This is a genomic window from Candidatus Poriferisodalis sp., assembly GCF_965262965.1.
Classification (GTDB): Bacteria; Actinomycetota; Acidimicrobiia; order Acidimicrobiales; family Poriferisodalaceae; genus Poriferisodalis.
In genome coordinates this window covers 2,416,289-2,527,157 of record NZ_OZ253573.1, presented here as the reverse complement: position 1 = coordinate 2,527,157, position 110,869 = coordinate 2,416,289, and the positions used below count along the sequence as shown (strand labels likewise).

At 66.1% G+C, this 110,869-nt stretch carries 118 protein-coding genes, 3 tRNA genes and 3 pseudogenes (1 of these 124 only partly in view); 95 read left to right on the top strand and 29 right to left on the bottom strand.

The features are described from left to right. Positions 1 to 338, bottom strand: the start of a protein-coding gene (locus ACQY5K_RS12130; RefSeq protein WP_428115564.1) for a hypothetical protein. Its footprint begins 415 nt before the window's first position; the window shows 338 of its 753 coding nt (coding positions 1-338); it begins with the start codon at positions 336 to 338; its stop codon lies off the left edge, out of view. Between the two features lie 207 nt (positions 339 to 545). Between ACQY5K_RS12130 and ACQY5K_RS12125 the strand changes: the two genes are divergently transcribed. Then, on the top strand, positions 546 to 1,154 hold the full coding sequence (locus ACQY5K_RS12125; RefSeq protein WP_428115562.1) for a hypothetical protein: 609 nt from the start codon (positions 546 to 548) through the stop codon (positions 1,152 to 1,154). A 45-nt stretch (positions 1,155 to 1,199) separates the two neighbouring features. Continuing rightward, on the top strand, positions 1,200 to 1,976 hold the full coding sequence (locus ACQY5K_RS12120) for an enoyl-CoA hydratase-related protein (protein WP_428115559.1): 777 nt from the start codon (positions 1,200 to 1,202) through the stop codon (positions 1,974 to 1,976). Positions 1,977 to 2,016: 40 nt separating this feature from the next. Here the strand turns inward: ACQY5K_RS12120 and ACQY5K_RS12115 are convergent, their stop codons facing one another. From ACQY5K_RS12115 to ACQY5K_RS12105, 3 genes are read right to left on the bottom strand one after another with little or no spacing between them, the layout of a single operon-like run. Further along, a complete protein-coding gene (locus ACQY5K_RS12115) occupies positions 2,017 to 3,387 on the bottom strand; it encodes an FMN-binding glutamate synthase family protein (protein WP_428115556.1) in 1,371 nt (456 codons plus the stop codon). Beyond that, positions 3,387 to 4,115 carry a protein glxC gene (locus tag ACQY5K_RS12110; protein WP_428115553.1) on the bottom strand — a complete coding sequence of 243 codons (729 nt, stop codon included), beginning with the start codon at positions 4,113 to 4,115 and terminating at the stop codon, positions 3,387 to 3,389. Before ACQY5K_RS12110 ends, ACQY5K_RS12115 begins: the two co-directional genes overlap by 1 nt. Positions 4,116 to 4,128: 13 nt before the next feature. Next, positions 4,129 to 5,028 carry a hypothetical protein gene (locus ACQY5K_RS12105; protein ID WP_428122662.1) on the bottom strand — a complete coding sequence of 300 codons (900 nt, stop codon included), beginning with the start codon at positions 5,026 to 5,028 and terminating at the stop codon, positions 4,129 to 4,131. Between the two features lie 144 nt (positions 5,029 to 5,172). Between ACQY5K_RS12105 and glnT the strand changes: the two genes are divergently transcribed. The 3 genes from glnT to ACQY5K_RS12090 all read left to right on the top strand — a co-directional run bounded on the left by glnT (position 5,173) and on the right by ACQY5K_RS12090 (position 8,594). Further along, entirely contained in the window at positions 5,173 to 6,540 is a 1,368-nt protein-coding gene (glnT, locus tag ACQY5K_RS12100; protein WP_428115550.1) for a type III glutamate--ammonia ligase, read from the top strand. Positions 6,541 to 6,658: 118 nt separating this feature from the next. Continuing rightward, positions 6,659 to 7,276 carry a cysteine dioxygenase gene (locus tag ACQY5K_RS12095; protein WP_428115548.1) on the top strand — a complete coding sequence of 206 codons (618 nt, stop codon included), beginning with the start codon at positions 6,659 to 6,661 and terminating at the stop codon, positions 7,274 to 7,276. Between the two features lie 16 nt (positions 7,277 to 7,292). Continuing rightward, on the top strand, positions 7,293 to 8,594 hold the full coding sequence (locus ACQY5K_RS12090; RefSeq protein WP_428115546.1) for a rhodanese-like domain-containing protein: 1,302 nt from the start codon (positions 7,293 to 7,295) through the stop codon (positions 8,592 to 8,594). A 179-nt stretch (positions 8,595 to 8,773) separates the two neighbouring features. On the opposite strand, the gene ACQY5K_RS12085 is transcribed toward ACQY5K_RS12090, so the two are convergent. Next, a complete protein-coding gene (locus ACQY5K_RS12085) occupies positions 8,774 to 9,646 on the bottom strand; it encodes an LLM class F420-dependent oxidoreductase (RefSeq protein ID WP_428115544.1) in 873 nt (290 codons plus the stop codon). A 106-nt stretch (positions 9,647 to 9,752) separates the two neighbouring features. Between ACQY5K_RS12085 and ACQY5K_RS12080 the strand changes: the two genes are divergently transcribed. Beyond that, a complete protein-coding gene (locus tag ACQY5K_RS12080; protein WP_428115541.1) occupies positions 9,753 to 10,667 on the top strand; it encodes a 1,4-dihydroxy-2-naphthoyl-CoA synthase in 915 nt (304 codons plus the stop codon). Between the two features lie 45 nt (positions 10,668 to 10,712). On the opposite strand, the gene ACQY5K_RS12075 is transcribed toward ACQY5K_RS12080, so the two are convergent. Further along, complete coding sequence (locus tag ACQY5K_RS12075; RefSeq protein ID WP_428115539.1) at positions 10,713 to 11,216, bottom strand: N-acetyltransferase family protein; 504 nt, start codon at positions 11,214 to 11,216, stop codon at positions 10,713 to 10,715. A 133-nt stretch (positions 11,217 to 11,349) separates the two neighbouring features. On the opposite strand from ACQY5K_RS12075, the gene ACQY5K_RS12070 reads away from it, so the two are divergent. The 7 genes from ACQY5K_RS12070 to rplA all read left to right on the top strand — a co-directional run bounded on the left by ACQY5K_RS12070 (position 11,350) and on the right by rplA (position 14,083). Further along, positions 11,350 to 11,422, top strand: a tRNA-Thr gene (locus tag ACQY5K_RS12070). A 23-nt stretch (positions 11,423 to 11,445) separates the two neighbouring features. Next, positions 11,446 to 11,519: transfer RNA gene (locus ACQY5K_RS12065), tRNA-Met, on the top strand. A gap of 103 nt (positions 11,520 to 11,622) precedes the next feature. Continuing rightward, positions 11,623 to 11,696: transfer RNA gene (locus tag ACQY5K_RS12060), tRNA-Trp, on the top strand. Between the two features lie 87 nt (positions 11,697 to 11,783). After that, positions 11,784 to 12,086 (top strand): preprotein translocase subunit SecE, encoded by a 303-nt coding sequence (secE, locus tag ACQY5K_RS12055; RefSeq protein ID WP_428115536.1) that lies wholly within the window; start codon positions 11,784 to 11,786, stop codon positions 12,084 to 12,086. Between the two features lie 23 nt (positions 12,087 to 12,109). Continuing rightward, the gene (gene nusG, locus ACQY5K_RS12050) at positions 12,110 to 12,883 is read left to right on the top strand and encodes a transcription termination/antitermination protein NusG (RefSeq protein ID WP_428115534.1); all 774 of its coding nucleotides are present in this window, start codon (positions 12,110 to 12,112) and stop codon (positions 12,881 to 12,883) included. A 36-nt stretch (positions 12,884 to 12,919) separates the two neighbouring features. Continuing rightward, positions 12,920 to 13,363: a 50S ribosomal protein L11 gene (gene rplK / locus ACQY5K_RS12045; RefSeq protein WP_428115531.1), complete on the top strand. Its 444-nt coding sequence runs from the start codon at positions 12,920 to 12,922 to the stop codon at positions 13,361 to 13,363. A gap of 27 nt (positions 13,364 to 13,390) precedes the next feature. Continuing rightward, on the top strand, positions 13,391 to 14,083 hold the full coding sequence (rplA, locus tag ACQY5K_RS12040) for a 50S ribosomal protein L1 (RefSeq protein WP_428122660.1): 693 nt from the start codon (positions 13,391 to 13,393) through the stop codon (positions 14,081 to 14,083). Between the two features lie 115 nt (positions 14,084 to 14,198). On the opposite strand, the gene ACQY5K_RS12035 is transcribed toward rplA, so the two are convergent. Both ACQY5K_RS12035 and ACQY5K_RS12030 read right to left on the bottom strand, forming a co-directional pair. Further along, positions 14,199 to 14,429, bottom strand: a complete 231-nt coding sequence (locus ACQY5K_RS12035) for a hypothetical protein (protein ID WP_428115529.1) — start codon at positions 14,427 to 14,429, stop codon at positions 14,199 to 14,201. Positions 14,430 to 14,433: 4 nt separating this feature from the next. Beyond that, positions 14,434 to 15,057 carry a hypothetical protein gene (locus ACQY5K_RS12030; RefSeq protein WP_428115526.1) on the bottom strand — a complete coding sequence of 208 codons (624 nt, stop codon included), beginning with the start codon at positions 15,055 to 15,057 and terminating at the stop codon, positions 14,434 to 14,436. A 583-nt stretch (positions 15,058 to 15,640) separates the two neighbouring features. On the opposite strand from ACQY5K_RS12030, the gene rplJ reads away from it, so the two are divergent. From rplJ to ACQY5K_RS11960, 14 genes are all read left to right on the top strand, one after another. After that, the gene (gene rplJ / locus ACQY5K_RS12025; RefSeq protein WP_428115523.1) at positions 15,641 to 16,213 is read left to right on the top strand and encodes a 50S ribosomal protein L10; all 573 of its coding nucleotides are present in this window, start codon (positions 15,641 to 15,643) and stop codon (positions 16,211 to 16,213) included. Beyond that, positions 16,210 to 16,605, top strand: coding sequence for a 50S ribosomal protein L7/L12 (gene rplL / locus ACQY5K_RS12020; protein WP_428115521.1), 396 nt, complete (start codon positions 16,210 to 16,212; stop codon positions 16,603 to 16,605). Before rplJ ends, rplL begins: the two co-directional genes overlap by 4 nt. Positions 16,606 to 16,956: 351 nt before the next feature. Beyond that, positions 16,957 to 20,592, top strand: coding sequence for a DNA-directed RNA polymerase subunit beta (locus ACQY5K_RS12015; RefSeq protein WP_428115518.1), 3,636 nt, complete (start codon positions 16,957 to 16,959; stop codon positions 20,590 to 20,592). Between the two features lie 108 nt (positions 20,593 to 20,700). After that, positions 20,701 to 24,630 (top strand): DNA-directed RNA polymerase subunit beta', encoded by a 3,930-nt coding sequence (locus ACQY5K_RS12010; RefSeq protein WP_428115515.1) that lies wholly within the window; start codon positions 20,701 to 20,703, stop codon positions 24,628 to 24,630. A gap of 167 nt (positions 24,631 to 24,797) precedes the next feature. After that, a complete protein-coding gene (rpsL, locus tag ACQY5K_RS12005; RefSeq protein ID WP_428122658.1) occupies positions 24,798 to 25,169 on the top strand; it encodes a 30S ribosomal protein S12 in 372 nt (123 codons plus the stop codon). 1 nt (position 25,170) lies between these two features. Next, positions 25,171 to 25,641: a 30S ribosomal protein S7 gene (rpsG, locus tag ACQY5K_RS12000; RefSeq protein ID WP_419921407.1), complete on the top strand. Its 471-nt coding sequence runs from the start codon at positions 25,171 to 25,173 to the stop codon at positions 25,639 to 25,641. A gap of 39 nt (positions 25,642 to 25,680) precedes the next feature. Next, entirely contained in the window at positions 25,681 to 27,765 is a 2,085-nt protein-coding gene (fusA, locus tag ACQY5K_RS11995; RefSeq protein WP_428115511.1) for an elongation factor G, read from the top strand. Between the two features lie 172 nt (positions 27,766 to 27,937). After that, positions 27,938 to 29,122, top strand: a complete 1,185-nt coding sequence (tuf, locus tag ACQY5K_RS11990; protein WP_428115509.1) for an elongation factor Tu — start codon at positions 27,938 to 27,940, stop codon at positions 29,120 to 29,122. A 25-nt stretch (positions 29,123 to 29,147) separates the two neighbouring features. Beyond that, a complete protein-coding gene (gene rpsJ, locus ACQY5K_RS11985; RefSeq protein ID WP_428115506.1) occupies positions 29,148 to 29,462 on the top strand; it encodes a 30S ribosomal protein S10 in 315 nt (104 codons plus the stop codon). 240 nt (positions 29,463 to 29,702) lie between these two features. Continuing rightward, on the top strand, positions 29,703 to 30,035 hold the full coding sequence (locus ACQY5K_RS11980) for a hypothetical protein (protein ID WP_428115503.1): 333 nt from the start codon (positions 29,703 to 29,705) through the stop codon (positions 30,033 to 30,035). A gap of 72 nt (positions 30,036 to 30,107) precedes the next feature. Next, on the top strand, positions 30,108 to 30,488 hold the full coding sequence (locus ACQY5K_RS11975; protein ID WP_428115500.1) for a hypothetical protein: 381 nt from the start codon (positions 30,108 to 30,110) through the stop codon (positions 30,486 to 30,488). A gap of 670 nt (positions 30,489 to 31,158) precedes the next feature. Next, positions 31,159 to 31,620, top strand: coding sequence for a hypothetical protein (locus tag ACQY5K_RS11970; protein ID WP_428115497.1), 462 nt, complete (start codon positions 31,159 to 31,161; stop codon positions 31,618 to 31,620). A 14-nt stretch (positions 31,621 to 31,634) separates the two neighbouring features. Continuing rightward, entirely contained in the window at positions 31,635 to 34,535 is a 2,901-nt protein-coding gene (locus ACQY5K_RS11965) for a cell wall-binding repeat-containing protein (RefSeq protein ID WP_428115494.1), read from the top strand. 243 nt (positions 34,536 to 34,778) lie between these two features. Next, a complete protein-coding gene (locus ACQY5K_RS11960; protein ID WP_428122852.1) occupies positions 34,779 to 36,293 on the top strand; it encodes a hypothetical protein in 1,515 nt (504 codons plus the stop codon). 684 nt (positions 36,294 to 36,977) lie between these two features. Here ACQY5K_RS11960 and ACQY5K_RS11955 read toward each other — a convergent pair. From ACQY5K_RS11955 to ACQY5K_RS11940, 4 genes are read right to left on the bottom strand one after another with little or no spacing between them, the layout of a single operon-like run. After that, on the bottom strand, positions 36,978 to 37,226 hold the full coding sequence (locus ACQY5K_RS11955) for a MoaD/ThiS family protein (protein ID WP_428115492.1): 249 nt from the start codon (positions 37,224 to 37,226) through the stop codon (positions 36,978 to 36,980). A gap of 11 nt (positions 37,227 to 37,237) precedes the next feature. Beyond that, positions 37,238 to 39,505, bottom strand: coding sequence for a xanthine dehydrogenase family protein molybdopterin-binding subunit (locus tag ACQY5K_RS11950; RefSeq protein WP_428115489.1), 2,268 nt, complete (start codon positions 39,503 to 39,505; stop codon positions 37,238 to 37,240). A gap of 33 nt (positions 39,506 to 39,538) precedes the next feature. Further along, positions 39,539 to 40,033: a (2Fe-2S)-binding protein gene (locus tag ACQY5K_RS11945; protein ID WP_428115487.1), complete on the bottom strand. Its 495-nt coding sequence runs from the start codon at positions 40,031 to 40,033 to the stop codon at positions 39,539 to 39,541. Further along, entirely contained in the window at positions 40,030 to 40,902 is an 873-nt protein-coding gene (locus ACQY5K_RS11940; protein ID WP_428115484.1) for an FAD binding domain-containing protein, read from the bottom strand. Before ACQY5K_RS11940 ends, ACQY5K_RS11945 begins: the two co-directional genes overlap by 4 nt. 228 nt (positions 40,903 to 41,130) lie before the next feature. On the opposite strand from ACQY5K_RS11940, the pseudogene ACQY5K_RS11935 reads away from it, so the two are divergent. The 8 genes and pseudogenes from ACQY5K_RS11935 to ACQY5K_RS11900 form a co-directional block, all read left to right on the top strand. Then, positions 41,131 to 41,547: pseudogene (locus ACQY5K_RS11935) on the top strand (zinc-binding dehydrogenase); the annotation flags it as partial. Positions 41,548 to 41,698: 151 nt separating this feature from the next. After that, the gene (locus ACQY5K_RS11930; RefSeq protein WP_428115481.1) at positions 41,699 to 42,667 is read left to right on the top strand and encodes a sterol desaturase family protein; all 969 of its coding nucleotides are present in this window, start codon (positions 41,699 to 41,701) and stop codon (positions 42,665 to 42,667) included. A 22-nt stretch (positions 42,668 to 42,689) separates the two neighbouring features. After that, entirely contained in the window at positions 42,690 to 44,372 is a 1,683-nt protein-coding gene (locus ACQY5K_RS11925; RefSeq protein ID WP_428115478.1) for a GH3 auxin-responsive promoter family protein, read from the top strand. 35 nt (positions 44,373 to 44,407) lie between these two features. Continuing rightward, a complete protein-coding gene (locus ACQY5K_RS11920; protein ID WP_428115475.1) occupies positions 44,408 to 45,550 on the top strand; it encodes an enolase C-terminal domain-like protein in 1,143 nt (380 codons plus the stop codon). Next, complete coding sequence (locus tag ACQY5K_RS11915; protein ID WP_428115473.1) at positions 45,547 to 46,005, top strand: hypothetical protein; 459 nt, start codon at positions 45,547 to 45,549, stop codon at positions 46,003 to 46,005. The genes ACQY5K_RS11920 and ACQY5K_RS11915 overlap by 4 nt, the downstream gene beginning before the upstream one ends. Positions 46,006 to 46,188: 183 nt before the next feature. Further along, positions 46,189 to 46,380 (top strand): hypothetical protein, encoded by a 192-nt coding sequence (locus tag ACQY5K_RS11910; protein ID WP_428115470.1) that lies wholly within the window; start codon positions 46,189 to 46,191, stop codon positions 46,378 to 46,380. A 114-nt stretch (positions 46,381 to 46,494) separates the two neighbouring features. Then, complete coding sequence (locus ACQY5K_RS11905; protein ID WP_419921393.1) at positions 46,495 to 46,785, top strand: nucleotidyltransferase family protein; 291 nt, start codon at positions 46,495 to 46,497, stop codon at positions 46,783 to 46,785. Continuing rightward, complete coding sequence (locus ACQY5K_RS11900) at positions 46,782 to 47,147, top strand: HepT-like ribonuclease domain-containing protein (protein WP_428115468.1); 366 nt, start codon at positions 46,782 to 46,784, stop codon at positions 47,145 to 47,147. Before ACQY5K_RS11905 ends, ACQY5K_RS11900 begins: the two co-directional genes overlap by 4 nt. A 31-nt stretch (positions 47,148 to 47,178) precedes the next feature. On the opposite strand, the gene ACQY5K_RS11895 is transcribed toward ACQY5K_RS11900, so the two are convergent. From ACQY5K_RS11895 to ACQY5K_RS11885, 3 genes are read right to left on the bottom strand one after another with little or no spacing between them, the layout of a single operon-like run. Further along, positions 47,179 to 47,511: a hypothetical protein gene (locus ACQY5K_RS11895; RefSeq protein ID WP_428115466.1), complete on the bottom strand. Its 333-nt coding sequence runs from the start codon at positions 47,509 to 47,511 to the stop codon at positions 47,179 to 47,181. After that, positions 47,433 to 48,302 (bottom strand): hypothetical protein, encoded by an 870-nt coding sequence (locus tag ACQY5K_RS11890; RefSeq protein ID WP_428115463.1) that lies wholly within the window; start codon positions 48,300 to 48,302, stop codon positions 47,433 to 47,435. The genes ACQY5K_RS11895 and ACQY5K_RS11890 overlap by 79 nt, the downstream gene beginning before the upstream one ends. Next, on the bottom strand, positions 48,257 to 48,544 hold the full coding sequence (locus ACQY5K_RS11885; RefSeq protein ID WP_428122656.1) for an SWIM zinc finger family protein: 288 nt from the start codon (positions 48,542 to 48,544) through the stop codon (positions 48,257 to 48,259). The genes ACQY5K_RS11890 and ACQY5K_RS11885 overlap by 46 nt, the downstream gene beginning before the upstream one ends. Before the next feature lie 458 nt (positions 48,545 to 49,002). Here ACQY5K_RS11885 and ACQY5K_RS11880 point away from each other — a divergent pair, with 458 nt between their 5' ends. After that, positions 49,003 to 49,320: a DNA-binding protein gene (locus ACQY5K_RS11880; RefSeq protein ID WP_428115461.1), complete on the top strand. Its 318-nt coding sequence runs from the start codon at positions 49,003 to 49,005 to the stop codon at positions 49,318 to 49,320. Between the two features lie 281 nt (positions 49,321 to 49,601). Here ACQY5K_RS11880 and ACQY5K_RS11875 read toward each other — a convergent pair whose 3' ends face one another. The 4 genes and pseudogenes from ACQY5K_RS11875 to ACQY5K_RS11860 all read right to left on the bottom strand — a co-directional run bounded on the left by ACQY5K_RS11875 (position 49,602) and on the right by ACQY5K_RS11860 (position 51,532). Continuing rightward, positions 49,602 to 49,898, bottom strand: coding sequence for a nucleotidyltransferase domain-containing protein (locus ACQY5K_RS11875; protein WP_428115459.1), 297 nt, complete (start codon positions 49,896 to 49,898; stop codon positions 49,602 to 49,604). 338 nt (positions 49,899 to 50,236) lie between these two features. Further along, positions 50,237 to 50,728, bottom strand: a pseudogene (locus ACQY5K_RS11870) (tyrosine-type recombinase/integrase); the annotation flags it as partial. Between the two features lie 24 nt (positions 50,729 to 50,752). Beyond that, the gene (locus ACQY5K_RS11865; RefSeq protein ID WP_428122653.1) at positions 50,753 to 51,130 is read right to left on the bottom strand and encodes a tyrosine-type recombinase/integrase; all 378 of its coding nucleotides are present in this window, start codon (positions 51,128 to 51,130) and stop codon (positions 50,753 to 50,755) included. Between the two features lie 18 nt (positions 51,131 to 51,148). Further along, positions 51,149 to 51,532 (bottom strand): NYN domain-containing protein, encoded by a 384-nt coding sequence (locus ACQY5K_RS11860; protein WP_428115456.1) that lies wholly within the window; start codon positions 51,530 to 51,532, stop codon positions 51,149 to 51,151. Between the two features lie 265 nt (positions 51,533 to 51,797). Here ACQY5K_RS11860 and rplC point away from each other — a divergent pair, with 265 nt between their 5' ends. The 29 genes and pseudogenes from rplC (at position 51,798) to ACQY5K_RS11715 (ending at position 67,104) form a co-directional block, all read left to right on the top strand. Further along, positions 51,798 to 52,472, top strand: coding sequence for a 50S ribosomal protein L3 (rplC, locus tag ACQY5K_RS11855; protein ID WP_428115454.1), 675 nt, complete (start codon positions 51,798 to 51,800; stop codon positions 52,470 to 52,472). Between the two features lie 10 nt (positions 52,473 to 52,482). Further along, a complete protein-coding gene (gene rplD / locus ACQY5K_RS11850; RefSeq protein WP_428115451.1) occupies positions 52,483 to 53,142 on the top strand; it encodes a 50S ribosomal protein L4 in 660 nt (219 codons plus the stop codon). Beyond that, entirely contained in the window at positions 53,139 to 53,429 is a 291-nt protein-coding gene (gene rplW, locus ACQY5K_RS11845) for a 50S ribosomal protein L23 (protein WP_419921383.1), read from the top strand. Before rplD ends, rplW begins: the two co-directional genes overlap by 4 nt. 11 nt (positions 53,430 to 53,440) lie before the next feature. Next, the gene (gene rplB, locus ACQY5K_RS11840) at positions 53,441 to 54,277 is read left to right on the top strand and encodes a 50S ribosomal protein L2 (protein ID WP_428115448.1); all 837 of its coding nucleotides are present in this window, start codon (positions 53,441 to 53,443) and stop codon (positions 54,275 to 54,277) included. 4 nt (positions 54,278 to 54,281) lie between these two features. After that, positions 54,282 to 54,563, top strand: coding sequence for a 30S ribosomal protein S19 (gene rpsS / locus ACQY5K_RS11835; RefSeq protein ID WP_419921381.1), 282 nt, complete (start codon positions 54,282 to 54,284; stop codon positions 54,561 to 54,563). Then, positions 54,560 to 55,219: a 50S ribosomal protein L22 gene (rplV, locus tag ACQY5K_RS11830; RefSeq protein WP_428115444.1), complete on the top strand. Its 660-nt coding sequence runs from the start codon at positions 54,560 to 54,562 to the stop codon at positions 55,217 to 55,219. The genes rpsS and rplV overlap by 4 nt, the downstream gene beginning before the upstream one ends. Positions 55,220 to 55,222: 3 nt before the next feature. Beyond that, positions 55,223 to 56,110: a 30S ribosomal protein S3 gene (gene rpsC, locus ACQY5K_RS11825; RefSeq protein ID WP_428115441.1), complete on the top strand. Its 888-nt coding sequence runs from the start codon at positions 55,223 to 55,225 to the stop codon at positions 56,108 to 56,110. Continuing rightward, positions 56,110 to 56,526: a 50S ribosomal protein L16 gene (rplP, locus tag ACQY5K_RS11820; RefSeq protein ID WP_419921378.1), complete on the top strand. Its 417-nt coding sequence runs from the start codon at positions 56,110 to 56,112 to the stop codon at positions 56,524 to 56,526. Before rpsC ends, rplP begins: the two co-directional genes overlap by 1 nt. Continuing rightward, positions 56,526 to 56,891 carry a 50S ribosomal protein L29 gene (gene rpmC, locus ACQY5K_RS11815; RefSeq protein ID WP_428115438.1) on the top strand — a complete coding sequence of 122 codons (366 nt, stop codon included), beginning with the start codon at positions 56,526 to 56,528 and terminating at the stop codon, positions 56,889 to 56,891. Before rplP ends, rpmC begins: the two co-directional genes overlap by 1 nt. Next, positions 56,888 to 57,190, top strand: coding sequence for a 30S ribosomal protein S17 (gene rpsQ / locus ACQY5K_RS11810; RefSeq protein ID WP_428115435.1), 303 nt, complete (start codon positions 56,888 to 56,890; stop codon positions 57,188 to 57,190). The genes rpmC and rpsQ overlap by 4 nt, the downstream gene beginning before the upstream one ends. Beyond that, entirely contained in the window at positions 57,187 to 57,555 is a 369-nt protein-coding gene (gene rplN, locus ACQY5K_RS11805) for a 50S ribosomal protein L14 (protein ID WP_419921375.1), read from the top strand. The genes rpsQ and rplN overlap by 4 nt, the downstream gene beginning before the upstream one ends. A 10-nt stretch (positions 57,556 to 57,565) precedes the next feature. Continuing rightward, positions 57,566 to 57,907 carry a 50S ribosomal protein L24 gene (rplX, locus tag ACQY5K_RS11800; protein ID WP_419921374.1) on the top strand — a complete coding sequence of 114 codons (342 nt, stop codon included), beginning with the start codon at positions 57,566 to 57,568 and terminating at the stop codon, positions 57,905 to 57,907. Next, positions 57,904 to 58,491 (top strand): 50S ribosomal protein L5, encoded by a 588-nt coding sequence (gene rplE, locus ACQY5K_RS11795; RefSeq protein ID WP_428115431.1) that lies wholly within the window; start codon positions 57,904 to 57,906, stop codon positions 58,489 to 58,491. The genes rplX and rplE overlap by 4 nt, the downstream gene beginning before the upstream one ends. Then, a complete protein-coding gene (locus ACQY5K_RS11790) occupies positions 58,491 to 58,676 on the top strand; it encodes a type Z 30S ribosomal protein S14 (RefSeq protein ID WP_419921372.1) in 186 nt (61 codons plus the stop codon). The genes rplE and ACQY5K_RS11790 overlap by 1 nt, the downstream gene beginning before the upstream one ends. A 13-nt stretch (positions 58,677 to 58,689) precedes the next feature. Beyond that, entirely contained in the window at positions 58,690 to 59,094 is a 405-nt protein-coding gene (gene rpsH, locus ACQY5K_RS11785; protein ID WP_428115428.1) for a 30S ribosomal protein S8, read from the top strand. A 9-nt stretch (positions 59,095 to 59,103) separates the two neighbouring features. Further along, a complete protein-coding gene (gene rplF, locus ACQY5K_RS11780) occupies positions 59,104 to 59,673 on the top strand; it encodes a 50S ribosomal protein L6 (RefSeq protein ID WP_428115426.1) in 570 nt (189 codons plus the stop codon). A 22-nt stretch (positions 59,674 to 59,695) separates the two neighbouring features. Further along, positions 59,696 to 60,055 (top strand): 50S ribosomal protein L18, encoded by a 360-nt coding sequence (gene rplR / locus ACQY5K_RS11775; RefSeq protein WP_419921369.1) that lies wholly within the window; start codon positions 59,696 to 59,698, stop codon positions 60,053 to 60,055. A 26-nt stretch (positions 60,056 to 60,081) separates the two neighbouring features. Further along, on the top strand, positions 60,082 to 60,759 hold the full coding sequence (gene rpsE, locus ACQY5K_RS11770; protein WP_428115422.1) for a 30S ribosomal protein S5: 678 nt from the start codon (positions 60,082 to 60,084) through the stop codon (positions 60,757 to 60,759). After that, positions 60,756 to 61,013 (top strand): 50S ribosomal protein L30, encoded by a 258-nt coding sequence (rpmD, locus tag ACQY5K_RS11765; protein ID WP_419921367.1) that lies wholly within the window; start codon positions 60,756 to 60,758, stop codon positions 61,011 to 61,013. Before rpsE ends, rpmD begins: the two co-directional genes overlap by 4 nt. Further along, entirely contained in the window at positions 60,997 to 61,503 is a 507-nt protein-coding gene (rplO, locus tag ACQY5K_RS11760; protein WP_428115419.1) for a 50S ribosomal protein L15, read from the top strand. Before rpmD ends, rplO begins: the two co-directional genes overlap by 17 nt. Positions 61,504 to 61,512: 9 nt before the next feature. Then, complete coding sequence (gene secY, locus ACQY5K_RS11755; RefSeq protein WP_419921365.1) at positions 61,513 to 62,841, top strand: preprotein translocase subunit SecY; 1,329 nt, start codon at positions 61,513 to 61,515, stop codon at positions 62,839 to 62,841. Further along, complete coding sequence (locus ACQY5K_RS11750; protein WP_428115416.1) at positions 62,841 to 63,398, top strand: adenylate kinase; 558 nt, start codon at positions 62,841 to 62,843, stop codon at positions 63,396 to 63,398. Before secY ends, ACQY5K_RS11750 begins: the two co-directional genes overlap by 1 nt. 82 nt (positions 63,399 to 63,480) lie before the next feature. Then, positions 63,481 to 63,594: a 50S ribosomal protein L36 gene (gene rpmJ, locus ACQY5K_RS11745; RefSeq protein WP_419837562.1), complete on the top strand. Its 114-nt coding sequence runs from the start codon at positions 63,481 to 63,483 to the stop codon at positions 63,592 to 63,594. Positions 63,595 to 63,612: 18 nt separating this feature from the next. Then, positions 63,613 to 63,990 carry a 30S ribosomal protein S13 gene (rpsM, locus tag ACQY5K_RS11740; RefSeq protein WP_419921363.1) on the top strand — a complete coding sequence of 126 codons (378 nt, stop codon included), beginning with the start codon at positions 63,613 to 63,615 and terminating at the stop codon, positions 63,988 to 63,990. After that, the gene (gene rpsK, locus ACQY5K_RS11735) at positions 63,987 to 64,376 is read left to right on the top strand and encodes a 30S ribosomal protein S11 (protein ID WP_428115412.1); all 390 of its coding nucleotides are present in this window, start codon (positions 63,987 to 63,989) and stop codon (positions 64,374 to 64,376) included. The genes rpsM and rpsK overlap by 4 nt, the downstream gene beginning before the upstream one ends. Position 64,377: 1 nt before the next feature. Further along, a complete protein-coding gene (gene rpsD, locus ACQY5K_RS11730; RefSeq protein WP_428115409.1) occupies positions 64,378 to 64,995 on the top strand; it encodes a 30S ribosomal protein S4 in 618 nt (205 codons plus the stop codon). A 23-nt stretch (positions 64,996 to 65,018) separates the two neighbouring features. Beyond that, on the top strand, positions 65,019 to 66,020 hold the full coding sequence (locus tag ACQY5K_RS11725; protein WP_428115407.1) for a DNA-directed RNA polymerase subunit alpha: 1,002 nt from the start codon (positions 65,019 to 65,021) through the stop codon (positions 66,018 to 66,020). A gap of 2 nt (positions 66,021 to 66,022) precedes the next feature. Continuing rightward, a pseudogene (gene rplQ, locus ACQY5K_RS11720) lies at positions 66,023 to 66,373 on the top strand (50S ribosomal protein L17); the annotation flags it as partial. A gap of 38 nt (positions 66,374 to 66,411) precedes the next feature. Next, positions 66,412 to 67,104, top strand: a complete 693-nt coding sequence (locus tag ACQY5K_RS11715) for an RraA family protein (protein WP_428115404.1) — start codon at positions 66,412 to 66,414, stop codon at positions 67,102 to 67,104. Positions 67,105 to 67,141: 37 nt separating this feature from the next. Here ACQY5K_RS11715 and ACQY5K_RS11710 read toward each other — a convergent pair whose 3' ends face one another. From ACQY5K_RS11710 to ACQY5K_RS11695, 4 genes are all read right to left on the bottom strand, one after another. Beyond that, entirely contained in the window at positions 67,142 to 67,459 is a 318-nt protein-coding gene (locus ACQY5K_RS11710) for a transcriptional regulator (protein ID WP_428115401.1), read from the bottom strand. Between the two features lie 11 nt (positions 67,460 to 67,470). Beyond that, on the bottom strand, positions 67,471 to 67,797 hold the full coding sequence (locus ACQY5K_RS11705) for a hypothetical protein (protein ID WP_428115398.1): 327 nt from the start codon (positions 67,795 to 67,797) through the stop codon (positions 67,471 to 67,473). A 248-nt stretch (positions 67,798 to 68,045) separates the two neighbouring features. Then, positions 68,046 to 68,984, bottom strand: a complete 939-nt coding sequence (locus ACQY5K_RS11700) for an acyl-ACP desaturase (protein WP_428115395.1) — start codon at positions 68,982 to 68,984, stop codon at positions 68,046 to 68,048. Positions 68,985 to 69,092: 108 nt separating this feature from the next. Next, complete coding sequence (locus tag ACQY5K_RS11695) at positions 69,093 to 69,692, bottom strand: superoxide dismutase (RefSeq protein WP_428115392.1); 600 nt, start codon at positions 69,690 to 69,692, stop codon at positions 69,093 to 69,095. 68 nt (positions 69,693 to 69,760) lie between these two features. Between ACQY5K_RS11695 and ACQY5K_RS11690 the strand changes: the two genes are divergently transcribed. After that, entirely contained in the window at positions 69,761 to 70,105 is a 345-nt protein-coding gene (locus tag ACQY5K_RS11690) for a hypothetical protein (protein ID WP_428115389.1), read from the top strand. Positions 70,106 to 70,285: 180 nt separating this feature from the next. Then, on the top strand, positions 70,286 to 73,303 hold the full coding sequence (locus tag ACQY5K_RS11685; protein WP_428115387.1) for a M16 family metallopeptidase: 3,018 nt from the start codon (positions 70,286 to 70,288) through the stop codon (positions 73,301 to 73,303). Positions 73,304 to 73,333: 30 nt separating this feature from the next. On the opposite strand, the gene truA is transcribed toward ACQY5K_RS11685, so the two are convergent. After that, entirely contained in the window at positions 73,334 to 74,122 is a 789-nt protein-coding gene (gene truA / locus ACQY5K_RS11680) for a tRNA pseudouridine(38-40) synthase TruA (protein ID WP_428115384.1), read from the bottom strand. A 904-nt stretch (positions 74,123 to 75,026) separates the two neighbouring features. Between truA and ACQY5K_RS11675 the strand changes: the two genes are divergently transcribed. The 6 genes from ACQY5K_RS11675 to ACQY5K_RS11650 all read left to right on the top strand — a co-directional run bounded on the left by ACQY5K_RS11675 (position 75,027) and on the right by ACQY5K_RS11650 (position 80,531). Further along, a complete protein-coding gene (locus tag ACQY5K_RS11675) occupies positions 75,027 to 75,659 on the top strand; it encodes an AAA family ATPase (protein WP_428115381.1) in 633 nt (210 codons plus the stop codon). A gap of 3 nt (positions 75,660 to 75,662) precedes the next feature. Next, positions 75,663 to 76,148: a hypothetical protein gene (locus ACQY5K_RS11670; RefSeq protein ID WP_428115378.1), complete on the top strand. Its 486-nt coding sequence runs from the start codon at positions 75,663 to 75,665 to the stop codon at positions 76,146 to 76,148. A gap of 90 nt (positions 76,149 to 76,238) precedes the next feature. Beyond that, the gene (locus tag ACQY5K_RS11665; RefSeq protein WP_428115376.1) at positions 76,239 to 77,960 is read left to right on the top strand and encodes an N-acyl-D-amino-acid deacylase family protein; all 1,722 of its coding nucleotides are present in this window, start codon (positions 76,239 to 76,241) and stop codon (positions 77,958 to 77,960) included. Positions 77,961 to 78,090: 130 nt separating this feature from the next. Further along, the gene (gene rplM / locus ACQY5K_RS11660) at positions 78,091 to 78,540 is read left to right on the top strand and encodes a 50S ribosomal protein L13 (RefSeq protein WP_419921350.1); all 450 of its coding nucleotides are present in this window, start codon (positions 78,091 to 78,093) and stop codon (positions 78,538 to 78,540) included. 36 nt (positions 78,541 to 78,576) lie between these two features. Next, on the top strand, positions 78,577 to 78,969 hold the full coding sequence (gene rpsI / locus ACQY5K_RS11655) for a 30S ribosomal protein S9 (RefSeq protein ID WP_419921349.1): 393 nt from the start codon (positions 78,577 to 78,579) through the stop codon (positions 78,967 to 78,969). Positions 78,970 to 79,124: 155 nt separating this feature from the next. Next, complete coding sequence (locus ACQY5K_RS11650) at positions 79,125 to 80,531, top strand: phosphoglucosamine mutase (protein WP_428115371.1); 1,407 nt, start codon at positions 79,125 to 79,127, stop codon at positions 80,529 to 80,531. A gap of 76 nt (positions 80,532 to 80,607) precedes the next feature. Here ACQY5K_RS11650 and ACQY5K_RS11645 read toward each other — a convergent pair whose 3' ends face one another. Then, positions 80,608 to 81,531, bottom strand: a complete 924-nt coding sequence (locus ACQY5K_RS11645; protein ID WP_428115368.1) for a catechol 2,3-dioxygenase — start codon at positions 81,529 to 81,531, stop codon at positions 80,608 to 80,610. Positions 81,532 to 81,646: 115 nt separating this feature from the next. On the opposite strand from ACQY5K_RS11645, the gene ACQY5K_RS11640 reads away from it, so the two are divergent. The 10 genes from ACQY5K_RS11640 (at position 81,647) to groL (ending at position 93,645) form a co-directional block, all read left to right on the top strand. After that, the gene (locus ACQY5K_RS11640; protein WP_428115365.1) at positions 81,647 to 85,501 is read left to right on the top strand and encodes an SIS domain-containing protein; all 3,855 of its coding nucleotides are present in this window, start codon (positions 81,647 to 81,649) and stop codon (positions 85,499 to 85,501) included. 4 nt (positions 85,502 to 85,505) lie between these two features. Further along, complete coding sequence (locus ACQY5K_RS11635) at positions 85,506 to 85,916, top strand: holo-ACP synthase (protein ID WP_428115362.1); 411 nt, start codon at positions 85,506 to 85,508, stop codon at positions 85,914 to 85,916. Positions 85,917 to 86,027: 111 nt separating this feature from the next. Then, positions 86,028 to 87,482 carry an NAD(P)H-hydrate dehydratase gene (locus ACQY5K_RS11630; RefSeq protein ID WP_428115359.1) on the top strand — a complete coding sequence of 485 codons (1,455 nt, stop codon included), beginning with the start codon at positions 86,028 to 86,030 and terminating at the stop codon, positions 87,480 to 87,482. Continuing rightward, the gene (alr, locus tag ACQY5K_RS11625; protein ID WP_428115356.1) at positions 87,479 to 88,675 is read left to right on the top strand and encodes an alanine racemase; all 1,197 of its coding nucleotides are present in this window, start codon (positions 87,479 to 87,481) and stop codon (positions 88,673 to 88,675) included. Before ACQY5K_RS11630 ends, alr begins: the two co-directional genes overlap by 4 nt. A gap of 12 nt (positions 88,676 to 88,687) precedes the next feature. Then, a complete protein-coding gene (tsaE, locus tag ACQY5K_RS11620; protein WP_428115353.1) occupies positions 88,688 to 89,191 on the top strand; it encodes a tRNA (adenosine(37)-N6)-threonylcarbamoyltransferase complex ATPase subunit type 1 TsaE in 504 nt (167 codons plus the stop codon). Next, positions 89,185 to 89,883, top strand: coding sequence for a tRNA (adenosine(37)-N6)-threonylcarbamoyltransferase complex dimerization subunit type 1 TsaB (tsaB, locus tag ACQY5K_RS11615; protein WP_428115350.1), 699 nt, complete (start codon positions 89,185 to 89,187; stop codon positions 89,881 to 89,883). Before tsaE ends, tsaB begins: the two co-directional genes overlap by 7 nt. Continuing rightward, positions 89,880 to 90,524 carry a ribosomal protein S18-alanine N-acetyltransferase gene (gene rimI, locus ACQY5K_RS11610; RefSeq protein ID WP_428115347.1) on the top strand — a complete coding sequence of 215 codons (645 nt, stop codon included), beginning with the start codon at positions 89,880 to 89,882 and terminating at the stop codon, positions 90,522 to 90,524. Before tsaB ends, rimI begins: the two co-directional genes overlap by 4 nt. Continuing rightward, positions 90,524 to 91,531 carry a tRNA (adenosine(37)-N6)-threonylcarbamoyltransferase complex transferase subunit TsaD gene (gene tsaD / locus ACQY5K_RS11605; protein ID WP_428115344.1) on the top strand — a complete coding sequence of 336 codons (1,008 nt, stop codon included), beginning with the start codon at positions 90,524 to 90,526 and terminating at the stop codon, positions 91,529 to 91,531. Before rimI ends, tsaD begins: the two co-directional genes overlap by 1 nt. A 141-nt stretch (positions 91,532 to 91,672) precedes the next feature. Continuing rightward, the gene (groES, locus tag ACQY5K_RS11600; RefSeq protein WP_419921338.1) at positions 91,673 to 91,963 is read left to right on the top strand and encodes a co-chaperone GroES; all 291 of its coding nucleotides are present in this window, start codon (positions 91,673 to 91,675) and stop codon (positions 91,961 to 91,963) included. A 32-nt stretch (positions 91,964 to 91,995) separates the two neighbouring features. Then, positions 91,996 to 93,645, top strand: a complete 1,650-nt coding sequence (groL, locus tag ACQY5K_RS11595) for a chaperonin GroEL (protein WP_419921337.1) — start codon at positions 91,996 to 91,998, stop codon at positions 93,643 to 93,645. A 113-nt stretch (positions 93,646 to 93,758) separates the two neighbouring features. Here groL and ACQY5K_RS11590 read toward each other — a convergent pair whose 3' ends face one another. Further along, positions 93,759 to 94,022, bottom strand: coding sequence for a hypothetical protein (locus ACQY5K_RS11590; RefSeq protein WP_428115340.1), 264 nt, complete (start codon positions 94,020 to 94,022; stop codon positions 93,759 to 93,761). A gap of 734 nt (positions 94,023 to 94,756) precedes the next feature. On the opposite strand from ACQY5K_RS11590, the gene guaA reads away from it, so the two are divergent. From guaA to sucD, 7 genes are all read left to right on the top strand, one after another. Beyond that, positions 94,757 to 96,334, top strand: coding sequence for a glutamine-hydrolyzing GMP synthase (guaA, locus tag ACQY5K_RS11585; RefSeq protein WP_428115337.1), 1,578 nt, complete (start codon positions 94,757 to 94,759; stop codon positions 96,332 to 96,334). Positions 96,335 to 96,380: 46 nt separating this feature from the next. After that, entirely contained in the window at positions 96,381 to 98,024 is a 1,644-nt protein-coding gene (locus ACQY5K_RS11580) for a thiamine pyrophosphate-dependent enzyme (protein WP_428115334.1), read from the top strand. A gap of 5 nt (positions 98,025 to 98,029) precedes the next feature. Next, complete coding sequence (locus ACQY5K_RS11575) at positions 98,030 to 98,701, top strand: hypothetical protein (RefSeq protein ID WP_428115331.1); 672 nt, start codon at positions 98,030 to 98,032, stop codon at positions 98,699 to 98,701. 149 nt (positions 98,702 to 98,850) lie between these two features. Next, positions 98,851 to 100,056, top strand: a complete 1,206-nt coding sequence (gene argJ / locus ACQY5K_RS11570) for a bifunctional glutamate N-acetyltransferase/amino-acid acetyltransferase ArgJ (protein WP_428115329.1) — start codon at positions 98,851 to 98,853, stop codon at positions 100,054 to 100,056. 28 nt (positions 100,057 to 100,084) lie between these two features. After that, positions 100,085 to 102,433 carry an ATP-dependent helicase gene (locus ACQY5K_RS11565; RefSeq protein WP_428115326.1) on the top strand — a complete coding sequence of 783 codons (2,349 nt, stop codon included), beginning with the start codon at positions 100,085 to 100,087 and terminating at the stop codon, positions 102,431 to 102,433. A 53-nt stretch (positions 102,434 to 102,486) separates the two neighbouring features. Next, positions 102,487 to 103,635, top strand: coding sequence for an ADP-forming succinate--CoA ligase subunit beta (sucC, locus tag ACQY5K_RS11560; protein WP_428115323.1), 1,149 nt, complete (start codon positions 102,487 to 102,489; stop codon positions 103,633 to 103,635). An 82-nt stretch (positions 103,636 to 103,717) separates the two neighbouring features. Then, positions 103,718 to 104,602, top strand: a complete 885-nt coding sequence (sucD, locus tag ACQY5K_RS11555) for a succinate--CoA ligase subunit alpha (RefSeq protein WP_428115320.1) — start codon at positions 103,718 to 103,720, stop codon at positions 104,600 to 104,602. A gap of 199 nt (positions 104,603 to 104,801) precedes the next feature. On the opposite strand, the gene ACQY5K_RS11550 is transcribed toward sucD, so the two are convergent. Next, on the bottom strand, positions 104,802 to 105,968 hold the full coding sequence (locus tag ACQY5K_RS11550; protein ID WP_428115318.1) for a glycosyltransferase: 1,167 nt from the start codon (positions 105,966 to 105,968) through the stop codon (positions 104,802 to 104,804). A 102-nt stretch (positions 105,969 to 106,070) separates the two neighbouring features. On the opposite strand from ACQY5K_RS11550, the gene ACQY5K_RS11545 reads away from it, so the two are divergent. Beyond that, entirely contained in the window at positions 106,071 to 106,364 is a 294-nt protein-coding gene (locus ACQY5K_RS11545) for a hypothetical protein (protein ID WP_428115315.1), read from the top strand. Between the two features lie 4 nt (positions 106,365 to 106,368). On the opposite strand, the gene ACQY5K_RS11540 is transcribed toward ACQY5K_RS11545, so the two are convergent. Further along, positions 106,369 to 106,710 (bottom strand): hypothetical protein, encoded by a 342-nt coding sequence (locus tag ACQY5K_RS11540; protein ID WP_428115314.1) that lies wholly within the window; start codon positions 106,708 to 106,710, stop codon positions 106,369 to 106,371. 85 nt (positions 106,711 to 106,795) lie between these two features. Here ACQY5K_RS11540 and ACQY5K_RS11535 point away from each other — a divergent pair, with 85 nt between their 5' ends. Both ACQY5K_RS11535 and ACQY5K_RS11530 read left to right on the top strand, forming a co-directional pair. After that, positions 106,796 to 107,812 carry a lysylphosphatidylglycerol synthase domain-containing protein gene (locus ACQY5K_RS11535; protein ID WP_428115311.1) on the top strand — a complete coding sequence of 339 codons (1,017 nt, stop codon included), beginning with the start codon at positions 106,796 to 106,798 and terminating at the stop codon, positions 107,810 to 107,812. Positions 107,813 to 107,845: 33 nt separating this feature from the next. After that, entirely contained in the window at positions 107,846 to 109,102 is a 1,257-nt protein-coding gene (locus tag ACQY5K_RS11530; RefSeq protein ID WP_428115308.1) for an NAD(P)/FAD-dependent oxidoreductase, read from the top strand. Between the two features lie 56 nt (positions 109,103 to 109,158). Here the strand turns inward: ACQY5K_RS11530 and ACQY5K_RS11525 are convergent, their stop codons facing one another. After that, positions 109,159 to 109,464 (bottom strand): hypothetical protein, encoded by a 306-nt coding sequence (locus tag ACQY5K_RS11525; protein ID WP_428115305.1) that lies wholly within the window; start codon positions 109,462 to 109,464, stop codon positions 109,159 to 109,161. An 86-nt stretch (positions 109,465 to 109,550) separates the two neighbouring features. Here ACQY5K_RS11525 and ACQY5K_RS11520 point away from each other — a divergent pair, with 86 nt between their 5' ends. Together ACQY5K_RS11520 and ACQY5K_RS11515 are read left to right on the top strand one after the other, a co-directional pair. Continuing rightward, the gene (locus ACQY5K_RS11520) at positions 109,551 to 109,838 is read left to right on the top strand and encodes a hypothetical protein (protein ID WP_428115302.1); all 288 of its coding nucleotides are present in this window, start codon (positions 109,551 to 109,553) and stop codon (positions 109,836 to 109,838) included. A gap of 72 nt (positions 109,839 to 109,910) precedes the next feature. Beyond that, positions 109,911 to 110,759, top strand: coding sequence for a bifunctional 5,10-methylenetetrahydrofolate dehydrogenase/5,10-methenyltetrahydrofolate cyclohydrolase (locus ACQY5K_RS11515; RefSeq protein ID WP_428115300.1), 849 nt, complete (start codon positions 109,911 to 109,913; stop codon positions 110,757 to 110,759). Positions 110,760 to 110,869 lie beyond the last annotated feature (110 nt).

The following is a 110,869-nucleotide window of genomic DNA, read 5'->3' as shown; positions in this document are numbered from 1 at the left end:
ATCAACGCACCGGTGCCGAGGCCGGCCATCATCAGGCCGTACCTCGTCGCCGTGCAGTCGAGCCCCTCTTCGTGCGCCGTGTTCCACACCACCATGAGACCCGCGATGATGGTGACCAGCGCCATCGCCACGAAGATCGAGGTGAAATGGGTCAGTGCGGCATGGTCCGCCATTACGTCGACGCGACCCGCGAAATCCAGCCGGTCCGTGCTGTTGACGAGGACGCCGCCGGGTTCGATCAATCCAACGACCAGCGCAACCAATCCGCCACCCATCAGCGCGTATCCGCCGCGCTGTCGGCGGGTGGTTCGATTGATCCTGTCTAGGACGTTTGCCATCTCGATCCCCGCGGCCTTGCGTACGCAGGCACTGCGACGAGATTAGTGCGGGTGCGAGATCACTCAGCAGGTCTGCGAGATGCCGTGCCAGCCGATGTGCATGCGACACAGCCGACCGGCCGTGCGAAGATCTCGTCTGAGCGCACGAGTCTGAGCGCACTAGACAGTGGCCGAAGCAATGGGTGAGATGAAGCAACGGATGAGACAGTGAGCAGCACAGCGATGAAATCGGACGAGGCGCTGATCGAGGGGCTGGGCGTCGACGGCCTCGAGACCATGGAGCCGATCAACGCCAGAGTCAGCGTTGCCGCATCGGCCGTTGACGTGTGGAGCGCGATCAGCGAATCGGGGAACTTGTTGAACATCCACCCCTTCTGCGAGCGCAATGCGGTGGAGCGCTGGGACGGTGCACGCAGCCGTGACCACGTGTACTACTACAGCGGCGTTCACTACCAGCGCGAGTTCTTGGACTGGTTCGATGGCGTCGGTTATGACCTGGTGCTCGGCCCGCCCGAGGCTCGCACGGCCCTCGTCCGATGGCGCATCGCTGAGCCCGCAGGGCCGGTGCATGCCGGCTCAGTGGCCTCGGCGGCCAACACCGAATCACCCATGTGCGAGTTCAGCATCAAGGTCGTGGCCCTGCTGCGCGACGACGTGCCCGCCGCAGAGCGTGACCACTACGCCGAGAAAATGATCCGACGCCCGCTGCCGTCATATCTCGACTCGGTTGTGCGGGGAACGGCGCACTACGCCGAGACCGGCACGCCGGTGGCACGCAACCAGTTCGGCACGCACCCCATCTACTCGCCGACCTGACCCGTCCCCCGCGGCCCGAGAGCGCGGGGGCTAGCGTCGCGCGGCATGGGCGAATTCTGTTATGCGGAGCGCGACGGGCACCTGTTCGTCGTGACGATCAACCGGCCGGAGCGGATGAATGCGCTGCACCCGCCGGCGAGTGCGGAATTGTCGGAACTCTTCGACGAGTTTCAGAACGATCCTGATTTGTGGGTCGCCATTGTGACCGGTGTGGGTGATCGGGCGTTCTCGGCCGGCAATGACCTGCGTTACCAAGCCGAGGGCGGCGACCGCTCGGCCCAGCCGGCGTCAGGCTTCGCCGGTCTGACCTCGCGCTGGGACCTCGACAAGCCCGTCATCGCCGCAGTGAACGGCGTGGCGATGGGCGGTGGTTTCGAGATCGCGCTGGCGTGCGACATCATCGTCGCCTCCGAGAATGCGCTGCTGGCGCTGCCCGAGCCGAAGGTGGGCCTTGCCGCCCTGGCTGGCGGCGTTCACCGCTTGCCACGCCACATCGGGCTGAAGCGGGCCATGAGCATGATGCTGACCGGTCGCCATGTGCCCGCCGCTGAGGCCAAGGAGTTGGGCATCGTGGCCGAGGTGGTGCCGCAGGGTGAGGCGCTGGCGTGCGCCCGCCGCTGGGCCGAGATGATTCTCGAATGCTCGCCGATGTCGATCCGTGCCACGAAGCAGGCGGCCATGCAGGGTCTCAATGAAGCGAGCGTGCGAGCAGCGCACGAAGGCCGATATGACGCCGTGCGGGCCATGAACGGCAGCGCCGATTACATCGAGGGCCCCCGGGCATTCTCCGAGAAGCGCCCGCCCCAGTGGCAGGGCCGCTAGCAGCCGGGCCCGGGCCAGCCCCGCAGGCGACAACGCCGACTTAATCGGCGCCGGGTATCCAGCTTGTGCCGGCGAGGGGCACCTTTGCCATTGCTGCGGCCTCCACAGTGAGCGCGGCCAGATCTTCGGGTTCCAAGTTCAGCACGTGCGACTTGCCGTTGGCCCGAGCCAGGATCTGAGTCTCGATGGTGAGCACCTGCAGGTAGTTGGCCAACCGCCGACCGGCCAGCACCGGGTCGAGCCGGGCTGACAGCTCCGGGTCCTGCGTGGTGATGCCGGCCGGGTCGGTGCCGGCCTGGAAGTCTTCCCAGAAACCGGCCGATGTTCCCAAGGCTCGGTACTCGGCCTCATACGCAGGGTCGTTGTCGCCGATGGCGATCAGCGCGGCAGTACCGATCGAGGCAGCATCGGCGCCGAGCGCCAGCGCCTTGGCCACATCCGCACCAGACCGAAAGCCCCCCGCGGCAATGAGCTTTACCTCGCGCCGATGCACCCTGAGCTCCCGCAGGGCCCGCACTGCTTCGGGAATGGCAGCCACCGTCGGGATGCCGACATGCTCAATGAACACGTCTTGGGTGGCGGCCGTGCCGCCCTGCATGCCGTCGACCACCACCGCATCTGCACCGGCCTTCACCGCCAGCGCCGTGTCGTAGTACGGGCGGGCCGCACCCACCTTCACGTAGATCGGCACCCGCCAGTCGGTGATCTCACGCAGCTCGCCGATCTTGATCTCCAGGTCGTCGGGACCGGTCCAGTCGGGATGGCGGCATGCCGAACGCTGGTCGATCCCGGTGGGCAGGGTGCGCATCTCGGCTACCCGTTCGGTGATCTTTTGTCCAAGCAGCATCCCGCCACCGCCCGGCTTGGCGCCCTGGCCCACCACTACCTCAATGGCATCAGCCGCTCGCAGATGGTCCGGGTTCATGCCATAGCGAGACGGCAGGTACTGGTAGACGAGCACCGATGAGTGCTCACGCTCCTCAGCGGTCATGCCGCCGTCACCGGTGGTGGTGGATGTCCCCGCCGCCGATGCGCCCCGGCCGAGCGCCTCCTTGGCCTGCGCCGACAGCGAGCCGAAGCTCATCCCGGCGATGGTCACCGGAATCTTCAGATGCACGGGACGCTCGGCCCGGCCTTCGCCGATCACCACATCGGTGCCGCAGGCCTCGCGGTATCCCTCCAGCGGGTAGCGCGACATCGACGCCCCTAGGAACACCAGGTCATCCAGGGTGGGAAGGCGGCGCTTGGCGCCCCATCCCCGGATCCGGTAGATGCCGGTGTTGGCGGCGCGGCGAATCTCGGCGATCACGTTGCGATCGAAGGTGTAGGACTCGCGCAGATGCCAAGAGTCGGGATCGGTGTTCGAGGGTTCGAAGCCCCTCGCCGGTGTCCCGTTCGGTGTCGCAGTCATCAGCGCTCAGCCTCCTGCCCAGCCTCGGCGGCCGCCAGCGCATCCACATCGTCGATAGTGAAGTTGTAGAGGCGCCGGGCCGAGCCGTAGCGGCGAAAGTCGCGAGGCGCGGCACCGTCGGCCACCCCGCCAGCCGCGGCCAGCAACCGCCCCACCAGGTCGAGATGTTCGGGCCGCATCCCCTTCTCCACACAGTCAGCGCCCAGCGACTCCACGTCGCCCCGCACGAAGATCTGCGCCTCGTAAATGGAGTCGCCCAAGTCCGCTGCAGCATCGCCGCACACCACCAAGTTCCCGGCCTGGGCCATGAACGCACTCATGTGGCCGACGTTGCCGCCCACCACGATGTCGGCACCCTTCATGGAAATGCCGCATCGGGCGCCTGCGTTGCCGCCCACGACCACGAGACCGCCGCAGCCGGTGGCACCCGCCGACATGGTGGCGTTGCCGGTGATGTGCACCACTCCGGACATGATGTTCTCGGCCAGTCCGGTGCTGGCATTGCCCTCCACCAGCACGCGGCCTCGCTGGTGCATCCCGGCGCAGTAGTAGCCCACCGAGCCGCGCACCACCACGTCGATGTTCGCAGTGATCCCGCAGGCCACGGCGTGGGCGCCCCGGGGATTGACCACCTCGAAGGACTTGCCGTCGCGGGCCTCGTGCAGCGCCCGGTTGAGCTCGCGCCGGCTCGCCTCAGCGAGATCGAAGACGCGCGCGGCCCCGATCATGCCATCCGTCCCCTCACGCGGCCAGGGACCAAGCATAGATGCGGGCCGGCTCGGGCTCCCATACCTCGGCGTCGAGCGCGCCGGGCAGCCGGGCGATGGCCCGGTATTCCGACGACATGGCCACCCAGTCGTCGGTCTCGGCCACCACCGCAGGTTTGCAGGCGATGGGGTCGCGCAAGATAGCGAACCCGTCGGCCACGCCGATCGCAAACGTGTAGAAGCCGTCCAGGTCGCCCAGCGCGCCCTCGAGTGCCGCCGAGATGGAGTCGCCCGAGCGCATCCGCCACGACAGGTAGCCGGCGGCCACCTCAGAGTCGTTCTCGGTCTGGAACGACTCGCCCCGGGCCTCCAAGAACCGCCGCAGCCCGTTGTGGTTCGACAGCGACCCGTTGTGCACGAGGCAGGTATCAGCGCCGGTGACGAATGGGTGCGAGCCGTTGGTGGTGACCGCCGATTCGGTCGCCATCCGGGTGTGGGCCAGCGCATGGGTGCCGGTGCGCCCCGCCAGGTCGTAGCGCTCAGCCACCAGATCCGGGTCGCCCACCGCCTTGTACAGCTCGATCTGGTCGCCGTAGCTCAGCACTGATGCCCCTGCCACATTGTCGATGATCCACTGGCGAACGGTGCGTCCGGCGCCACCGGTGGAGAACACCGCGTGGTCATGCACCGCTCGCACCGTCACCTCCGCGCCCAGCACCTCTTCCAGCGCGGCAGCCACCTGCCCCCAGTCCACCTCGAGCCCTTCAGCCAGCACGGTGACGCGCGTGCGACCTTCGATGCCCGGGTCGTACACGGCGAAACCGGCACTGTCGGGGCCGCGGTCGCGCATCTCGCGCAGCATCACCGCCGTCAGCCGGCCCAGCTCGTGCCGGTGGGTCTCGGTCTTGCAGAACAAGCCCACGATCCCGCACATGGCGCACCTCCAGCCGGTCATCCCCGCCACCGAGGTCCAGCCCCGCACCGTAGCGCTCAGCCCTGCTCCGTCTTCGCTACCGGGAACGTTGACTACTGTCGGCGCGAGGGCCGCCCCGGGCGGCACGACATCACAGGGGGCGACATGGACGCAGTCGACGAGATCCGCAGCCGGGCCGAGGCCGACGGCGTGGAGTTCATCTACGCCATGTTCGTGGAGATGCACGGAAAACCGTGCGCCAAGCTGGTGCCGATCAGCGCCTTGGACGGGCTGATGAGCGACGGGGCCGGCTTCGCCGGTTTCGCGGCCGGCCCGATGGGCCAGGACCCATCCAGTCCCGACATCCTGGCCCTGCCCGACCCTGCGTCGTATACGCAATTGCCGTGGCAGCCGAACGTGGCTGCAATGCAGTGCGATCCCACCGTGGAGGGCGAGCTGTGGCCGTATTCGCCCCGGGTGATCCTGCGCCGGTCGCTGGAAGCATTAGCCGAGCGCAACCTCGTTCTCAAGTGCGGCGTGGAGGCCGAGTACTCGCTGGTGGTGCGCAACGACGACGGCTCGATCTCGGTGGCCGACGAACGCGACAACATGGCGCTGCCGTGCTACGACGCCAAGGGCCTCACCCGGATGCTGCCGCACCTGGTGGCGGTGTCGAAGAACCTCGACGCCATGGGCTGGGGCAACTACGCCAACGATCACGAGGACGCCAATGGCCAGTACGAGCAGAACTGGCTGTACTCCGACGCGCTGACCACCGCCGACCGGCTGATCCTGTTCCGGCTGATGGTGCACACCCTGGCTCAGCGCGACGGCCGCTACGCCACATTCATGCCCAAACCATTCTCTGACAAGACCGGCAACGGGCTGCACACCCACCTCAGCCTGTGGGCCGCCGACACCGACGAGCCGCTGTTCATCGGCGGAAGCGGCGGCGGGCCCGACACCAAGGGACTGGGCCTGAGCGACCTCGCCTACCAGTTCGTGGGCGGGATCGTCCGCCACGCGCCGTCGTTGGTGGCGGTGGTCTGCCCGATCGTCAACTCCTACAAGCGGATGGGTGTGGGGGCGCCCACCTCGGGAGCCACCTGGGCGCCGGCGTACGCGGCCTACGGCGGCAACAACCGCACGCAGATGATCCGCATCCCCGAGCCCGACCGGATCGAGATTCGCCTGGGCGACGGCGCCGCCAACCCGTACCTCATGTTCGCTGCGTTCTTGGCCTGCGGACTCGACGGCATCGACAACAACATCGACCCGGGCGAACCCAACACCGACAATCTGCACGCCCTGTCTGGCGAAGAAGTGGCGGCCAAGGGCATCCGGTCACTCCCGCCCACGCTGTTGCACGCCGCCGAGCAACTCGGGTCCTGCGACGTCATCGGGGCGGGGCTGGGCGACACCGCCGAAGGTCCCTACCGCGATTATTTCGTGAAGGTGAAGCGGGACGAATTCCTCGCCCACCACCACGAGGTCACTGCCGGAGAGATCGACCAGTACCTCACGCTGTTCTGAACCTTGCGCTCGCAGGCTCCACCGTCGCAGTTGCACGTCGGCGCGACGCCAGCGTGGCACGACGGCGGGGGCTGGATTGCCTACGATGCGCGCAGGGGCTGAGGGGCGAGGGGAAACCATGAGCGCATCGGATGCAGCCGCTGCTCGAGCGTCGCAGCGTGCCGCGGCCGTCGCGGACGTGATGGACGACATCGCAAAGATCGACGCACATGGTCGTGAGCACGGCGGCATCGACCGGGCCGGCATCGCACGCATCAAGGAACGGCTGCTGGAACTGGCCGAGCACGAGAACCTGTTCCCCGCCGAGGACTTTCCGCCGCCGGACGGCGAGCGGGGCTCGTTCAACTACCGACTGGCCCAAAACGACGACGGCACGTTGGCGCTGTATGTCCAAAGCGTGGGAGTCGGCACGTCGGCACCGCCGCACGAGCACACCACCTGGGCAGTCATCGTGGGCATGCGCGGCCAGGAGCTGAACCGCTTCTACGACTGCTGTGCCGGCGAAGGTGAACCGCACGTCGCCCGGGAGGCGATGGTCCAGCGCGGCACCGGAGTCGCGATGCTCGGCCACGACGTGCATTCGATCCACATCGAGGGCACCTCGACCAATTTCCACTGCTACGGGCTGGCGATGGAGCAGATGACGGGCCGCCGCTACTGGAACGCGGACGAAGGCGAGTGGCGGATCTTCGCTGACGTGACAAGCATCGTCGAAGCGCGCTACGACGCTGCCTGATCGGCGAGCGCATTCGATGGCCGACGTTCGCAGCATCACTGCTGCCGATCTGATGGCGGTGCACCGTCGCCTGCTTGGCGGCGAGCCGGGCGCCAGTGGCCTGCTTGGCGGCGAGCCGGGCGAGCTTGCGCTGGTCGACGCGCGCGAGCCTGCCGACTTCACGCGTCGGCACCTGCTCTACGCAGCGAACCTTCCGCCGAGTCATGTCGGACTCGAGGCGCCCAGTCGCATTCCGCGTCTGTCAACACCCGTCGTCGTCTGTGACGCCGGCGGGGGAGAAGCTGCAGCGGTCGCGCTGGAGCTGACCGTGCTCGGCTACACCGACACCGCCGTGCTCGACGGTGGCATCGACGCCTGGGCCGCGGCAGGCGGCGAGCTGTATTCCGGGATCAACGTCCCCTCGAAGCTGTTCGGCGAACTGGTCGAGGCCCATTTCCGCACACCGCACGTCACCGCCGATGAGCTGGCGGGTTGGCTGGCTGACGGCCGAGACCTGGTGGTGCTCGATTCGCGCACCCGACGCGAGTTCAACCGCATGTCCATTCCCAGCGGCCGCTCGTGCCCTGGGGGAGAGCTGGTCCGCCGGGTGCAAGATCTCGTCGACGACTCGACGACGGTGGTCGTCAATTGCGCCGGCCGCACTCGGAGCATCATGGGTGCCCAGTCGCTGCGGTCAGCGGGTTTGGCCAATCAGGTGTTTGCCCTCAAGGACGGCACGATGGGCTGGGAGCTGGCCGGGCTGCAGCTTGATCACGGCCGCGACGATCAGGCGCCCGAACCGTCGCCCGCCGGAAGAGCCCAAGCCGTAGCCGCCGCACGTGCAGTCGCCCACCGGTGCGGCGTCAGAAGCATTGACAGCGAGCAGCTCGAAGACTGGCTCTGCGCGGGCGATGTCCGCACGACGTACCTGATGGACGTGCGCACTCCGCAGCAGTACGCGCACGGCCACGGGCCGGGTGCAGTGTGCGCGCCGGGAGGCCAGCTCGTGCAGGCCTCCGACGAGTATCTGGTGACGCGGGGTTCGCGTGTCGTGCTGGCCGATGAGGACGGGATCGGTGCCACGATGTCGGCGTCGTGGCTGATCCAGATGGGCTGGGACGCCTGGGTGCTCAAGCCCGGCTGGCTCGACAGCAGCGAACTGGTGAGCGGAGGTGATGAGGCGGCCGAGACAGCCCGCCGATCACGCCAGCCAGCGCTGCCCTACGACCCCAAGGACGCAGAGGTGGCCAAGGCCGCGATGCAGGCCTATCTCGACTGGGAGGTCGCCCTGCCCGACCAGTACGCCGGCGACGACCTGGCCGAATTTCGCTTCCTCTAGCGGACACCCCGCGCCTAGGCTGGCGTCATCGCGCGATGCGAGCGGAACGGACCCGGGCGCACGGCTCATACGGATAGCCCGGGTCCGTCCCGCCGATCGCGCAACGTAGTTCCTAAGTGTCTTGAGTAGATCTTGAATTATTTCGATCTATTTGAGACGCGAGTGCTTCTACACAGCTTCTACACATCCGCGAAGCGCTCGATGGTTTCAGCCCAGCCGCTGGCGTCGTCGGGCGTCGCGATGACGGTCTGCAGACCTGCCATCGGGGAGACCGGCACCGCAATCCGGCTGACACCACGGCGCGCCAACTCGGGAATCTCGTTGAGGTCCGCAGGCACCGACACGGTGATCTCGAGCGCATCTGGATTCCGGCCGTGCTCTGTGGCCGTCTGGCGGGCCAGGTCGATCAGGTCCCACGGCGCACCACGGGCGGGGAAGTAGCCATCACCGAGACGACCGGCGCGCCGCGCAGCCACTTTGGAATCGCCGCCCACGATGATCGGCACCGAGCCGTTCACGGGCTGCGGCCGGCAGTAGGCAGCGTCGAAGTTGACGAACTCACCGTGGAAGGTGGGCCGGTCGGCTGACCACAACTCGCGCATAGCAGCCACGTACTCGTCGGTGCGTGGGCCACGGTCATCGAACGGGACACCGATGGCGTCGAACTCCTCGCGCATCCAGCCCACGCCGATGCCCAACAGGACGCGCCCACCGGACATGTGGTCGAGCGTGGCGATCTGCTTGGCGCACACGACCGGGCTGTGCTGCGGCACGATGAGGATGCCCGTGGCGAAGTTGATGGTCGATGTCACGCCCGCCATGTAGGCCATCCACATCAGCGGGTCGGGCAGCAACAAGTCCTCCACGCCGCCGGCCATCTTGCCGTCGGGGCTGTAGGGGTACGCCGACTGGTAGCCCGACGGGATGACGGTGTGCTCGACCGTCCACGCCGACTCGAAACCGGCAGCCTCGCCCGCCTGCACCAACTCGGTGGCCAGTTCGGTGTCGATGGCGAACTTGCCCGTGTTGCAGTACCTGAGCCCGAACTTCATGTTGTTGTCCCCTGTCTCGTGGCGGCCAGCAGTCTCGCACGCAGGCCTGTTCGGAGACCGTCCCGAGCCAATACCGTGCCTGTACGTCGCCGGCACTGGAGCGCCCATGGCTTTCTTGGCACACGTCTCGGACATCTTCGACCCATCGCGGTGGGACGAAATCGACGGATTCGACTTCACCGACATCACGTACCACCGCAGCATCGAGCACGGCACGGTGCGGATTGCGTTCGATCGGCCCGACGTGCGCAATGCATTCCGCCCGCACACCGTCGACGAGCTGTACCGGGCGCTCGACCATGCCCGCATGACGCCCGATGTGGGCTGCATCCTGCTGACCGGCAACGGCCCGGCGCCGGCGGACGGCGGCTGGGCGTTCTGCTCGGGCGGAGATCAGCGCATCCGCGGCCGTGACGGTTATCGCTACGCCGACGGCGAAACCGCAGCCGAGATCGACCCGGCGCGCACCGGGCGCCTGCACATCCTGGAGTGCCAGCGGCTCATCCGGATGATGCCCAAGGTGGTCGTCTGCGTGGTGCCTGGCTGGGCGGCGGGTGGCGGCCACAGCCTGCATGTGGTGTGCGATCTCACGATTGCCTCGGCCGAGCACGCTCGCTTCCGCCAGACCGACACGAACGTGGCCAGCTTCGATGGCGGATTCGGCTCTGCATATCTGGCCCGCCAGATCGGCCAGAAGAAGGCCCGTGAGATCTTCTTCCTCGGCCGCACGTACTCCGCCCAGGCGCGCTTCGACATGGGCGATGTGAATGCGGTGGTGCCCCACGCCGAACTGGAGTCGGTGGCACTGGAATGGGCTGCCGAGATTGTGTCCCGTTCGCCGACCGGTCAGCGGATGGCCAAGTTCGCCTTCAACCTCATCGACGACGGGCTCATCGGCCAGCAGGTGTTCGCAGGCGAGGCGACCCGGCTGGCCTACGGCACCGACGAAGCCGCAGAGGGCCGTGACGCGTTCCTAGACAAGCGCGACCCAGAGTTCGAGAAGTTCCCCTGGCACTTCTGATCGGCCCGGCTCTGCGGAGCCCAGCCCCGATAGCTCGTCGACCGATCATCTCGGCCGCAGACGCTGCATCACGGTCACGTCCAGCCAGCGGCCGAACTTGCGGCCAACCTCGCGCTCGACGCCGACGAGATCGAAGCCGTGCTTGGAATGCAGTGCTATCGACGCGGCGCCGGCGTCCGCGATGCGGGCGAACGTTGCGTGGAAGCCGTGGTCGTCGGCAAGTGCGACCAGGTGGCCCAGCAGGAGATCGCCGACGCCGCGCCCCTGGTGGTCGCGGTGCACGTAGATCGAGTCCTCCACGCTGGTCGAGTACGCCGGACGCGGTCGGTACGGCGACAGGCACGCCCATCCCATGACGGTCGCTCCCGCCTCTTGGCCAGAAGTCGCCACGACGCATGGATACGCACCCGAGTGCTCCCGCATCCAGGCGAGTTGCTCGGCTTCGGTGCGCGGCACCATGTCGAAGGTCGCCGTGCCCTCGGTGACCTCACGGTTGTAGATCTCAGCGATCGCAGCGGCGTCGCCGCTGGTGGCCAGCCGAGTGTGCATTCCAGCGAAGTTAGCGGCGGTGCCGTCGACCCAGCTAGGGCCTTTCGCGACCGGCAATCGCCGCAACAGGGGCAGATACACTCCCCAAGCCTCAGTGTCGCTCGTGCGATTCGCCACCAGCGCACCGAAACCCGCCCCGTTAGCTCAGTAGGTAGAGCACAGCCATGGTAAGGCTGGTGTCGCCGGTTCGATTCCGGCACGGGGCTCGCCGCCCTCGTGCGGCGCCCATGGCGGGATAGCTCAGTTGGTCAGAGCGCACGGCTCATAATCGTGAGGTCCCGGGTTCGAGCCCCGGTCCCGCTACTTCATCTCGGCGGTGTCCCGCTGCTCATTCTGGACGCGACTCCCAATGCTGCGGGTAGCCTGTTGCGGCGGACATTCGTCCAGACTGCCCGCACCTTCGCTAAGGGCAGTAGCTCAATTTGGTAGAGCACCGGTCTCCAAAACCGGCGGTTGCGGGTTCAAGTCCCTCCTGCCCTGCGAACCGGCCGCCCTGCTGACCAACAGCCGGGCGGACCGCCTGTGCCCAACCCCTGACAATCCGAGCCGGAGACCTCGCAGATGGCCATGAACCGACGGACCCGCCGTCACCTGCAGCGTCAGGGCGAGATGACCGCTGACGGCGCGCCTGCGTCGAGACGTGAACGGCGCCAGCCCGCAACGGCATCGCCAACGTCCGAGCGCGCCGGACCAGCGCAGTTCGTGGGCGAGGTCCGTTCAGAGCTGAAGAAGGTGATTTGGCCGACGCGGCCCGAGCTCATCAACTTTTCCGTTGTCGTGTTCATCACCATCGTTGTGCTGACTGCCCTCATCGCCGGACTCGACTGGGTTCTGGGCGAGGGAGTGCTCCGCCTCTTCGACGTCAACTGACCCACCACGAGAGCGATCCGACCGTGACCGACACTTCCGCAGCGCCCGAGACCGACCCGATGGCGGCAGCCCGGCAGCTGCTGGGCGCGCAGACTGCCAGCACGCTGACTGGTCCCAGCACCGACGACCCCGCCAATGCTCTCGCCGACCTCGCGTCCAGTCCTGGCGAATCCGCCACAGGCGATGTTCTCAGCGAAGAGGACCTGCTCGCCGAGGCCGAACCCCAGCCCGAGCCCGAGCGCATCTCGCCCTACGACCTTCCGGGCCGTTGGTTCGTCGTGCATACCCAGTCTGGCTACGAGAAGAAGGTCAAGCAGAATCTCGAAGCCCGCATCGGCACCTTCGACATGGAGGACCGCATCCTCGAAGTCGCCATCCCGATGGAAGACGTGATCGAGTTCAAGGCCGGCCGCAAGGTCGTTGCCAAGAAGAAGGTCTTCCCCGGCTACTTGCTCATTCGCTGCCGCCCCAGTGACGAGGCGCATCACATGATCCGCAGCACCCCGGGCGTCACCGGCTACGCCGGCCCCGGCGGCAAGCCGTCGCCGCTGCGCCGGCGCGAAGTCGAAGCGTTCCTCGCCGAGCCCGACGACGGGCCCGAGTCGCCGCGCCGTACTAAGCCGTCCATGATCTTCGAGATCGACGAGAGCGTTCGGATCAAGGAAGGCCCGTTCTCTGACTTCCAAGGCCAGGTCATCGAGATCAACGAGGAACAGCTCAAGGTGAAGGTGTTGGTGAACATCTTCGGCCGAGAGACTCCCGTCGAACTCGATTTTGTCCAGGTCGCGAAGATCTGACCCCCCGATTCACCCAGGATCATCCAGGAGCACTCCATGGCAGCCAGCCCCACGAGACGCAAGCGAGCCACAGCGAGCGTCAAAATTCAGATTCCCGCTGGGCAGGCTTCACCTGCACCGCCGGTGGGCACCGCGCTGGGTCCGCACGGCGTCGCGATCATGGACTTCTGCAAGGAGTACAACTCGCAGACCGAGTCGCAGCGCGGCACGATCGTCCCGGTTGAGATCACGATCTATGAGGACCGCTCGTTCACGTTCGTGACGAAGACCCCGCCGACGTCAGTGCTGTTGCGTCAGGCCGCGGGACTTGAGAAGGCAGCCGAGAATCCCGGTCGTGAGACCGTTGCGCAGGTCACCGACAGGCAAGTGACCGAAATCGCGACGACAAAGCTGCCCGACCTCAACGCCCGTGATCTGACCAGCGCCAAGCTGCAGGTGATCGGAACAGCGCGGTCGATGGGCATCGAAGTCGTCGGCTGACGCGCCCCGCCTACCGCTAGAGGAGAACTGCAGATGTCAGGGAAGAAGTACGCCGACGCCACCCGTCGGTACGACCGGCAGAGAATGCATGAGCCGCAGCAGGCCATCGACATGGTGCGCAGCTGCGCGTCGGCAAAGTTCGATGAATCGGTCGACTTGTCCGTCCGGCTGGGTGTCGATCCTCGCAAGGCCGAACAGATGGTGCGTGGCACGGTCGCGTTGCCCTCGGGCACCGGCGGTGATGTTCGTGTGGCGGTATTCGCCCAGGGCGACGCCGCAGCCGAAGCCTCCGAGGCAGGTGCCGATGTCGTCGGCGCCGCCGATTTGGCCGAGCGCGTCGAGGCTGGTTTCACCGAGTTCGATGTGGCCATCGCCACCCCCGACATGATGGGTGTAGTCGGCCGTCTCGGCCGGGTACTCGGACCGAGAGGCCTCATGCCCAATCCGAAGTCGGGCACGGTGACCGCTGATGTCGGCAAGGCCGTCGGCGAGTTCAAGAGCGGCAAGGTCGAGTACCGCACCGACCGCTACGGCAACATCCATCTCGCGATTGGCAAGGTCAGCTTCACTCCCGAAGACCTCGAAGCCAACCTGTCCGCCGTGATGAACGAGCTCGCCCGCGCCAAGCCGGCGAGCTCCAAGGGCCGTTACATAAAGAAGATGGTCATGTCATCCACGATGGGCCCCGGCATCCACGTCGACACAACAACGTTCAACTAGCGGCCGCGTCCGCAGATTCACCGCGGGCCTGTACCGCGTCGACGGCGGCCTGTACGCCGGCCGTTGAATCACCGCCGGCTGGGGTCGGCTAGTCCGATGTGATGCGCACAAACCTTTAGGCGGAGGAGAGCGGTCGATTCAGGGTGTAGCGGGCGGGCCAGGTGTGGGTTCCGCAGACAGGGTTCCAGGCGGCGTCGGCGACCGGGTAGTCGCGGCCGTCGATGTTCACGGTGGCGTCGTTTCCAAGTCGTCCGCCTTCGACGCGGAATTCCAAGTACGAGCCGCCTGTGTAGTGGACGACGTTGAAGTCGATGATCTCGTATTGCTTGGAATTGGCCGAGATCATGTCGTTACCGAAAACGAAAGCCCCTTTGCTGGTGTTGCGGGCGTAGCCCCTGATCAAGTAGCTGAAACTCGGCAGATTTCTGCCACTTCAGGAGTGTCTCTCGTCGGTCTCCCTTCCTCATCGTGGCGGTCCAGTCGACGTTGGTGAGGACGTCGTCGTAGGTGGGGGCCTGGTAGACGGGCCGGTCCAGGGTGACGGTGACCCCGTCGCTAAAGGTGGTGCCGGGGTTGCCGACGTCGTACCAGAGGTGCATGTCGGGCCCGACGGGGAACTCCTCGTACTTGTCCCCAGTGCCGATGAAGTAGCCGGAGTCGTAGGAGTCGTCGCCGATGGTCAGGGTGAACCTGTCGGGGATGACCCGGCCCGGCCTGAACACCAGATGGGTTTTGCGCTCGATGCTGTTGGTCACGTAGTAGAGCTCGGTTACGGTGCCGTCGCGGTCCTGGCTGCCGCCGGTCCCGCCTGGGCAGCCTCCCCAGGTGCTGCTGTCGGCGTCGATCCCTGTCGAGGACATCGACCCGAAGGTGAGCGGGGTGCCTGACGCGAACCCTGAGTAGATGTAGGCCACTTCTCCCGGCGTCGCCGCGGGCTGTTCGGGCACGGGCGGGGTGGCGGCTTTTGCGTACATCGACCTGGGCGAGGACCCGGCCGCGTTCAGCACCGCGATCAGGTACGCATACAGCGTCTCGGGCTCGACCGCGGAATCGACGAACGACGTGTTTGACTCATGACATCATGTGTGTTGTGCATGTCAGCGTAGCCCAACCCCACACGTCGACCGACCCGGCACACCCCACAGCCAGCGTCGCGCCGATGATCTCGCCGGGGCGCCGCCAGCGCCGGGCCCGGCGGCCGGGTGCGGTTATGGGCTGCAGGCGGGGGCGGCCGTGGGGCGGGGTGTCGATCTTGGTGTCGTGGTGGTGCAGGTCGTGCTGCTGTTTGGATCGGGAGAAGCGGCCGGTAGCGTCGTGCGTTCGACAACAAGCTCGCCGTAGATCTCCGGTGGCTTCGGCCTGAAATCGTCGTGCGGTTCCGCTCCTTTCGAGCGGGCCTCGCACTCCGAGCCTGGTGAGGCGGACTGCGGTTCCTGTGCGCGTGCGCCAGGGCAGCGGTTCTGTCTGGTCTGCGGACCGGCTGCCCGAGCCGGGGCCGGTGAGCAACCGAATCGTTCAAGCCCAATCCCGCACAGCCAAACAGCACAGGAGCACCCGGTGAACGCAACCACGGCAACTGACGCACCTGCGCGCGCACCCCGGGCCGACAAGGTCGCAGTGGTGGATGAAGTCCGCCAGCGCTTCGACGACGCGGAGGCGGTGCTGTTCACCGAATACCGCGGCCTCGACGTCGGCGACCTCGCGGCGCTGCGCGGCCAGCTCATCGAAGCCGGCTGCCGCTACAAGATTTACAAGAACAGCCTCGTTCGTCTCGCGATCGAATCCTCTGCGCCAGATGGAGCACTCGATCTGCTCTTCGGACCCACCGCGCTTGCCTTCTGCGGAAAGGACCCGTCGGCTGCCGCGAAGGCTCTGCGGGACTTCGCAGCCACCCACGATGCGCTGGTCATCAAGGGCGGCGTGCTCGGCAGAGCGTTGCTTGACGGCGACCAGGTGGGCGAGATGGCCGACCTGCCGTCACGTGACGAGGTCATGGCGCAGATCCTTGGCGCGTTGGCAGCCCCGTTGAACTCGCTGGCATCGATGATGAACAGCCTGCTCAGCGAAATGCCCGGTCTTGTCCAAGCACTGATTGATCGCAACTCATTAGAAGGGGAGAACAACCAATGAGCACAACCACCACGGAAGAAATTCTCGACACCATCGGCAACATGACGGTGATCGAGCTGGTCGAGCTGAAGAAGGCGTTCGAAGAGCGCTTCGACGTCACCGCCGCGGTGGCTGCGCCGATGATGGTCGCGGCCGGCGCAGCGGGCGGCGACGGTGACGGTGCGGCTGCCGAAGAGGCACCCGACGAGTTCAACGTGATGCTCACCGCCATTGGCGACAAGAAGGTGCAGGTCATCAAAGAGGTGCGCTCGCTCACGAGTCTGGGCCTCAAAGAGGCCAAGGATCTCGTCGAGGCGGCACCGAAGGCCGTGCTCGAGGGCGTGCCGAAGGCAGACGCCGACAAGGCGCGCGGAGCGCTCGAAGCCGTCGGCGCCACAGTCGAACTCACTTGACATCGCGTCCCAGATCGCGTCCGAGATTCCGTCCTGGCGCCCTGTTCGGCCCGATCCATCGGGCCCCTGTGGCGGCACGGCCTGCGAGCAGTTGCGCGCGGCCGGCCGGCGCAACGTCGTGGTGCCGATCCTTGTGACTCAGCCGGGTTGTGGCAACAGCGGTCGCTGGGTAGTCTCGACCGAGCCGTGGCACAGGTGGCTTCTCCCTTCGCGCACCCCACCAGTCCCCAGCATCGAGGCCCAACGTTGGGTTCACCGGTTGCTGCGGACGCCCTTGACTGCGCGCGTCCTTGCTGCCCCCGGCTGTCGCTTGCGACCTGTCCTTCACAACTGAACACCTAGGAGAGTCCGTTGTCGTCTCTTGTCGGTCGCGAACGATATTCGTTCGGCAACCTCGACGAAGTCCTGGAACTCCCAGACCTCGTGTCCATCCAGAAGGACTCTTTCAAGAGATTCCTTGACATCGGGCTGGCGGAGACGTTCTCCGACATCAGTCCGATCAGCGACTTTGCAGGGCAGCTGCAGCTCATCTTCTCGTTCGATCCGAACGACGAAGACCTGCGCCCGCCGCCCAAGTTCTCCGTCGAGGAGTGCAAAGAGCGGGATATGACCTACTCGGCGCCGATCTTCGTGCGCGCCGAGTTCAAGAATGCTCTGACCGGCGAGGTCAAGGCCCAGACGGTGTTCATGGGCGACTTCCCGATGATGACGCCCAAGGGCACCTTCATCATCAACGGCACCGAGCGTGTTGTCGTCAGCCAGCTCGTCCGCTCGCCCGGCGTCATCTTCCAGCCAGGAGAGCGCTACCGGCTGCGCAACATGTCCAAGCACCAGTTGGTGACAGCGACGATCCACCCCTACCGCGGCGAGTGGATCGAGTTCGATGTCGAGCACAAGCCGGGCAAGGACCCCACAGCGGGCAGCCGCATCGCCCGCAAGCGCCGGCTTGACATTTTCTACCTGCTGGCCGCGCTCGGCTATGGCGAGGATCGTCATCCGGGCCTCATCGAGCGATTCGTCGAGCACTTCGACTTCCTCGAGCCGCAGTGGGAGGACCACAAGAAGAAGTTCGACCTCCCGACCCAGGACCAGTCGGTCGTCGAGCTCTACAAGCGGGTCCGCCCTGGCGAGATGGCCACAGCCGATGCTGCCAACAACTACTTCCAGAACGCTTTCTTCGACGAGCGGCGCTACTCGCTGTCGAAGGTCGGTCGCTACAAGCTGAACCGCAAGCTCGGCGAAGAGCTGAACAAGGTTGCCGAGATGCTGGGCCTCGAGCTGATCGACGGCGACCATCCGAGAGCCGCTGACCATCCCGAGCTCGTACGGCCCAATCCCGAGGCCACCGTCCTCACTCGCACTGAGGTGCTGGCGACCGCGAGCTACCTGCTGCATCTGGCAAACGCCGAGCCCGGCTACCGCCTCGACGACCAGGACCACTTCGCGAACCGGCGCATCCGCTCGGTCGGCGAGCTGATCCAGAACCAGGTTCGCATCGGGCTGAGTCGCATGGAGCGGGTCGTGCGCGAGCGCATGACCACACAGGACGTCGAAGCGATCACACCGCAGACGCTCATCAACATCCGCCCGGTCGTGGCGGCCTCGAAGGAATTCTTCGGCACCAGCCAGCTGTCCCAGTTCATGGATCAGGTCAACCCGCTCTCGGGCCTGACCCATCGCCGCCGCCTGTCGGCGCTCGGCCCTGGCGGCTTGTCGCGCGAGCGAGCCGGGTTCGAGGTCCGCGACGTGCACTTCAGCCACTACGGCCGGATGTGCCCCATCGAAACGCCGGAAGGTCCGAATATCGGGCTCATCGGCGCGCTGGCGACGTTCGCCCGCGTCAACGAGTTCGGCTTCATCGAATCGCCGTACCGGCTCGTCCGCGATGCTGTCGCCACACGCGAGGTGCGCTACCTGACTGCCGACGAGGAAGAGGAATTCGTGGTCGCGCAGGCCAATGCGCCCCTCAATCCTGACGGCACCTTCCGCAATCCCCGCGTGCTCGTGCGCAAGAGCCCCCAGGGCGCCAGCCTCGAGGATCTGCGCCTGCAGATGGAGCGTGACACCTATTTCGCTGCGACCACCGAGATCAGCTATGTGCTCGCGAGCGAAGTCCAGCTCATGGACGTCTCGCCGAAGCAGATCGTCTCGGTGGCGACGGCGCTGATCCCGTTCCTCGAGCACGACGACGCGAACCGGGCGCTCATGGGCGCCAACATGCAGCGCCAGGCTGTGCCGCTGCTGCGGGCCGAAGCCCCCTACATCGGCACCGGCATCGAAGCCCTCGCCATGGCTGATGCCGCCGAGATGGTGCTGTCGACCGTGGACGGCACGGTTTCCGGTGTCACCGGCGACAGCATCACCGTGCAGTCCGACGACGGCGCCGAGACCAGCTTCTCGCTGCTCAAGTACCGCCGGTCCAACCAGGACACCTGCATCAACCAAAAGCCGCTCGTGCACCTCGGCGACCAGGTCGCCGCCAACACGGTGCTCGCCGACGGTCCCTCCACCGACCAAGGCGAGCTTGCACTCGGAAAGAACCTGCTCGTCGCCTACATGTCGTGGGAGGGCTACAACTTCGAGGACGCGATCATCCTGTCGGAACGGCTCGTGAAGGACGACGTGCTCACGTCGATCCACATTCACGAGTACGAGATCGACGCCCGCGACACCAAGCTGGGCCCCGAGGAGATCACCCGCGACATTCCCAACCTCGCGGACGACATCCTCGCCGACCTCGACGATCAGGGCATCGTGCGCATCGGTGCCGAAGTCGAGCCCGGCGCGGTGCTCGTCGGCAAGGTCACCCCCAAGGGCGAGACCGAACTGACGCCAGAGGAACGGTTGCTGCGGGCCATCTTCGGCGAGAAGGCCCGCGAGGTCCGTGACACCTCGCTCAAGGTGCCCCACGGCGAGAACGGCGTCGTTACCGACATCAAGGTGTTCAGCCGTGACGAGGACGATGAGCTGCCACCCGGGGTGAACCAGCTTGTTCGTGTCTACGTGGCCCAGAAGCGCAAGATCAGCGTCGGCGACAAGCTCGCCGGACGGCACGGCAACAAGGGCGTCATCTCCAAGATCCTTCCGATCGAGGACATGCCCTACCTGGCAGACGGCACGCCGGTCGAAATCATCCTGAGCCCGCTCGGCGTGCCCAGCCGCATGAACGTCGGCCAGGTGCTTGAGGCCCACCTCGGCTATGCCGCACGCTGGGGCTGGGAGACCACCGACTCGAACGGCAAGTCCCAGTTGGTGGGCGAGGAGCCGACCAGCAATACCGCCCGCAAGACGCGTCCCACGACCAAGCCGGCAGTGTTCATTGCATCGCCGGTGTTCGACGGTGCGCGCTGGGACGAGGTCGAAGCCGCCGGGCGGCATCCGACGATCCAGCAGACGCTCGAGAACCTGCGACCCGAGACGGCCACCGGCGAGCGGCTGATGAGCCGTGCCGGCAAGGCAATGCTCTACAACGGGCGCACCGGCGAGCCGTACGACCAGCCGATCATGGTGGGCTACAGCTACATCTTGAAGCTGGCGCACCTCGTCGACGACAAGATCCACGCCCGCTCGACCGGCCCCTACTCGATGATCACCCAGCAGCCGCTGGGCGGCAAGGCGCAGTTCGGCGGCCAGCGGTTCGGCGAGATGGAGGTCTGGGCGCTTGAGGCGTACGGCGCCGCCTATTGCCTGCAGGAGCTGCTGACCATCAAGTCCGACGACGTGCTGGGCCGAGTGAGGGTCTACGAGGCGATCGTCAAGGGCGAGAACATTCCCGAGCCCGGCATCCCTGAGAGCTTCAAAGTGCTCATCAAGGAGATGCAGGCCCTGTGCCTGAACGTCGAGGTGATGTCGCTGGCGGGCAGCCAGATCGACATTCAGGGTCTCGACGAGGACGTCTTCCGTGCCGAGGAGTCACTCGGCATCGATATCAGTCGACCCGAGAGGGGCACCGACGAAGAAGACGAGCTGCGTCGCCAGCGCCTCTAGCCCTGCGCGACACAGCCGCCGACACAGCTCTCACAACTCACACAGCCCTCACGCGAACACCCCGTAGCGCCACACGCAGCCGCAAACCCACTACAGCTGGAAGCACAGATGATCGACGTCAACGACTTCTCTGACATCCGCATCGGCCTCGCCACCGCCGATGCCATCCGCACTTGGTCCAACGGCGAGGTGCGCAAGCCAGAGACCATCAATTACCGCACGCTCAAGCCCGAGAAGGACGGCTTGTTCTGCGAGAAGATCTTCGGTCCTACCAAGGACTGGGAGTGCGGCTGCGGCAAGTACAAGCGCGTCCGCTTCAAGGGCATCATCTGCGAGCGCTGCGGCGTCGAGGTGACGCGCTCCAAGGTGCGACGCGAGCGGATGGGCCACATTGAGCTTGCGGCACCTGTGGTGCACATCTGGTACCTGCGAGGCACGCGCTCGTGGCTGGCGTACTTCCTGACAGGGCTCGATCCCCGCCAGGAGCTCAAGGCCAAAGCGCTGGAACGGGTCATCTACTTCGCCTCCAACCTCGTCACCAAGGTCGACAGCGACAAGCTCCACGCCGACACGCCGCGGCTTGAGGCCGAGAAGGCCGAAGAGATCGAGGCGATCGACGCCGACCATGCGGAGCGCCGTGCGGAGCGTCTCGCAGAGCTCGAAGCCGAGCTGGCCGAATTGGAGAAAGAAGGCGCTCGAGACCGCGACATCAAGGCCCGCCAGCGCGACGCCGAACGCGATCTCGAAGCGCTGAGCGTGGAGTTCACCAAAGAGAAAGAGCTCGTTGATCGTGCCCTGGCAGTGATTCGCGACCTGCACGAGCGGGCGATCATCGACGACGAGGACCTGTGGCGCGAGCTCGAAGACCGCTACGGCGATTATTTCGAAGGCGGCATGGGCGCCGAGTCCATCGCACAGCTCATGTCCAACATGGACTTCGACAACGAAGAGGTCGAGCTGCGCGCGGCAATCGAGGCCGCTGACGGCCGTCGACCGCTGTCGGCTCAGCGCAAGCAGAAGGCCATCAAGCGGCTCAAGATCCTGAGCGCGTTCAACCGGCGCGATGAGCACGGTCGGCGCATCAATGATCCCCGGGCCATGATCCTCGACGCTGTCCCGTGCATTCCACCGGATCTGCGGCCCATGGTCCAGCTCGACGGTGGGCGCTTCGCGACATCGGACCTCAACGACCTGTACCGCCGGGTCATCAACCGGAACAACCGGCTGAAGCGACTGCTCGACCTGCGGGCGCCCGAGATCATCGTCAACAACGAGAAGCGCATGCTCCAAGAAGCGGTGGATGCGCTGTTCGACAACGGCCGAAGGGGTCGTCCTGTGACAGGCCCCGGTAATCGGGCGCTGAAGTCACTGTCGGACATGCTCAAGGGCAAGCAGGGCCGGTTCCGCCAGAACCTGCTCGGCAAGCGCGTCGACTACTCGGGCCGCTCGGTCATCGTGGCCGGGCCCAAGCTGCGGCTGCACCAGTGCGGACTTCCCAAGCTGATGGCTCTCGAGCTGTTCAAGCCCTTCGTGATGAAGCGCCTGGTCGACGCCGAGATTGCCCAGAACATCAAGTCCGCCAAGCGCATGGTGGAGCGCCGCCGGGCCGATGTCTGGGATGTGCTCGAAGACGTCATCAAGGAGCACCCGGTTCTGCTGAACCGTGCACCCACGCTGCACCGGCTCGGCATCCAGGCCTTCGAGCCGCTGCTGGTCGAGGGCAAGGCAGTGCAGATCCACCCGCTCGTGTGCGCGGCGTTCAACGCCGACTTCGACGGCGACCAGATGGCAGTCCACCTGCCGCTGTCCTCAGAGGCTCAGGCAGAGGCCCGGGTGCTGATGCTGTCGGCCAACAACATCCTGAGTCCGGCGGACGGCCGCCCGATGACGGTGCCCAGCCAGGACATGCTCATCGGCAGCTACTACCTCACCGAGTTGCGGACCCGCGACGACGACACCATCGTCGCCGAAGCGGACGTTCCGACCGCAACCTTCCGGCACCTGCACCAGATCGAGCGGGCGCTCGATCTCGGACGGGTCAAGCTGCACCAGCTCATCGAGTGGCGGAACCCTGCGCTCAGCGACGGAAATGGCGGTTTCACCCCGACCACGCCCGGCCGTGCGCTGTTCAACGCCGCATTGCCCGACAACTTCGAGTACATCAACCGCGCTGTGCGCAAGAGCGAGATGGGCAAGATCGTTCGCACGCTGTCGGACGAATACACCACCAGCGACATCGCGACGAGCCTGGACCACATCAAGGACCTCTGCTACGAGTACGCCAGCCGCTCAGGTCTGACGATCTCGGTGGACGATGTGCGCACGCCGCCCGACAAGGCCGAGATCCTCGAGCGTCACGAGGCTGAGGCCGAGCGGGTCGAGAACCAGTTCCGCCGCGGCATCATCACCGACGGTGAGCGCCGCCAGAAGGAAGTGGAGATCTGGACCGACGCCACCGACGAAGTGCGGCGTTCGCTCGAGGCTGAACTGGCCAAGACAACCTTCAACCCGATCGACATGATGGTCGGCTCAGGTGCCCGCGGAAACATGATGCAGGTACGCCAGATCGCCGCCATCCGTGGCCTCGTGGCGAACCCCAGAGGCGACATCATCCCGCGCCCGATCAAGTCGTCCTACCGCGAGGGCCTCGCCACCCTGGAGTACTTCATCTCCACGCCGGGAGCCCGCAAGGGACTCGTCGACACGGCGCTGCGCACGGCCGACTCGGGCTACCTGACACGTCGCCTCGTCGATGTCGCCCAGGAGCTCATCATCAACTCCGAGAACCCGTTCGAGCGCTCCGGTCCGGTCAACGGTCTGTGGCTTGAGGACATCGGTCCGGATCGGCCTGATCGGCGTACGCATCTCGACACGCGCCTGTTCAGTCGCTGCTTGGCCTCCGATGTGACGCTTGGCGACGGCACAGTCATCCCGGCCGGAACGCTGGTCGGAGACGACGAACTGGCGGTGATACGCGACGACCCCGCCGTCACCCGGGTACGAGTTCTGTCGCCGCTAACCGACGAGTCCGAGTTCGGCGTTTCAGCATTGGCCTATGGCGGCTCGCTGGCGACAGGCAAGCTCATCGAGGTGGGCGAGGCAGTCGGCGTGATCGCCGCACAGTCCATCGGTGAGCCTGGCACGCAGCTGACCATGCGGACGTTCCACACCGGCGGCGTCATCGGCGGCGAGAACATCGCCGGCGGTCTTCCCCGCGTCGTGGAGCTGTTCGAGGCACGAACACCGCGCGGCAAGGCCGTGCTGGCCACCCGCTCAGGTGTCGTGCGCATCGGCGAGGACGATGGCCGGGGCCGCCAGATCGACGTCATCGGCGACGACGGCGAAGAGGACACCTACACCGTGCCCTCGATGTCGCGCCTCGCAACCGTCGACGGCCAGGAAATCCGTGCCGGCGATCCGCTCGTGGACGGTCCGCGCGACCCGAAGGAGCTCATCGAGATCCGAGGCGTGCGCGAGACGCAGCAGTACCTCACCGAAGAAGTGCAGAAGGTGTACCGCGAGCAGGGTGTCTCCATTCACGACAAGCACATCGAGCTGATCATCCGGCAGATGACTCGCCGAGTCCTCGTCGGCGAGCAGGGCGACTCGGCCTTCCTTCCCGGCGAGCAGGTCGATCAGCGGATCTACCGCGAAGCCAACCGTGAGCTGGTGGCCGCGAGCAGCCGTCCCGCGCAGGGACGCCCGATCATCATGGGCATCACCAAGGCGTCGCTTGCGACCGACTCGTGGCTCTCCGCCGCCTCGTTCCAGGAGACGACGCGCGTGCTGACCGAGGCCGCCATCGAGTCTCGCCAGGACGACCTGAAGGGCCTCAAGGAGAACATCATCATCGGCAAGCTGATTCCTGCGGGAACCGGTCAAGACTGCTACCGCAACATCGACACGGTGGCGCCCGACTACGAGCCGATGGAGTTCTGGTCGTCCGAAGAAGCGCAAGACCCCGCAGCTTGGCTGGCCTCGATCGGCGAAGACGAGGGCCGCAGCGAGAACGTGGCGTCGATCACCGATGCCGGCTAAATGAATGAATAGCTGACGCAACAATCGGTTGAACGTTTGCCGGACGGTTGTCGCTTCCGAGCGCGCTGCCTAGCCTTCGAGGTCGGCCGAAGCGTGCTTGCCGGTGGGGCATCGCGCGGTTGTGGCCCTGCTGTCATGTGACAGCGATCTGAGTGACAGAGGTCTTGGTGCCCACGATTCAACAATTGGTCCGCAAGGGCCGCAAGTCGAAAACGACGAAAGTGCGGACACCCGCGCTGAAGGGTTCGCCGCAGCGCCGCGGTGTGTGCACTCGCGTGTACACGCACACGCCCAAGAAGCCGAACTCGGCCTTGCGCAAGGTCGCCCGCGTCCGCCTCACCAGCGGCGTCGAGGTCACTGCCTACATCCCGGGCGAGGGGCACAACCTCCAAGAGCACAGCATCGTGCTGGTGCGCGGTGGCCGTGTGAAGGATCTGCCCGGCGTCCGCTACAAGATCATCCGCGGTGCGCTCGATGCCTCCGGCGTGAATGCACGTCGACAGGCCCGATCGCGCTACGGCGCCAAGCGGGAGTCCTGACATGCCGCGCCGAGGAGCAGCACCGCGCCGCGACATCACCTCCGACCCCGTCTACGACTCCACGCTGGTCACGCAGTTCATCAACAAAGTGTTGCGTCGCGGCAAGCGCTCGGTGGCCGAGCGCATCGTGTACCAGGCGATGGATCTCGTGGGCGAGCGAACTGGTGGAGAGCCCCTTGAGATTCTCAAGCGGGCCGTCGACAACACTCGCCCGCAGGTCGAGGTGAAAAGCCGTCGTGTCGGCGGCGCGACCTACCAGGTGCCTGTCGAAGTTCGGCCACGCCGCGCCACTGCGCTGGCCATCCGGTGGATTGTCGGCTTTTCACGCGAGCGTCGCGAGCGGACGATGTCCGAACGGCTCGCGAACGAGCTGCTTGACGCGTCCAACGGCACAGGTTCAGCAGCAAAGCGGCGCGAAGACACGCACCGCATGGCAGAGGCCAACAAGGCCTTCGCCCACTATCGCTGGTGATCCGGCGCTGGTGATCTGATCAACCGGGGCAACGCTGCAATGGCTCGAAATCAACCTCTCGAACGCGTCCGCAACATCGGCATCATGGCCCACATCGATGCGGGCAAGACAACGGTGACCGAGCGCATCCTCTACTACACGGGCGTCAACTACAAGATCGGCGAAGTCCACGACGGCGCCGCGACGATGGACTGGATGGACCAGGAGCAGGAGCGAGGGATCACCATCACCTCGGCTGCGACCACCTGCGGCTGGAACGACCACGTCATCAACATCATCGACACGCCTGGCCACGTCGACTTCACGGTCGAGGTCGAGCGCTCGCTGCGCGTTCTCGACGGCGCGGTGGCGGTGTTCGACGGCGTTGCCGGTGTCGAGCCCCAGACCGAGACCGTGTGGCGGCAGGCCGATCGTTACGGCGTGCCACGCATGTGCTTCATCAACAAGCTCGACCGCACCGGCGCCTCTTTTTTCGGCTCGCTCGCCAGCATCGAGGACCGGCTGACGCCGCATACGGCTGTGCTTCAGTTGCCGATCGGCATCGAGGCTGGATTCGAGGGCGTCGTCGACCTCGTCGAGATGAACGCAGTGGTGTGGAAGGGCGACGACCTCGGCGCCACCTACGACGTTGTCGACATTCCCGCCGACATGGTTGACCAGGCCGCCGAGTATCGGGGCAAGCTGCTCGAGACGTTGGCCGATGTCGACGAGGACATCATGCTGGCCTATCTCGAGGGCGAAGATGTCGACGCCGAGACAATTCGACGTGCCATCCGGCGGGGCACCATCGACGGTCAGATCGTCCCGATCCTCACCGGCAGCGCCTTCAAGAACAAGGGCGTGCAGCCGTTGCTCGACGCGGTGACGATGTACCTGCCTGCGCCGGTCGACATCCCCGCGGTCTGTGGCCGGTCCCTCAACGGCGCCGACGAAGTCGAGCGCCGGCCCGACGACACCGAGCCCTTCTCGGCGCTGGCATTCAAGATCATGACCGACCCCCACGTGGGCAAGCTCATCTATTTCCGGGTGTACAGCGGCCGGCTCGGCAAGGGCGGCCAGGTGCTGAACACCACCACCGGCAATCGGGAGCGAATCGGCCGCATCCTGCAGATGCACGCGAACAACCGCGAGGACCGCGACGAGATCGGAACTGGCGACATCGTCGCCGGCATCGGGCTGAAGAACACCCGCACCGGCGACACGCTCTGCGAGGCGTCCAAACCGATCGTGCTCGAGCAGCTCGACTTCCCCGACCCCGTTGTGCACGTCGCCGTCGAACCGAGGTCCAAGGGCGACCAGGACAAGCTGGGCCGGGCGCTGACAGCTCTCAGCGAGGAAGACCCGACGTTCCAGGTCAAGTCCGACGAAGAGACCGGCCAGACGGTCATCTCGGGCATGGGCGAGTTGCACCTCGAAGTGCTTGTCGAACGGATGCTGCGCGAGTTCAAGGTCGACGCTTCCATCGGCAAGCCCCAGGTCGCCTACCGCGAGACGCTTACCGCGCCGGTCAACAAGTTCGAGTACCGGCATATCAAGCAGACAGGCGGCTCAGGCCAGTACGCGGTCGTGGTCGTCAACGTGGGGCCCTCTGAGCCCGGCGAGGGCTACACGTTCAGCGACCAGATCAAGGGCGGATCGATCCCGCGCGAGTACATCGGGTCGGTCGACCAGGGCATGCGATCGTCGCTGGAGAGCGGCCCGCTTGCAGGTTTCCCGCTCGTGGATGTGGCGGTCGAGCTCGTCGACGGCAACCACCACGACGTGGACTCTTCGGAGATGGCATTCAAGATCGCCGGCACTATGGCGATGCGAGATGCAGCCCGCCTGGCCAGGCCAGTCCTGCTGGAGCCGGTCATGGCAGTCGAAGTTGTGACGCCCGAGAACTACATGGGCGACGTCATCGGCGACCTCAACTCGCGCCGCGGTCGTGTCGGCCAAATGGAGCTGCGCGGCATGAATCAGGTGATCGACGCCAAGGTGCCACTGTCGGAAATGTTCGGCTACGCCAACGATCTTCGATCGCGCACCCAGGGTCGCGCCACCTACAGCATGCAGTTCGACGCCTACGAGCAGGTGCCGAGGACGATCGCCGGGGACATCATCAAGCGAATCCGTGGCGAGTAGTCCCGCAGCCCGCGTTGATTCGGGCTGCAGCGTCTCTAGCCTCTGACCGTTCAATAACGAAGCAATTCTCGAAGAATCCGCACTCATGTCGGCCGCCCGACGGCGCCGTCCGACTACGACAAATCCCCGGGGATCGTCCCCGAGGCACTCACTCCCGAAAGGCGAGCAGACCATGGCCAAAGAGCGTTTCGAGCGTACGAAGCCTCACGTCAACGTGGGCACGATGGGACACATCGACCACGGCAAGACGACGCTGACGGCTGCAATAACACGTGTCCTTGCTGAACAGGTCGGCGGCCAGGCAACGGCCTTCGACGAGATCGACAAGGCACCCGAAGAGCGCGAGCGAGGCATCACGATTTCCATCGCGCACGTCGAGTATGAGACGGCGAACCGGCACTATGCCCACGTCGACATGCCCGGCCACGCCGACTACATCAAGAACATGATCACGGGCGCCGCCCAGGTGGACGGAGCCATCTTGGTCGTGTCTGCTGCCGACGGCCCGATGCCCCAGACCCGTGAGCACGTGCTGCTGGCCCGTCAGGTCGGCGTGCCCTACATCGTGGTCGCACTCAACAAGGTCGACATGGTCGACGACGAGGAGCTGCTCGAGCTCGTCGAGCTAGAGGTGCGCGAGCTCCTCAGCGAGTACGAGTACCCCGGCGACGACGTGCCCGTGGTTCGGGTCTCCGCGCTGAACGCGCTCGAGGGCGACGCAGCCGCTGGCGAGCAAGTCATCGAGCTGATGGCTGTGGTGGACGAATACGTACCCGAGCCCGTGCGCGACAACGACCGCCCGTTCCTCATGCCCATCGAGGACGTGTTCTCGATCACCGGCCGCGGCACCGTGGTGACCGGCAAGATCGAGCAGGGCATCATCAACACCGGCGAAGAAATCGAGATCGTTGGGATCCGCAACACGCAGAGCACTACCGTCACCGGCGTGGAGATGTTCCGCAAGATCCTCGACGAAGGCCAGGCCGGCGACAATGTCGGGCTGCTGCTGCGAGGCACCGGCAAGGACGACGTCGAGCGCGGTCAGGTTTGCACCAAGAAGGGCGCGATCACGCCGCACACCAAGTTCGAGGCACAGGTGTACGTGCTGAACAAGGACGAGGGCGGTCGTCACAAGCCGTTCTTCTCGAACTACCGGCCGCAGTTCTACTTCCGTACCACCGACATCACTGGCGTCGTTGAGCTTCCCGCAGGCACCGAGATGTGCATGCCGGGCGACAACACCGAGATGACGGTTGAGTTGATCAACCCGATCGCGATGGACGAGGGCTTGCGCTTCGCCATTCGCGAGGGCGGCCGCACCGTCGGTGCCGGCCGAGTCACCAAGATCATCCAGTAACAGAAGCGACCAGTCAGGCGTTCACATGGCAGCACCTCGGATCCGTATGCGGCTTAAGGCCTACGACCACGAGATCGTGGACCAGTCCGCACAGAAGATCACCGAAACGGTGTTGCGTACCAACGCGAAGGTCCGCGGGCCTATACCGCTGCCGACGGAAAAGCACCGTTACACCGTCGTGCGGTCACCCCACAAGGACAAGGACTCGCGCGAGCACTTCGAGATGCGCATACACAAGCGCCTCATCGACGTGATCGACCCCAGCGACAAGACGGTCGACTCGCTCCAGCGGCTCGACCTGCCAGCCGGCGTCGAGATCGAGCTCAAGGTCCAGCCCTAGCTGCAATCAGCCGCCCAAATTTCTGCAATTGGCCGCGTACTTCGCCGCGTTCGTGTGCTCGCAGCGATGCAAGCGCTCGTGGCATTTGACGGAATCGCTGTCTTGCTCGGCGGTCTCGTCGCGGTAGCGTGAATGCATGGCCTCGACGGATGTCAGCGCAGAACAGAGCAGCGACTACCTGCTCCGCGACGTTCCGCGAGCCAGGAGCATCACGGCAAATCAGGGGTTCATTCCCGAGTCATGGTTCTTCTGGCGCCGCTGGACTCGTCGCCCAGAGCCTCATTCAAAGCACTGACCGCCGCAGCGCGTCGTCCCGATCCAATTGGTGCTGCCTTGAGCGATGCGTACCCGTGGGTGAAGTACCTGCCTCGCGAAGAGCGCGAACTCTTCGCGGAGGAGCTCACCAAAGAACTCGCGGCCGCTGCCTCGGCCGGAGTGTTCGAGCCAGTTGCCCTGCTCGCGGATGCCTGGAAGGCCACGGCGGAGGTCTACGCCGATCCCGACCTGCGTCGCCGGCTCTCAGGACCGATCGAGATAACGCACGGCGGACGCGTACCGCGCCCTTCCGGCTGAGAATCGCTACAGCACAGCATGCCGAGGGGTCGGGAGCGCATTGCACCGCCACCGCGTGCAGGCGGGTGGGAGATGCGAATTAGCAGCATTGCGTTCAACTCGCCCAATACGGCGGAGGCGCAGGTTTATGCCCGCTACGAATCGGGCCGCCAGCACTTTGTGCGCTACTACAGCCTGCTGAACGAGTTCTTGGAACAACAGCAGATCGAAGCGCTCACGCCGACTCAGTGCGAGATCACCTATGTGAATCACGTCAAGGGAATCGAAGGCACACGAGGACAGACGGCGAACTCCACTGGTGGTTGCGCTGTTTGGTGTTGGACCAAGGTCAACGTTTGCCCACACCGGGGGACGCCGAACTCTCGCTTCGCTACGCGATGTCGGCCTCGGGCGGCGTGCGGGGCCGATTGCATGTCGGGGCGCAGACATTCGTCGATGGTCGCGATGGTGTGAGCGCTCGCCGGTAGTCGCGTTCTGCGCTCACAAATGGCGGGAACGTGGTGGTGTTCACGCTGACGGTACGGGGCACGCCGCCCACCGCGGACCTTGATGAAGTCCTCAAGCTCTTGGACCACGGTCGGGAGTTGATCGTCTACGGCTTCGACGATCTCACGTTGCCGTCAATGCCCGAACGTCCCAAGGTGAATGACCCACATGTCAGCAGCTTGGCTAGAGTACATCCCGTCACCAAGGCCGTCTCCCATTGGGGATTGGCACAGTCGAGATGTAAGTGGGTCCCTCAGGGGTCCCTTCGGATCGGCTGTGTCGGCGTTGGTGACAGACATCGACCCACTACCGGAGGGACCCACCCGTGCGCGAGAAGTCTTGTATCACGCCCCGGCTGCGCTCGCATCGCCGCGCTACGAACCGCAGGGCATATCGCCAAGCCGCCGGCAACACCCGCCGCGACGCCCACACCGCTCCAGCACGCATCCAAACCGGCCCCGAACCCCACCCGAGTCGGCTCAGACCGCCCACACGCCCAAACTTCCATCCTGCTAGAGGGCTGCGCAAACAGGTGAGCCAGAAGGTGGCTCCGCTCCGTCGACACGACTGCCTTCTCATCGAGGGGAACCGGTAGGGAAGCACCGACCCCGGTGAGCGCCGCAGAGATTGTTTGACGATGCTGCTGCAGTCGATATGGATTCCGCTTGGAGTGTCCGCCGTGGTGGTCGGCGTCACATGGTGGCGGCTGGGTCCACGTGTGGTGAGCCTCGCCCGCCGGTGGCTACGGCTGTATGCGCAGGTGATGGCGACGATTCTCGGCGCGCAAATCGTCGCTGTGGTGTTCTTTGTGGAGCCGCTCAGGCAGCATCCAGTGAACGGCGAGAACGGCGATTATCTCGTCGACGCTGCGCGGTCGATGATGGGCGGTGCCCTGCTGTCGGCCGCGGGCCTGTTGGCGGCGCTCACGTTTGCTTCCATCGTCCATCGTCCGCCTGTTGAGTACCGCGACTTGCGGCGCACCGCGGGTCGGAGGGAGAAGCTCGCCGGCGCTTGCGTGGTGGTCGGCCTTGCGTATGCGGGGATTGTCCATCTAACGCTGATGCTGCCCTTCGTGCTGCTGGCTCCGATCCCCCACTGACGAGAGGTGCTGACATGACTATTGGAGACAGACGCGCTCGCGTTCTGGCGGCCCTCGCGGTTGCTGCCCTGCTGTTGGCAGTACCGACTGTCGCGACGGCGTCGGCTGGCGCGCAGCCGCCCGTGCAGAACGCGGCGGTGCCCATCGACCCTGAGCACGGCGCGAACTGGCTGGGGTCGAGAACGGATTTCGAGCGGCTGGCTGTGGGCGGCTACCTAAAGTTCATCGCCTTCGGGCTCGGCACCGACGCGGCTGGCCTGTACTTCGCCAACACTGAGAAGTACAAGTCTCACGCTGGATTCATGCGGGCAATCGGTCTGCACCGGGCTTACGGCATCGACGACGTGGTGAAGGGGCATATCGCCTACGACGCTGACAGAGAAGTCGCTGATCCCGAGTACGGCGGATGGCACTTCGGCTTGGACAGCGGGACCTATTGCCCTGAAGCGGTCGCCATCCATGACCTGCTCGCAGCGTCGCAATCGTTCATCGAGACACCGCTGCCGCTGTTCGCTTCAGGCGCCGCAGGGGCGGAGTTATCGGAGGAATGCGAGCGTCTCGGGCTGGACGTGACGACCGACCAGGCCAGCGGGACGCAGGCTTCGAGTTTCGCTGCGCTGAACCTCGGTGTGGCGTATGGGCGTCTCGGGGTATTCGGTTCTGGCGACCGTCCCGGGCAACTCGACATCGCCGTGCATGAGTCGCTCCCCAACGACCTGGCAATCGCAGCGGGGATCATCAGCACTGTTCCGCAGACCCCGCTGGCCCATGTCAATTTGCGTGCGGTCTCGGCGGGCATCCCCAATGCTTATGTGCGGGACATCCTCAGCGACCCGCTGGTGCGGAGTCTCATGGGCACATGGGTCCGATTCGAGGTGGCGGAACACGGCTGGGACCTGCGCGCTGCCACACACGAGGAAGCTCTGGCTCACTGGGAGCGCAGCCGGCCCGGTGAGCAAGCGTCTGAAGTACCTGCACTGGATTTTTCTGTGCGTGATATCACGCCGTTGAGCGAAGTCGGTTTTTCGGCTGCGGGTGCCTTCGGGGCAAAAGCGACCGGCGTGGCCGAACTGGGGCGACTCGGGTTCCCTGCAGGGATCGTTCCGTCCGGGCATGCAATACCGGTCAGCTACTACCAGCGGTTCATGTCCGAGACAGGGCTCGACCGGGAAGTGGCGGAGATGCTCGGCGACGAATCGTTTCGCGCCGCCCCCGATGAGCGGCTGAGAGATCTGCGTCGAGCCATCCGGGCGGCGGACACGCCGACATGGATCGAGGAAGACCTCGCCGTGATGCTCCGCGCGTACCCGTCAGGCACGAATTTGCGGTACCGGTCGAGCACGAACGCTGAGGACCTTCCGCACCTGAACGGCGCGGGGCTGTACGTCTCCAAGACGCAGTATCCCGACGAGATGCCACTCTCCAAGTCCCTGAAGCAGGTGTACGCAGGGCTGTGGACAAGACGGGCGTTCGACTCACGAGAGTATTACCGGCTCGATCACACGAAGGTCGCGATGGCGGTTCTCGTGCATCCGAACTACAGCGACGAACAGGTCAACGGGGTGGCCGCTAGCTTCGATCCGCTCTCAGCCGGGAGCGACTCCGGCAGTGCGTATTACGTGAACTCTCAGGTCGGCGAGGACCTGGTGACCAACCCTGAAGCGGCTTCGGTGCCCGAACAACTGCTCGTCGACGCCTCGGACTGCGCCGCCGTCGCGTCCATCAGCAGGTCGAACCGCACCGAGGACGGCAGGGTGTTGCCAGAAGGGCGCGCCGAGGAAATCTGCCAGCGGCTGCGGGCTATTCACGACCGGTGGAGAGAACGACACGGAACGCCGGGGCAGAGGTTCGCCGTTGAGATCGAGTTCAAGATCGATTCGGGCGGGCGCTTGGTCATTAAGCAGGCGCGCCCGTGGGTATTCGGGCCTGCGACCGCGGAGCCAGCAAGGGCTAGCCCTGCGCGTTCTGTCGAGGTCGTGCGCTACTCAGGCGCGAATCGCTTGGAGACAGCGCTTGCTCTGGCTGAGGTTTTGCGTCAAGAACCATCCACGGACCTAACCGGTGCTGTGCTGGTCAACGGGTTGGCGTGGACCGTCGCACCGCTTGCCGCGTGGCTCGCTGCTCGCACCGCCCGTCCGCTGTTGTTCACCAGTTACAACCAAATCGGCGAAGTGACTGCGGGGGCCATCAGCGCCTGGCAAGCGGAGGCTGTCTTTGTTGGTTCGGGGCAACAGTCGTCGCGTCTCGCTGCCAGCATCGGAGTCTCCGACGGTCTCGTCGGGCAAGACGTTTACGAGACAGCGGTGCTCGTCGCTCGGGCCGGCGGAGAGGTAGGGACCGTGGCGGACCTCGGAAGCACTGCCGTGGTGGCTACTGGGTCAATGCCGCATGACGCACTCGCCGTTGCGCCTCTCGCGGCGCGTTTGAGAATCCCGATTCTGCTGACAGAACGCGACAAATTGCCTGAGCAAACTGCCCGTTACTTGCGCGATACAGGCATCGAACACGTTCTCCTGATCGGAGGGCTAAAGGCCGTGACGCAGCAGACCGAAGACGAAATCTCAGCGATTGCTGCAGTGACCAGAATCGCAGGGCGGAACCGATTGGTCACCGCAGGGAAGGTCGGCGAATACCTCCGCGACCTAGTAGCCGACGTTTGCCCCGCGACAGGCAGCCTGCACCTCGGGCTCGCCGCGGCGGGCGTACCGGCCGACGCTGCAGCTCTGGTCCCGCTGCTGACGTCCCGCTGCGGTCAGTTGCTGTTCGCTGGCGCTTCCATCGGGGCCCTGCTTCCCCCCTATACCCGCAGCCTCGCGCGGCAGGTGCGATGGCAGCAGGACACGTCCGTGATCATCGCTGGTGGCGTGTACGGGGTCACACGGGCAGCAGCGGGCCGAGTTGTTCACCCGTTTTGACCAGCTCTCGCCCCAAAGGCCGGGTCCTCTCGCCATGTCGGCAACACCGTGATCACCTCAGCACCGCCGACCCGTGCCCGTCCAACGGGTGACCGGAAAGTGAGTCGCGGAACTATCGGCTCGCTACTCCGGCGCGACGGCCTGTCACAGCGTTGGCGATGGTCGCCGTCCCTTGCGGTGCCGTCGCTAGTAGTGACGGTCCCGTTGGTTGGGCATTCGCTACTTGGAGACGATCGTCGTCGCTTGTACCAAGCAGCCCAGCTTGTCGGCTCTAACCCGTTCAAGGCTCTCGACCATTCCTTCAAGAACATCGACACATTCTTGGACCGTGGGAATTTCCGTCCAATTGGTCGGGCCATCGAGAATCTCGAACGAGCACTGGTGTTCGATTTTGGTGAGGCCACCGGGCTTCCGCCGCACGCAGTCAACGGGGCGTTTCGCATCATCTTGATCGCCCTGCTGGCGATCGTTTCCTGCAACGTCGTGTCTGCACTTCTGCGATCCGCCGGTGCTGTCTCGGCGAAGCACCTCCCGACAGTCGTGCTGTATCCGATGGTCTTGGCAGGAGTACTCGTCGCCGGTGACCACTACAGCCCGATGACGAGCTACATGTTCGTCTTGACCGGCTCAGTCATCGTCATCCTCGCGACCGGGCTCTGCGTCGCGAGAGATCGTGACATGAGCGCACGTCGACTCGCGTGGCACGAGGTAGTCGTCATGATCGGGCTAGGAGCCGTCTTGGCCACCACGTATGACCTCCTCTACTTAGCTCCACCATTCTCGGGCGCCTATGTCGCTGCGCGCGCAGCTGCGAGCGGCTCGACATCGAAACTGCTCCGTCTGGCGAGCCTCCGGCGCTGGCTGCTGCTCAGCGTCGGCTTTCTCACGGCATTCGTGCCCGTTCGCATCGAGATATTCCGGCGATGCAGGCTGTCGACGTGTTACTCGGCTACAGATCCCGACCTGACTGTTGACGCGCTTGGTCGAACCGCCGATCGCCTCGTGACGGGACTGCCGCCTGCGGGCTGGAGATACTCCGCTGACTTGCTGGACCGGGCCGGAGCCCGCACTGGGCATGTTGCACTGGCGCGAAATGCCCTACTGGCAATTCTGCTTGTTGCCGTCGTCTTTATTGCATTCACCACTGCTCGTCACCTCATCCGCCGCGCCTCGGCTCGCGAGATGGCTGAAGTCGACTGGAAGCGATCAGCAGCAGCATTGGGTGCCCTTGGGGTTGTGACCGCCCTCATGCCTTCGCTGCTTGCAGGGCTCTCTAAGCGCACCCAGAGCGTGCGTCCTGCGATCGGCGAGGCTTGGCGCGAGACCCTCCTGGTGCAAGTTGGGTGGTCTCTAGTGGCAGCCGCGTTGCTCACGGTCACATTTGGCCTCGTTGGGCGTTCGCAGTTCGCACGGGTAGTTGTGATACTGGCCGCAGGGCTTCTGTGTGGCAGCATGGCGCTGACATTGCTCGCCAACGCTCGCGTGACCAGAGCTGACCGTATCACCCCGCTTCACGCCATCACGAGCGAAATGGCGACAGCGGCAATTCACTTCGACCCAACTCCAGCAGGAAATGTCCGACGGTGTGGTCTTGTCGACAGCTTCACAGCAATCCGGCCGGGCACCAAGAATTGGGTAAGCGGTCCCAACGTCGGCGCCGAACTCGACGGACTGATGTTGGACATTCACAATGCGCGATTCTGTGAGCCAACGAATCTCCGCGGAGGCGCCGTAAGCCCGCCGGAGGACGCACCTTGATCGGCTGCGTCGACCATCTCACCTAGATGATTGGTTCCAAGGGGTGGGGGGTCCGCCCGGTGTGGGGAGAGGGAGTCCAAGCTCGGGGTTTGTACACACACCTCGATCTCGGAGGGCTTGGGCATGAACCCGGGCTTGGACAGCTTGGCGACTGCACTGTATGTGCGCATTGACGATCTGCTGGCAGCGAATCCCGGTTGGACGCCCGAACGGCCTGCGGTGGGCATCGCCCCCAAACCGGCCGACGCGGAGGTGGTCACGCTCGCGGCGATCTCGGCGCCCTGGCTTCGACTTCGAGCGCCGCTTCGTGCGCTACGCGCGTGCTCATCTGCGGTCGTGGTTCCCCTATGTGTCGAACCATTCAGGCTTCAACAGGCGATCACGCCGGGACCGCCCGCGCGGGCAAGTGAGCATGCTCGCGGAGTTGTCCCCGGATCTGCTCGCTGAAGCGGCTCACCTCTGAGGGTCCAACGGGCGTGAAGCCTCCTCTCACGCTGGTGGCTGTGACGCCATTCCAACGACAAGAAGGGGCTCTGTCTCGATGGCGTCATCAGAGGAAGACGTGGAGATCACATCATTGAGGCATGGCAGGCGGAGAGGGGCATCGAACTCCGCGCGCCCTTGTGCACTGGAGTGACTTGCGCTTTCAACTCCGAGCCATCTGCGAGCGGGCGCTGTGCTGGTCTATCCGCCGGCAAGCGGGCGGACTAAGTGCACCTCTGATGACTCGGTGAGTTCTTCGAGCATCGGGTCGGGGATGAGTTCGCCGTCGATGGCGACCGCGGTGGACGAGGTCTCGACGAGGTGCGCGTTCAGCGAGGGGTAGAGCTCGGTGAGCTTGCGAACGAGTTCGCGCACGTTCGCAGCGTCAATGGCGACGTCGGCAAGGCCGGTGTGTTTGCGCTGGTCGGTCGAGAAGTGAACGACCGCCATGAAGTCTCAGATCAGCTGGCGTTCGCGGTCAGTGCTTCCAGCACCCGCGGCGGCGAGAGCGGCAGGTCGCCGATGCGACAGCCGGTGGCGTCGGCCACGGCGTTCGCCAGCACTGGCAGAGGCGGCACGATGCCAACCTCGCCCACGCCGCGCACGCCATAGGGATGCGAGGGGTTCGGAACTTCCACGATGACCGTCTCGATCATGGGCAGGTCTGAGGCCACCGGGATGCGGTAGTCCAAAAAGCCGGGGTTCTGGAGCGTGCCGTCGTCGGAATAGATGTACTCCTCGTTGAGGGCCCAGCCGATGCCTTGCACGACGCCGCCCTGCATCTGGCCTTCAACGTAGCTCGGGTGAATCGCGGTGCCGGCGTCCTGCGCAGTGGTGTAGCGCTTCACCGTGGTGCAACCGGTCTCGGTGTCCACCGACACGTCCGCTACTTGCACCGAGAACGCCGGACCGGCGCCGCGAGCATTCAGCGATGCTGTGGCTCCCAGAGGACCGCCGGTGCGCTTGGCCCCGGCCGTGATGGCTGCAATCGTCAGCGGATCGTGCTCGCGAGGCCCGTGCACCGCAGCGCCGTCGACCCAGTCGACCTGCTCGATGTCGCAGTCCCAGGTCTTGGCCGCCCGCGCGCAGAGCTGCTTCTTGAGATCGCGGCACGCCTCGACCACCGCCATGCCTGTGGCAAACGTGGCACGGCTGCCTTCGGTGACGTCAGTGAAGCCGACAACCTCGGTGTCGCCCACGACCGGCTGGATCAAGTGCACATCCAATCCGAGCTCCTCCGCGGCCATGATCGCCATGGATGCCCGGCTGCCCCCGATGTCGGGGCTGCCGGTGATCACCGTGCCCGTGCCGTTCTCGTTGAGGTTGACGGTTGCGCTGGACGCCTCGCCGATGTTGAACCAGAAACCGGTGGCCACGCCGCGGCCCTGCCCGGCGGGAAGCTCCGACTGGTAGTGATCGCTGTCGCGGATCGCTTCGAGGCAGTCCCGCAGGCCGATCATCGGCCACTTCGGGCCGTACGGCGTCGGGTCGCCCTGCGACGGGCAGTTGTTGAGCCGCAGATCTATGGGGTCCATGCCGAGCTGGTTGGCGATCTCATCGACGATCGACTCCATGGCGAACGCCGCGGCGGGGGCCGACGGTGCGCGGTAGGCCACGTTGACCGGCCGGTTCATCAGCACATCGAAGCCTTCGACGTAGAGGTGATCGAGGGTGTAGGACGAAACGACACACATGCATCCAAGCATCGCGGCTATCCCCTGAAAGGCGCCGTTCTCATATGCCAGCCACGCCTTCGCCGTGGTGATCGTGCCGTCGCTGCGAGCGCCCACCTTCATCTTGATGATCGAGCCTGGCGCGGGTCCTGTGGCTGCGAACACATCGGCGCGGCTCATCACAAGCTTCACTGGCCTTCCGGCACGCGCTGACAGCAGTGCAGCGATCGGCTCGAGATAGATCGTGGTCTTGCCGCCGAATCCGCCCCCGATCTCGGCGGGAATGACCTTGATCTGCGAGGTGTCCCAGCCGAGCACGGTCGCCGTCGCGGAGCGCACCTTGAAATGGCCCTGCGAGGAGCACCAGATCATCGTCTTGCCGTCCTGGCCGCAGTCAACGACACAGGCGTGAGGCTCGATGTAGCCCTGGTGCACTGCCTGAGTCGAGAACTCCCGCTCGATCACGATGTCGGCTTCGCCGAAGCCCTGCTCGACATCGCCGCGTTGGTACACGGTTCGCGCCGCGATGTTGGAGGGCTCGGTGGGCCGCGGCTCGACGCCTCGGGTGAACAGGTTGTCGTGCAGCACCGGTGAGTCGTCAGCCATCGCATCGGCGATGTTCAGTACGTGGGGGAGCACTTCATAGGTGACTTCGATGGCCTCAGCTGCGGCTTTGGCCTCACGGCGGGTGGACGCGGCGACCGCCGCGACCGCATGGCCGGTGTACAGCACCTTGTCCCGGGCGATGACCGTGCACATCAAGTTGCGGTCGGCGCCCTTGGGCGGCGCCTCACGGAAGTCAGCGCCGGTGACGACGGCCCTCACTCCTGTCATCGCCTCGGCTGGCGACGTGTCGATCGAGATGATGCGGGCGTGCGGGTGCGGCGAGCGCAGGATGTGCGCGTGGAGCATGCCTGGCAGTACGAGGTCGGCTGCGAAGCGCGCCTTGCCGGCCACCTTGTCGAGGCCGTCAGGGCGCACCGGCCGCGTGCCGATCCAGCGGTAGCCGGAATTGCCGTTCTTGCCAGTGCTTGCGGGAGCTTCGGTTGTGCTCATTGTGGGAGGTCCTTCGAATGTCTCGGTGGGGGCCTAGACGGCGCTGGTGCGGATCTGAACGGCTGCGTCGAGCACCGAGCGAACGATCTTGTCGTAGCCGGTGCAGCGGCACAGGTTGCCGGCAAGCGCGTAGCGCACTTCGGTTTCGGTCGGGTTGGGGTTCGCGTCGAGCAACACCTTGGCAGCCACGAGAAAGCCCGGTGTGCACACACCGCACTGCAGCGCCGCGCCTTCGAGGAAGCACTGCTGCAGCGGATGCAGCTCGCCGGCGGTGGCGAGGCCCTCGCAGGTCGTGATCTGGGTGCCGTTCGCCTCGGGAGCAAAGATCAGGCACGAGCACTGCAGGTTGCCGTCCATGATGATCGAGCATGCACCGCAATCGCCGGTGCCGCAGCCTTCCTTGGCGCCGGTGAGCCCCAGCTCGTCGCGCACTGCGTTGAGCAGTGACTCGCCGTCCTCGGTCAGGAAGTCGACGGCATCGCCGTTGATCTCGCAGCTCACATGGGTGCGGGCTTGGGTGCGGCTCATTGGGAGTCTCCTTGTGCATTGGTCACACGCTCGGCGGCGGCGACGGCGGCTCGACGGGTGAGCACGCCGGCAACCTGGCGCCGGTAGGTGATCGTGCCCCGCTTGTCGTCGATGGGGTTGCAGGCATCGCTCGCGGCGGTGGCAGCAGCGGCAAGCGCATCGTCATCAAGCCGGCTGCCGACCAAGGCGGTTTCGGCGTCAGGCACGCGCACCACGGTCGGTGCGACCGCGCCAAGAGCGACGCTTGCTGCGCTCACCGCGCCGTCGTCGTCGAGTGTGACGCGCACGCCCGCACCGACCACGGCGATATCCATCTCGGTCCGCGGGATCAGCCGGAGATACGCGTCCGAAGTGCGCGCCCCGGGTCGGGCGATCTCGAAGCACACCACGATCTCGTCGTGCGCCAGCGACGTCTGCCCGGGTCCGGTCACCACATCGGCCACCGGCACTCGTCGGTCGCCGTCGGCTCCGGCGATCACCGCCACTGCTTCGTTCACCACAAGGGCTGGCACCGAGTCCGCGGCGGGCGATGCATTGCAGAGGTTTCCGCCGAGGCTGGAGCGGTTCTGGATCTGGTCGGATCCGATGAGCCCTGCGGCCTCGGTTAGGCCCGGGAAGTCGGCCGCAAAGGCGGCGTTGCTGGTCAGCAGCGACGACGGGGCCGCTGCGCCGATGCGCCAGATGTTGCCGTCGAGGCCCACCGCCATCAGCCGGTCGATCTTCTTGAGGTCGATCGCAAGGCTCGGCTCGGGTCGCCCGCCGCGCATCTGGGGCACCACATCGGTCGCGCCGGCGAACACGATCGCATCGGGGTCGCTCCCCAGCAGCGCTCGAACCTCGTCGGTAGTTGTCGGGGCGGCATATCTCATGCGGCCATTTCTCCCGTGTCGGCAGTGAATTCTCACGCTGTCACCGTGCGGCGGCAGCGCTCCCGGCTGCGGACCATAGTTGCGCCGGGAGCCCTTCGTCACGGTTCACTCGTATTGAGGCGGTTGCATTGAGCGGTTGCATTGAAGATGCCGTGGCCCCGCTGAACAACCGGAGCAAGGAGCAAGCAATGTCCGAAACACCATCCGCAGCGCCAGGCGCAGGCGCTCGGGTGCCGTGTGGTCGGTGTGGCCGGTTCCGACGAGAAGTGCGCGCTGCTGACCGGCGAGATTGGCTTCGATGCGGCGATCAACCGCCGCTCGCCCGATTTCCGCGCTGAATTCCGGGCAGCTACGCCCGACCGCATCAATGTGTACTTCGACAACACTGGCGGCGAGATCCTGGGCTCGGCGTTGTTCCGCATGGCCACCTTCGGCCGCATCGTGTGCTGCGGCGCGGTGTCGGCCTACGACACAACGACCCCCGACCCCAGCCCGCGGGGCATCCCGGGCCTGCTGGTCAACAATCAGGTGCGCATGCAGGGCTTCATCGTGTTCTCCTACGCCGACCGCTACGACGAGGCACGAGCGCAAATGCGCGAATGCGCGAATGGATGGACGCTGGCTCGCTCGTGGCGCGTCATGTGAGCTACGACGGCCTCGATGCTGTCGGCGGCGCATTCGTGGATCTGCTGGCCGGTCGTACCATCGGCACCACCATCGTCCGCCTCGGCGACTGAAGCCCGCAGTGCCCTGCGCGCACCCTGGCCGCGCGTTGACCGGGTCCTAGGCTTCGCACATGGCGTTCGCCACGCGGCGGATAGACGGCGTTGCGACACCCCCCACAGAGAGATCCAGACGCGCCTCGCGCCTCGCGATTCGGGTTTCCTATCCGTTCGTGATGCTCGGGGGCCTGGCGGTCTATGCGGGGCTCGATGCCGTCGGGGTGCCTGTTGTCATTGCCTCGTATGCGGCAGTGGTGCTCGGCGCGGGACTCATCACGGCCCACGAAATCGTCCTGCCGTATCGGGACGAGTGGCGCCCACGCGTCAACGACGTCCGGTCCGACCTGACGTTCATGGTCGCCGTGCAGATCCTGGTGCCGCTGCTGTTGTCGCTGGCCGCCGCGACGGCGTTCACTGGCTGGCTCCGCGAGGGCGATCTCACGCTGGGCGGCCTGTGGCCGCACAGCTGGCCGGTGGCCGCCCAGGCGGCGCTCATGGTGGTGCTGGCTGATCTGCCGCGTTACTGGCTGCATCGGGCCTTTCACTCGTCGACATTCATGTGGCGATGGCACGCCGTCCACCATTCCCCGCATCGGCTGTACTGGCTGAACGTCGGCCGCTTCCATCCGCTCGAGAAGGCAGTGCAGTTCAGCGTCGATGCGCTGCCGTTTGTCCTGGTGGGTGTCGGCGACGGCGTGCTGGCCGCCTACTTCGTCTTCTACGCGGTGAACGGCTTCTTCCAACATTCCAACTGCGATGTGCGACTCGGGTGGCTCAACTATGTGATCAGCGGTCCGGAACTGCATCGCTGGCATCACTCCAAGCTGGCTTCGGAGTCGGACCACAACTTCGGGAACAACCTGATCGTGTGGGACGTGCTCTTCGGTACCCGATTCCTGCCTGCCGATACGCACGTCGGTCCGCTGGGACTGCTGAATCGGAACTACCCCCTGGGATTCGTCGCCCAGATGCGCACGCCGCTCGTGCGAGGCCTCGACAAGGCCAAACAAGTCATGGCCACCGAAACAGCGACATCGCAGTGATGACGAAAGCGCCTGTGCCCGCATGCCCGACGGCTTGAGCTACCGACTGCTTCGGTTGGCACTGTCCGCAGCGAGCGGACGGCACCATCGCGGGCTTCTGCGGGCGTGCGAGACGCCGACATCGACGCAGGAGGCCGTGCTGGGCCGAATCCTGGCTGACAACGCCGCCACCATGTTCGGCAAGGACCACGGCTTCGGGTCGATCGCGGGGTTCGCCGAGTACCAGCGGGCGGTGCCGGTGCAGACGTACGAGGATGTCCGCGTCCATATCGAGCGCCAGGAGCTCTCGGGCGAGCCGTGCCTGACCGCGGAGCAACCCGTGTACTACAACCGCACGAGCGGGACCGTGGACGAGCCCAAGAACATCCCGCTGACCAAGACCGGATTGGCTCGCATACAGCGCCTGCAGCGACTCGCCGCGTACGCCCTGTCACGGCAGACCCGGGCGCTGGGCGGCAAGGTGTTCGTGGTCAGCGGAGCGGCCCATGAGGGCACGATGCCCGCAGGTACGCCCTACGGCTCGGCGTCGGGCCTGCTGTACGCAAGCCAAGGTGCATTGCTGCGCCGTCGTTACGTGCTGCCCGCGTCGGTGTCCGACATCGCCGATTACGACGCCAGGTATCTCGCCATGGCAGTGCTGGGCGCGGCCGATGACTCGGTCACGTCGATGGCGACAGCTAACCCCTCCACGTTCGTGCGCTTGATGGCGGTGCTGAACGAGAACGCGTCGGCGGTGCTGGATGCGGTGGCGACGGGCAGGCTGCCCCCGGAATGCAGCCCGCCAAGCCCGCCAAGCGCTGGCGCTGTGTCGTTCCGGGCCCACAGCAGCCGGGCGACGCAGCTGCGACGGCGACTGGAATCCGCGGGTCAGCTCACCTATGCGGACATCTGGCCGCATCTGCATGCGGTGGTGACGTGGACCGGCGGGAGCTGCGGCTTGGCCGTGCAGCGTCTCGAGCCCCTGCTGACGCCCGACTGTCCCGTCTTCGAGTTGGGCTATCTGGCCAGCGAAGTGAGCGGCACCGTCAACATCGACCCGATCCGCAACTCCTGCGTGGCAACGCTGACGGACAACTTCTTCGAGTTTGCCGAGCGCGACGAATGGGAATCTGAGGCCTCAGCCGCTGACCGGGGTCTGGCGACGTGCACGCTCGCCGAACTGGAATCCGGCCGCGACTACTACGTCATCGTGACGACTGCCGATGGGCTGTACCGATACGACATGAACGACATGGTCCGGGTGACGGGCACCGTGGGTGACACCCCGGTGCTCTCGTTCGTGCAGAAGGGCAAGGGCGTCACCAGCATTACCGGCGAGAAGCTGTACGAGTCCCAGGTGATCGATGCCGTGACGGCGCAGTTGGCGGCGTCGGGTGCGATTTCGCCCTTCTTCATCATGCTCGCCGACCCCGCCAAGGCCAGCTACACGCTGTTCTTGGAGCTCGCGGGAGCTCCCGACGGCGTCGCAGGCATGGCGAGCAGAATCGACGACGCACTGCGCAGCACCAACATCGAATACGACGCCAAGCGAGCCAGCGGCCGTCTCGTGCCGCTTGAGGTCCGTCGACTCACCGACGGCACCGGCGAGGCCTACCGGCGTCAGCGAGTCGCCGACGGCCAGCGCGACGTCCAGTTCAAGTATCTCCACCTGCAATATCGCGATGAGTGCTCGTTCAGCTTCGACGCGTACGAGATGCTGGGCTGACTGCCGCGCTGAGCAGGCACCGGAAGCACGACGCAATGCTGGTTCGGGATCTCGAGGTCTTCACCTATCCGGTGCCCTTCAAGCGGGTCTTCCGCCATGCGAGCGCCAGCCGACGGCGCGCGGAGAATCTCATCGTCGCGCTGCACGCCGCAGGCGGCGACATCGGATTCGGCGAGGGCTGTCCGCGCGAGTACGTCACTGGCGAGACAGCGCAGAGCTGCGCTGCGTTCGTGCGCGAGCACAGCGCGTCGTTCTGCGCCGCGGCTGGCACCGTCGAAGGCCTGCGAGGCTGGATCGAAGCCAATCGCGGCTCGATTGACGACAACCCCGCTGCGGTCTGCGCGATGGAGATCGCAGCCCTGGATCTGCTGGGAAAGGTGCACGGCTGCAGTGTCGAGGACGTGCTGGGCGTCACGCCGGACCGGTCCGATATTGCCTACTCGGCGGTGCTGGGCGACATGCCGATGCCGGTGTACCGGTGGCAGTTTCGGAACTATCGAGGGCGCGGGTTCTCAGATTTCAAGGTGAAGCTCTCGGGATCGGCCCGGCGGGACCGAGCCAAGCTCGCCGTGTTCGCGAACGGAGCGGCGACGGGGTTGCGGGTTCGCCTCGATGCGAACAACTTGTGGGAATCGGCCGGCGAATGCATCGACTACATGCACGCGCTGCCCGACATCGCATTCGCCATCGAGGAACCGCTGCGGGCTGGCGACACAGTCGGCTGCGAAGATGTCGCCCGCGAGCGCGGTGTACAGATCATCGCCGACGAGAGCCTCCGGCGAACCGACGAATTGGCAACGTTCGCTGATCCGGCCCGCTGGATCGCCAACGTCCGGGTGTCCAAGATGGGCGGCATCATCAGATCGCTGGAAGTTGTGGCCGAGGCCGCCCGCCTGGGGATCGGTGTCATCGTCGGTTGCCAGGTTGGCGAGACCAGCGTGCTGAGTCGTGCCGCGCTGGCAGTGATTGCCAGCGCGCCGGCGCCGGTAGTGGCTGCCGAAGGCGCATTCGGGACACACCTGCTGAGCCGGGACCTCACAACTCGGACGATCATGTGGGGCCACGGCGGCGTGCTCGAATGCGGCCAATTGTTCGATTCGGACGTGGGCGGGTTGGGACTGGTGCTTGATCCCGCGGCGCGGCTGGAACCGCCTCCCGAGCCCCGTGCGGGGTCATGAGTCCCCGTCGATGGGCGGCGATCAGCCTTGCGTTCGGGGTTGCCTTTGCCGCCCGCGTGGCTGGCCAGGCAGTGCAGCGGTGGTGGTCTGTCGGCTTCCTGCCCGAACAGGATGCCTGGCAGGGGAGCAGCCTTCCGTTTCCGGCGCTGTTCGCTGCGCAGATCGTCATCCTGGCGATCATCGCACTCGTCACGATTCGGATGCGTGTCGGCGCGAGTGTCCTCCCGAGGCGCTGGGTGGCTCCCGTTATCGCGTTCGGCGTGCTCTATTTCGCTGTCATGGTCGTGCGCCTGGTCCTCGGACTGGCGGGCGACGCAGGCCTGCTGGTGCAAGACAGCATCTTCGCCGCGAGGTGGTTCACTGCCTATCTGCCGACGATCTTTCACTTGGTGCTGGCGACTGAGGTCGTGTTGATCGCGCTGTACCAGCGAGGTCACCGACAGCGGATCGGCTGATCGGCCGCGGGGTTGGGGTGTTGCCCGTGACTGCCGGTGACACCGTGTCCCCTTGGTCGCCGCATTGTTGCCGTCAGCCTCCGCCTCGGCAATCAAGCTGTCTGTGTCGCCGAATTCTGCTTGTTCTGGTTCGACCCCGACCAGTAGCTTCAATTGGAGAGACACAGGAAGGGAGGTGACGCTGTGGCCGCGAATCCGATGCCAGCCGCGATCAATATCGAATCCGATACGGAACTCGTGACGCTTGCTGATGTGGACGCTGCCGTAGGTGCCGCCCCCATCCCACCCGAGGAGCAGAACGGCGTGATCTACCGCAGCGACGAGGAATTCTCGGCGCACCTCGAAGCTCAGCCGTTCGATTCATCAGGCGAATAGTCCGAGCGGGTGCCAACGCACGAGGAATCTCAGGCGTCCCTGTCGGTCGTTTGCTGTGACGACGGAACTCGCAGCGCTCGTAGGCCGTCTCAGCGAAGGATTACATTCGGTGACGTGAGCAAGCGCGAGGACGTCGTGGGCATGCACCGCTCGGCGATACGAGCCGCCGCGGTGCGCAACAAGGCTCGTTCCATCGCACTTGTGGGATCGGTCGCGCGCGGCGACGACGCCGAGCGCAGCGACTACGACTTCTTGGTGGACTTCGACGAAGGCGTCACGCTGTTCGATATCGGCGGGTTGAAGGCTGACTTGGAGGAGTTGCTGGGGGCCGAAGTCGATGTAGTACCCCGGTCGTGCGTGGCGGGTAGATACCGCACGATGTTCGAGGATGCCATTCAGCTGTGAGCAGGAGCGACTCTGAGCGTGTCGACGACATGTTGGAGGCGTGCCGCAAGCTCGCCGAGATCGTCGAACTGGGTCGGGCGGAGTATGACGGCAATTGGCTCATTGGCAGTGCCGCAAGCTACGAACTTGCGGTCATCGGCGAAGCCATGGCTCACCTGACGCAAGGCTTCCTTGAAAGGCACTCCGAGCTCCCGGCCCGCCAAGCCAAGTCTCTCCGCAACCTCGTGATGCACGAGTACTTCAGGACAGATCCCGACATCTTGTGGGACACGATTACCAAAGATGTGCCCAACCTCGCTTCGGCACTGAGATCGCTGGGCATTGAGGGTGCCGTGCCAAGAGCCGGCGAGAGCGACGACTGACCCTCGGAGTCATGCGTCAAGCTGACGAGGGCTAGTCTTGTTCGTCGACATCAGCCATGAGCCGGCGCTTCAGCTTGTGCTCGGCACGGACCTGTTCCAAGAGAGTCACGAAGCGCTCGGGCTCACCAGCGGAGTTGGCTAGGCGGCGAATGCGCTCCATGAGGTCAACGGCACCGCGATAGAGGTCCGGTCGTTTGAGTCCGATGATCGACAGCGCTTCTGCTTCGTAGACGGCGATTGCGTCGAGTGGGTGTGTCTGCTCGCGGACACGGGCGAGTGTGAGTCTCAGCGCCGGTCCGCAGCCGAATTCGGCTGCTGCATCCCACGCTGCGCCGCTGTGCCCTTCGAAGAGCAATATCTCCACGAGCACTGTCGCAGCGTGAGGCACTGGGGGCCTTGCGGGCGTGGGTGGGCTGTTGCAGGCCGACGGCGGCCAATCTGATGGTGGTCGTGGCGTGCGTCCAGCCGCCGGCTGAGGAACTCGCGCAGTTCGTCCGTTTGACGCGTTCGGCTCCAATTCTCGGCGATGCAGCGCTGCGCCCACGAGATCGCCTCGTCGGATCGACCGGCTGCTTCGAGTGCGGTAGCGATCTCCAGGACGTCCTGAGGACTCGGCTCGTCCCAGCTGTGTACGTCGATGAGCGCATCAGGGTCGCCGGTGGCGAGTGCCCATCCCACCATTGCCTGGCGAATAGCGAATGCGGCACCGTACGGATCGTCCGTCGGCTTGATCTTGCGCCACTGAGGTTCGAGCAGGCGGCGGTACTCGGCCAGCCCGGCCTCGCCCAGCACGTCCACATAGCTAGCGGCCGCTCGGTGGAACCCGTCCAGTTCCGAACTCAGTTCCAGCTTCCCCAAGCGCGCTGCGAGCTCGACAGGATCGGCCGTTCCCTCCCGGCATGATCGAAGATGCAAATCGGAGAGCCGATCGATGATGCGGGTCAGGTGCCCGTCGGAGTCGTCCACATAGTTCATGGCCTCGTCGGCGCAGCTGAAGACGTGCTCTGCGAGTTCGGCGACGGCATCGGGGTGACCGGCGTCGCACAGGTTCTCGAGACTCTCGATCATGACGTGGATGCCGTCTGCCCAGGCCTCGGCTTCGTAGTAGCTCACGAACTCGCCGTGAGCGAAGAAGGCACGGTCGATGCGCCGCACCCAGACGCTGAACTTGGGCGCGCTAGCACTGGTGCCGATCCGCCCTTTTGTGAGCCGCGTCCAGTGGACGCCCGCTCCTGTCGGACTCCGGGTTCACTGCTGCGGGGAAGCAGTGTCAACGCCGTTGCCACGCAGTGCTTGCAGAAAGAGCCATCCTTCGCCGCAGGGCAAGTACACGACCAGCGGGGTTCGCCATTGTCGGTCCACAGCTCCACGATGTAGGGCACCGTGCCTCGCACCATCGTCCGGATCCGTTCGTCGCGCTCGACCGGCGTTTGGACCCGGCGATCGTGCAAGTAGCCCACACCGCGCTCATACGAACGTGGCCCAGCCAGCCGCTTCACTCTCGCAGCGTCGAACAGTGGGTCCAAGGCCTCACTCCAGAATCAGTGCATCGCTAACGGCTGACGCGGCGACCTGTCCTCCCGAGGGGCCGTCCCAGCCCCGGCCCGCTCGAACTGTACGACCCCGGCAAGATCCGCCGTTCTCATCAGCCGGACCGCAAGTGTGTGACGTTTCGCCGCTGACATTGCATAGGAAATTCACCACAATGATGGGTGAAGAGGCATCCACTGATGGCAGGTACCTCCTGACTGACGCACATGCCGTGGAAGTCGCGGGACTCGTTTGCCCAAACTTGCATATTGGTAACATGAGTGTTACCATCAAGCTATTCGCGGCAAGGACGGAGGGGATTGAGATGGCACTGACCCGAGACTTCAAAGAGACGGTGCAGGCCCGCGTTCAGCGTGACCCCGAGTTCCGCGTGCGACTGCTAACGGAGGGCCTCGACTGCATGCTCGCCGGAGACATCGACACCGGCAAGCTCGTGCTTCGCGACTACATCAACGCGACGATTGGCTTTTCAGAACTCGGCGAACTGACACACAAGCAGCCCAAGAGCCTCATGCGCATGTTGAGCCCGAGCGGTAACCCCCACGCGCGCAACCTGTTCGAGGTCATCAGCTGCATCCAACGACACGACGGCCTCCAGCTCGAAGTGAAGACAGTCCGATAGCGCGACCCTGCGCAACCATGCTGGGGCGGTTGATGTCGCCTTGACTCGGGCGGCGGATGGGGCGGTCGAGGACTTCTCTGCGACGGTGCCATAGCCGTCCGCTGCGGCATCGGCTTCGTCGACGACAGAGCGAAGGTTGGTCGTGAGGTGCGCTACGCAGTCGGACACGTCCGTGACGCGACTTGCCAGCTCTGCGGCAGGGTCTGCGGGCGATCCGATCTCCTTGATCCGGTCGATTCCGACGTGAGCGCCAACGTCAGCTAACTCGACTGCGTAGCCAGCTATGCGGGCCTCGAGTGCGCACGGCATCCTGGTGGTGCACACGGCCCACTCCGGAACGTCGGTGACGTATACGTCGACAATGCACCAGCGGCCACTCGGACTCGAGACGTGAGGGCGTAGCGCCGTTTCCACCGTTCGTCGTAGTCGAGATCGTCGTAGATGGCCACCAAGTCGACGTCGCTCGTGCCGCTGGCCTCGCCCCGCAGCAACGAGCCGAAAGGCAGCACCGTGCCGCCGCATTCGTCAAGGATCGCACTGGCGGCACGCTGAGCCGCTACGGGGTCGGATGCGGCCATATAGACCGGGATTATCGGGAGCTGTCAGCCAGAACGAAGCGGATCGGCACCGGCGAGTGCCTCACTGAGCACGAGTGCGCGAAGCCGCCCACCGCTCGTCTAACCCAACCGTTGGACCAGATCGACGGGCGTGCGTTGCCGAATGGGCAGCCAAGAGCGAACCGGCCACCGTGGTCCCGATGCCACAGACGTTCACGCCGGTGCGACCGGCCGAGATGTCGGGATACGGGGAATGCAAACCCCATCTCGCGTCATCTCCTGGCACGAATACATGCATGCATCGAGTGGAATGCCTCTAATCTGGCACGATGCCAACAACTCCACGCGATAACTGAGAGTTATCGCGGCCTCAGGATGGCTCCGACGATGTCGGCTTGACACACGGCGCGTCGGAGTGACGTATCAGACACATGCGTGTAGATCTCGGTGGTGGCGATACTGGCGTGCCCGAGAAGACGTTGGACGATACGAATGTCAACGTCGGCATCCAGCAGGTGCGTGGCGCATGTGTGTCGCAGCATGTGAGGAGTGACACGTCGCTGGATACCAGCTTGTCGCGCTGCTCGGCCGATACGGTCCCGTAGGGCAGCAGTCGTGAGTGGTCGGCCGGAGCGGTTGATCAGCAGCGGGTCGTCGAACTCTGTGTCCCCTTGGGACAGGTACTGGTTGAAGCACGACAGCAGTTGCCCAGGCGGGAGGTAGACCACTCGTTCACGCCTGCCCTTGCCGAGCACACGGATGGACCCCTCGGCAAGATCGAAGTCACCCACCGTGAGGCCCACCAGTTCGCCACCGCGTAGGCCGGTGGCGACCATGAGCGCAACCGCAAGGTAAGTGGTTGTGGCCGGATGGCACTATGTGCTTGCGTCGCTGCAGGACGCCTCGCACCGGGCTTTGAGATACATCAGCAGCCGGGCGGTGACGTGTGGCGAGAGCGCCTTCGGCAGCGTACGTTCCCGGGCTGGCTTGACACCGCAGCCGGCGGACGGATTGGAGTCGAGTAATCCTTCAGTGGTGAGCCACGCGCAGAGCTTGCGGACCCCTGCGATGCGCCTTCGAGCCGAACTGCGCTTGAGACCGGAAGCCAATAGGTGATCAGCGAAGCCCTCGAGAACTGGCGGGCCAAGTTCAGCCACTGAGGCTCCCGGCCCCAGGAACTGCGCAAGGGCACGGCCGTCAGCGACGTAGGCACGGATGGTGTTGGGCGATAAGTCCTCGCCGCCTCCATCTATGGGCTGGCACCGCGGACGTCAGGGAGCCATCAAATAGTCGGTGTCGTCGCGTACTGCTTGGAAGTCCGACACGCCAAGGTAGTGATTCCACAGCGCACGGTTGGGAATGCGTCGTGCCCGGCGCGGCAGCGGCGGAGTCCACCACGTGGCGGTCTCGACTCGCTTGCCCAACCTGACGGCCTCCTCGATGGCAGGCAGCAGATCGCTGTCGGCTGATACAACGACAGCCACGTCGTATCGGTCGTCGCGGGCCCCGAGCGCAAGGTGCAGCGCCAACAGCACGTCGACACCCGCTATGTTCGGCCTCGCAGCCGTTTGCTGACGTACCCCGCCGTACTCGGCGGCCTGAGGTAGCGCACGCAGGTGAACAAGCCCGTGCTTGGGGCTGAATCCCGCTGACACTTGAGGGTTGGGGAGATGGGGGACCCTCGGTAGGCTGCTTCATTCGCGGTGCGGGAGTTCCTGCGCCGAACCGAAGTCCGGCCAGGCCGGGTGCTTAAGGCCACGAGGCGACGGGCACACGGAACCGGTCGGCACAACCAGAGAATCGCTCCGCCGGCTGTGCCGTGCGGAGCGTTTACGTGCCGCCCGGCAGGGCGGACCCGCAACCAGAGTGCCGCCCGGCAGGGCGGACAGGCATCTACGAAGGCACGAGAGAGACGCTGAGATGGCGAACAAGGCGCTCGTCGCGACGAAAGTCGGCATGACGCAGCTCTGGGATGACGAGAACCGGGTCGTCCCGGTCACCGTGCTGCGCGTGGATCCATGCCGAGTCACCCAGATTCGCACGACCGAGCGTGACGGCTACACAGCAGTGCAGGTGACGCATGGCGATCGCGAGCCTCGCAAGCTGAATCGACCCACCGCAGGCCACTACGACCGCGCCGGAGTTGCGCCGGGCGAGCGCCTGGTCGAGCTACGACTTGACGACGTCAGCGAGATGACGCTCGGTGCCGAGCTGGCGGCCGACCTCTTCGCCGCCGGCGAGCTGGTTGACGTCACGGCCACATCGAAGGGCAAGGGCTTCGCCGGCGTCATGAAGCGGCACAATTTCTCGGGTCAGCGTGCCAGCCACGGTGCTCACCGGGTCCACCGGGCTCCTGGCGCCATCGGTGCGTGCGCGACACCGTCGCGGGTATTCAAGGGCACGCGCATGCCGGGCCGCATGGGCAGCGAAAGGGTGACGACGCTCAATCTGTTCGTGGTCGAAGCTGACGCCGAGCGTGGCCTGCTGTTGGTGCGCGGCTCGGTTCCCGGCCCAAAGGGCGGAACCGTCATTGTCCGCAACGCTGTCAAAGCGCCACTGGACGCATCGGCGAGCACCGTGTCGGCGAAGGCCTAAGGGGACCGTGATGGCGCTCACACTCGATGTTCGAACCCCCGACGGCGGCACCGCAGGCACGGTCGAGCTCGACGAGGCAATCTTCGGCATCGAGCCGAATATGGCTGCCTTGCATCAAGCCGTCACGGCCCAGCTCGCCGCACGCCGCAGCGGCAGCCACAGCACTCTCACTCGCGCTGAAGTGCGTGGTGGCGGCGCCAAGCCCTGGCGACAGAAAGGCACCGGTCGGGCCCGAGCGGGCTCGATCCGCGCACCCCAGTTCACCGGCGGCGGCGTGGCACACGGCCCGAAGCCGCGCAGCTACCGCCAGAAGGTGAACCGCAAGACCGTGCGTCTCGCCCTGCATTCCGCATTGAGCGACCGGGCGCGCAGCGAACGCATCATGGTCGTCGACGAGTGGCGCTTTGGCCAGCCCCGCACTAAGGACGCCGTCGCAGCAATGGAGAACCTGTCCCTCGAGGGGCAGGTCTTGCTTGTTCTGGACGGCGGAACCGCCGACCAGAGCGCCGACCGCAGCTTCCGGAATCTGCGGTCCGTGCGCTCGATGAAGCCGTCGGAGCTGAACGCCTACGACATCCTCCGCTCGGATTGGCTGGTCTTCACCCGTGGCACGCTGCCCACCAGCGAGCCTGCAACCAGCGAACCGACGACAGGGACAGCGAGCCAATGAAGGATCCGCGCGACGTGCTGATCGCTCCGGTGATCTCGGAGAAGTCCTACGACTTCCTCGAGGACGGCGTGTACGTGTTCCGCGTGCATCCCTCGGCCAGCAAGCCCGAGATCCGCCAGGCCGTCGAGGCGATCTTCGATGTGAAGGTGGCCAACGTCAACACACTGAACCGCAAGGGCAAGGCCCGCCGCAACCGGCGCAACAACACCATCGGCAAACGGCCGGATACCAAGCGGGCCATCGTCACCCTCGTCGAGGGCGACTCGATCCAGATCTTCAATTCCTAAGGCACGGCGTCATGGGTATTCGTACACGCAAGCCGACCAGTCCCGGTCGCCGTTTCCAGACGGTCTCGGACTTCGCGGACATCACTGCGACCAAGCCGGAGCGCTCGCTCATCGCCAAGCAGCACTCCACCGGCGGTCGCAACAATGACGGCCGCAAGACAGCTCGTCACCGTGGCGGCGGCCACAAGCAGCGGTACCGGGTGATCGACTTCCGTCGCAACAAGGACGGCGTACCCGCCACGGTCGCGAGCATCGAATACGACCCCAACCGCAACGCTCGCATCGCGCTGCTGCACTACCACGACGGCGAGAAGCGCTACATCCTCGCTCCCGCGGGCATCGAGGTCGGCGACAAGCTGTCGAACGGCCCCAACGCCGAGATACGCGTCGGCAACGCCTTGCCGCTGCGCTACGTGCCCGTCGGCACCACCGTGCACAACGTCGAGATGAAGCCCGGCGGCGGCGGGCGCATGGCTCGCGCCGCGGGCTCCAGCGTGCAACTGGTCGCCAAAGAGGGTGCGTACGCGACGCTGCGGCTGCCTTCCACCGAGATGCGCCGGGTGCCCATCGACTGCCGGGGAACGGTCGGCTCGGTCGGCAATGCCGAGGCCGACTTGGTCAAGATCGGCAAGGCGGGGCGCAACCGTCACAAGGGCGTGCGCCCGCAGACCCGCGGCGTAGCGATGAACCCCGTCGACCACCCCCTTGGTGGCGGCGAGGGCAAGTCGTCCGGTGGCCGTCACCCCGTGTCGCCGTGGGGCAAGCCCGAGGGCCGCACCCGTTCCAAGAACCGCAAGTCCAACGATCTCATTCTCCGCCGTCGCCGCACGCGCGGGTCGCGGAGGTAAAGCGATGCCGCGCAGTCTCAAGAAGGGCGCCTTCGTTGACGACCACCTGCTCTCAAAGGTGGATGCGTTGAACGAGAGCGGCGAGAAGAAGGTCGTCAAGACGTGGAGCCGTCGCTCCACGATCATCCCCGAGATGATCGGGCACACGATTGCGGTCCATGACGGCCGCAAGCACCTGCCGGTCTATGTCACCGAGTCGATGGTGGGCCACAAGCTCGGCGAATTCGCGCCGACCCGGACCTTCAAGTTTCATGCAGGCCAGGAGCGGGGCGGGCGTCGGCGATGAGTGGCCTGATCGACCTCGACGTCATCGCCGGAGCGAAGGCGACCCACCGGTTCGCTCGGCTCTCGGCGTCCAAGGCCCGCGTGGTGCTCAACCTGATTCGCGACGAGGACTTGGGCCTGGCTCGCGACCGCTTGCGATTCTGTGAGCGCGGCGCAGCCGAAGTGGTGGCCAAGGTGCTCGAGAGCGCTGTCGCCAACGCTTCCAACAACGAGCAGCTTGATCCCGACGAGCTCTACGTGGCCGAATGCTGGGCGGACGAAGGTCCCGTGCTGAAGCGCTGGCGCCCCCGGGCACGTGGCCGAGCCACCCGAATTCTCAAGCAGACCTGCCACATCACTGTCGTGGTGGCGCAGCTCAGCACCGACGAACTCGCCATGCGCGACGCCCGGCTCGCGGCGTCCGGCGCAACGACCGGTGCGGTCAGCCGTGCCGCTCGCGTCGCCGCCAGCCGCGGCGAGGCACCCGCAGAGGCCGACGAGCCCGACGACACAGCAGAGATCGACACAGCAGAGATCGACGACTCTGTCGACGAGACAGAAATCGAAGCTGGCGCCGATACCGACGCCGAGGCGGTTGCCGAGGGCGCCCAAGACAGCGATTCAAGCGAGGCCGATGCCGCCGGCTCCGACGCTGTCGACCCCGAGAAAGAAATCTGAGCCATGGGTCAGAAGGTCAATCCCTACGGCTTCCGCCTTGGAATCACCACGGACTGGAAGTCACGCTGGTACGCCGACAAGGAGTATCAGGACTATCTCATCGAGGACTGGAAGATCCGCGATTTCTTGCGGACCGAGCTGCCGCATGCAGCGATCAGCCGCATCGAGGTCGAGCGCACCCGCGATCGTCTGCGGGTCGACGTGCACACCGCCCGGCCCGGCATCGTCATCGGTCGCCGCGGCAGCGAGGCCGACCGCCTGCGCACCAGCCTCGGCAAGATTTCGGGCAATCCGAAGGTCCAGCTCAATATCCAGGAGATCAAGCAGCCCGAGCTTGAAGCGGCGCTGATCGCTCAGGGTATTGCCGATCAGCTCGCCGGCCGTGTGGCCTTCCGGCGTGCGATGAAGCGTGCCGTCCAGAATGCACAGAAGGCTGGCGCACTGGGAATCCGCGTGCAGTGCTCGGGCCGCTTGGGCGGATCCGAAATGGCCCGCACCGAGTGGTACCGCGAGGGCCGCGTGCCGTTGCACACCTTGCGTGCCGACATCGACTACGGCTTCCGCGAGGCTCGCACCACCGCGGGCCGCATCGGCGTCAAGGTCTGGCTTTACAAGGGCGACATCCTGCCGTACAAGGTCTCCGCCGACGATCGCATTCACCGCGAGGCAGCGATGGCCACTGGCCTGACGTCCGGTGACGGCGCCCCGCCGGCGTCGGTCGTGTCGGCGGGTGCCAAACGGACCGAGACGGACGAAGTGCCCGACGAGCCCGTGCCGTTGCTGCGTGAGGCCGATCCCGAATTCGAGCGGCTGCTCGAAGAGGAAGAGCAGATCGAGCGCGCCACGCGTGACCAGTCGCAGACGCCCAACTTCCGGCCGGGAGACGACTGATGCTGATGCCCCGCAAGGTGAAGCACCGCAAGCAGCACCGCGGCCGCACAAAGGGTCGCACCAAGGGCGGCACGTCGGTGAACTTCGGCGATTTCGGAATCCAGGCGCTCGAGCCTGGCTGGATCACCGCCCGCCAGATCGAAGCCGCACGAATTGCGATGACCCGCCACGTCAAGCGTGGCGGCAAGGTGTGGATCAACATCTTCCCGGACAAGCCGGTCACCGCGAAGCCCGCGGAGACTCGCATGGGCTCAGGCAAGGGCAACCCCGAGAAGTGGGTCGCCGTGGTGAAGCCAGGCCGAGTCATGTTCGAGCTGGGCGGCGTCAGCAACGAACTGGCTCGAGCTGCCATGTCCCGCGCCATCCAGAAGCTGCCCATTCGTGCGCGGGTGATCTCACGTGAGGAGGCCATCTGATGGCCACAGCCGCAACTCTGCGCGGGCTGTCTGACGACCAGCTGCTCGACGAGCTGGCCAGCGCCAAGCGAGAGATGTTCAACCTCCGCTTTTCGTTCGCCACCGGCGAGCTCGACAGCTCGGCACAGATGACAGCCACCAAGCGCGATGTCGCCCGGATCCTCACGGTGCTTCGCGAGCGCGAGATCGCGGCCGCAGAGATGTTGGCTGGCGCTTCGCAGGGCGCGGCCGCAGAGATGTTGGCTGGCGCTTCGCAGGGCTCAGCCGCTGGGCTGGCTGGCGCTTCGCAGGGCTCAGCCGCTGGGCTGGCTGGCGCTTCGCAGGGCTCAGCCGCTGGGTTGGCCGACACAGGAGTCGCATCATGAGCACCGAGACCGCCAACACCGACGAGTCGAACGAATCAGGTGCAGCGCAGCGCAACCGGCGCAAGGTGCGCGAGGGCATCGTGACCTCGGTCGCGATGGACAAGACCGCCGTGGTTTCGGTGACCGAACGTGTGCGGCATCCCCGCTACTTCAAGACGGTGCAGCGCACCAAGAAGCTCTACGCCCACGACGCGGCTTCCGATGCCCGGCCCGGCGACCGGGTGCGTGTCATGGAGACCCGGCCGATTTCGAAGACCAAGCGTTGGCGCCTGATCGAGATTGTCGAGAGGGCCCGATGATCCAGCAAGAGAGCAGGCTCAAGATCGCCGACAACTCCGGCGCGCGAGAGGTGCTGTGCATTCGGGTGCTGGGGGGCACGGGCCGGCGCTACGCGTCGATCGGCGACGTCTTCATCGCGACCGTGAAGGACGCCATCCCCGGTGCCGCCGTGCGCAAGGGCGAAGTGGTCCGCTGCGTCGTGGTCCGCACGCGCAAGGAGCGCCGCCGGCCCGACGGCAGCTACATCCGTTTCGACGAGAACGCAGCAGTGCTCGTTGACAACAACCGCCAGCCGCGCGGCACGCGCATCTTCGGTCCTGTGGGACGCGAGCTGCGCGACAAGCGCTTCATGCGCATCGTGTCGCTGGCTCCTGAAGTTCTGTGATTGGTGTGCTGTGAGCCGACGTCAGCGTCATCAGCTTCCGCGACTCAAGGTTCGCAAGGGCGACACCGTCCGCGTGAACTCCGGGCCCGACAAGGGCAAGGAGGGCGAAGTGGTGTCGGTGGACCCCCAGCGACGCCGCCTCACCGTCGAAGGTGTGAACGTGGGTCACAAGCACCAGCGGCCCACGCAACAGAACCAAGATGGGCAGATCATCGACTACCTCCTGCCGGTCGACGTCTCAAATGTCGCGGTCGTGTGCCCCCGGACGGGACAGCCCGGCCGTGTCGGCTTTCGTTTCGAGGGCGACCGCAAGGTGCGTTACCACCGAGTGTCGGGGGAGGAGCTGCCATGAGCGTCACCGATGCGCCAGACGTTGATTCACACGTCGAGCCACGAATGAAGGCTCTGTACCGCGACACGCTGCGCGCGCAGCTGCAGACGCAACTGGGCCTCCCCAACATCATGCAGGTGCCCAAGCTCACCAAGATCAGCGTGAACGTGGGCGTGGGCGCAGCGCTGACCAATCGGGCAATGCTCGAGGGCGCGGTCGAGGACCTGAGCCGCATCTGCGGCCAGCGTCCCGCGATCACCCGCGCCAAGCGCTCCATCGCAGGCTTCAAGCTGCGCGAAGGCAATGCCATTGGCGCCCGCGTCACGCTGCGCCAGGACCGCATGTGGGAGTTCTACGACCGTCTCGTGACGCTGGCGATCCCGCGCATCCGGGACTTCCGTGGGCTCGGGCCGCGCAGCTTCGACGGGCACGGCAACTACACGTTCGGGATCACCGAACAGCTGGTTTTCCCGGAGATCGACTATGACAGCGTCAACCAGATCCGAGGCATGGACATCACCCTCGTGACGTCGGCTACCGACGACGAGGGTGGGCGTGCCTTGCTCACCGCACTTGGATTCCCATTCCGACAGGGGCAGAACTGATGGCCAAAAAAGCACTCGTCAACAAACAGCAGCGCACCCCCAAGTTCAAGGTGCGCGCCTACACGCGGTGCCGCGTCTGCGGCCGACCGCGGTCGGTGTACCGCAAGTTCGGGCTGTGTCGGGTGTGTTTGCGACAGATGGTCCATGCCGGCGAAGTGCCCGGCGTGACGAAGGCCAGCTGGTGATCGAGGTGCGCACATGTCGATGACCGACCCCATTGCGGACATGCTCACCCGCATCCGCAACGCGAACATGGTGTTCAAGGACGAGGTTGCCATGCCGTCCTCGCGGCAGAAGGAGCGCCTCGCGGCGATCCTCAAGCGCGAGGGCTACGTGCATGACTTCAAGGTGGACGACGTGGAAGGGCGTCCCGCTCCGCTGCTCACCATCAGCCTGAAGTACACCCCCGATCGAGATCGAACGATCTCCGGGCTCGAGCGAGTCTCCAAGCCCGGCCTGCGGGTGTACACCAAATCCGACATGGTGCCTCGAGTTCTCGGCGGTCTCGGCATTGCCGTGCTGTCCACGAGCCGGGGCCTGATGACTGACCGTGAGGCTCGCCGCAATCGCGTTGGCGGCGAGGTCCTCTGTTACGTCTGGTAGGAGGCGACGATGTCACGCGTCGGCATGACGCCCATCACGATTCCCGAAGGTGTCACGGTTACCGCGGCGCCGTTCGCGTCCGACATTGGGCCGGCGTCCGGTCAGGGTGTGACCGTTACCGGACCGGGGGGCGAGCTGCGACGCGAGCTTGCGGCAGGCATCACGGTGCGCGTCGACGATGGCGCGGCCACCGTCGAGCGCACGGACGACAGTCGCAGCCAGCGTTCGCTGCACGGGCTCAGCCGCGCCCTCGTCGCCAACATGGTCCAAGGGGTGTCGCAGGGATACAGCAAGGAGCTGCAGATCGTCGGCGTCGGCTATCGCGCCGCAGCTCAGGGTCCCTCGGCGCTCGAACTGTCGCTGGGATTCAGTCACACGGTGCCAGTGAGCGCTCCGGAGGGCATCAGCTTCGAGGTGCCGAACCAGACCTCGATCATCGTCAAGGGCATCGACAAGCAGCTCGTCGGCCAGGTTGCGGCCAACATCCGGGCGTTGCGCAAGCCCGAGCCGTACAAGGGCAAGGGCATCCGCTACATCGGCGAGCGCGTGCTGCGCAAGGCCGGAAAGGCCGCAAAGTGAACCCGGACGCAAAGGCAGCAACGTGAGCACCGCGAGCAGGACTGCGGGGCGCGATCGACGACGCATTCGCGTGCGCAAGAAGGTGTCAGGCACCGCAGAGCGCCCGCGTTTGAGCGTGTTCCGCTCGAATCGCCACATGAGCGTGCAGGTGATCGACGACACCGCCGGCCACACGCTGGCCTCCGCCTCGACGGGCGAAGCCGGCGTCGCAGCTGACGGTGGCGGAAATATCACCGCTGCGGCTGAGATCGGCCGGCTCATTGCTGAGCGGGCACACCAAGCAGGCGTCACCGCCGTGGTCTTCGACCGTGGCGGCAACCGGTATCACGGCCGCGTCGCGGCCCTCGCAGATGCCGCCCGGGAGGGCGGCTTGAAGTTCTGATCCCGAGCGGGTCAGTAGGAGCACGAGTGGCAGAAGAACAGACCTCAGCGGCGCCTCGCGGCGAACGAGAGCGCGGCGAACGCGGCGCCCGCGGCGGCCCGCGCCGCGGCCGCGACCGGCAGTTCGAAAACCCGCGTAACAGCGGCGATGACGGGCTGCGGGAATCTCGGGTCATCGACATCAACCGGGTCGCCAAGGTCGTCAAAGGCGGCCGACGGTTCTCGTTCTCGGCACTCGTGGTCATCGGCGACGGCGCCGGCCGGGTGGGTCTCGGCTACGGCAAGGCCAAAGAAGTCCCGCTCGCCATCCAGAAGGGCACCGAAGAGGCCCGCAAGAGCCTCTTCAACGTGCCGCTCGCGGGGTCGACCATCATTCATCCCGTCCTCGGCGTCATGGGTGCGGGCAAGGTGCTGCTGAAGCCCGCGGCGCCGGGCACCGGTGTCATCGCCGGCGGCGCAGCGCGGGCCATCCTCGAAGAGGCTGGTATCAGCGACGTGCTGGCCAAGTCGCTCGGATCGTCCAACCACATCAATGTGGCACGGGCCACCATCGCCGGCCTCGCCGCGCTGAAGCGGCCCGACGAGGTTGCGAAGCTGCGCGGGCTGTCCGCACAGGAGTGCATCCCCGCTGGCCTGCTGGCCGCCTACAACGAATCCGAGCGCATTCGCAAGCTGAGCGAGGCGCCTGCTGGAGCCTCGTCATGAGCGAGGACCGTACGAGCCATATCGTCGTGACCCAGGTGCGGTCGGCGATCGGTGCCAAGCCGAAGGCGCGCGGTGCGCTGCGGGCACTCGGCCTCGGTCGCATCGGCCGCAGCCATACCCTTGCGGATCGGCCCGAGATCCGAGGCATGCTCCGCAAGGTCGACCATCTGATCACCGTCGAGCCGATCACTATTGAGCACGTGTCTGACCCAATTCCGGACGAACAGGGGAGCGCTGATGCTGAGACTGCATGACCTGGTTCCGCCAGCCGGCGCGCGCCGTAAGCGCAAGCGCGTCGCGCGCGGCGTCGGCGGCAAAGGCGGAAAGACCGCAGGCCGAGGCACGAAAGGCTCGCGCGCCCGTGGCACCGTGCCGGTTTGGTACGAGGGCGGTCAGTTGCCGCTGCAGGTCCGCGTTCCCAAGAGCAAGGGCTTCACGAACCCGTTTCGCGTCGAATACCAGCCGGTGAATCTCGACACGCTCGAAGAGTCAGGTCTGGACGAGGTCACGCCCGAAACGCTGCAGGCTCAGGGTCTCATCTCACGGGGCTCGGCTTCTCGACCCGCGATGGTCAAGGTGCTGGGCCGAGGGCAGATCACCCGGGCGATCTCGTTGAAGGCCCACGCGGTGTCCACTTCCGCTCGTGAGGCCATCGAAGCGGCCGGGGGCAGCATCGAAATGCTGCCTCCCGCATTCGGCGGTCCGCGACCGCCGGCGCGGGGCAATCAGCACACCAATCGCTAGGGGCTCATCGTGCTCGGCCACATGCGCAATATCTTCCGGATTCAGGATCTTCGCCGGAAGATCATGTTCACGCTGTTCATCCTTGCGGCGTACCGGCTGGGCTCACAGGTGCCGGTGCCGGGCATCGACTTCGATGCCATCGTCTCGCTGCGCGAGCAGGCCTCCTCCACGGGCGGTGTGCTGGCGCTGCTGAATCTGTTCTCGGGCGGGGCGCTCACCAACTTCGCCATCTTCGCCCTCGGGATCATGCCGTACATCACGGCGTCGATCATCGTTCAGATCCTCACCGTGGCTATCCCGCGATTCGAGCAGCTGCAGCAGCAGGGTGCAGTCGGCCAGCGCAAGCTGACCCAGTACACCCGCTACCTGACACTCGGCATTTCGTTCGTGCAGGCCACGGGCATCACCTTCATCTTCGGGCGGGGCCAGGGCACCGCGCTGGGCAACACCGCCGGCGTGATCGTCATTCCCGACTTCACGTTCAACCGGGTGGCGCTGGTGATCCTGTCGCTGACGGCGGGTACCGCGCTGCTCATGTGGATGGGTGAGCTGATCAGCCAGCGCGGCGTCGGCAACGGCATGTCGCTTCTGATCTTCGCCTCGGTCGTCTCGACGATCCCCTTCGACGGGGCCCGGCTGCTCGCGGTGCAGGGCACGGTGTATCTCGCCGCGGCGGTCATCGTCGCCACGGGGATGATGGTGGCGATCATCTTCATCGAACAGGGCCAGCGCCGGATCCCGGTGCAGTTCTCTCGCCGCCAGGTCGGTCGCCGGCTCTATGGCGGGCAGAACACCTACATCCCGCTGAAGGTCAACCAGTCGGGTGTGATCCCGGTCATCTTCGCCAGCTCGATCCTGTTCCTGCCGGTGCTGCTGTCGAACGTGGCGAACTGGGGATGGTTGCAGACTGCGGTGGACGACTACCTGACCCAGCCCGACAATATCGCCTACATCTTGTTCTTCGGCAGTCTGATCGTCGGGTTCGCCTACTTCTACACCGCTATCTCGTTCGATCCGGTTCGCCAGGCCGACAACATCCGCAAGCAGGGCGGCTTCATTCCCGGCATCCGGCCCGGTCCGCAGACCGAGCGCTATCTCACCAAGGTGCTGAATCGCATCACGCTGCCGGGCGCGCTGTTCATCGCCTTGGTCGCACTGCTGCCGAGCGTGCTGCTGTCGCTCACGAGCGACCTCGATGCGCTGGGCTCCGGTGGCGCCGGAGCGGCGATCGGCTTCGGGGGCGTTTCGATCCTGATCGCGTCCGGCGTCGCGCTCGAGACCATGAAGCAGGTCGACAGCCAGCTGCTCATGCGCAACTACGAAGGGTTCCTCGCCTGATGACCCGACGGCTTGTGATCTTGGGCAAGCAGGGCGCCGGCAAGGGCACTCAGTGCGAGCTGCTCACCGAGCGTTACGGCGTGGCCCACATCTCGACAGGCGACATGCTGCGCGCCGCTGTCGCTGCGGGCACAGAGCTCGGCCGCGCTGCGGAGAAACTCATGGACGCCGGCGAGCTGGTCGGCGACGAGCTGATCCTGGGCATCGTGGCCGACCGCCTCGAAGAGCCGGACGCCCGCGCCGGGGTCCTGCTCGATGGTTTTCCGCGCACCGAGGCGCAGGCAAACGGGCTGTTCGCACTGCTGGCCCCCGAGACCGTCGATCGTGCGATCGATCTCGACGTGCCGGACGAGGTTGTGACACAGCGGATGCTCGAACGCGGGCGTGCCGACGACACTCCTGAGGCCATTGCCCGGCGGCTTGAGCTGTATGAGGCGGAGACGGCGCCGTTGCGCAAGCTGTTCGCCGATCGCGGCGTTCTGGTGACCGTCGACGGCCTCGGCACCCCCGCCGACGTTCATGGGCGCATCGTGGCTGCCGTTGAGGCGGCACCGTGAGCATCACAGCGTTGGTCCTCAGCACCGCGGGCCGTATCCTTGCCCCTTCGCCTTCAGCGTCACGCCCGGAGAATTTCCAGCCATGAAAGTACGTCCGAGCGTAAAGAAAATCTGCGACAAGTGCCGCGTCATCCGCCGTCATGGACGGATTCGCGTCATTTGCCCGAACCCGCGGCACAAGCAGCGGCAAGGCTGAGACAGGAGTCCCGTATCGATGGCTCGAATTGCCGGCGTCGACATACCTCGTGAGAAGCGCGTCGAGATCGCGCTGACATACATCTACGGCATCGGCCGCTCAGCCAGCCAGAAGGTCTGCGAAGACCTCAACATCGCTGAGCGCACCCGCGTACGCGACCTAACCGACGCTGAGGTGGCTCGCATCCGCAACCATATCGACGCCCACCTCACGGTCGAGGGCGACCTGCGCCGCGACGTGGCACAGGACGTGAAGCGCAAGATCGAGATCGGCTGCTACCAGGGTGTCCGGCACCGCCGTGGGCTGCCCGTGCGCGGCCAACGGACGCACACCAACGCACGCACCCGCAAGGGTCCGCGCAAGACCGTGGCGGGCAAGAAGAAGGTGCGCAAGTGAATCAGCCGGCCCGTCGCGGGCGCCGCAAGGAACGCAAGAACGTCGGCGACGGCGTGGCGCACATCAAGAGTTCGTTCAACAACACGATCGTCACGTTCACTGACCTGCAGGGCAACGTGGTGTCATGGGCCTCGGCTGGCAATGCCGGGTTCAAGGGCTCCCGCAAGTCAACACCGTTCGCTGCGCAGCAGGCGGCCGAGCAGGCCTCCGAGCGGGCAATGGAGCACGGTGTTCGGCGTGTGCATGTGCACGTGAAGGGTCCGGGCTCGGGCCGCGAGACCGCGATTCGCTCCATTCAGAATTCCGGCATCGAAATCAAGGGCATCCGCGACATGACGCCAGTGCCGCACAACGGCTGCCGCCCTCCGAAGCGACGGAGGGTCTGAGATGTCTCGTTACACCGGACCGAAGGCGCGCGTCTCGCGGCGTCTCAACACGAATATCTGGGGGACCGAGGGCGAGACGAAGGCGCTTGATCGCCGTCCCTACCCGCCCGGCGAGCACGGCCGGGGTCGCCGCCGCAGCCAGAACTCCGAGTTCTTGATGCAGATGCAGGAAAAGCAGAAGTGCCGGTTCACCTACGGGATGACCGAGCGGCAGTTCCGCAATGCGTACCACGAGGCTGCCCGCCAGCGGGGAGTCACCGGCGAGAACCTGCTGCGCCTGCTCGAGCTGCGTCTCGACAACATCGTTTACCGGGCAGGCTGGGCTGCGACCCGTCCGCAGGCTCGCCAGTTCGTGAGCCACGGCCATATCAACGTCAACGGACGCCGGGTGAATATCCCGAGCTTCCGAGCCCGCGCCGACGACGTGATCGAGTTGCGTCCGAAGGCCTGTGAGATCGTGACCGTCCGCTGGAATCTCGATGTTCTCGACCGTGCTGCGCCTGCGTGGCTCGACCCGAGCGACGGCGGCCAGAGCGTCACCGTGCGCGAGCTGCCGCTGCGATCCCAGATCGAGATCCCGGTGCGCGAACAGCTCATCGTCGAGCTGTACAGCAAGTAACCACCACCAACGAAGGGGTCAAGATGTCCATGTCCGACACCTTGGTCATGCACCGACCGACGATCGACCCGGCACCGCCCGAGGGCAACCGCCAGCGTTTCGCCATCGGCCCGCTGGAGCCGGGCTTCGGCCACACGCTGGGCAATTCGCTGCGGCGCACGTTGCTGTCATCGATCCCCGGCGCGGCTATCACCCAAGCTCGCTTTGACGATGCGCTCCACGAATTCACCACAATCGACGGTGTCGTCGAGGACGTCACCGACATCATCCTGAACCTCAAGGACATCGTGCTGCGATGCCACAGCCCCGAGCCCGTCGCGGTGCGCCTTGACGAGCGCGGCACGGGCCCCGTGCTCGCCGGTCATGTCGACTGGGGCATCGACGTCGAGTGTCTGACTCCGGATTTGCACATCGCCACGCTCGGCGGCGGCGCCCGTTTGGCCATGGATCTGACGGTGGAGCGCGGCTGGGGTTACTCGGCGCCTGACGCTGACCGTGCCGGCGGCACCATCGGCGTGATTCTCATGGACGCCCTCTTCAGCCCCGTCCGGCGGGTTGCCGTCGAGGTCGAGCCGGTGCGCGTCGAGCAGTCGACCGATTTCGACCGCTTGGTGCTCGACATCGAGACCGACGGAGCCATGACGCCGCGCGAGGCGCTGGCGTCGGCCGGCGACACGATGTGCCGCCTGATGCTGATGATCGCCGAGCTTTCCGACGAGCCTTTGGGCCTCGACATCGCTGACGTCACCGTCAGCGACGGCCGGGCCAGCGACTTGGAGAAACCCATCGAGGACCTCGGTCTTTCCGAACGCGCCCGCAATTGTCTCAAGCGCGCGCAGTTCAATACCATCGGCGAGCTGCTCGACCAGTCCGTGGACGAGCTCATGACCGTGCCGAACTTTGGCCAGAAGTCGCTGGACGAGGTCATTGAGAAGCTCGACGAGCGCGGATTGGCGCTGCGCGGCATGAGCCCGACATCCGACGAAGCGCCGACTGAAGAGCTCGCTGAGTCCGGAGTGAGCTGACGATGCCCGCGCCCACGAAGGGTCGACGCCTCGGCGGCAGCTCCAGCCACCAGCGAGCGATGCTGGCGAACCTGGCTGCGTCGCTGTTTGCTGCCGAAGCCATCGAGACCACTGAGTCGAAGGCCAAGGCGCTGCGGCCCTATGCCGAAAAACTCATCACCAAGGCCCGCAAGGGCGGTCTGGCGCGGCATCGACAGCTCATCGCCAGCCTCAATGGCGACCAGGAGATGGCACAGAAGCTGATCGACGAGATCGGCCCCCGTTACGAGGGCCGGCCCGGCGGCTACACCCGCATCCTCAAGCTCGGTCCGCGCCGCGGCGACAACGCCCCGATGGCGCTCATCGAGCTGGTCTAACGGTCTGACGGGTCAACCCAGTGCTAGGTGAGCCAGTGCTGAGTGACCCAGTGCTCGACGCTCTGCGGGAGCTCGACACCCCGACGGTCTGCAATGCGCTCGAGATCGTCGCACCACAGCGACGCGCCTACGGCTTCACGACGTCGCCGTTGGTGTGCCCTCACCCTGACGCACCGCCGATGGTGGGCTACGCCCGCACCGCCACGATTCGCGCCGCCGCTGCCTCGGGCCGCTCCGGCGACGACGACCTCGCGGCGCGAGTCGGCTACTACCGTCACATCGCCGAAGCCCCGCAGCCGACCATCACCGTCATCTGCGACATCGACGCTGCGCCCGGCTACGGCGCCTGGTGGGGCGAAGTAAACAGCAGCATTCACGCTGGTTTGGGATCGCTCGGCGTCATCACGAACGGCTCGATCCGCGACCTGCCCGACTGGGCTCCCGGCTTCGGCGCCCTCGCCGGGTCCATCGGACCGTCGCATTCATGGATCCACGTCGTCGAATACGCCGTTCCGGTCACCGTGCACGGCATGTCAGTCCGTCCCGGCGACCTCATCCACGCCGACCGCCACGGCGCGGTCGTCGTGCCTCCCGAGGCCGCAGCCGATGTCCCTGAAGCCGCCGCCCGCATCGCCGCCGCCGAGCGAATCCTCATCGATGCCGCCCGCAGCGACGGTTTCACCATCGACCAGCTCACGAGCCTGCTCGACCCCACGGGCGATCACTAGCCCTGCGCCCTGCAGGCGTGCCGAGCCGTGAACTTGTTCAGGGCCGAGCGCGAACGCCGAGCACTCGTTCGAGATTCGTCAGGTACTCGGCGAACGCATGCCGCCCTGCCGCTGTGGCCTGAACCCAGGTGCGCGGTTTGACACCGTGAAACTCCTTGGTGATTGCCACGTACTGCGCATCTTCCAGCTTTCGCAAGTGGGTCGTGAGGTTGCCCGGCGTCAGCTCGAGGTGATTCTGCAGGAATCCATAGGCGAGCGGGTCAGTTGTGTCCACTGAGACGAGCATCGACATGATGCGCAGCCGGGTCGGCTGATGGACCGTCTCGTTGAGCACGATCGCACCGCTGCCAGACACGCCGCCGGTGTTTACCATTCGTCGTTGCGGTGCACCCAGACGAAGGTGGCAGCGAGCAACGCAAGCATCGCGATTCCAGAGATCGCTGGAGCGATGTCATCGAAGAGGTAGTGCGGAACGTAGAACGACACGGCGTAGCCCAAGCCGAACACCGCAATCACGGGCTTGTGCAGAATGCCGAAGAGCACGTACCCCAGCGCGATGGCACCCACCAAGACGTACGGGATGGTTTCGGCCCGGGTCTCGTTCCACAGCCCCGCCGCTCCTGGAAGAAGGCCCGCCGCCGAGATAATGCCGGCCCACATCAGCAGGATTGCCGTGCTCCCTGCGGTGTACATGGCCCCGCGGGCGTCGTGGATGGTGGCCTGAATGGTCTGTCACCCCTCCTCGGTGCTCAGCACCGCCGTGTCGTCGCTGTCTGGCGTCATCGCACACTTCCTGCTGCAACACAAACTAGTTTGCCATACAAACCAACAGAGCCAACGGCAACAAACAAGCGGGAACTCACGGCGTCTTGTTCCAACGTTCGAGCCAGCCGCACCTGCGTTGTGTCGCCACCCTGGTGGACCGCAGCTAGCGCTGAGAGCTATTGCAGGAGCGCTGCGTCTCGGCTCAGGGATCTCCGCGCTTCGGCGTAGCGCTCGGAAAGGTGCTGCCCGACGCGGCCGATGCGATCGATCAGTTTCATCAACCGATCGCGGGCGGCCTCGGCGATGCTGGAGAGGTCGGTCAGTGCCGGCAGGTTCCAATCGCGCAAGACCACGGGCTCAAGGATCTGGTCGTGGTGAATCGCTAGGTCGTAGATCCCGGCTTCAGCGATGGTGCGGCTGTGAGCGTCGAAATCGGCGATGCCCATCCCGGGCATCGCAAAGCCCTTCACCTGGTTGGCGATGGCGACCACCGCGCTGGAAGGGTCCATCTCGACGGCGGCGCTCATCACATCCCGATAGAACAGGAAGTGCAGATTCTCATCGAAGGCAACCCGGCGCATGATGGCCTTGCCTGCTGGGTCGTCGATGTGGCGCCCCGTGTTGAAGTGCGCAATTCGGGTCGCCAATTCCTGCAGTGTCACGTAGGCGAGGCCCTCGAGCATGCTGGGGGGCTCGGGCACCTGCCCGCACTGCACCATCGCCATACGGGCCCGCTCCAACGCCACTGGGTCCAAAGCGCGGGTGACGGATAGGTAGTCGTAGATGACCCGGCCGTGGCGCCCCTCTTCCGCGGTCCAGCGGCGCACCCACTCGCCCCAAGCGCCGTCTCGGCCGAACAGCCGCTCGCTGTCACGGAAGTAGTAGGGCAGGTTCTCCTCGGTGAGCACGTTCACGAACAGGGCGCTGCGGGCCTCAGGGCTGAGATTCGCCTCTTCGGGTGACCACTCGTAGTCAGGCCCGAAGTCCTCGCCCCGGCTCCAGGGCACCAACGCGTGGGGATGCCACTCCTTGGTCTGTCGAAGGTGGCGCTCAAGCAGCTGCTCTACCACCGGCTCCAGGTCGGCAAGCGACCGGACATCGACTTCTACAGACATCGGGCATCGCCAATCAGAATTCGGAACTCAGCCTAACGACCCGCGCGACGGTTACGAGACACCGCGCAATCACACTCTGCGCCGCGGTCTGACCACGACGGCTGGCGTTCATCGCGCGGCGGCGAAATTCTGGGCTGCGAATTCCCAGTTGAGGAGGTGCTCGACGAAAGCGTCGACGTAGGCGGCGCGGGCGTTCTGGTAGTCGAGGTAGTAGGCGTGTTCCCAGATGTCGATGACCAGCAGGGGATTCAGGCCGTCGGTCAGCGGTGTCCCGGCATCGTCGGTCTGGACGATCCGCAGCGAGCCCTGCGCGGCAGGATCGTGCACCAGCCAGCCCCAGCCGGATCCAAAGTTGCCAACGGCGCCCTCAGCGAACTGTGTTCGGAAGGCGTCCACGCTGGCGAAGCTGGCCTCGATCGCCGAAGCCAGATCGCCCTCGGGATCGCCTCCGCCGCCCGGCGACATCGACTGCCAGTAGAAGTCGTGGTTCCAGGTCTGCGCGGCCGCGTTGAACAGCCCCCCGGCGGGCAGCGAGCGCACAAGATCGTCGAGCGACCGCGATTCGTCGGGCGTGCTGGCCACAGCCGCGTTGACCGTGCGCACGTAGCCGGCGTGGTGCTTGCCGTAGTGGAAGCTGATCGTGCGCTCGCTGATGTGCGGGGCGAGTGCGTCGGGCGCGTAGGGCAGGACTGCAAGCTCAATCGTCACGAGATCTCCGGTAGCGAGTATGCCAGCGGCGACACCGAGTCCCCTCAGGTGCAGCGGTATGGTGCGGCGTGGAATTCGTGGGCATCTATGACGCGGACGGCACGCTCATGGGAGAGTTGCGCTACGCCCTCGGCAAGCTCACGGGTCGCGCCAAGTGCGCACTCTGCGACATCACCCATGGCTGGAACCCCACCGGCTCGCGCCAGTGGAAGCAAGCGTGCGATGCATCCGCGGTGGAACTTGACCTCGTTCACCGCGATGAGGCGACGCCGGCCCAACTCGCGACCGTCACAGCGCTCCCGAGCATCCTGGCACGCGATGGCGACGGCTGGCGTGAGGCCATGACCTCGACGGAAATCGCAGACTGCGATGGCTCGCCCGAGGCCCTCCTGGAGCAGATCGCTCAGCTGTGAGCGTCAGTTCCGATTGGCCCAGTCGATTTAGCCCGGCCGAATGGTCCCGCTTCGGCGCCGCAGACGCCGCAGACGCCGCAGCTGCGAGTACCGTTCTGCCCCGCTTGCTCGGCGCGTCGCAGCGGCAACTCGGCTGCTCGGGCACCGCAGCGATCCATCGTCTGAAAGGCCCCTCATCCGATGAAATCAGTCCTGTGGCGCAGGCTCCTTTCGCTGCTGTTCGCATCCTGCCTGCTGGCAGTCGCATGCGCTCCCGACAGTCCTGATGCGCGCGCCGACGCCGACGACATGCCCGAGATGGCGGACTCCGAGCATCCCGAGTCGGACGCTGACGAACCTGAAGCCCTCGCTCCTGAACAGGACACGGACGCCGACACCGCCCCGGACGCCGACGTCACCGAAGAAACTGAACCTGCCGTCGAGCTTGACCCGCCGGCGGATCTGGGCGCTTTCAACGACTACGACCCCACGGATCCCGACGCGACGTTGCTTCCAGTCGACGGCGCGGTGCTCATCGGTCAGCTCGACAACGGCTTTCGGTACTACCTGCGTTCGAATGACTCGCCTGGCGACAGTGTCATCGTGTATTTGGCGGTCGACGCTGGCGGGCTCGTAGATCCGCCCGAGGCCAGGGGTGCTGCCCACTTCCTTGAGCACATGCTGTTCAACGGCACCGAGGAATACCCCAAGAACGTTTTGGACCAGGTGCTGCGTGACATCGGCACTGAGTTCGGCGCGGACCTGAATGCCTATACCAGCGCCGACGAGACGGTGTACATCCTGGACTTCCAGCTCGACGATCCCACCGCGCTGGATCTTGCCTTCTCGGTGCTGTCGCAGTGGGCCTCTGCGGCGACGCTGTTGGCTTCCGACGTCTCCGACGAGCGTGGGATCGTCATCGACGAGTACCGGCTGCGCGACGAGTCGGCTGCGGGCCGCATCGGCGGCGCCATCGACGAGCTGTATTACCTGGGCAACGTCTACGAAGGTCTCCAGATCGGTGGTAACGAAGAGTCCAACGGGAACGTCACACCGGAGCAGCTACGCGAGTACTACGACACTTGGTACCGGCCCGACAACATGGCCGTCGTCGTCGTGGGCGACTTCGAGGTCTCCGAAGTGGAGGCACGGGTCGTCGAGAGCTTCGCCGATTTCGCACCGCGCTCGTCGGAGCTTGCGGACCAACCCGACCGGCATGCGTTCACGGCGCACTTCGCAACTGAGCCTCTCGCTGACGTCGCCACCCATCCCGATCACGGCAGCATCTACGTCTCCTTGGACTGGCAGCTGCCGGCGTGGCCGTCGGGAACCGTGGGCGGGGAGCGTCTGCGGTTCGCCGAAGAGGTCATCGTGCGCATGCTCGATGTCCGTCTCGATGCCGCCTTCCAGGCCGGTCTGCTTGCGCAGACGACCGAGCCGCACCTCGGCACGTTCTCGGCTGCGCGGGCGCTGCGGTTCATCGGCACGAACTACCAGGGCCCCGATCTCGTCGCGGCGACCACCGATTACATCTCGGTCGTCGAAGGCGCTGCTCGCTGGGGATTCACCCAGTCCGAGCTCGATCAGGTCGCTGAGGCAGTCCGCACGTCGTTCGACTTCCAGCTCCAAAGCGAGGCCACCACGCAGGACGTCGAGTACGCCTCGGACTACCTCGGCCACTTCCTGAGCGCGTCGGACATCTCGCCGGTCAGCGATCGCGTCGCGCGCCAGCGCGCCCTGCTCGAGACCTTCACCGTCTCCGAGCTGACCGCACACCTGCGCTGGCTGCTCGATCTGGCAGCACCCATCTTGGTGTCGATCGGTCCCGATCCTGCCGACGTGCCCACTGCCGATGAGCTGGTCGCTGCCGTCGAGGCGGTGGTCCCGCTGGCTGCTCCGGCCCCCGAAGACTCCGTCGAGACGCTCCTGCGGCCGCCGCCGGCGGTTGCACCGACCAGCGAAAGCGCACTCGATCTGTTCGAGGACGCGTATGAGTGGGAGTTCCCCAACGGCACCACGGTCGTGTTCGTGCCGTCGGATATTGCCGCCGGCGAGGTGAACGTGATCGCTGAGGGACGCGGCGGCTGGTCCACGCTGTCGCCGGGTGACTCTGCTGTGGCCCGTCATGCAGTGGCGGCGGTCGTCGCCAGCGGCTTGGGTCCGGCATCTGCGACGCAGCTCGACGAGTTCCTGGCCACCACGACAGCCCGGGTGAGCCCGTTCATCGCCGAGTTCTCCGAGGGCTTCTCGGGAGCCACGGGCGCCGACGACCTGGAAACGCTGTTCTCGATCCTGCACCTGTACATCACCGAGCCCCACATGACCGATGTGGCGCTCGGCGAGCAGGTCCAGGCCATGGAATCCCGGCTCGCCAACTCCGAGACGATCCCGCAGTGGATCTCCGAGCTGGCACTGCTCGACGCGCTGTACCAGGGCAGCGAATGGCATCAATTCATCGCGTCCCGAGAACAGATCGACGCAACGACGACGTCGTCGCTGCTGGGCCTGTACGACGCCCGCCTGGCCAATGTGGACGACTTGATGGTGGTGGTTGTCGGCGACATCGACCGTGACACGGTCAAGAACCTGGCGGCGCGTTATATCGGCTCGCTGCCCCAGGGCGCATCGGACACGTTTGTGAACCGCCAACCGCCGTTCCCCAGCGGTGTTCAGCGGATCGATATCGCCGTCGACGCCGATGCCGGCGCGAGCGGGTTCGACATCGCGTTCGGTGCCGAGCTGCCGATCACGGTCGAGTCGATCGTCGTTGCCGATGTGGCGGAGTCGATCCTCGACGACCTGCTGGACGGAGGCGTGCGCGAACAGCTGGGCGATGCCTATTCCGTCTCGCCGTCGATTTCTGCGAACGAGGCCACTGGCACGTGGAGCTCGCGCATCAGCTCCACTGGCGCCTCAGAAGGGCTCGAGCAGGGCCACGCCCGCATTCTCGAGATCATCACCGAGCTGATTGCCGACGGGCCGACCGAACGCGACCTCCAGCAGGCGATCTCGGTGCTCCAGGACAACTACGTGCTCGAGTCCAACTCACTGATCTTGAATCCGCTGCTGGCCCGCCTGCATCTCGACGACGAGAACGTGGGCACACCCGCACAGCGGCGAGCGGCGCTGCAACAAGTCACCGCAGCAGACGTTCGCCAGCACATCGCGCTGTTCTTCGACCTCGACAACCGCATCGAGGTGTTCCGCAGCGCCGAGTAAGCCGACGACAGGTGCCGGCGGCTGCCGGCGTCAGCCGGGGTAGCGGACTGCAACGAGTGTGAGCCCGTGCGGCGGCGCGATCGGCGCGGCTGCGTCGCGCGACGCAGCCGCGAGCACGCCGGGGACGTCGTGCGCGAACCGGTCGCCCCTTCCCACTGCCACGCACTGGCCCACCAGGGCGCGGACCATCTGGTGGCAGAACGCATTGGCCTCGATCTCGAATCGACGCAGCTCCCCGTCGCCATGCCACTGCGCAGCAGAGACCGTGCGTACGAGCGACGCATCGGGGCGCCCTTTGGGACGTCGACAGAACGAGCTGAAGTCGTGCTCGCCGACGAAGTGTGCCGCAGCCGCGTTCATCGCTTCCACATCGAGCGGCGCCGCGATGTGCCACTCGAGGTCCGCGAAACGCGGATCGGCAAACGCGGCGTTGCGGATGCGGTATTCGTATGCCCGCGCTGAGGCACTGCGCCGGGCATCAAATGCGTCGGGGACCACGGAGGCAGACGTGACCACGATGTCCGGCCCCAGGAGCCGGTTCAGCGAGACCCCCAACCGGTCGACGCCGGATTCGATCCGGGGGCTGGCGGTGCGGAAGGACACGACCTGGCCGACGGCGTGCACACCGGCGTCGGTGCGTCCAGCGACCGTCAGGGCCCCGGACTGTCCCAGCACGAGATCGAGTGCTCTCGTGAGCTCGCCTGCCACAGTGCGCACGCCGGCATTCTCGGCAAAGCCCCGAAAGCTGGTGCCCCGGTAGGCAAGGTCCAGGCGGATCACGCGCTCGTGGCTACGAAGCGCTGGCCGCTGCTCGCTCACGGCTGGCACGGTAACTTCGTTTGTGAGCTTCGAGCAGTCTGCAGGCCGAAATGGATGCTGGGTGGCGGACTGTGCGGTCCTAGGGTGATCGACAACGAGCCACCGAGTGTCGGTCATCGAGAGTGATGAGAAGGCGATGAGATCGATCACACTCCGCAATTACCGCTGCTTCGGTGATGTACCTCAGACAGCCCGCTTGGCTCCGCTGACGTTGCTCGTGGGGGAGAACAGCAGCGGCAAGACGTCTCTGATGGCCATGGTTCGCGCGCTGTGGGACATCGCATACAGCGATCGGGCCCCCGACTTCAAGCAAGAACCATACGACCTCGGCAGTTTCGAGGAGATTGCGCACCATCGCGGTGCTGGTGGCGGCCGAGCCCAAGCATTCGAGGCCGGTTTCGAAGACAACGCTCGGACGGACTCGAGAAACGACCGCGAGCCTGAGCTATTGGGCGTCAAGGTGACCTTCGAAGAACAATGGTCAGCTCCCGCACCTGTCAGCAGACGCCTCGAACGAGGCGGTTACTGGCTCGTCCAACACCTTCGAGAAGACGAGTTGGACAACTTCGAGTTCGGCACTCCGCGTGGGCGGTGGAGGTGTCACGCACAATCGGCGAAACCGACTTCGACAGGAACGGCTGCGCTGGAGGCCCTTCCACCAATCAGGAGTCTCCTGTTCCGACTCAGGTTCGCATTTCGCGAGGAAGAGCCCGACCTCGCGGCCGCACGACCACTCAAGGGCGCTCCCGACCTCACGATCCAGGACGTGGAGGAGCTCGACAAAGCCTTGCTGCTCTCCGTGCACCGATTCGGCGGCCGGCGTGACGTCCGGAGCGATCGGCCCTTCGCGAGCGCTCCTGTGCGTTCTCAACCAAAGCGGACGTACGACCCAGTACGAGTTTCGGTGGATCCCGTCGGCGACTATGTGCCGACGTATCTGGCCCAGTTGGCGCTGCGCGACGCTTCGTCGTGGGACGCGCTTCAGGAACGCCTCGAAGCTTTTGGTCGAGACGCCGGGCTGTTCGATGAACTTCGGGTTCGTCGTCGGGGCAAGACCGATGTCGATCCGTTTCAGGTGCAAGTTCGCAAGTTTGGCAAGGGCGTGAAGGGTCCGTTCAGGAACCTCGTCGACGTGGGTTATGGCATCAGTCAGGTGCTGCCAGTAGTGACTGAGATGTTGAGGGACAAGGGTCCGCGAACATTGCTGTTACAACAGCCGGAAGTTCACCTCCATCCGAGTGCTCAGGCTGCGCTGGGGAGCCTTTTCTGTCATCTGGTCACGACGCCACCGCGCAAGCGCAAACAATTGATCGTAGAGACGCACAGCGACTTCATCATCGACCGGGTGCGGATGGCGGTGGCCGACGAGCAACACGACCTGAAACCCGCCGATGTGTCGATCGTCTACTTCGAACGACTCGGCCTCGATGTCCGCCTGCACTCCATCTCGGTCGATCGGCTCGGCAACATCGAGGGCGCGCCGCCTGACTATCGGCAGTTTTTCTTGGAGGAACTCCAACGTTCGGTGAGTTACTGAGCGGTGTGCGCGATCATCGACGCGGCGAATGTCGGCAATGAGTTGTGGGACCCCAAGGGCAACGATGCTGGACGAGGCTTCCGAAAGGCCGTCGATGCCGGCCGGATTCCGCTCGTTGGCGGCGGCTCAAAGCTCATGGGGGAATTTACCGGCAGTGGGCAGCGGATGATGAATTGGTTTGCGGAGTTGCGTCGCAGCGGCAAGTTGACCTTGTACGACAATGACGACGTCGATGCCCGCACCGGAGAGCTGAAGGCACGGCCGCCGAATGTCGATGACGGTTGTACGTCCGATGACCACCACATCGTTGCGTTGGCGCAGTTGTCAGGTGCTCGCTTGCTCTATACGAACGACCAGAGGCTCACGAGAGACTTCGGGAACAACCAACTCATCGATGCACCGCGAGGAAAGATCTATTCCACACGCGTCACGGATGACTTCTCGCCAGCACGCAAGAGGTTGCTCGCAAGGACTGATCTCTGCCGTTGATGCCTCAGCACCCGTCACGGCTGGCACGGTAACTTCCGTGGAAGGGCCGGGGCGCCAGCGTGAAAACGGCCACGGTCGAGAGGAGACAAAATGCTCGATATCCGGATTGCGGGCGGCACGGTCGTGGACGGCACTGGCGCACCGCGCCAGCAGGCGGATGTCGGCATTCGAGATGGCCGAATCGTGGCCATCGGCGACGACGCTGTGCGCAACGAGGGTCGGGCAGTGCGCACGATCGACGCGTCGGGCCAGGTCGTTGCACCCGGCTTCGTCGACATCCACACGCACTTCGATGCTCAGGTGTTCTGGGACACGACGCTGTCGCCCTCGCCGCTGCACGGCGTGACCACGGTCATCAGCGGCAACTGCGGCTTCACCATCGCACCGCTGGAGCCCCAGCACGGCGACTACCTGATGCGGATGCTCGCCCGAGTGGAGGGCATGCCGCTCGCGTCGTTGCAAGAAGGCGTCCCCTGGGACTGGCGCAGCTTCGGTGAGTACCTCGACGCCATCGACGGCACGTTGATGCCCAACGCCGGTTTCCTGGTGGGTCACAGCGCACTGCGGCGCGTCGTGATGGGGGAGCGCTCCGTCGGCGAGGCAGCCACGCCCACCGACCTCGCAGCCATGAAGGCGATGCTGGCCGAAAGCATCGCCGCCGGAGGCTTGGGCTTCAGCTCGTCGTGGGCGAAGACACACAACGACGCTGACGGTGAGGGCGTGCCGTCTCGTCACGCCGATCCTGCGGAGCTGATCGAGCTGTGTTCGGTGCTGCGCGACAGTCCAGCCGTAGCAATCGAGTTCATCCCGACCGTCGAGCGCTTCGACACCGACGTCTACCAGCTGCTTACCGACATGTCGGTGGCGGCGGATCGACCGCTCAACTGGAATGTGATCTTCGCCGATGGCCGGCGCCGCGACGTCATCTCACAGAAGCTGGAAGCCGGCAACTTCGCAGCCCGCCAAGGCGGTCGTGTGGTGGCGCTCACCGCACCGATGCCTGCTGTCAGCCGTCTGTGCTTCGAGAGTGGCTTCCTGCTCGACACGCTGCACGGCTGGACCGAGCCGATGGCGTTGCCGCCATCCGAAAAGGCAGCCTTGCTGGCTGATCCGCAGCGCCGGGCCGAGCTGAACGACCTCGCCCAGCAACCGAGTGCGTTCCGGGGCCTGGCCCGCTGGGAGCGTCTGACGGTCGGTGAGGTGTCCAAGCCCGAGCTTGCGCATTTCGAAGGTCGCACCATCGGCGAGATCGCCGACGAGCAGGGCACCACGCCGTGGGAAGCGCTCTGCGACCTGGTCGTGGCCGATGACCTCAAGACCGGCCTGTATCCCCGTGCGGCGGGCGATGACCCCGACAGCTGGGCGCTGCGCCAAGAACTGTGGAACGACGACCGTTGCGTGATCGGTGCTTCTGATGCGGGCGCGCACCTCGACTTCTTGGCGACGTTCAACTACTCGACGTACCTGCTGGCCGCAGCTCGGGATCGGGAGATGCTGGAGCTTGAGGACGCGGTCCACAAGCTGACCGATGTCCCGGCGCGGCTCTACGGGCTCGCTGGTCGCGGTCAAATCGCGAACGGCTGGCACGCCGATGTCGTGGTGTTCGATCCGGATTCAGTCGGTCCGAAAGCCGTCGAGGTGCGCGAGGATCTGCCCGGCGGTGCGTGGCGCCTGTACGGAGAGGCTGACGGCATCAACACGGTGCTGATCGGTGGCGAGGTGGCTGTGAGCGGCGGCGAGTTCACCGACGCCCGTCCGGGCACCCTGCTGCGCGCCGGCCGCGACACCGAGCCGGTCACCGCGACGGCGTGAACCCCGTGGACGCCACTGGCGCCGGGGGTGTTCTTCTCGCGGCCGGGTAGCCTCTCGAAGTCCGTTTCACAGCGTCCAAACAGGGCGCTGAGACCGCAATTGTGACGACGAGCCGCAACGGAGTTCCAGCGTGCGCACCTATGCCCCCAAAGCATCCGAGATCGAGCGCGCTTGGTATGTCGTCGATGCCGAGGGCATGGTGCTCGGTCGCATGGCCACCGAAGTCGCCAGGATCCTTCGCGGCAAGCACAAGCCCACCTTCGCTCCCTACATCGACTGCGGCGACCACGTCGTTGTGGTGAACGCCGACAAGGTCGTGCTCACCGGCGGCAAGGCGGACGCCAAGATGGTGCACCGCCACTCCGGCTACCCAGGCGGCCTACGCAGCGAGAAGTACAGCGATCTGCTGGCTCGCCGTCCCGCCGACGCCGTCCGGCGGACCATTCGCGGCATGCTCCCGCACAACCGTCTGGGCCGCGCGCAGCTGCGCAAGCTGAAGGTGTATGCCGGACCCGACCATCCCCACGCTGCCCAGCAACCCCAGTCCCTGCCGCTGCCACACGCTGCTGCGGCACGCTGAGGCTGCCAACCCTCACGATCAACCACCGGAGATCACGTGCCCGTACCGCTGACGCAGACCACCGGCCGCCGCAAGCGCGCCGTCGCCCGGGTGAGATTCCGGCCCGGCAGCGGCAGCATCACCGTCAACGGACGCCAATTCGACGAGTACTTCACGTCATCGGTGCACCGCATGACGATCACCGAGCCGCTGCGCCTCACTGAGACAACCGAGAACTATGACGTCGATGCCACCCTCGATGGTGGCGGCGTTGCCGGCCAGGCCGGAGCGCTGCGTCTGGGCATTGCCCGTTCGCTGATCGTGCTCGACGCCGAGATGCGGCCCACGCTGAAGTCCGCGGGCATGCTGCACCGTGATTCCCGCAAGAAGGAATCCAAGAAGTACGGCCTCAAGAAGGCCCGCAAGGCTCCGCAGTACTCCAAGCGCTAGTCCGGGGGTCGAGGGGCTCGGCTTCGGGGACGAAGCGCAATGAATCTCGGCTTCGGGGACGAAGCGCAATGAATCTCGGCTTCGGGGACGAAGCGCAATGAATCTCGGCTTCGGGGACGAAGCGCAATGAATCTCGGCTTCGGGGACGAAGCGCAATGAATCTCGGCTTCGGAACCGACGGCATCCGGGGACCGGCGTACTCGGAACTCGATGAAGTCGTCGTCCATGCGCTGGGGCGTGCTGCGGCCGAGACCGTCTCACGCACGACTGGCGGCGCTCGCTGGGTGACCGGACGCGACACGCGAACGTCGGGACCAGCGCTGGCGGCGGCGCTGGCGGCGGGCTTGCGTGCCGCCGGTGCTGAGGTCATCGATCTCGGTGTCGTGCCGACGCCGGTCGTTGCATTCGCAGCAGGGCTGCACAACGCCGCGGGAGCGATGGTCTCGGCGTCGCACAACCCCTGGCATGACAACGGCGTCAAGTTGTTCGCCCGGGGCGGAACCAAGCTCGACGACGGTGCGCAGGCGTCGGTGGCCGAGCACCTCGCCAGAATCGGCATCACGCACGGCGATCGGCCCGCTCAAAGCGATGTCGCCCGGCGGGATCAGCAAGCGACCACCGCGGGTGATTCCGACGCAGCGACGAATGGTGTGCTCGCTTCCTATGAAGCGTCGTTGAGCAACGCAATTGGCGGTCGCTCGCTCGACGGTCTCCATCTCGTCGTGGACTGCGCGAACGGCGCCGCGGCGCCTCACGCTGCGCCGCTGCTGGAGCGGTTGGGCGCGCAGGTGACGGCGCTGTTCTGCGAGCCCGACGGTCGCAACATCAACGAGGGATGCGGATCGACGCACCCAGCCGCGCTGCAGGCAGCGGTGCTCGAGGCGGGAGCCGACCTCGGGCTTGCATTCGATGGCGACGGTGATCGGCTCATCGCGGTCGACAGCGTTGGTGAGCTCATCGATGGCGACCGTGCGATGGCGCTGTTTGCCGTCGACCTGCGCGATCGCGGTCTACTGGCAGACGACATCCTCGTGGTGACCGTTATGTCGAACCTGGGATTGCGTCGAGCGATGTTCGACGCAGGGATCGGGCTCACCACCACCGCCGTCGGCGATCGGGCTGTGCTTGAGGCGCTCGACGCAGGCGGGTTCAGCCTCGGCGGGGAGCAGTCCGGTCACATCGTGTTCCGGCACGAAGCCACTACCGGTGACGGCTTGCGCACGGCGGTCCACCTCGCGGACCTCGTCGTTCGTCGGACTGCCGCGGACCCGTTGGTGCGTTCGAGCGCCGACCTGGCCGCCCCAGCCATGCAGACAGCCCCGCAAGTGCTCCGCAATGTCGAGCTCACGAGCGGACCCCGCGTCCTGCCCGCGGCGGTACAGCGCAAGATCGACGATGTTGGCGCCCAAGCCGGCCCCGACACCCGTGTCCTCGTGCGCCCGAGCGGCACCGAACCTGTCATCCGCGTCATGGTCGAAGCGCCGACCGCTGCAAAGGCTGAGGCGCTCGCCGAACGTCTTGTGGAGCTGGTGCGCGCGGGAATTGTCGAAACAACAGGTTGACCTGATGGCCGACCGGTTCTCGCTGGTGCGACGTTCGCCGCTCGATTGTCGGTGACGCGGCGGGCGCCGCGCTGGATCAGGTGTAGACGTTCAGGAACGCCTCGTTGAGCCGACGGTCGACGTAGAACACGCCCTTGGCGAGCTGCGCGGCATCCCAGGTCCGCTGCGGGTTGTCCGGGAAGTAGATGTAACCGCCCGAGAACACCTCATTGCGGTTGCCCGACGGATCCCAGAAGTAGATTGTCTGGCCGCGGGTGATGCCGTGGCGGGTCGGGCCGATGTCCACCGCGATGTCGAACCGGCTCATGACGTCGCCAGCGTGGGCAACGTCGTTCCAGCTTTCCAAAGAGAACGACACATGGTGGAAGATGCCCAGATCGTCGTGGTGAACGAAGGCCACGTCGTGGGCCTTGCTGGCGCACGTGAGGAACGGCGCGATGTAGGAGCCGTCCGGTGCGACCACCACCTCGGCGAGCTCGAAGCCCAGCACCTCGGTGAACAGTTCCACGGTCTCGGCGATGTTCGGCCCGTACAGCAGGCAGTGGTCCATTCGGGTGGCCCGCATGCCCCGTGGCTCTTCGTCCCACACGTCAGGGTTGTGCGTCGGCGGCGCCTTGTCGGCGATCGCCATCTCCGAATAGAGGTGGATGGTGTGCCCCGCCGGGATCGTGAAGCTGACGACCCGACCGAGCGTCGGCTGCGAACCCGGCTCGAGGTGGTCAATCGCCACGCCGTGGGCATAGAGCTTGTCGGTGAGCTCAGTCAGGTCGTCGGCGTTGCGCACCTTGAAGCCCATGAAGTCCATGCCGGGTTCGTCGGCGGGCCGCAAGATCACACTGTGATGGTCGAACTCGTCGTATGCCTTGAGATAGACACGACCGTCCTCACCGGTGTGCACCACGGACAAGCCGATTCGATCTCGGTAGTGAACGATGCTGGCGTCCATGTCCGTGACACGAACCTGCACGTACCCAGCTCGCATGACGCCCGTAATGGCCATGGCGAAACCCCCCTGTGAGTTGTTGCCATCTATCTAATCACGCACGTCCTCCCCCCACAGCCGGCGGCCGTGCGTCTGGCTGGAGGGCGTACGGGTGCTCGGTACCCTCGCTGTTGTGTGCGGGATTGTGGCGGTCCTCGGGCGCCGGGACGACCGGCTGGCTCTGGAAGCCGCGGCTGTTTTACCGCTGCTGCGCGACGCCACGGCGCTGCTTGGCGTCGCGGCGGGCCCGGACGTCACGACCGCTGATGGCGGCGAGCGCGATCTTGCACTCGATCTAGAAGCGGCAGCGGCGCTGTTGCGAGTGGCCGATGATGCGCTGCGGTCGCTGCCGGGAGTTCGCCTGCTTGTCGAGGACGCCAAGTGCGTGCTGGAGATCGACGCTGTGCTGGCGACGTTGGCCGCACACATTGTTGACCTCGACAGTGCAGTCGATTCGAGCGACGTCTCGGTGACCCGTTCGAATGAGCCCGACAGCCCGCTCGATGCTGCCGGCGCTCGGGTCGAGCGCATCAATGCCGCGCTCGGGGAGCTGGCCGACCACACCTTCGCGCTTCGGCGCGACCGGCTGCGCATGGCCCGCGAGATCATCGGGCTCTGGGGAGGCACGCCGCCACCGACTGCAGTGGGCGGACTGTGGTCGATCCAGGTCGCGCTGTCAGCGCTGGATCGGCTCGAAGTGCGCGGACGTGACTCGGCCGGCCTGCAGGTGTTCGTGCGGGGAGCGGACCTCGACACCGCCATCAATGATGGGGACAGCCTCAGCCAGCGGCTCGCTGACCCGTTGTTCGGGTCGGGCGCGGTGCGCGCTACTGACAACGGGCTCGCCTTCGTCTACAAGACGGCCGCAGAGATCGGCGAACTGGGCGACAACACGGCTGCGCTGCGGGCGGCGATCCGCGACGACAGCCTGCTGCGCTGGGCGCTGTCGTACGACGAAGCAGAGACCATCGTGCTGAGCCACACTCGCTGGGCCAGTATCGGGATCGTCTCCGAGCCGAACACTCACCCCCTCGACGCATGGCCGTCGCCTCGCGACGGCGCGGATGTTGCTGCGTCGCCTCGCGACGGCGCGGATGTTGCTGCGTCGCCTCGCGACGGCGCGGATGTTGCTGCGTCGCCTCGCGACGGCGCGGATGTTGCTGCGTCGCCTCGCGACGGCGCGCACGTTGCCGCTGTGCTGAATGGCGATGTCGACAACTACGCCGACCTGCTGGCACAGCGCCGTCTGTCGATCGCGCCGGAGATCACCACTGACGCCAAAGTCATCCCCACCATGCTGCGGCAGGCTCTCGCTGCTTCGAAGAGGGCCGATTCGAACGCCACGACTGCCGAGCGACTCCGGCTGGCGTTCGTCGACACCGTGAGCACCTTCGACGGCTCCGTCGCCATTGCAGCGCATGCCTCGGACCTGCCGGGATCGGTCGCACTCGCGCTGCGTGGCAGCGGGCAAGCCCTGTACGTCGGCGCCACCGACCACGCCTACGTCGTTGCCAGCGAGCCCTACGGACTCGTCGAGGAATGCCGCCGATTCGTGCGCCTCGACGGTGAGACACCGTCCAACCCGGCGAACCCCGTCGGCAGCCGCGGCCAGGTCATGCTGGTGAGCGCACCGTCTGTCGCCGATGACGGCCCGGGCGCAGGGCCGCTTGTGGCCCTGCAGCGATTCTCCTACGACGGTTCCGAACTGCCGCTGCGACACGATGACGTTGTCACTGCCGAGATCACCACCCGGGACATCGACCGGGGCGACAGCCCGCACTTCCTGCTGAAGGAGATCCGCGAAGCGCCCGACTCGCTTCGGGCCACATTGCGTGGCCGCATTGAGACAGCCACATTGCGTGGCCGCATGACCGCAACCGGGACCGTACTGGCGGCGCGGCTCGGTGCCGAGGTGCTGCCGACCGGCGTGCGGACACGCCTGCGCGACGGGTCGATCAGGCGCGTCGTCGCCATCGGCCAGGGCACGGCTGCCGCCGCCACCGACGCATTGCCGCATTTCTTCGGGACCCTTCTGGAGCCGTCACCGTTGCTTCGCGGCCTCGATGCATCGGCGACGCTCGCGACCGAATTCAGCGGCTTCGGCTTGCGCCCCGACATGTCCGACACGCTCGTTGTCGCAGTCAGCCAGTCCGGCACCACCACTGACACGAACCGCACGGTCGATCTCGCGCGTGCGCGCGGCGCGGCAGTGGTCGCCATCGTCAATCGACGAGGCAGCGATCTCACTGACCGTGCCGACGGCGTGCTCTACACATCTGGCGGGCGCGACGTGGAGATGTCGGTTGCATCCACCAAGGCGTTCTACGCGCAGATCGCGGCCTCGGCGCTGCTGGCATCCGCTATCGCTGCGGAGCTGCGTCCTGATGATCCGCGCACTGCGCGTGCTGTGAGCGACTTGCTCGGCGCACTCAACGAGCTTCCGGCAGCGCTCGCAAGCGTGTTGGCTGCGCACGACGAGATTGCTCGTATCGCCCGCCGCCACGTCGGCGCGCACCGTCATTGGGCAGTGGTTGGCAACGGGCCCAACCGCATCGCGTCGCGTGAGGTCCGCATCAAGCTTTCCGAGCTCTGCTATCACGCCGTCGCCGAGGACGCGACTGAGGACAAGAAGCACATCGACTTGTCGTGCGAACCGCTGGTGTGGGTGTGCGCGACAGGCCTCAGCGGTTCGGTCGCAACTGACGCAGCCAAGGAAATCGCGATCTATCGGGCGCATCGGGCGACGCCGATCGTGGTCGCCTCGGCGGGGACGGGCCGCTTCGACGCCGCCGCGGAGCTGTTGGAAGTGCCCGCAGTGCACCCCGCGCTGGACTTCGTGCTGGCGACGGCTGCTGGCCACCTGTTCTGCTACGAGGCGGCGCTGGCGATCGATGCGCTTGCGGGGCCGCTTCGCGAGATGCGTGCAGCAACCGAAGCACTGCTCGCGGTCCGGAGCCGCGACGAAGCATTGCTCGCGGTCCGGAGCCGCGACGAGACATTGCTCGCGGTCCGGAGCCGCGACGAAGCATTGCTCGCGGCCGAACGCCGCGAGGGTCCAGCTGGTGTCACCTCTGGGTCGATAGACGTGCTCAGCGTGTTGGCCGAGCGATTGGCTCCGGCTGCAAACCGATTCGGCGACGGCCTGCGGGCGGGGCGCTACGACGGCCATCTGCGTGCCGGCTCTGCGACCCGACTGGGCTCGGTGCTGCGCTACGCAACCGGCGTCGCGCCGCTCGACACGTACCAGATCGATATGGGAAAGGTGGGCCGACCCTCGGTCCTCATCGAGGACCTCACCGCCGCGTTGAACATTGCGATCGATGAGCTCACCCGCCCTGTCGACACGGTCAAGCACCAAGCCAAGACGGTCACCGTGGGCATCTCGCGGGCGGACGAGACGCTCATGGGCTCGATGCTGGTCGCTGCCGCGATCGGTGCCGGCGCTCCACGAGATCGGCTGTCCTACGCCGCACTGCGCACGCTCGCCGCGCTCGACCCCGCTGTGGTGGAGGTCACCGGCTGGTCGCGCTACCGCATCGAAGGCGAGGTGGCGTCGGCGAGCAGTCCCGAGGCCACCATCTGGCTGACCGACCGGGGCGGGACCGCGCTGGGCATCGAGTCGCGCACCGCGTCCAACCCGCAGCTGCGCGGCAGCAAGCACCGCGCCGCGTATGAACGCGAAGTCACTGTGGCCCGCGGCAGCGACGGCCGCAGCGTGCTCCACATACCCGAGACGAAAGATGGGTCCGCGACCGGGCTCACTTTGTTGCACTGCCAGTTCGCGGCCCGGCTGCCGACGCCGGCGATGCGGGCGGTGCTGATGGGCTACCGCGGGCGGTACGGGGCGCTGGCCGACGCAGTGACCGAGTCGCTGCCCTGGTTCCGGGACGACCTGCTCGGCACGGTCGACGTGTTCGACCTGCTGACGCGGCCCGTGTATGTGCTGGCTGAGCACTGGTTGGGTGCTGCCGGCGCGGACGGAGAATGACCCAGTGAGTGCGCCAGGGAGTGCTGGCGCGAGCGGCAACGGAATTGGTGCACCAGCGATTGGCATCGATCTCGTCGACGTGCCCCGCTTCGCCGCCGTCCTCAAACGTCGCCGTGGCATGCGGACACGCCTGTTCACCGACTCCGAGCTCGCCTACGCCGATGGGAGCGTCGATCCCGACATCCGACTCGCCGCCCGATTCGCTGCAAAGGAAGCAGTGATGAAGGTGCTGGGAATCGGTCTGGGCGCGTGCAAGTTCCGCGACATCGAGGTGAGACGTCACGACTCGGGACGACCCGAGCTGGTGTTGCGCGGCCTCGCCGCCGAACGGGCCGCCGCGGCGGGCCTGCACAGCTGGCAGGTCTCGCTGACCCACACTGCGGCCGTGGCCGCGGCAATGGTCCTGGCACGATGAGCACGACATCGCCTGCGAGCGTCATTGCTGCGAGTGCCCCTGCTGCGAGTGCCCCTGCTGCGAGTGCCGTAGCCGCAACCGTGGCCTCGAGCACCCGTACGCGGTGACGCCGTGATCCCGATTGTGACACCGACGGAGATGTCGGCGATCGACGCTGCCGCGCCCGTCCCCACCGACGTACTGGTGGCCCGCGCCGGAGCGGAAGTGGCAATCGCGGCGCGCCGGATGCTGGGCGGCACCTACGGGCGCCGTGTGCTGGTTGCCACCGGCAAGGGCAACAACGGCGCCGACGGCAGGGTCGCAGCCTCGGTGCTGGCGCGCTGGGGCGTTCGCTGCGTGGTCGCCGCGCCGCCGCGAGCACTTGAGCTCGTTGCCGCGGCGCACGGCCGATCCTGCGCACCGTGGGACCTGGTGATCGATGCTGCCTACGGCACCGGACTGCGCGGCCCGTGGGGCGCCGACCAAGCGCCCCAAGTGCCCGTGCTGGCGGTCGACATCCCGTCCGGCATCGACGCGCTCACCGGTGCAGATCACGGCTGCTGGCCAGCCGCGGCCACGGTCACGTTCGGTGCGCTCAAGCCGGGATTGCTTCTGCCTCCAGGCACCACCGCAGCCGGCGAGGTGCAGGTTGCTCCGATCGGCCTCGACGCCACCAGCGCAGCCGCGTGGCTCATGACCGACGCTGATGCCGATGCCGTGTTGCCGACCCTGCCGCCGTCCACGCACAAGTGGCGCCGCGCCGTTCGGGTCATCGCGGGATCACCGCAGATGCGCGGAGCCGGCCATCTCGTGTGCGCTGGCGCGCAGCAGGCCGGCGCGGGCATGGTCGTCATCAGCTCGCCGGGGCTGGCCGCGGCCAGCGTTTCGCGCCCCACCGAGACGGTCGCACGCAACCTGCGACCGGGGCGATGGGCCGCCGCGGCTCTCGACGGCATCGATCGGTTCGACGCCGCTGTGATCGGTCCGGGAATCGGTGTCGATGCCACGTCCGCCGCGCAGATAGCTGCATTCATCGAGAGCTGCCCGGTTCCGTTGGTCGTCGACGCAGACGCGCTCGCTGCGGTTGCTGAGCACCCGGACTGCCTGCGTGCCCGCACAGCAGCGACCGTGCTCACTCCTCACGACGGCGAATTCGCGCGCCTCACCGGTGCCGCGCCGGCTGCGGATCGCTTCGGGTCGGTCCGCCAGGCCGCGGCCGACCTTGGCGCTGTCGTGTTGGCAAAGGGTCCCACGACCCTCGTGGCGTCCCCGGTTCGACCCGACGCGAGCACGAGACCCGCAGCTGTGCTCGCCGTCACAGCGGGAACGGCTCGACTGGCCACAGCAGGGTCGGGCGATGTGCTCTCGGGCGTCATTGCCGCGTCGCTGTCCGGTGGCGCAGCCGACCCGGAAACGCTCTTGTCGCTGGTCGCTGCAGCCGCGCACTGGCACGGTCGGACTGCAAGCTGCGAGGCCGCTGGCCCCGCAGCTGCGTCAGTGCCGCTGCTGGCCGCGGCGCAGGTCGGCCTGCTCGAAGCCGCCAGGATCGAGCTCGCACGGTCGCAACCGGATCGGCGCCGACCATGACCGTCGAAACGATGGCCGACCCAGCAGAGCTGCGCCCGACCTGGTGCGACATCGACCTCGCTGCACTCGATCGCAACTTGGCGGCGATCCGAAGGCACGTCGGCGGCGCGGAAGTGGTGCCGGTCGTCAAGGCCAACGCCTACGGACACGGCATCGGCCCCATCGGAATGGCGCTGCAGGCGGCCGGCGTCACCTGCGTGGCCGTCGCCTATGTCGAGGAAGCGCTTGCGCTGCGCGCAGCCGGTGTGAGCATTGACATCCACGTGCTCGGAGGCGCCGTCAAGCGGCAGATTCCCCTGTTTGTGGAGCATGACCTGATCCTGACGGCACCGTCGATCGAGAAACTCCGACAGATCGATGAAGCAGCGGCAGCTGCGGGCGCCACCGCGCGGGCACATCTCAAGATCGACACCGGCATGGAGCGCATCGGCATTCACCACTACAACGCCGACCAGCTGCTCGCCGAGTCGCTGGGCTGCCGTTGCGTGCGCGTCGAGGGCGTGTTCAGCCACTTCGCCAACGCTGATGCGGTGGATCTCACCGATGCCCGCAGGCAGCTCGAGCGCTTCAGCGAGGCGGTCAGCTTCTACGAGCGCCGCTCGCTCCCGACCCCCGTGCGCCACATGGCCGCGTCTGCGGCGATCGCACGTTTGCCCGAAGCGCACCTCGACCGGGTGCGGCCCGGAATCGCGTTGTACGGCATCGCCCCGACGCCCGAGATCGCCGCGGAGTTGCCCACCGAGCCGGTGCTGTCGTGGCACAGCGAGGTCGTGTACTTCAAGGTCGTGCCCCAGGGAGCCTCGGTCGGCTACGGCAGCACCTGGACGGCGGATCACCAGATCCGGGTGATCACACTGCCGGTGGGCTACGCCGACGGCTACGCGCGCTCGCTCGGCGCTGGATCGACACGGCAGGGGGCCAGCGTGCTCATCGATGGCGCGCCGCACCCCGTCGTCGGGCATGTCTGCATGGATCAGACCATGGTGAACATCTCCGATTCCAGCGCCTACAACGGCGACTGGGTCACCCTCGTCGGCCGTCAGGGCGATCAGCGGATCACTGTCACCGATCTCGCCCGATGGTCGGGTCGCAGCCCGTACGAAGTGCTCACTGGGATCTCGTTGCGCGTCCCCCGCCGCTACCGCCGTGATGATGCCCCCCAATGCGGACTCGCTACTGGCGAGGCGCGCTAGACAAGCTGAGTCATGCAGTTCCGAACCACCAGCGCCGACGAGACACGGCAGGTCGCCGCAGCGCTGGAACCGCTGCTGCAAGCTGGCGATGTCGTGCTGCTGTCCGGCGACCTGGGAGCCGGCAAGACCGTGTTCACCCAAGGCCTGGCTGCAGCATTGGGCGTTGCCGAGCAGGTGACGAGCCCCACGTTCACCCTGGCGCAGAGCTACGAAGGCCGTCTGCGGCTGCATCACCTTGACGTCTACCGCCTCGAGAATCTCGGCGAAGTGCTGGATCTGGACCTGCCCGAGTTGCTCGAAGACGACGGCGTGGTGTGCGTGGAGTGGGGCGAAGTGCTCATTCCTGAGCTGCCCCGGAACTTTCTGCGAATCCGGATCGGGCTCGCTGGCCCCGACGACTCGCCCGACATGCGCATCTTCGAGGTCGACACCATCGGCCCGAGCTGGCTCGCCCGCGCCGACGCTCTGGCCGAAGCCTGGCAACTCGGGGTCCGCTCGGAGGCCGAGCCGTGTTAGTGCTCGGAATCGAGACCGCAACGCCGCAGGTGGGCGTGGCCATCGGCGGTCACGAAGGCATCATCGCGTCGTTCCACACCACGAGAGATCGCCGTCACGCCGAGACGCTGGCACCCGCCGTACAGTTTCTCTGCGAGCAGGCGCAGCTGAAACTGTCGCAGATCGGCCTTGTCGCCGTCGACATCGGCCCAGGCTTGTTCACCGGACTGCGCGTCGGGCTGGCAACTGCAAAGGCCATTGCCTACGCCTGCAGGGTCCCCATGATCGGTGTCTCCAGCCTGGACCTGGCTGCGTTTCCGGCACGCTTCAGCGACCGGTTGATCGTGTCGACGGTGGATGCCCGGCGCGGCGAGATCTTCTACGCCACCTACCGGCGAGCCCCCGGCGGCATCCAGCTCATGAGCCCGCCGGCCGTCGGCCAGCCGGGCGACGTGGCCGCGCAGCTCATGGCGACGGGCTCCGAGACCCTCATCGTCGGCGACGGTGCCGAGCGCTACGCCGACATTCTCGGAGCTGCGCGCGGCGCCGAGATCGGCCGGGAAGGCCTGCGCCACCCCAACGCCGGCGCCCTCGTCGAGCTGGCCCACGCCCGGGCGCTACGCGAGGAATTCGTCAGCCCCGCCGAGATCGTGCCGCTGTACCTGCGTGCGCCAGATGCCCGGATCAACTGGCAGCAACGGGAGCGGTCATGAGCACGCCGTCGGGAACCGCCGAAGCGGCAGACACGTATTCGGCTGAAGCAGACACGTATTCGGCTGAAGCAGTGCTGGTCTGCGCGATGGAGCGGCGTCATCTGCGCGAGGTGCGTCGCATCGACCGCTTGGTGTACCCGCGGCCCTGGTCGATGGCGATCTACCTCGACGAGCTGCAGCGCCACGCGGACCGGGTCTATCGAGTCGCGTGTCGGGCTGGACGCAGCGGTGGCCCGGGCGGCGTGATCGGCTACGGGGGTCTCATGCTGGTCGGCGACGAGGGACACATCACCTCTGTGGCTGTCCATCCTCAGTGCCAGAGTCGCGGCGTCGGCGCACAGCTGCTGCTCGAACTGCACCGCGAGGCCCGACGGATCGGCCGTGTCGATGCACTGACGCTCGAAGTCCGGGCATCCAACGAGGCCGCGCAGCGCTTGTACCGGTGGTTCGGCTATGCGCCGGTCGGCACTCGCAAGCACTACTACCGCGGCTCCGAAGCCGGGCGCGGTCGCGAGGATGCCCTCGTCATGTGGTGCCACGACATCGGGGGCTCCGAGCACGGCGACCGGCTCGACTGCATTGCCACAGTTCTCGGCGTGTCCGAGAGCGCATCGGACCCCTCGCCAGAACGGCACGAGTGATGACGACCATTCTGGGCATCGAGACCTCCTGCGACGAGACCGCCGCCGCGGTCGTGGATGACGGCAGACAGGTGCGTTCCAACATCGTCAGCAGCCAGGTCGATCTGCATGCCCGATACGGCGGGGTCGTGCCCGAGATCGCGGGCCGCGCCCACGAGGCCCTCATCACGCCTGTGGTCGCCGAAGCACTGGTCGAAGCCGGTGCTGCCGACAGCGACATCGACGCCGTTGCAGCCACCTGCGGGCCCGGGCTGGTGGGCAGCCTGCTCGTAGGCGTGGCGGCAGCCAAGGCGCTGGCGCTGGTGTGGGACGTACCCTATGTCGGCGTCAACCACCACGAAGCGCACCTCTACGCCGCGCTGGTCGACGAGCACGACGCCGAGGTGCAGTTCCCGCTCGTCACGCTGCTGGTCTCGGGCGGCCACACGATGCTGGTGTCGTCTGAGGGGCACGGCCGGTACCGCCTGCTCGGCGCGACCCGAGATGACGCGGCAGGCGAGGCCTTCGACAAGGTGGCCCGCTACCTGGGCCTGGGTTATCCAGGCGGCCCGGCCATCGACCGGCTCGCCAACGAGGGCGACCCCGAAGCGGTCCCCCTGACGCGCGCCATGCTCGACGACGGTCTGGATTTCTCGTTCTCCGGAATCAAGACGGCCGTCATCAACTGGGTGCGTGCCCACCCTTCGGTGGACGCCGCCGATGTCGCGGCATCGTTCCAGGCCTGCGTCGTCGATGTGCTGACCCACAAGACCCGCCGGGCCGCCCAACAAGTTGGCGCCGCCGGCATCTGCCTGGCGGGCGGAGTGGCGGCGAACAGCGCCCTGCGTGAGCGGACGCTCGACATCTGCGTGGCCGACCGCATCAACGCCTACCTGCCCAGCCGCGCGATGTGCACCGACAACGCAGCCATGATCGCTGCGACCGCCTGGTACCGCCTGCAAAGCGACGGCGCGTCCCCGCTCGACAGTGGCGCCGACCCCAACCTCCGCATCGATTTTCTCACCTGAACCAATACAGGGTTTCGCTGCCGGCAACAGCTCTTGGCGAGGTTGCGGGACGGCGACGAGGCTCGTATCGTTAGCACTCGCCCGGTGAGAGTGCTAACGCATCCCGGGCTTCCCCGTCAGCCACAGGAGGCATATCCGACCATGAATCTGAAGCCACTCGAGGACCGAATTGTCGTGCGTCCCGGTGACGCCGAGGAGACCACCGCCAGCGGGCTTGTCATCCCTGACACCGCCAAGGAAAAGCCCCAGCAGGGCGAGGTTCTCGCGGTTGGTCCGGGCAAGCGCTCCGAACAGACCGGAGAGGTCATCCAAATGGACGTCGGCGTCGGCGACACCGTCGTCTACAGCAAGTACGGCGGCACCGAGATCACCGTGGCCGGCGAGGATCTGCTGATTCTCAGCGCCCGCGACGTGCTGGCCATCGTCGCTTAGCGCGCGGCATCCGAAGAAGAGAGAAACCACACATGCCGAAAATTCTGAAATTCAGCGATGAGGCGCGACGCGGCCTCGAGGCCGGCGTCAACAAGCTGGCCGATGCCGTGAAGGTGACCCTCGGCCCCAAGGGTCGCAACGTCGTGCTCGAGAAGTCATTCGGAGCGCCGACCATCACCAACGACGGCGTCAGCATTGCCCGTGAGATCGAGCTCGACGACCCCTTCGAGAACATGGGTGCACAGCTCGTGAAGGAAGTCGCCACCAAGACCAACGACGTGGCCGGCGACGGCACCACGACGGCCACTGTGCTGGCCCAGGCAATCGTCCACGAGGGCCTGCGCAACGTGGCCGCTGGTGCCAACCCGATGGAGCTCAAGCGCGGCATCGAAGCGGCTGTGGCTGCCGCTGTCGACGCCATGGGCAACATGGCCACCGACGTGTCCGACGACAAGGGCAAGATCGCCAGCGTCGCCGGCATCTCGTCTGCGGACACAACCATCGGCGAGATCCTCGCTGACGCGTTCGACAGGGTCGGCAAGGATGGCGTGATCTCGGTGGAGGAGTCGAACACGTTCGGCGTCGACCTCGAGTTCACCGAGGGCATGCAGTTCGACAAGGGCTTCCTGTCCCCGTACTTCGTGACCGACCCGGACCGCCAGGAGGCCGTCTTCGACGACGCGTACCTGCTGTTCGTGAACGGCAAGATCGGCTCGGTCTCCGAGCTGGTGCCGGTGCTCGAGAAGGTCATGCAGTCCGGCAAGGCCCTCGTCATTATTGCCGAGGACGTCGAGGGCGAGGCTCTCGCCACGCTCGTGGTCAACAAGATCCGTGGCACGTTTGCCTCGGTGGCAGTGAAGGCCCCCGGCTTCGGTGAGCGCCGCAAGGCGATGATGGCCGACATGGCCATCCTCACCGGCGGCGAGGTCATCTCCGAAGAGGTCGGCCTGAAGCTGGAGAACACCTCGGTCGAGCTGCTTGGCACTGCCCGCAAGGTAATCATCACCAAGGACGACACCACGATCGTCGAAGGCGGCGGCAGCTCTGCCGACGTCGAGGGGCGCGTCACGCAGATCAAGCGTGAGATCGAGGACACCGACTCCGACTGGGACCGCGAGAAGCTGCAGGAACGGCTGGCCAAGCTGGCCGGCGGCGTTGCGGTGATCCAGGTCGGCGCGGCCACCGAGGTCGAGCTGAAGGAAAAGAAGCACCGCATCGAGGACGCCGTCTCGGCGACGCGTGCGGCGATCGAAGAGGGCATCGTGCCCGGCGGCGGCACTGCGCTGCTGCGGGTCCGCGGTGCCATCTCTGCGCTCGATCTGAGCGGTGACGAGGCCACGGGGGCCAACATGGTGCACCGGGCGCTCGACGCTCCGACCCGCCAGATCGCCCAGAACGCCGGCTACGAGGGCGCCGTGGTGGTGCAGCAGGTCGAGCAGTCCAACGGCAGCATCGGCTTCAACGCCGAAACCGGCGAGTTCGAAGACCTCGTTGCCGCTGGCGTGATCGATCCGGCGAAGGTGACGCGTGCGGGGCTGCAGAACGCAGCCTCGATCGCAGCACTGCTGCTGACGACCGAGACGCTCGTCACCGACAAGCCCGAAGAGGCCGATCCCCACGCTGCCGCTGCTGCGGCTGCCGCGATGGGCGGCGGCATGGGCGGCATGCCGGGGATGATGTAGCTCGCGCTACACCTCTCTACAACTCACGCACAGGGCCGGCGAGATCGCCGGCCCTGTGTCGTTTGTGGCGTTCCGCAGGGACTCGCAGTTGAAGCTCGCGACTCTTGGCAGCCCTATCGGACCAGATCCAGGAGTTCGTCGAGCGGCTGGTCGTCGAAGTAGTTCGGATGCGTGACTCGAATGGCTTCCTCAGAGTCCGCGCCGAGCAGGACGACCTCCACTCGTCGATTGTGTTCGTACTCCCGCTCCATCTCGCCGTACGCCACGACTGCGCGAGCACCATCGCTCAAGCGTTCCATCCGGATTCTCTGCCGGGTGTCGTGGTCGTAGGCGATCAAGAAGTGGATCGTCCTGCTTCGGGGAGCGGCGGCAGTCATGCGCGCAGCGTAACCGGCCGCGGGAGGCCGGGGATTTCGTGATCGAACGTCGCATCCTCAACGACGTACATCGCGCTCAAACAACTGCTCTAGTGCGCCTGCTAGGTCAACAAGGTTCTGATCCTGGCCCGCTAGCGAGTGACCGCTGACATCCCGCAGCGCATAGAGCCCGCCAAGGTCTCGGAGCAGTTCATGGTGCTCGAAAGGTCCGTCACCACTCTTGTAGTCGATCCCGGTTCGGCTCGTCAGATCCTCCAGCAAGCGCGCCCATCGGTGTTGCGACGACCGATTGAATCCAGCCTGATAACGGGTATGAATGTGGACTGCCCGGTACCCGGAACTGCGGGGCGTAGCTACGTAGTCACGAATGCGGTCGTCATCTCTGTTGCGGCGGCGGCGGTGGGAGCGAGCCCGTCGCGACGCATCGAAGTACCTCACCGGCACGATCAACGCTGCTGTTCGAGAATTGTCGCTCGACCGCCACTAGAGCGCAGCGTAGGCATGGCTGGATGCTCCGAGACTGCGATTTCCCGCACTCTTCACGAATGTCGGCAACGCCGGCGTCATCGATCAACAGATTGGCGACAATCGAATCAGCGAATCAGCGAATCAGCGAAACAGCGTGACGGCCCAATCTCAGTTGGAATCGCTGACTCGCAGGTGCGGGACCCGGGGAAGGCCCAGCGGTAGCCTCGTTGTTTTCCCCAACTTGGCGCAGTTCCAGCGCGGGACCTATGCCCCCACCATCCTCGGCGGCCAGCCCGGTTGCCCACCCAACGGTTCTTGTGGTGGATTTCGGCGCGCAGTATGCGCAGCTGATTGCGCGGCGGGTGCGCGAGGCGCAGGTCTATTCGGAAATCGTTCCTCACACGTCGAGCGCCGATGAGCTGGCTGAACGCTCGCCAGCGGCGATCATCTTCAGCGGCGGGCCAGCTTCAGTCCACGTGAACGGCGCCCCCGGCATCGATCCTGACGTCTACGAGCTGGGCGTTCCGATCCTGGGCATCTGCTATGGATCTCAGCTTCTGGCCCGCGACCTCGGCGGCCGGGTGGACCGCAGCGGTCGGGGCGAGTACGGGCGCACAATGCTCGGCCGAACCGACGCTGCGTCAGAGCTCCTCGACGGCTCGTCGCCAGGAGAACCTTCGACACAGCCGGTGTGGATGTCGCACTTCGATGCGGTGACGGAGCCACCGGCCGGATTCGTGGTGACGGGCATGACGCCCGACAGTCCGGCGGCCGTGATCGAGGACTTCGGGCGGCGCTTCTACGGGGTGCAGTACCACCCTGAGGTGGCGCACACCCCGAACGGGCAAGCCCAGCTCGAGCGCTTCTTGCACGAGGTGTGCCAGATCAACTCCGAATGGACGATGACCAATGTCATCACCGAGAGCGTCGAGGCCATCGGGGCTCAGGTCGGTTCGGCACGGGCGATTTGCGGTCTTTCGGGCGGGGTGGACAGCGCCGTGGCGGCCGCGCTGTCCCAGCGAGCCATTGGCAGCCAGCTCACCTGTGTCTTCGTGGACACGGGGTTGATGCGCGCCGGCGAAGGCGACCAGGTCACCGAGACGTTCCGCCGCACCCAGGGGATCGAACTGATCCACGAGCGAGCTGCCGACGAGTTCTTCGAGGCGCTGGCGGGGGTGACTGATCCCGAGGACAAACGCAAGATCATCGGCGAGAAGTTCGTGCGCATCTTCGAACGGGCCGCGGGAGGCATCAGTGATGCCCGCTTCTTGGTGCAGGGAACGTTGTATCCCGACGTCATCGAGTCTGGCTCGCCCACTGCGGCCAAGATCAAGAGCCACCACAACGTCGGCGGGCTGCCCGAAGACATGACGTTCGAGCTGGTTGAGCCGTTGCGCAACCTGTTCAAGGACGAGGTGCGTGCCGTCGGCACCGAGCTGGGCCTGCCGCCCGAGATCGTGCAGCGCCAGCCGTTTCCCGGCCCTGGCCTCGGTGTGCGGATCGTCGGCGAGGTCACGCCCGAGGCTGTCGAAACCGTGCGGGCCGCGGACGTCATCGTGCGCACCGAGATTGAGACGGCCGGACTGGACGGCGAGGTCTGGCAGGCGTTCGCCGTGCTGGCCGACATCCGCAGCGTCGGCGTGATGGGTGACGAGCGCACGTACGCCAAGCCCATCATCGTGCGAGCGGTCACCAGCGAGGATGCGATGACTGCTGACTGGGCCCGCTTGCCGCACGATCTGCTCGAGACGATCTCGTCGCGCATCGTCAACGAGGTGTCCGGGGTGAACCGGGTCGTCTACGACATCACCTCCAAGCCCCCCGGCACCATCGAATGGGAATAGCCGGCTCGGAAGCGGCCCGTAGATATATGCGAACGGGAAGAGGCGAGTGACACAAACAGTTGCAGGGCTGACGGTCGAGACGCTCATTGCGAATGGCATCGACAACCTCTACTGCCTGCCCGGTGTGCAGAACGATCCCTTCTTCGACGCGCTCTACGACCGCAGCGACGCACTGGTGCCCATCCATACCCGTCACGAGCAGGGCGCTGCCTACATGGCGCTGGGAGCCGCTTTGGCGACGGGCGAGCCGCAGGCGTTCTGTGTTGTGCCGGGACCGGGCTTGCTGAACACCGCAGCGGCGCTCAGCACGGCATACGCCACCAATGCGCCGGTGCTGGCGCTGGTGAGCGAGATCCATTCGGACGCAATCGGCCAAGGCCTCGGCGCGTTGCACGAAATCCCGGATCAGTTGGGCGTGCTGGGGCGGCTCACCCGCCAGGCTGAGCGTGTCACCGACGGCGCGACGGCCCACGCTGTGCTGCAGAGCGCGTTCACGGCGCTGCGCTCGGGTCGTCGAGGCCCGGTCGGTGTGGAAGTCCCGACCGACGTGTGGAACGCCACCGTCGAGTCGTCTCCCGGCGATCTTGTCGCCCCGCCACGGCCAGGTCCTGCACCCGATCCGGCGGCCGTTGCCGAGGCGGCAGAGCTCATCGCCGCGGCGGAACGGCCGATGATCGTCGTCGGGGGCGGCGCCCAGCCGTTCTCGTCTGAAATCTGCCAGTTGGCCGAGCAGCTGTCGGCACCGGTCTTGGCCTTCCGCATGGGTCGCGGTGTGATGCCGTCGGACCATCCCTTGAGCATCGCCACGCCGACCGGGTACCAGCTCTGGCCGCACACCGACGTCGTCATCGGGTTGGGCACCCGGCTCGCCATGGCGCAGTCCACCTGGGGCGTCGACGACGACCTCGCGATCATCCACATCGACATCGATGCCGACGAGATCGGCCGCGCCGGGCCGCCCGCAGTGGGCATTCATGCCGATCTCGCCGACGCGCTGCCCCTGCTCGCCGACGCACTGGGGGAGTCATCGCTCGACCGCTCCGCATGGCGAAGCACTGTCGCCCAGACGCGAGCCGAAGCTGAAGCGGCCTGCGCAGCCGCACTAGCGCCCCAGTACGGCTGGCTCGGTGCCATCAGAGCCGAGCTGCCGGCTGAGGGCATCTTCGTCGATGAGATGACGCAGTGCGGCTACGTGTCGTGGCTCGGGTACGAGGTGTTCCGTCCGAGGACCTTCATCAGTGCCGGCTACCAGGGCACGCTGGGATACGGGTTCGCGACGGCACTCGGTGCAGCACATGCGCGGCGCGACGTCCCGGTGGTGTCGATCGTCGGCGACGGAGGTGCACTGTTCACTATCAATGAGTTGGCGACTGCCGTACGCCACGACATTCCGCTCACGACGATCGTGTTCAACGACCACGCCTACGGCAACGTCCGCCGGATACAGCACGAGCGATATGGCGGCCGCGTCATCGCCAGCGACCTCACGAGCCCGGACTTCGTGAAGCTGGCAGATTCATTCGGTGTCCGAGCGATGCGTGCCAGCACACCAGACGAGCTGCGCATCAGCCTGCGCGAAACGCTGGGCTCGGGCGAGCCGGCTGTGGTCGAGGTGCCGTTCGGCGAGGTTCCCTTCCCGTGGCCGCACATCGTTAAGCCACGAATCCGAGGCCTCCAGCCCAGCGAGTAAGACCCATGCCGTTCAGTATCAACTTCTACCAAGACCAGGTCCTCGCTGGCGGCGTAACTTCGACACCGCTGGGGCCGTTGCCGCGGCTGCTCTATGTGCGCGACGGCGAAGTGGCGCTCAACGGGCGCGACCTGCGAGCAGGGGAGTCCGCGGCAGCTTCGGAGGGCTGCGAGGTGGCGGGCAGTGCCGAGTGGTCGGAGATCTGGCGCTGGGAGGTCGACCTTCCCAACAGTCCGCCCGCGTCCATAGAGGGCTCCGGCGTGCTCACGATCCACCGGATGAGCCGGCTCATCACGACGCTGGACATGGCTCGGGGGAGCGAGTGGCTGTTCCGCCTCGACCAGATCACGTCGCGAGCGGGACACGTCTCAGATCCTCATACCCATCCCGGTCCGGGGATCCGCTGCCTGCTGCGGGGCACGTTCAACATCGAGCAGCACGGTGAGCGCTACCGAGGCGGTGTGCCCGGCGAGCCTTGGTGGGAATCGGGAGACGACGAGGTCGTGTTCTGGGGCAGCGAGACCATGGAGGCGAGCTTCCTGCGCGGCATGGTGCTGCCGACTTCCCATGCCGGCTCGGCCACCGGAACGAGGCGGACCGACGACCCCAACCGGCGCCGGGCCAACTGGACACTGCACACCGACGAGCTGTTCACGGTGCCTTCCGAGGACCGTTGAGCCGGTCACGTGGACCGGTTGCCTGGACCGGGCTGACTCACTTGACTGACTGGACTGGCTGAATTGACGGAGGCTCGCGGAGCGACCGGAACTACCTTGGCCCCACAGTTGCGGCCGTGCCGCCCCGAAGTGTGCGTCGAGGAATCATCATGATCTCAGAAGGGCTCTCGAAGCCGGCCGCTCCGGTCGAGCTTCCGACGGGCTTCAGCTGCCATGTCGGCAACATCGGCATGAAGGACGACACCGACGATGTGATGGTTCTGACGGCCGACCGGTTGGCTGCCGCAGCGGGAGTGTTCACCAAGAGCCTCTTCGCCGGGGCGAGCGTGCACCTCAGCCAGGCCAACGTTGCCGACGGGCGGGCGCAGGCGGTCGTGGTGGTGTCGAAGAACGCCAACGTGGCAACCGGCGAGCAGGGCAACACAGACGCAGCGAACTTGGCACGGCGCGTTGGCGAACTCGTGGGCTGCCAGCCCGATCAAGTGCTGGTGGGCTCCACCGGCGTCATCGGCGTGTACTACCCCGAAGGCAAGGTTGATGCCTATTTTGACCGTCTGGTCGCTGCGCCAGAGGCGGCATTGGCTTCACGGGACGCCACTGCGGCAGCCGCGGCGATCATGACCACCGACACCCACCCCAAGACCGCCAGCGCAGCGGCGGGCGCCGCCACCGTGGTCGGCATCGCCAAGGGCTCGGGCATGATCGAACCGGACATGGCCACGATGATCTCGGTGATCACCACCGATGCCGAGATCGCTCCCGACCGGCTCGACGCGATGCTGCGCCGGGTGTGCGACGTGACCTTCAATGCGCTCAGCGTGGACACCGACACTTCCACCAGCGACATGGTGGTGATGCTGGCGAACGGTGCAGCCGGACCCGTCGACGAGGCTGAGCTGGAAGCCGCCCTCGGTGCCGTCAGCGGGGACCTGACTCGCCAGCTCGCCTTTGACGGCGAGGGCGCCGAGACGCTCATCATGGTGACCGTGAACGGCGCCCGAGACGATGCCCAGGCCAAGCTGGTCGCGAAGGCCATCGTGAACTCGCCGCTGGTCAAGACTGCCGTGCATGGCCGTGACCCCAACTGGGGCCGGGTTGCGATGGCGGTCGGCAAGTGCAGCGACGAGACCGACATCCACCCCGACAAGGTGGTGATCCGTTTCGGCACTCAGGAGGTGTACCCCACGCCGGCCACACCCGAAGCGCTGGCCGAGCTGGAGGCCTACTTGGCATCCGACGAGGTGCTGATCTCGGTCGATCTGGGCGTCACGTCCGGCGGCGGGGGCTCGTTCACGGTCTACGGCTGCGATCTCACCGATCAGTACGTCCGCATCAACGCCGACTACACGACATGAGCCAGCCGCTTCGGTCTGCGGGGTGCGAATGAGTGCGGCTGCCGCCCCGACGGGTGAGCGAGACGACCCGATCCTCGCTCCGCTGAACGCCGGCCAGCGTGCCGCGGTGCTGCACGGCGAGGGCCCGGCCCTCGTGGTGGCCGGGGCCGGCTCGGGCAAGACACGGGTGCTCTCTCACCGCATCGCGCACCTTGTGCACCACCGGGGCACCAGCCCGTTCGGCCTCCTCGCGATCACGTTCACCAACAAGGCCGCGCAGGAGATGCGGCACCGCATCGGCAGCCTCATCGGCCCTGTCGCCGAACGGATGTGGATCTCCACGTTTCACAGCGCGTGCGCCCGCATCCTGCGAGACCACGCCGACGTCCTGGGCTACCCCCGCACCTACAGCATCTACGACCAGGCCGACGCCCGGCGCCTCACCCGTTACGTCGTGCGAGATCTCGATCTCGACCCGAAGCGCTTCGCTGACCGAGCCGTCCACGCGGCGATCTCGACCATGAAGAACCGCCTGATCTCTCCGGTGCAAGCCGCTGAGTTGGCAGAGGTGCCCGACGGCGGCGGTCCGTACGCCAAAGCGATCGGCCGCATCTACTCGGAGTACCAGAAGCGGCTGCAACGAGCGGGCGCCATGGACTTCGACGATCTGCTGATGATCGGTGTTGAGCTGCTGCGGAAGCATCCCGACGTGGCCGAGCAGTACCAGCAGCGCTTCTCCCACATCCTTGTCGACGAGTACCAGGACACGAATCTGGCACAGGTGCGCTTGGTCGGCCTGCTCTCGGGTCCGCCCCGGAACGTGTTCGTCGTCGGCGACTCCGATCAGTCCATCTACGCCTTCCGAGGCGCGGACATCACCAACATCCTCGAATTCGGGGGCGAGTTCGCCAACAGCTCGACGTACGTGCTCGACCAGAACTACCGCTCGAGCCAGTCCATCCTCGACGCTGCCAACGCGGTGATCCGCAACAACCTGGGCCGGCCGGCCAAGAAGTTGTGGACCGATCGGGAGGGCGGCACCCGTCCGATTCGCTACCGCGGCGCCGATGAGGCCGACGAAGCCCGCTTCGTGTGCTCGGAGATTCGGCGAATGCAGGGCGAGGGCAGCATCGACTGGAGCGACGCCGCCGTGTTCTACCGCTCCAATGCTCAGGCCCGGGTCATCGAGGAAGAACTGGTCGCCAACGATGTGCCGTACCAGATCATCGGCGGAACCCGCTTCTATGACCGACGCGAGATCAAGGATGCGCTGGCGTTCCTGCGCGCGGCAGTGAACCCTGCCGATGAGGTGTCGCTGAAACGAGTCGTGAACCTGCCGACGCGCGGCGTCGGGGATCGAAGCATTGCGAAGCTCGACGCACTGGCAGCCCGCGATGGCGTGTCGCTGGTCGACGTGCTCGACCGTCTCGACGACGCAGATGTGCGCGGCGCGGCCCGCGGCGGCCTGCTGCGTTTCCGCGAATTGATGGACCGGGCGGCCGCGTGCGTACCTGATGGACCCGCAGCGGTCCTGGAGTCGGCGCTGGAGGGCTCGGGCTACCTCCAGGAGCTGACGGACGACGGCTCCATCGAAGCCGAAGGCCGACGGGAGAACCTCGAAGAGCTCGTTGGCAGCGCCGCCGATTTCGAGTCGTGCGACGAGTTCTTGGAGCAGGTGTCGCTGGTCAGCGATGTCGACGAGATGACCGACGCCTCGCAGGTGGCGCTCATGACCCTGCACGCCGCCAAAGGGCTCGAGTTCGACGTGGTGTTCGTGACCGGCTTTGAGGACGGCGTGTTCCCGCACTCACGTTCGATGACCGAACCTGACGATCTTGAAGAAGAACGCCGGCTCGCCTACGTCGGCATCACCCGCGCCCGCAAGCGGCTGTACCTGACACACGCATGGAGCCGCATGCTCCACGGCGTCACCAGCTACAACCCGCCGAGCCGGTTCCTCGGCGAGATCCCCGAGTCGCTGCTCGATGACCGCTCACCCGACGTCGGCCGCTACCGCAGCTCGTGGCGCCCGGTCACCAGCGACTGGGGCCGGCCCAGCGAACGCAGCGAATACAACCAGATCAGCGATACGGAGACGTCCAGTCGACGCACCGAACCGCAGAAGGCGAGCGAGCACGACGGCCCGGCCGCGAAAGGGCGTGAGGCGCGCCGCGAGCAGGCGCGTCGCCGAGTGGCTGCCCGGATGGCCGAAACGGCGTCTGCGGACTCGGTCGGTTTCAGCATCGGCGACGACGTGGCGCATCCCACGTTTGGCGCCGGGGTTGTCCAGAGTCTGCGCCCCGACGCCGACGATTGGGAGGTCACCGTGCACTTCTCCAATCTCGGCACGAAGACCTTCGCCGCAAGCATCGCCGGCTTGAAACGCCTGGGGTCCTGACAGCGCACTGACGCCACAGCGCCGGGCGGGGGCAGCACCGTATGCTCCCGGCCGTGGATCTCTTCGAATACCAAGGGAAGCAGTTCTTCGCGAGCTACGGCCTGCCGGTTTCTGACGGCGACGTCGCCTTCTCCGTCGACGAGGCGGTGGCTGCTGCGCAGCGCTTGGGTACGCCTGTCATGGTCAAGGCGCAGGTGCATACCGGCGGTCGCGGCAAGGCCGGCGGCGTCAAGTTCGCAGCGACGATCGACGACGTGCGCACCCACGCCGACAACATCCTGGGACTCGACATCAACGGCCATGTGGTCGCTCGACTGTGGATCGAGAAAGCGTCGGACATCGCCGAGGAGTACTACGCCAGCTTCACGTTGGATCGCTCAGCCAAGAAGCACCTCGGGATGCTGTCGGCGGAGGGCGGCGTCGAGATCGAGGCGGTCGCAGCCGAGAACCCCGACGCCATCAGCAAGGTATGGGTCGACCCCGCGGTCGGTCTCACCGAAGCCGATGCCCGGGCCTGGGTCGAGGGCGCCCACTTGAACCCTGTCGCCACCGACCAGGCCGTCGGCATGTTGTTGAAGCTCTACGTGGCCTACACCGAAGGCGATGCCGACCTCGTCGAGATCAACCCGCTCATCCTCACTCCGGACAACCGTGTGCATGTGCTTGACGCCAAGGTGACGCTGGACTCGAACGCCGTGTTCCGTCACGCCGACTATGCGCAGTACGACGAGACGCAGCCGCGCGACGAGCGCGAGGAAGCCGCCCACGCCAAGGGGCTGCAGTACGTCGGCCTCGAAGGCTCGGTCGGCGTGATCGCCAACGGTGCCGGGCTTGCCATGAGCACGGTGGATGTGGTGAATCAGGTGGGCGGGCGCCCGGCCAACTTCCTCGACATCGGCGGCGGCGCCAATGCCCAGGTGATGGCCAACGCACTCGAGGTGATCAACAACGATCCCGACGTGCGGGCCATCTTCATCAACATCTTCGGCGGCATCACCCGCGGCGAGGAAGTGGCCAACGGCATCATCGGCGCGCTGGAGGCGGTCGACATCGAGGCGCCGATCGTGCTGCGGCTCGACGGCACCAATGCCGCTGAGGGCCGCGAGATCCTGGCCCCGCATCTCAACGACAAGCTGATGATGGAACCGACCATGCTCGACGCCGCCCGTCGAGCCGTCGCGCTGGCCGCGGCGAAGTCGTAGGAGCGTGACGTGAGCGTTCCCCGCAGGGCCGGTCTTTCAACTCATCGTGGTGCGGTCGACTCGGCCGCTGCAGGAGCGTGACGTGAGCGTTTTCGTCAACAAGGACACCAAGGTCGTCTACCAAGGCCTCACCGGTTCCCAGGGCCGGTACTACGGCATGCTGAACCGGGACTACGGAACCGACGTCGTCGCGGGCACCAACCCGCGCAAGGCCGGCACCGATGTGGAAGGCGTCCCGGTGTTCGCCAACTGCACCGAGGCGGTCGCGGCGACTGGCGCCAACGCCTCGTGCATCTTCATCCCCGCGCCCGGCGTCTTCTCCGCCGTGATGGACGCTGCGGAAGCCGGCATCGAGTTCGTGGCCTGCATCACCGAGGGCGTTCCGGCGCACGACGAGGCGCGCTTTTTCAACATGCTGAAGCGCGACTATCCCCATGTGCAGCTGCTGGGGCCGAACTGCCCGGGCATCATCACGCCAGGGGAGTGCAACATCGGCATCACCGCGGGTCACATCGCCAAGCCGGGCGGACCGGTCGGCATCGTCAGCCGCTCGGGCACGCTGACGTACCAGGCGCTGTACGAGCTGCAGCAGAAGGACATCGGCGTCACCACCTGCGTCGGCATCGGCGGCGATCCGGTGCCGGGCACGTCATTCATTGACTGCCTCGAAGCGTTCGAGGCCGACCCCGACACCAAGGCCGTCATGATGATCGGCGAGATCGGCGGCTCGGCTGAGGAAGAAGCGGCCGAGTTCATCAAGAACCACATGTCCAAGCCGGTATCGAGCTACATCGCCGGTGTGACTGCGCCCGCAGGCAAGAAGATGGGCCACGCCGGCGCCATCGTCTCGGGGGGCAAGGGCACAGCTGCGGCCAAGATGGAAGCGCTGCGCGACGCGGGCGTTCGTGTGGGGCTCAATCCCACCGAGGCTGGCGAGCTGATGGCGGAGATCGTCGCCGCGCTGTAAGCCGGTCCGCGTGGGCTCCACGAACCGCACCGTGGTCACCGCTGACGCAACCGGCTTCGCAGACCTGCGCGGTGTCAACGTCGTCACGCCCCGCTGAGCGCAGCCAACATGCACACCGCATGCTCGGTTCGCTCAGCCGAATACCGCCGCCTTCACCGAACCGAAGGCTCCCCACTGCCTGCGTGAAACCCGGTGAGGTTCACAGTGAGGCGTAGAGCTGGAGTAGTGCACTCGCGTGGGCTTGTGGGGCGAGGGCCCCGAGGGCCCCGGCGACGCTTCGGTCGCAGACAGCGTCGACGTTGGTGCGCGCGAGTGCGTCTGCGAGGCCGCGGGCGAGACCGTCGATGTCGTTGGGGGGCACGAGGTGGCCGGTGCTGCTGTCGGTGACGAGGGTGGGCGCTCCGCCGACTGCGGTGGCTACGACTGGGCGCTTGGCGAGCAGGGCTTCGGCTGTGACCATGCCGAAGCCTTCGCGGCGGCTCGGGACGCACACGACTCGGGCGGCGCGGTACCAGTTGGCCACTTCGGCGGGTGCGAGTGCGCCGGTGAAGTGCACGGTGACGTCGCGGCGGACGGCAAGGGCGGCGAGCGTTGATCGGTCGGGGCCGTCGCCGACGAGGACAACGTCGGGCCGTTCGGTCGCGGGCAGGGTGGCGACAGCTTCGATGAGGATGTCGAAACCCTTTTCAGCCATGAGGCGTCCGACGCCGACGACGGGACCGTCGGGTGGCGGCGGGCCGAGATCTTCAAAGCGATGAACGCCGACGGGCATGGAAACGCATTCGATGCGGGGGCCCGGTTTGGCGCGGCTCGTCAGCGAGCTGGCCCACGCTGCGAGATCGTCGGAGACGGTGGCGACGGCGTCGGCGCGCAACAGGACTCGACGGGCCAACCAGCGGTGCACGGGGTTCGTAGTGACTGCCGCGTCGGAGCCGTGGACGTGCACGACACCGGTGGCCCGACGCACAAAGGGCGCTGCCGCGACGGCAACGAGGCCGCAGGGAAACCACCAGTGGCCGTGAGCGACGCATGGGCCATCGGGGCCAGCGCGTCGGCCAAGCTGGCGGACGGTCTCGCGCCACAGCGCGGCGATCATTGGAATCACCCAGAGCGCAGACAGGCCTGCGAGGACCCGGTAGCTCTCGCCCTTGGCGACGAGCGCCTCGACGGCGCGGGGGCCGAAGCGGACGCGCACGACATCCACGTTGCCGACATGGTGACGGGCCGGTGCGTCAGGGTGAGCAGGGCACACAACGGTGACGTCTGCGCCGGCGTCGGCGAGCGCGTTGGCGTGGTCCGCCAAGAACGGCTTGTGGTGATCATCAAGCGACGTCGGAAACCCAGGAGCCACCAGCACCACACGCACCGCCCCAGTCTCGCAAGGTTCCCGCCGGCCCGGCGGCGCGGTGAACGCTCACAAAGCGAATATCGGCCTGTCATCGCCGGCGACGGCGATACCGTGTGACCTGTGAGCGGGCCTTCGCAACATGGACGGCGAACACGCAAAGCGCCAGACGGCGACGCACGGGATGTCGTAGGGGAGTGGCTCGAGGATGGCGCGGCGGAGCCGTATGCGCTTCAAGCGGACCTGACGATCATGATCATCAATGGCGACAGATCGCCACTGACGCTTGAGGCTGCTGATCTCGTCGCTCAGGCGACCGAGACCGGCTGGGCCGATGAACGACTCGTGGCCGCTCTGTCCCATGCGCTACTGCAGGACGCTCGCCGTACATCGGTAGGGGTGAGCGCGGGCGGCTGATTCCTCAGTTCGCGATACCTGCGTTGGGGATCACAAACAGTCCCCACCACACGAGTTGCACGGGAAGCATCGCGAATGCGGTGTAGAGCACCGCGCGCAACCGCATGCTCCTGGCGATCAACGTGATCGCCGCCATGGAAATCACGGCCACTGACCATGCGGCAATCGGGTTCGGCGGATGCGGGTCGTCCCAGTCCCCGATGAGGCCCATCCACACAACGACATTCGAGGAGAACCACACAACTGCGCCGCTGAGAACCCACGCAACGAACTTGCCGAAGAGTCCCCGTTTGTCCACATTTAGAGCCGGCAATTCCGCAGGCGGCTTCGCCGGCACAGGTCGCATCGCCCCAGTCTCGCAGCGGACCTGGCTGGGAGCCTTCCTGGCGGAGCTTCGGCTGGTTCCCGGGAGCGCCGGTACGCTCGGCCGGATGCCAACGGGACGCCCCTCGGGTGGCATCGGAGGCGGCACCGGCACGCAGCGGTGGGTCGGCATCGCCGTGAGGTGGACGCTCGGACTGGCGACCGCGGCCGTGATCATCTGGCTGGCCGTTCGGAACTGGGACGACCTGCGTCAGATCGACCTGAACGTCGAAGCTGGCTGGCTGATCGGGGCGGTCGCTATGTCGTTCTCGGCGACGCTGCTGCTGGCAGCCGCGTGGCGCAAGCTGATCGGCGGCTACGGCACACCGCTGGCGTGTCAGCCCGCGCTTCGCATCTGGATGTTGTCGCAAGCCACCCGCTACCTGCCCACTGGCTTGGTGCCCATCGCTGCCCGTGCCTCCTTGGCCGCCCCGTTGGGCGTCAACCGGGCTGCCGCAGGAGCCTCAGTTGTGGTCGAAACCGCCACGCTCGTCGGTTGGGCCGCCGTGTTCGCAGCGCTGTGGGCGCCAAGTGACTGGCTGGGCACCGCCGGCGGCTGGCTTGTGCGCATCGTGATCGGCGCCGGCGCGGCGGTGGGCTTGGTGACGCTGCCGTGGACGCTCGCGGGGGCCAGTTCGTGGTGGCGGCGCATCGATCGCTGTATGCGCCGTGTGGTGCTCCTGCGTCGGGTAGCTGACCGCATCCCTCCCGACGCGCTCAGTGCGCAACGGTCGACGGTCTGGCACGCGACGTTGGTGTACGGCTCCTCGGTCGTGTTTCGGCTCGTGGCAACGGTGCTGCTGGCCCTTGCCGTGGTGGGAGCCGGTACCGGCGATGTCTGGCTGGTCGCCGGCGCAACGGCGGCCGGAGTGGCGGTCGGCATGGTCGGCATCACACCGGCGGGTCTTGGCGTGCGGGAAGTCGTGGTAGCGGCCCTGCTGGCCGACCGCTTCGGCATCGGCGACGCAGCCGCGTTCGCCATCGCCGTGCGGGTGCTGGAATTCGCCCACGAGCTCGTGTTGTTGCCCATCGCCGCTGCAGCGGGTCGAGCCAGACCGACGACCGCGGCCGACGTCGCTGGCTGAGCGATACGGCGTGCGCACCGGCAGGCTGTAGCGGTGCCGCACCGGGACATGATCGTGATCGGCGCTGGTCCCGCCGGTGCGGCGGCGGCCATGCGTGCAGCGGGCGCCGGTATCGCGGTGACGGCGTTCGAGAAGGCGCCTCCGGGTCGCGACAAGGTCTGCGGCGACGGCCTGACGCCGCGCGCGGTTGCAGCACTGGGTGAGCTCGGCGTTTCGCTCGACGAAGCCCATCGCATCGCGGGGCTGCGGATGATCGCCGGGCGGCGCGTGCGCGAGTTGGACTGGCCGGCGAACGGGCAGTTCGGCCCGTACGGAGCGGTGTGGCCGCGACGCCGACTGGACAGCGCTCTGTGTGACGGCGCCGCTGCGGCTGGAGCCGAGCTGTGCTTTGGTACCGAGGCGCTTCCCATCATCGAAGACGGTCGCACCGTGGGCGTCACGGCCGGAGGCGAGCGCTGGACTGCTGACCTCGTTGTGCTCGCCGCTGGTGCCCAGGGCCAGGCCGCTCGCATGCTCGGCGCGTTACGCGACCCCACAGAGCCGTTCGGCCTCGCCATCCGCACCTACGCCGAGACGCCCCGTCACGCCGACGAATACCTCGAAGCGTGCTTGACACTGCGCGATGCCGATGGCACGGCGGTGCCCGGCTACGGCTGGCTGTTCCCCGCCGGCGACGGCACGGTCAACATCGGCGTCGGAGCACTCAGCACTATGAAGGGCTTCGCGAGCCTGAACCTGAACCGCCTGTGCGACAGCTACCGCGACCTGGTTGTCGACAGCTGGCAGCTCGGCCCGTACCTGGAACGCCCACGTGCCTGGCGACTGCCGATGAGCGCCACGAAGCGGCACGGCCCCGGCTGGGTCGCCATCGGCGACGCAGCCGGGCTGATCAACCCCATGAACGGCGAGGGCATCGACTACGGCCTCGAAACCGGCATCCTGGCTGCCGACCTGTTCACAGTCGACCCGGCGATGGTCGCCGACACCTACGACCGCATCGTCGCTGAGAAGTTCGATGCGTTCCTGCGGACTGGCCGGCGTTTCTCGTTCCTCATCGGGCACCCGCGCATCCTGCGCACGGGCCTGCGTCTCGCAGTCGGCACCGACGCCATCGCCCGCCTCACCCTGCAAGTAATGGGCAACCTCATCGACAACGAGACCCCCGGCACCGCAGGTAAAGTCCTGGCCGCAGCGGATCGGACCCTCGCCGCCGCTGCGCCGACCCTTCGCCGCCTGCACAAACGACGCACCGCCCGCACCCGCAACACGACCACCCAGAACGCCAACTGATGCCTTGAGGGCGCAACGTCAGGGTTGTGCCCGCGAAGCAGAGGCGTCGGCTGAGATCAGGCAACTCGCGCATCGAGCACGAGCAGCTCTGCGTCCACGCGTACTTCCTTGGGGTCAGGCTTGCCCGACGCCGCCAACTCGCCGTCAGGTGTGACAAATCGATGCGCGACCGCCACCCGCCGGCCTGCGTCGTAGTAGCCGACAAGCTGGCTCACCGTGCCCGGCGGTTGCTGAGATGCGGCTGCGGCTTCCGCGCTCGACAGCACGAGTTCATCGAGTTCGCCACGCTCGACTCGCGGGAGGACGATTGCGTTGAAGACTGCTCGCAGTTCCGAGGCCGAGGTATATCGCCTGCCGTCCATCGGCAGCAGACTGCCTCAGCGCACTCGGTAATTCGGAATGAATATTCGATCAAGACTGGCGACAGCCGGCACGTACAATCCTGCTCATGGCCCGGGCCGCCGCGAAGTCGACCACGCAATCGTCATCGCTGCGTGAGTCTGGCGTCGGCTGCATCGAGACATGGCTCGAAACGAGGCGGGCGTCGGTCTACGAGTTACAGGCGAAGCTGCTGGAAGCGTTGGGCGCGACTGAGAGCCCGTCACAGTTGTTCGTGGAGGCGCTGCGAGTCGTCGCAGAAGCCACATCTGCAGGGTGGACCGAGGCCGATGTGCGTTCTTCTGTACAAGAGCTGCTGGCGCGCCATTCCGAAACTGAGCCGGCAACCGCTCGCTGACCCAGAGCCGAGCAACGGCGCTCTCGGGGCACACGGACGGGACTTCGTGGTGCCACCGCTACTGTTCGGGCGATGACTGCGGTGCTTCTGGACGGACAGGCGCTGGCGGAGCAGATCAAGGGCGACCTGCGCAGCCAGCTTGAGGGCAGCGGCTTGCAGCCCGGACTCGGCACGATTCTCGTGGGCGATGATCCGGCGTCGCACAGCTACGTCGGGGCCAAGATCCGCGACTGCGCAGAGGTCGGCATCGCCTCGATTCACGAACATTTGCCCGCCGACATCACCCAGGCTGATCTCAACGCTGTGATTGACCTATTCAACGACGACCCGGCCGTGCACGCCTACATCGTCCAGCTGCCGCTGCCGCGCCAGCTCGACGAGGAAGCGGCGCTGTTGGCCATCGACCCCGACAAAGACGCCGACGGCCTGCACCCCGTCAACCTGGGCCGCCTGGTGATGGGCGTCGACGGCCCGCTGCCTTGCACGCCCCGGGGCATCCAGGTGATGCTCGAGCACTACGGGGTGCAGGTGGAAGGCCGCCACGTCGTGATTGTGGGCCGGGGCCTCACCATCGGCCGACCGATGGCGCTGCTCATGGCGCTGAAACGCCCGGTGGCCAACGCGGCCGTCACCGTCGTGCACACCGGTGTCGCCGACCTCGGCGCGTACACCCGCCAGGCCGACATCGTCATCGCCGCAGCCGGTGTCCCGGGCCTCATCACGCCCGACATGGTCAAGCCGGGAGCCGCAGTGGTCGGCGCCGGCATTACCCGCGAGGGCCGCAAGATCCTCTCCGATGTCGACGAATCCGTGGGCGAGGTGGCCGGCTGGGTGACGCCCCGTCTCGGCGGCGTCGGTCCGATGACCCGGGCAATGCTGCTTTCCAACACCGTCGACGCCGCCCGCGCAGCCCCTGGCTGAGCCCGCGTCTCGACACCACGAAGCCTCGGTTTCGGGTCTCGAACCGCTCGGGCATCCTCCTCGGCCGCGGCGTGGTGCACAACGCCACCTACTCCGCTAGAAACGCCGGA

Bases quoted from the DNA above. Each gene is read 5' to 3' on its own strand.
- rpsH (WP_428115428.1), top strand. From the start codon at position 58,690: ATGTCGATGACCGACCCCATTGCGGACATGCTCACCCGCATCCGCAAC.
- ACQY5K_RS11535 (WP_428115311.1), top strand. From the start codon at position 106,796: ATGCCAACGGGACGCCCCTCGGGTGGCATCGGAGGCGGCACCGGCACG.
- ACQY5K_RS11970 (WP_428115497.1), top strand. From the start codon at position 31,159: ATGCTGCTGCAGTCGATATGGATTCCGCTTGGAGTGTCCGCCGTGGTG.
- rpsM (WP_419921363.1), top strand. From the start codon at position 63,613: ATGGCTCGAATTGCCGGCGTCGACATACCTCGTGAGAAGCGCGTCGAG.
- rpsQ (WP_428115435.1), top strand. From the start codon at position 56,888: ATGAGCACCGAGACCGCCAACACCGACGAGTCGAACGAATCAGGTGCA.
- ACQY5K_RS11525 (WP_428115305.1), bottom strand. From the start codon at position 109,464: ATGGACGGCAGGCGATATACCTCGGCCTCGGAACTGCGAGCAGTCTTC.
- rpmC (WP_428115438.1), top strand. From the start codon at position 56,526: ATGGCCACAGCCGCAACTCTGCGCGGGCTGTCTGACGACCAGCTGCTC.
- ACQY5K_RS11565 (WP_428115326.1), top strand. From the start codon at position 100,085: ATGAGTGCGGCTGCCGCCCCGACGGGTGAGCGAGACGACCCGATCCTC.
- ACQY5K_RS11920 (WP_428115475.1), top strand. From the start codon at position 44,408: ATGCTGGTTCGGGATCTCGAGGTCTTCACCTATCCGGTGCCCTTCAAG.
- ACQY5K_RS11880 (WP_428115461.1), top strand. From the start codon at position 49,003: ATGGCACTGACCCGAGACTTCAAAGAGACGGTGCAGGCCCGCGTTCAG.
- ACQY5K_RS11875 (WP_428115459.1), bottom strand. From the start codon at position 49,898: ATGGCCGCATCCGACCCCGTAGCGGCTCAGCGTGCCGCCAGTGCGATC.
- rpsJ (WP_428115506.1), top strand. From the start codon at position 29,148: ATGGCAGCACCTCGGATCCGTATGCGGCTTAAGGCCTACGACCACGAG.
- ACQY5K_RS12010 (WP_428115515.1), top strand. From the start codon at position 20,701: ATGATCGACGTCAACGACTTCTCTGACATCCGCATCGGCCTCGCCACC.
- ACQY5K_RS11930 (WP_428115481.1), top strand. From the start codon at position 41,699: ATGGCGTTCGCCACGCGGCGGATAGACGGCGTTGCGACACCCCCCACA.
- ACQY5K_RS12095 (WP_428115548.1), top strand. From the start codon at position 6,659: ATGAGCGCATCGGATGCAGCCGCTGCTCGAGCGTCGCAGCGTGCCGCG.
- rplO (WP_428115419.1), top strand. From the start codon at position 60,997: ATGCTGAGACTGCATGACCTGGTTCCGCCAGCCGGCGCGCGCCGTAAG.
- ACQY5K_RS11955 (WP_428115492.1), bottom strand. From the start codon at position 37,226: ATGGCGGTCGTTCACTTCTCGACCGACCAGCGCAAACACACCGGCCTT.
- rplL (WP_428115521.1), top strand. From the start codon at position 16,210: ATGAGCACAACCACCACGGAAGAAATTCTCGACACCATCGGCAACATG.
- ACQY5K_RS11945 (WP_428115487.1), bottom strand. From the start codon at position 40,033: ATGAGCCGCACCCAAGCCCGCACCCATGTGAGCTGCGAGATCAACGGC.
- ACQY5K_RS12030 (WP_428115526.1), bottom strand. From the start codon at position 15,057: ATGTACGCAAAAGCCGCCACCCCGCCCGTGCCCGAACAGCCCGCGGCG.
- ACQY5K_RS12105 (WP_428122662.1), bottom strand. From the start codon at position 5,028: ATGTGCGGGATCGTGGGCTTGTTCTGCAAGACCGAGACCCACCGGCAC.
- ACQY5K_RS11790 (WP_419921372.1), top strand. From the start codon at position 58,491: ATGGCCAAAAAAGCACTCGTCAACAAACAGCAGCGCACCCCCAAGTTC.
- rplF (WP_428115426.1), top strand. From the start codon at position 59,104: ATGTCACGCGTCGGCATGACGCCCATCACGATTCCCGAAGGTGTCACG.
- ACQY5K_RS11575 (WP_428115331.1), top strand. From the start codon at position 98,030: ATGCCGTTCAGTATCAACTTCTACCAAGACCAGGTCCTCGCTGGCGGC.
- ACQY5K_RS11940 (WP_428115484.1), bottom strand. From the start codon at position 40,902: ATGAGATATGCCGCCCCGACAACTACCGACGAGGTTCGAGCGCTGCTG.
- ACQY5K_RS11540 (WP_428115314.1), bottom strand. From the start codon at position 106,710: ATGCGACCTGTGCCGGCGAAGCCGCCTGCGGAATTGCCGGCTCTAAAT.
- ACQY5K_RS12075 (WP_428115539.1), bottom strand. From the start codon at position 11,216: ATGCACACTCGGCTGGCCACCAGCGGCGACGCCGCTGCGATCGCTGAG.
- rpsC (WP_428115441.1), top strand. From the start codon at position 55,223: ATGGGTCAGAAGGTCAATCCCTACGGCTTCCGCCTTGGAATCACCACG.
- tuf (WP_428115509.1), top strand. From the start codon at position 27,938: ATGGCCAAAGAGCGTTTCGAGCGTACGAAGCCTCACGTCAACGTGGGC.
- ACQY5K_RS11665 (WP_428115376.1), top strand. From the start codon at position 76,239: ATGCTCGATATCCGGATTGCGGGCGGCACGGTCGTGGACGGCACTGGC.
- ACQY5K_RS11685 (WP_428115387.1), top strand. From the start codon at position 70,286: ATGAAATCAGTCCTGTGGCGCAGGCTCCTTTCGCTGCTGTTCGCATCC.
- rpsD (WP_428115409.1), top strand. From the start codon at position 64,378: ATGTCTCGTTACACCGGACCGAAGGCGCGCGTCTCGCGGCGTCTCAAC.
- rplK (WP_428115531.1), top strand. From the start codon at position 12,920: ATGGCAGCCAGCCCCACGAGACGCAAGCGAGCCACAGCGAGCGTCAAA.
- rplW (WP_419921383.1), top strand. From the start codon at position 53,139: ATGAAGGATCCGCGCGACGTGCTGATCGCTCCGGTGATCTCGGAGAAG.
- ACQY5K_RS11915 (WP_428115473.1), top strand. From the start codon at position 45,547: ATGAGTCCCCGTCGATGGGCGGCGATCAGCCTTGCGTTCGGGGTTGCC.
- ACQY5K_RS11705 (WP_428115398.1), bottom strand. From the start codon at position 67,797: ATGTACACCGCAGGGAGCACGGCAATCCTGCTGATGTGGGCCGGCATT.
- rplD (WP_428115451.1), top strand. From the start codon at position 52,483: ATGGCGCTCACACTCGATGTTCGAACCCCCGACGGCGGCACCGCAGGC.
- ACQY5K_RS11725 (WP_428115407.1), top strand. From the start codon at position 65,019: ATGTCCATGTCCGACACCTTGGTCATGCACCGACCGACGATCGACCCG.
- ACQY5K_RS11650 (WP_428115371.1), top strand. From the start codon at position 79,125: ATGAATCTCGGCTTCGGAACCGACGGCATCCGGGGACCGGCGTACTCG.
- ACQY5K_RS12120 (WP_428115559.1), top strand. From the start codon at position 1,200: ATGGGCGAATTCTGTTATGCGGAGCGCGACGGGCACCTGTTCGTCGTG.
- ACQY5K_RS11590 (WP_428115340.1), bottom strand. From the start codon at position 94,022: ATGACTGCCGCCGCTCCCCGAAGCAGGACGATCCACTTCTTGATCGCC.
- argJ (WP_428115329.1), top strand. From the start codon at position 98,851: ATGATCTCAGAAGGGCTCTCGAAGCCGGCCGCTCCGGTCGAGCTTCCG.
- ACQY5K_RS11980 (WP_428115503.1), top strand. From the start codon at position 29,703: ATGGTTCTTCTGGCGCCGCTGGACTCGTCGCCCAGAGCCTCATTCAAA.
- tsaE (WP_428115353.1), top strand. From the start codon at position 88,688: ATGCAGTTCCGAACCACCAGCGCCGACGAGACACGGCAGGTCGCCGCA.
- glnT (WP_428115550.1), top strand. From the start codon at position 5,173: ATGGACGCAGTCGACGAGATCCGCAGCCGGGCCGAGGCCGACGGCGTG.
- ACQY5K_RS12080 (WP_428115541.1), top strand. From the start codon at position 9,753: ATGGCTTTCTTGGCACACGTCTCGGACATCTTCGACCCATCGCGGTGG.
- fusA (WP_428115511.1), top strand. From the start codon at position 25,681: ATGGCTCGAAATCAACCTCTCGAACGCGTCCGCAACATCGGCATCATG.
- ACQY5K_RS11965 (WP_428115494.1), top strand. From the start codon at position 31,635: ATGACTATTGGAGACAGACGCGCTCGCGTTCTGGCGGCCCTCGCGGTT.
- rpsG (WP_419921407.1), top strand. From the start codon at position 25,171: ATGCCGCGCCGAGGAGCAGCACCGCGCCGCGACATCACCTCCGACCCC.
- groES (WP_419921338.1), top strand. From the start codon at position 91,673: ATGAATCTGAAGCCACTCGAGGACCGAATTGTCGTGCGTCCCGGTGAC.
- ACQY5K_RS11950 (WP_428115489.1), bottom strand. From the start codon at position 39,505: ATGAGCACAACCGAAGCTCCCGCAAGCACTGGCAAGAACGGCAATTCC.
- ACQY5K_RS11975 (WP_428115500.1), top strand. From the start codon at position 30,108: ATGCGAATTAGCAGCATTGCGTTCAACTCGCCCAATACGGCGGAGGCG.
- ACQY5K_RS11515 (WP_428115300.1), top strand. From the start codon at position 109,911: ATGACTGCGGTGCTTCTGGACGGACAGGCGCTGGCGGAGCAGATCAAG.
- ACQY5K_RS11750 (WP_428115416.1), top strand. From the start codon at position 62,841: ATGACCCGACGGCTTGTGATCTTGGGCAAGCAGGGCGCCGGCAAGGGC.
- ACQY5K_RS12110 (WP_428115553.1), bottom strand. From the start codon at position 4,115: ATGATCGGGGCCGCGCGCGTCTTCGATCTCGCTGAGGCGAGCCGGCGC.
- alr (WP_428115356.1), top strand. From the start codon at position 87,479: ATGACCGTCGAAACGATGGCCGACCCAGCAGAGCTGCGCCCGACCTGG.
- rpmD (WP_419921367.1), top strand. From the start codon at position 60,756: ATGAGCGAGGACCGTACGAGCCATATCGTCGTGACCCAGGTGCGGTCG.
- ACQY5K_RS12115 (WP_428115556.1), bottom strand. From the start codon at position 3,387: ATGACTGCGACACCGAACGGGACACCGGCGAGGGGCTTCGAACCCTCG.
- groL (WP_419921337.1), top strand. From the start codon at position 91,996: ATGCCGAAAATTCTGAAATTCAGCGATGAGGCGCGACGCGGCCTCGAG.
- ACQY5K_RS12090 (WP_428115546.1), top strand. From the start codon at position 7,293: ATGGCCGACGTTCGCAGCATCACTGCTGCCGATCTGATGGCGGTGCAC.
- ACQY5K_RS11885 (WP_428122656.1), bottom strand. From the start codon at position 48,544: ATGGTGCGAGGCACGGTGCCCTACATCGTGGAGCTGTGGACCGACAAT.
- rplP (WP_419921378.1), top strand. From the start codon at position 56,110: ATGCTGATGCCCCGCAAGGTGAAGCACCGCAAGCAGCACCGCGGCCGC.
- guaA (WP_428115337.1), top strand. From the start codon at position 94,757: ATGCCCCCACCATCCTCGGCGGCCAGCCCGGTTGCCCACCCAACGGTT.
- rplC (WP_428115454.1), top strand. From the start codon at position 51,798: ATGGCGAACAAGGCGCTCGTCGCGACGAAAGTCGGCATGACGCAGCTC.
- rplV (WP_428115444.1), top strand. From the start codon at position 54,560: ATGAGTGGCCTGATCGACCTCGACGTCATCGCCGGAGCGAAGGCGACC.
- rpsS (WP_419921381.1), top strand. From the start codon at position 54,282: ATGCCGCGCAGTCTCAAGAAGGGCGCCTTCGTTGACGACCACCTGCTC.
- secE (WP_428115536.1), top strand. From the start codon at position 11,784: ATGAACCGACGGACCCGCCGTCACCTGCAGCGTCAGGGCGAGATGACC.
- rplE (WP_428115431.1), top strand. From the start codon at position 57,904: ATGAGCGTCACCGATGCGCCAGACGTTGATTCACACGTCGAGCCACGA.
- ACQY5K_RS11520 (WP_428115302.1), top strand. From the start codon at position 109,551: ATGGCCCGGGCCGCCGCGAAGTCGACCACGCAATCGTCATCGCTGCGT.
- rimI (WP_428115347.1), top strand. From the start codon at position 89,880: ATGAGCACGCCGTCGGGAACCGCCGAAGCGGCAGACACGTATTCGGCT.
- ACQY5K_RS11925 (WP_428115478.1), top strand. From the start codon at position 42,690: ATGCCCGACGGCTTGAGCTACCGACTGCTTCGGTTGGCACTGTCCGCA.
- ACQY5K_RS11645 (WP_428115368.1), bottom strand. From the start codon at position 81,531: ATGGCCATTACGGGCGTCATGCGAGCTGGGTACGTGCAGGTTCGTGTC.
- ACQY5K_RS11700 (WP_428115395.1), bottom strand. From the start codon at position 68,984: ATGTCTGTAGAAGTCGATGTCCGGTCGCTTGCCGACCTGGAGCCGGTG.
- rplN (WP_419921375.1), top strand. From the start codon at position 57,187: ATGATCCAGCAAGAGAGCAGGCTCAAGATCGCCGACAACTCCGGCGCG.
- tsaD (WP_428115344.1), top strand. From the start codon at position 90,524: ATGACGACCATTCTGGGCATCGAGACCTCCTGCGACGAGACCGCCGCC.
- ACQY5K_RS12085 (WP_428115544.1), bottom strand. From the start codon at position 9,646: ATGAAGTTCGGGCTCAGGTACTGCAACACGGGCAAGTTCGCCATCGAC.
- rplB (WP_428115448.1), top strand. From the start codon at position 53,441: ATGGGTATTCGTACACGCAAGCCGACCAGTCCCGGTCGCCGTTTCCAG.
- rpmJ (WP_419837562.1), top strand. From the start codon at position 63,481: ATGAAAGTACGTCCGAGCGTAAAGAAAATCTGCGACAAGTGCCGCGTC.
- ACQY5K_RS12035 (WP_428115529.1), bottom strand. From the start codon at position 14,429: ATGATCTCGGCCAATTCCAAGCAATACGAGATCATCGACTTCAACGTC.